The following is a 109,849-nucleotide window of genomic DNA, read 5'->3' as shown; positions in this document are numbered from 1 at the left end:
TGCCGAAGCCGATAATTGTGTAGCTCATGATGTTTCTCCGATCTTGTGTGATGCCGAGGTCAGACCTGGGCCATGCCTCCATCAACGGCGAAATCTACGCCGGTGATGTAAGAGCTTTCGTCAGAAGCAAGGAAAGTGACGGCAGCCGCGATTTCCTCTGGCTTGCCCCTGCGACCCATTGGGATCTGTGAAGCAAACTGGGCGGCCGCTTGCTCGGCTTGCTCGGGGGTAAGGCCCGTCGTTGTCGCCAATGCCGGGGTCTCGATTGGCCCGGGACTCATTGAATTCACGCGAATTTTGCGATCTTTCAGCTCTAGTGTCCAAGCGCGCGCGAAGTTTCGCACCGCCGCTTTACTCGCTGCGTAGGCGCTGAACCCTGGCAGCCCCAATACGTTGGAGACCGAAGAGGTCAGGATGATCGAACCGCCGTCACTGAATAGTGGAAGCGCCTTCTGTACCGTGAAAAACAACCCCTTCACATTCACATCGAAGGTTTGGTCAAAATGGGCCTCAGTCGCTGCCGCGAGCGGTGCGATTGTCCCTGCGCCTGCGTTCGCGAAGAGAATGTCGATGTGGCCGTGTTTCTCTTTCACGACGGCATAGACCCGGTCCAGATCCTCCAAGCGCGACACGTCGCCTGCGACCGTCGTAACGTTTCTCTCGATGAAGGCCGCGGCCTCCTTCAGCTCTTTCTCTCGTCGCCCGGTGATCACGACGTGCGCGCCTTCTTCAACGAAGCGCTTGGCTGTCGCCAAGCCGATCCCGCTGCTTCCGCCGGTGATGACGGCGACCTTATTTTCTAACTTTTTCATGATCTTCTATCCTTCATTGTGTGAGCCAGACGCGGGAACGCGCCGGCGTCAGAGTTGCGCCAGGCCGCCATCGACGGCGACCTCGCTGGCAGTCATGAAGCTGCTGTCCGACGACGCGAGAAAGGCAGCCACCGCCCCAATTTCCGCCGGATCGGCCATGCGCTGGAGCGGAGTCATCGAGGCGAAGACCTTCTGTCCTTCCTCGCCCAGCGCTTCCTTCGCGAGTTCGGTCGCCGTCGCCCCGGGCGACAGCACGTTTACGCGGATGCCGGTCCCCTTCAGGTCCTCCGCCCAGGTCCGCGCGAGGTTGCGCACTGCCGCCTTGCTCGCGCTGTAGGCAGTGAACCCCGGGGCGCCCGTGGTGCCGGCGCTCGATCCGGTCACGATGATCGAACCGCCCGGGCCCATCAGCGGCAGCGCCTTTTGGACCGTGAAGATCGTACCCTTCACATTGGTGTCGAAGGCTTCGTCAATGTGCTCGGCGGTGATCTGGCCGAGCGGAAGCGGGCCTCCAGCCCCGGCATTGGCGAAGACGATGTCGAGGCTTCCGCGCTCGGCCCTCACCGCAGCGTAGAGCCGGTCGAGGTCGGCCTCATCCGAGACCGAGCCTTTCACCGCGCGGGCATTGGGCCCGAGGTCCGCCACAGCGGCGTCGAGCGCTTGCTGCCGGCGGCCGAAGATGAAGACGAAGGCGCCTTCCTCGATGAAGCGCTTTGCAGCGGCGCGGCCGATGCCGGTAGCGCCGCCGGTGATCACGGCGGTCTTTCCATTCAGTCTGTTCATGTCGTGCGTCCTTCGTTTCGCCATCTCGGGTCTTTGGCTGTACGGTGGGTCAACCCGAGAGCCTGAACATGGGATCGCCGAAGTCGGGCGGTGAGTGCGGAATCGTGCACATCGGTGGTGCGAAAACGATCCAGTCAGACGATTGAACGCCGCAACAGTCGCGCACATTGCGGCTCGGCGTGCTAGAATGGGCTTCGGAAGGCGCAGCTGGCGGCGCGGGAATGCACCATGATTGACTGGGATGACGTTCGCTACTTTCTTGCCGCCGCGCGCGGCGGCTCAGTACGGGCTGCCGCCGAGCGCCTCGGGGTGTATCACTCGACCGTGCTGCGACGCATCGCTCAACTCGAGGAACGCCTCGGGACGCGGATGTTCGAAAAGCTGCCTTCGGGCTACCGCCTGACGGCTGCGGGCGAGGAGGTCCTCGAGCTCGCGAACCAGATGGAAGCGTCGTCGCACCAGCTGGAGACGCGCGTCTTCGGTCGCGACCAGAGCGCGCGCGGGCTTTTGCGGGTGACAGTTCCACCGTTCCTCGCCACACACCTGCTCATGCCGGATCTCGCCGACTTCGCGCGTATGCATCCGGATATCGAGATGGAAATCTTGACCACTGGCGAGGTGGCGAATCTGACAAACCGAGAGGCCGACGTCGCGATCCGCATTGTCGCCGACCGCAAGACCCTGCCGCTCAATCTTCACGGCCTGAAGGGACCGGAGGTGTTCAGCGGCGTCTACATGTCTCGCGATCGACTAGCCGCGTTGCGTGCGGGCACGCCTAATCCCCTCCGATGGATCGTAATAGACAATTATGGAATTCCGGACTGGGCGCGCGAGGGAGAAGTTCACATCACGGGATCTCCGTTCAGGACTCCGGATGCCGAGACGCAGATCATCGCGGCGCAGCAAGGGATCGGGATGACGAAACTGCCGTGCTTTGTCGGAGATACCGACCCCCTGCTGGTGAGGGTGCCGGGCACCAACCTGCCCACGCATGGGACACTCTGGATTCTCACGCAGGGGGAGACACGCAAGACGAAGCGCGTTCGGCTTTTCACGGAGTTCGTGTCCCGCAGGCTCGCCGCGTACGCTCCGCTTACCGCGGGACTGTCCGTAACGCGTGACTAACGCCCGTCCGGGACCTGGCGGTTCGCCTGCCCTCCATGAGACATTTCGGGGTCTCGATCGTCCATCAAAATTTTGGGTTGGTTGCCCGCCAGGCCTCGTACTCTTCGGTCGCACTTGGGTGCAGCGGATAATAGCGTTGCAACGACCCGCCCTCCATGAGCTTCATGCGTGAGAACTCCTCCCAATCGTGATGCTTCTGGGATTCTTCGATCACCTTCGCGGCCATCGCAACGGGTAGCACCACCACCCCGTCATCGTCGGCGACGATGATGTCGCCGGGGATCACGGTGACACCGCCGCAGGCAATCGGAACGTTGACGGCATTGGGATAAATGCTGGTTTGCACATGGTAGTTGGGCGTCCAGCCGCGCAGCCATAGGGCCAGATCGAGCTTTTCGACATTGGGCCGGTCGCGCATGCAGCCGTCGATGACGATGCCCGCGCCGCCTCTGCCCTTGAAATACGTCGACATCATATCGCCGAAGACGCCCGAACTCATGTCGCCGCGCGCATCGACCACGACCACATCCCCTTCCTGTGCGTGGTACAGCACATGCCGGTGCAGCTGTGTTTCCGGATCGGCATATTCTCCCTCGTTGAAAAGATCGGGCCGCTGCGGCAGGAACTGCAGCGTCAGCGCCGGTCCGACGATCGATCTCCCGTGGTTCTGCGCCACCGGGCCGACCATATGCGGATTGCGGAAGCCCATATGGCCAAGCGTGCCGGCAACCGTCGCGGCGCCGATCTCCTTTAGCGCGTCGATCAGATCCTTCGGCGGCCGCGTGATGTCGGAACTATGCGTCATTGTGGACTCCGATTGAAAGGGAACTACCAGTTCGTGACAGAACCATCGCGGCGCTTGAGGTGGGGCGCTTCCCAGAAACGGAAGCTCTGCGCCTGGACGGCCTCTTCGTTGACCTCGACGCCGAGCCCCGGCAGATTGCCGACGGGGTAGTCGGGGCCGTCGAGCCGTGGTTGCACCGGGAAAAATTCGGAATTGTCGAAGCCAAGCCTTGCTTCGGGGGCCCTGGTTTCGAGCCACGCGAAGTTGGGGACCGCGGCGGCCAGATGCACGGTCGCGGCCGTGCACACTGGACCAAGCGGATTGTGCGGCATCAGGTCCACATAGTGCGCCTCGCTCCAGCCAGCGATTTTCATTGCCTCGGTGAACCCGCCGGCATTGCAGATATCGAGCCGGTTGAACTGGTGGATGCCGCGCTCGATATAGGGCAGGAACTGCCACTTGCTGGTAAATTCCTCGCCAATGGCGAAGGGGATGTCGGTCATCGTGCGGAGGGATTCGTACGCTTCTGGCGTCTCGTCGCGTATCGGCTCCTCGAGGAAATCGAGCACGCCGCGGTCGAGCTTGTTGCAGAAGCTCGCCGCCTCCGCCACCGACAGCCGATGATGATAGTCGATGCCGAGGACGACATCGTTACCCAGGGCCCGGCGCGCCTTGTTCAGCATGGTCGCGGTAGCGCCGATCGACTCGCGTGGCTCGAAAACATCCCTGCTGTTTTGCCCGACGGGAAAGAAGCGGATCGCCTGCCAGCCTTGTGCGCGCAGTTCGCGGGCCCGCTCGATGGCAACATCGCCCTCGGCTTCGTCTCCGGTCGAGGCGAAGGTGGGGATCCGGTCGCGCTGCTTGCCGCCCAGCAATTCGTAGACCGGCACCCCCAGCGCCTTGCCCTTGATATCGTGGAGGGCGATATCGATGGCCGAAATAGCTGCCTGCAGAACCCGACCGCCTTCGAAATACTGGCTGCGATAAACCTCCTGCCAGACCCGCCCGATCTGCATGGGATCGCGGCCGATGAGAAACTCGCGATAGTGCTCGATCGCGCCGGCCACGGCCTTCTCGCGGCCGCTCAGGCCGCTCTCGCCCCAGCCGAAGATGCCCTGGTCGGTCTCGACCTTGACCAGCATCTGATTGCGCGTTCCCACCCATGCCGGATAGGGTTTGATCGCCGTGATCTTAAGTTTCGTAGTCATCCACGCCCGCGTCCCACACGCATCCGCCCTGTCTCAGTCGACCTCGAGAGCCATCTCGGTCTCACCGTCGAACAGATGCATCCGCTCCTGGTCGAACTCGAGCCAGATCCGCTCGTCGGGCGCGACGGCAATGTTGGGCGGCACGCTGACGTTGACGATGGCACCGGACAGGAACGCCTGCACGAAGGTGACGTCTCCGGTTGGTTCCACCGTGTAGACCTTGGCCGGGATGCTGCCTTGCACGGCGCTCTTGTGGAGCTTGATCGTCGAGTGGCGTGCGCCGAGCACGATTTTCCTGGTCGTTGCCCCCGTGACCTTCTGGACGTTGCGCGGCGAGAGCCCGAGGCTCCAGCCCTCCGCGCTGGTCAGCACGGTGTTGCCGTTCGCCGTCGATGTCTCCAGCGGAATGAGGCTCATTGCCGGGCTGCCGATGAAGCTGGCGACGAACATGTTCACCGGATGGGCAAAGACCTGCGCCGGTGAATCGTATTGCTGCAAGAAGCCGCCGTTCATCACCGCCATCTTGTCGGCCATGGTGACGGCTTCGAGCTGGTCGTGCGTCACATAGATGATCGTCGCCTTGAGGTCCTGGTGGAAGCGCTTGATCTCCGACCGCATCTGTACGCGCAGTTTCGCGTCGAGGTTGGAGAGCGGCTCGTCCATGAGAAACACCGCGGGATCGCGCACGAGAGCACGGCCCAGCGCCACACGCTGCTGCTGCCCGCCCGAAAGTTCGCGCGGCTTGCGCTCGAGCAGGTGCGTCATGTCGAGCACGCGCGCCGCTTCCTTAACCTTCTTGTCGATCTCGTCCCTGGGCAGTTTGCGCATCTGTAGCGGGAACGCGAGGTTCATGTAGACCGACTTTTGCGGATAGAGCGCGTAGTTCTGGAACACCATTGCGATGTCCCGGTCCTTGGGGTCGAGATCGTTGACCACCTGGTCGCCAATGAGGATGTCGCCCGATGTGATCGGGGTCAGCCCGGCAACGAGATTGAGCGTGGTCGTCTTTCCGCAGCCTGAAGGGCCGACAAGCGCAACGAACTCGCCGTCGTTGACCGTCAGTGAAACGTCGTTGACGGCCTTGAAGCCGCCATAGGTCTTGACGAGATCTTTGAGGACCACGTGGGCCATCGGCAACTCCCTAATGCTTGACCGCGCCTTCTGTCAGGGCGCGTACGAAGTATCGCTGCAGGACGAGGAACAGCACCACGACAGGCACGCTCATCATGAAGCTCGCCGCCATCAGTCCCGGAAAGTCCGTCGTGTTTTCCGAGAAGAAGCGCTGGATGCCGACCGGCAGGGTCAACTGTTCATTTTTGGAGAGGAACGTGTAGGCGTAGATGTACTCGTTCCACGCGCCGATGAAGGAATAGATCGCGGTGGCAATGATCCCCGGCGTCGAGAGCGGCATCACGATCATGATGAAGGCCTGGAACCGTGTTGCCCCATCGATACGCGCCGCCTGCTCGAGCTGCACCGGGATGTTGTCGTAAAAACCCTTGAGCAGCCAGATCGCCAGGGGCAGGCCGAAGGTGAGATAGGTCAGGATCAGCGAGCCATGCGTGTTCACCAGCCCGATCGCACGCATCAGGATGAAGAGCGGCACGAGAAAGATCACCGCTGGGAACATGTTGCGCAGCAGCACGGCGAAGAACAGGAAGTTCCGGCCGGGGAAGGTGAAGCGCGAAAACGCATAGGCCGCGGGGACGGCAACGATCACCGAAAGGATTGTCGTGACGGTCGACACGAACAGGCTGTTCCAGAAGAAGCGCAGGAAGTCCTGGCCGACGCTGTTCTGCGGATCGAGCAGCTTCTTGTAGCTGGCAAGCGTAGGCTCGTTTGGCCACCATTGCGGCGGGAATTGCGTCGCCGCGAAGCCGGACTTGATCGAGGTGATCAGCATCCAGATCATCGGCACCGCGGTGTAAATCAGCATGAACAAGAGGAAGATGCGCCCGGCCCAGCGCCATCCGTCGACGCGCATGCGGCGATGGGGCCGGCCTCGGGAGGCTGTCTCTGCAAGCGTGCTCATGTGCTCCCGTCTTTCCGCTCGTTGCCGCTTAGCGCCCGGACGTAGAAATAGCCCAGCGTCATCAGGATGAGGAACAGGAGCACCGAATAAGCCGATGCCACGCCCCAGCGCTGGCGGCCGAAGGCGAGCTCATAGATGTGGGTTATCCAGATATGCGATGCGTTCGACGGCCCGCCTGCGGTCATGATCCAGGGGATGATGAAGGAATTGAAGTTGGCCACCGCGAGCAGCAGAATCGTCACCACCGAGACGTTGCGCAAGTGCGGGAAAGTAACGTGCCAGAAGCGCTGCCATGCATTGGCCCCGTCGACCTTGGCGGCCCGCAACAATTGCTCGGGGACTGTCTGCAGGCCGGCCATCATCATGATCATGGCAAACGGAAACTCGCGCCAGATATTGACGACGATCAGGGAGGGCAGCACCGTGCTGACGTTGTCGATGAAATTGGGTGGCCGGTCAGTCAATCCGAGGCCGACCAGCACCGCGCCGATGATGCCGAAATCCGAATGGTAGATCCACTTCCAGATATAGGAGGCGGCAACGGCGCTGATCACCCAGGGAATGATCAGGATGGCGCGCAGGACGCCGCGGCCGACAAAGTCTCGGTGCAGCGCCAGCGCCGTGGCAAACCCCAGGACAAAGGAGATGAAAGTGGATCCGAATGTCCAGATCAGGGTGTTCCAGGTTACTTTCCAGAACACATCGCTGGTGAGGATGGTGGTGTAATTGTCGAAGCCGATGAAGGTCTTGTCGCGGAGCTGCAGACCGGGGGGCGTCTTATAGAACGACAGCTCGATCGTGTAGTAGATCGGATAGGCGATGACGACGAGCATCACGGCGATCGCCGGGAGCACGTATGCGTAGTCGGCGCAATGGGCCCAGATGTTCCGCAATGCGCCTGACCCGCCGGGTTGCGATTTTCGGCGAGCCTCGGCCTTGCCGGTCACGATCGTCACTGTGGCGTGCCCTTGTTTTTCGAAAAGAACCGGCTGCGCTCTTGGCGCAGCCGGTTCGCAGGTCAGGTTGGGACTAGAGCCCGCCCATTAGGTCTTTCACCTTCTTGGCCGCATCGTCCGCTGCCTGGTCGACGGTCATCGCGCCGGTCAGCGCATTCTGCAGCATGTCCGGGACGATGATATTCATGATCTCGGGGGATTCCGGCAGCGCCGGGAAGGGGATGCCATAGGGCAGCATCGAAGTCGTGACATCGAGGAACTTGATATGGTCCAGACGTTCCTTCATCCATTTGGTCTTGAAGCCGTTAAGATTGCCCGGGTTCGAGCCGGCATAGGCCATCTTCAGCGACCATTCGGGGCTCGCCCACATGCAGATCATCGCCTTCGCGGCCGGCTCGTCCACCTTGCCACCCTCTACATACTCGGGCTTCAGGATGTGAATGTTCGAGCCGCCGAACACGACGGCGCGCTTGCCGTCAGGACCGGTCGGGATCAGGCCGTAGCGCATATTGTCGATGACGGTCTGCGCCTTGTCCTTGTCGGTCCCGGTCGCCTTGGCCTGCAGGTCGAGCATGACGTTGTAGTCGGACGGGTGGGAAACCATCATGCCCAACTGGCCGGCGACGAACAGAGGCTGGTTGTCGGCCTGCTGGTTGGTGAGCGCCGAGACCGGAACCGACTTGTCGCGGACATACATGTCGTATGAGGCTTGCAGCGCCGCCTTGCTCTGCGGGCTATCGAGTTCCACCTCCTTGTAAGTCGGGTTCGCGGTGGCTTCGTCGAAGACGCCGCCGCCATAGGCCCACAGCTGTGGCATGAAGCGATAGGGCGTATTGCCGGCATTCTTGCGAGCCACGAGGCCGTAACCGGCAATGCCGAGCTTGTCGTGGATCTGCTTGGAATATTTGACGACGTCGTCCCAGGTTGCGGGAGCCTTGTCCGGATCGAGACCCGCACGCTTGAAGATGTCGGCATTCCAGATGAACGCCATCGTCTCGTTGTTCGTTGGAACGCCGTATGTGACCCCATCCCAGGTCACGGCCTTCATGGCGCCGGGCCAGAAATCCTCGGTCGAATAGCCCACATCCTCCGGCTTGAGCGGCTGCAGATAGCCTTTCGAGGCGAATTCGGTACCGCCCAGGATTTGCAGGCGCACCGCCATCGGCGCGGCATTGCCCAGGAGCGCGGTGCGGAACTTGTCGAGAAGGTCGTTATAGGTGAGGGCCTGTTCCTCGAGCTTGATGTTCGGATAGGTCTTGCGGAAAGTCTCGAAGAAATCCTTGTAGTACTGGCGCAGCAGGTCGGGATCGCCCTCGAACACGCCCTGATACCAGAAAGTCAGTCGCCCCTTGTAATCCAGCGGCGTGACCTTGGCGCAATCGCCGGCCGTGTCGAAATCCTGTGTTCCCGCGATGGAGCGCACATATTCGGGCGACCATTTGCTGAGGTCGACCGGTGGCGCACCCAACGCCGATGTGGACATAAGTGATGCCGTCAAAATACCGACGACAGTGCCGCGCAGGACCGCACTGCCGAGCATGATCCTCGTCATAGGTATCCTCCCTGGTTCTCCGCCCTGCGATCGCGAGGATGGTTATTGCAGTACGGTGTATCCTCTCGACCACTTGGTACGTTTTCAGAACATGGATTGCCTGTCAACGCACGAGATCGTACATTGTTTATGGGAACCGTGCGTGATATCGGACAGACTGTGTATTAATTTGGGGAGCCGGCCCTTGGCCGAAACAGACGATTTCAAAGCAAAGCCACCCCCGGGGATCGACGCCACCGGAGCCTCCAGCGAGGGTGCCTCGCTTTACGAACTGATCAGGGAAGACATCATCGAGGGACGGCTCGCCGCCAACGAACGGCTTGTTGTGACCGATCTCGCCCGCCGCCACGGCACGTCGACCAATCCCGTGCGCGAGGCCCTGCAACTGTTGCGGGGCGAGGGGTTCGTCATCTTTTCTCCCAACCGCGGGGCGCGTGTAAGGCCCATCGATCAGGATTTCGTCCGCGATATCTACGAGATCGGAGTTCTGATCGAGCCAGCCCTGACGCGATGGTTTGTAGGTATGGCCACCGGCGAGGACATCGCCGAACTCGAACGCATACAAGGCCTGATCGAAGAGAACAATTTCGCCGACACGTTCAGGCACAGTGAACTGGATACCGCATTTCACACGGTGATGTACCAGCGGCACTATAACCGCCATGCCGCCGAGCTCTGGTGGAAGCATCGCGAAGTGCTGCGAGCGGTGAGCCGGCGTTTCAATTTCACGCTCGCGCGGCGTGCCGCGATCATTCGTGAGCATCGCGAACTCATTGCGCTCATCAAGACCGGGGAGGCCGACAAGGCAGCCGAACTCATCTCCCGCCACGTCGAGGGTTCCGGCCGGCATGTTCTCGAACAGATGCGTGCACGCAACGCCGCTCGGGCCGGATAGGACGAGGGGTCAGGTCTGGAACAGCGTGGTTGACCACTAGTGAAAAGGCAGTTGAAATGAAAATCACGAGCGTTCGGCCGTGGCTGATCAAGTCTGGTGCTTCCTATTGGGGGGAATTCCTGTTCGTCGAGGTAACGACAGACGAGGGAGTGAGCGGCTGGGGAGAGATCACCACCACCACGAAGCTCGCCAACCGCGCCCTCTGCACGATCCTTCGACAGATCGGAGCCGCCGTGACAGGCGAAGATCCGGCGCGTATCGAATGCCTCTGGCACAAGATCTTCCGCGGCTTCACCTATATGGGTAGCCGTGGCGCCGCGGTCGAATGCGTGAGCGCGATCGACATAGCCCTCTGGGACATCAGGGGCAAAGTCCTCGGCAAGCCGATCTACGAGCTGTTGGGCGGGCCGGTCCGCGATGAGATCGCGCTCTACACCCATCCCAACCAGGCCAAATTCACCAGCAAGGACGCTGTGGTGCGCGAAATCCTGGACATCGTCGAGTCCGGACATACTGCTCTCAAGTTCGACCCCTTCCCCCACCAGGGTCGCGATGCCGACGGTGTGTCGCGCGAACAGCGGGACGGCTATCTCGACGGCGGCATGACCCGCAAGGACGAGCGCGAGGCTGCCGAACTCACGGCTCTGATCCGCGAAACGGCAGGCCCCGACATCGACATCCTCATCGATGCGCACGGCCGCTTCGATGTTCCGACCGCCATTCGCCTCTGTCGCAGCCTCGAGGAGGCCGGCCAGATCGACTGGTTCGAGGAGCCATGCCCGCCCGAGAGCCTTAACGCCCTCAAGCAGGTTCGCGAGAAGGTCAGTGCCGCTATCTCTTGGGGCGAGCGTGGCCACACAAAGTGGGATTTCGTGCCGGTTCTCGAGAACAAGCTCGCCGACTACATCATGCCTGACGTCACCTGGACCGGCGGAATTACCGAACTCAAGAAGATTTCCGCTCTGTGCGAAGCCTACTACATCCCAGTCTCGCCCCACGACGCCGCGGGACCGATCAACGTGGTTGCGGGAGCGCAGGTGATGATGACCGTTCCGAACTTCTACAAGCTCGAAACGTCGGAGTGGAATTTGGGCAAGTACGATCATCTTATCGACAAGCCGCTCGATGTTTCGAACGGTAGCCTCAAGCTCTCGTTGAGGCCGGGTCTCGGCATTGAGATGAACCGCGATTACCTGCAAGCCCATGAGATCGAACTGGGCTAGCAACGCAATCGGCAGCATGCGGGCGACGACCCGCAAATCAGAACGGGGATAAGTCATGCCAAAGACGGATGGAGCCGACGAGGCCCTCAACCGGGTCAACACCAACTCGAAGCCGTCCGAGCTTCGCATCACCGACATGCGGGTGGCCGAGATCGTCGGTGCGCCGTTCACCTCGGCGCTGCTCAAGATCTATACCAATCAAGGCATCGTCGGGCTTGGCGAGGTGCGCGACGGCGCCAGCGCCACCTACGCGCTGATGCTGAAGAGCCGGCTGCTTGGCGAGAACCCCTGCGACATCGATCGCCTGTTTCGCCGCATCAAGCAATTCGGCGGGCACGGTCGGCAGGGCGGCGGCGTCTCGGCGGTCGAGATCGCGCTCTGGGATCTCGCCGGCAAGGCCTATGGCGTTCCCATCTACCAGATGCTCGGCGGCAAGTTCCGCGATCAGGTGCGCGTCTATTGCGATACCGATGCCGAGAAACCGAGCGGCACCGAAACCGGAAAGCGCCTCAAGCAGCGCATGGACCGTGGTTTCACCTTCCTCAAGATGGACCTGGGCTTGATGCAGATCGCCCATGTCCCGGGCGCCGTATCCGCGCCCGCCGGCGCGCTCGAAGGGTTTCATGCCAACCCGCGCGGCCGTGGCGGCACGCTTGAGGAGCGCAAGGCCCGCAATCTCGCCTACGACGCGCAGAACGTGCAGCACCCGTTCACCGGCCTGCATTTCACCGAGAAGGGGATCGACCTGCTCGAGCAGTACATCCACGAGGTTCGCGAGGTGATTGGATACGAGATCCCGCTCGCCATCGACCATGTCGGCCATATCTCGCTGCAGGACGGCATACGCCTGTCGCGTCGCATCGAGAAATACGTACCGGCCTGGCTGGAGGATGTGATCCCCTGGCAACACACCGAGCAATACCGACAATTGCAGGGGGCCACCACGGTGCCGATGTGCACCGGCGAAGACATCTACCTCAAGGAAGGCTTCGAGCCGCTGCTCAAGAGCGGCGGCCTCTCCGTCATCCACCCGGACCTGCTCACCAGTGGGGGTATTCTCGAGACCAAGAAGATCGGCGACATGGCGCAGGATCACGGTGTCGCCATGGCCATCCATATGGCCGAAAGCCCAATCGCCGCGATGGCCGCCGCGCATGTCGCGACCGCTACCGAAAACTTCATGGCCCTCGAATACCACTCCGCCGATGTCGAGTGGTGGGACGATATCGTCACCGGCCTGCCCAAGCCGCTCGTCAAGGACGGCTCCATCACCGTGCCCGACAAGCCGGGGCTGGGCATAGACGATGTGGTCGACGAGGTGATCAGCCAGCACCTGCAGCCCGGTGTCACCGGGATATGGCAATCCACCGAGCATTGGGACAATGAATATAGCTGGGACCGGACCTGGAGTTAGCCCAGACTCCTGCCCTCACTCTCCTTGGCTCACAGGGCCGACGACTGACCATTCTTGTCGACCTCTCCCAAGGGAGAGGCGAAGAAAGAAACGGACGAAACCATGATCTATGAACTGCGCATCTATGACTGCCTGCCGGGCAGGCTGCCGGCTTTGCTCAAGCGCTTTTCCGACCAAACGCTGGCCATCTGGGAGAGGCATGGCATCCGCCAAGCCGGGTTTTTCACCACGGTGATCGGCGAAAACAGCAATCGCCTCACCTATTTCCTAGCCTGGGAATCACTGGCCGAGCGTGAGGCGAAATGGACGGCTTTCGTCACCGATCCGGCATGGCACAGGGCCCGGGACGAGTCCGAGCGCGACGGGCAGATCGCTGCCAATATCAGCAGCCAGCTGCTCACGCCGACAGCTTTCTCGTCCGTGAGATAGGACTGCGGCATGAAAATCACCGATCTCCGCTGTGCCGTCATCGGGCGGCATCCCATCGTTCGCGTCGTCACTGACGAGGGCCTCTATGGACTGGGAGAAGTCGAGTTCACCAAGACCTACCTCAAGCCCTTTGTGCTGCATTTCCGCGAGGCGCTGATCGGCGAGGATCCGACCGATGTCGAGCGGGTCATGTTGAAGATCCGCCAACGCGGTTCTTTCAAGCCCTACGGCGCGGCGGTCAGCGCTATCGAACATGCGCTTTGGGACATTGCCGGCAAGGCCGCGGGCGTGCCGGCCTATAAGCTGCTCGGCGGCAAGGTGCGCGACAAGGTACGCGTCTATAACGGCTCGATCCGCCAGAAGCGCACAGGCGACCGGCCGGAGGACTATGCCGCAGACGTCAAATGGATGATGGAGCAGCCGCAGAACTTCTTCATGGTTAAGCAAGGAATCTCGTTCCATTCCAACATGAAGGACACCATCGAGGACTTCCATTACGGCGTGACGCAGAAGAAGGCCGGCTATCACGGCGCCATGGATCAGGGCGTGATCAGCGAACGCGGTTTCAACCACATGCTCGACTGCGTGATCGCGATGAAGGAAGTGCTGGGCGACAAGGTCAGCCTGGCACTCGACTGCGGCCCGGGCTGGATGCTGCCCGATGCGATCAAGTTTGCCCGCGCGGTCGAGAGGTACAATTTGATGTGGCTGGAGGACATGCTGACCGGCGACTATGTGCCGTGGGTCAATCCGCAGGCCTACCGGGAACTGACCACCTCCACCTCGACGCCGATCCATACCGGCGAGCAGATTTACCTCAGGCACAATTTCAAGGAGCTGATCGAGACACAGGCGGTGCGCGTCATCGGCCCCGATCCTGCCGACATCGGCGGCATTGCCGAGCTCAAATGGGTCGCCGAGCACGCCTATATGCACTCGATTCTGATGGCGCCGCATGGCACGGCGAATGGCCTGCTGGGCCTCGGCGCGCTGATCAACGTCTGCGCCACCTTGCCCGCCAATTACGTGGCGTTCGAATACCCCAGTGCCTCGGACCCCTGGTGGAACGACATCGTCATCGGCCTGCCCAAGCAGATCGTGAGGGACAGCATGGTGGATCTGCTGGAAGCACCGGGGCTAGGCCTCGATATCGACGCCGAAAGCGCCAGGAAGTATTTGCTGGCGGAGGATGCCGGATTCTTCGATTGACCGGCGACGGTGGCCCTCGATCTCACCGACCGAGGGCCCGCTTCAAAGACACGTGGATGCACATCCCATCACAACAGAAGCCGGCGCATTGTTGACGCGCGCCGACCTTGTTTAATTATGGCGAATCTCGGTCCCGAGCACCTTCAGGCATTCGCGGATGAAGGCAGCGAGGGCTGTCCATCCCTTGGCCGACACCATGGTTCCGTCGACATACGCCTCCGTCGGCGACAGGTCGATGTAGGTGCCGCCGGCCAGCGTCACTTCCGGTTCGCAAGCGGCGAGCGCGCCGACCTTCTTGCCGCGCACGACACCGTCCACGGCAATCAGAATCTGGACCCCATGGCAGATCGTGAAGATCGGCTTCTGGGTATCGTGGAAGTGGCGCACCATGGCTTGCACCCGTTTGTCGGTGCGGATGTATTCCGGGCCGCGGCCGCCGGCGCAATATACGGCGTGGTATTGATCGAGCTGCTTTTCCGCCTCGGCAAACGTCTTGTTGATCACCTGAAAATGGCCGAGCTTTTCGGTGTAGGTCTGGTCGCCCTCGAAGTCGTGCAGGGAGGTCTTGATGAGGTCTCCTGCCTTCTTGTCCGGGCAGACCACGTGGACCGTGTGACCGACGGCTTCCATTGCTTGCTGGTAGACGAAGATTTCGTACTCCTCGGTGAACTCGCCGGTGAGCATCAATATTTTCTTGCCTGACATGATCATGTCCTCTGTCGTGTGAAAGGGGCGGGGCGAGTCATGCTGCGCCCCGCATTGATTGCGTTCTTCAGAACGGAGAGTCGGGGAAGAAGTATTCCTTGGCGTTGTCCTTGGTGATCAGCGGCGCGTCCAGCTTGACGGCGCCGCGAACCGGGGCCTGGCCAACCAAATTGGCCATGGTCATGTATATGGCCGTCTTGATCATGGACGGCGGGTAGGGAGTCTCGACGGGGGTCATGGTGTCGCCGTCGATGACCTTCTTGACGATGTCCTTCATGCCGTTGCCGCCAAGCGCCAGCTTGATATCGGTGCGGCCCGACTGCTTGACCGCCTCGAGCACCCCCAGCAGCATGTCGTCGTCGTTCGCCCACACCGCGTCGATATGCGGATATTTGGCGAGGTAGTCCTGCATCAGCTTGAAGGCTTCGTCGCTGTTCCAATGAGCGTACTGAATGTCGAGAACCTTGAGGCCGGTCCCGGCGATGGCGTCCTGAAAGCCCTTGATGCGCTCATCGTCGATCACCGTTGGGATGCCGCGCAGGACAACCAGGTCGCCCCTGCCGCCAAGCTTGTCGATCATGTATTTCGCGGTGTTGCGCCCGACGGCGATGTTGTCGCCGGCGACGTAGAGGCCCTGGATGGTCGGGTCGGTCAGGCCACGGTCGACGACCGTGATGAAGGTGCCCTTCTCCTTGATGGCCTTGACCGGCTCAGTCAATTCTTCCGAGGAGTAAGGCAGGATCACCAGCGCATCGATCTTGCGTGAGGCGGAGAGATCCTCGATCGCCGACACCTGATCGGCCGCCGACGGCGACGTCTTTACGATGACCTCGACGCCGGGGAAAGCCGCGTTGATTTCCTTGGCGGCCGTCTGCGCGTGATAGACGACGCCGGCGGTCCAGCCGTGGTCGGCGGCCGGTATCGAAACGGCGATGACTTTCTTGTCCTCGGCCATGGCATGGCCAGTCAGCAGCAGCGTGCCGAGCGCGGCCGCAGCCATCCATTTTTTACAGAACATTTTCTTCTCCCAGATTGGACCTGCAAAGACCGCACCCGTGTGGTCCGGACACGGGGCTATTTCGAATTCGAGAGCCTCTGAATGAGCATCGCGATGATGATGATGACGCCCTGAACCGCGGCAACCAGGTACTCGGAGACGAAGTCCGACAGCACCATGAGATTGGCGATCAGCTCCAGAATGACGGCGCCGGCGACGGTTCCCCAGACATGACCCTTGCCGCCACGCAGCGCCGTGCCGCCGATCACCACGGCGGTGATCACCTGCAGTTCCCAGAGCTGCCCGGTGGTCGGCGTTGCCGCACCCAGTCGCGGTACGTAGCAGATTGCGGCGATGGCCACGCAGACGCCTTGGACGATGTAAGCGATGGTGCGCGTCTTGATGACGGAGATGCCGGAATAGCGCGCGACGTCCTCGTTTGCGCCCACCGCCGCACATTTGCGCCCATACTTCATCTTGTAGAGGACGAACGACGCGACCGCGGCGACGGCGACGGATATCAGGATCGGGATCGGGACACCGCCGACGGTGCCGAAATAGACCGGCCGATAGGCTTCGCGCAGCGACCGGTCGATCGGTATCGTGCCGCCGTCGGTCAGATAGGTGATCAACGCACGGAAAATGCCCATTGTGCCGAGCGTCGCAATGAACGGTTCGATCCGGCCTATGGTGACGATTAGGCCGTTGGCGAGGCCACACATAAGACCGACCAGGGTCGCCACGAGCATTCCAGCCGGTATCGCCCACAGGCCGGCGTGCGGCACCACCGCGTTCATGAACATGATGGTGATGCCGGTGACGAAGGCGGCCATCGAGCCGACGGAAAGATCGAGCCCTCCCGACGAGATAACGAACGTCGCGCCGACAGCGATGATGGCGATGAAGGCGCTGCGGGTGATGACGTTGGCAAGGTTGGTCGCGGAGAGGAAGTCTGGATTGATGAGGAAGCCGACCACCAGCAGGGCGGCCAATGCCAGGAAGGGACCCACGTCGGTCCAGGTGATGTTCAAATCACCGACGCGATGTGTGGATGGGGATCCGGTCATGACAGCCATTCTGTTCCTCCCTCGGCCTTCGGTCTCGGTTTCGGGCCGCTTGTCGCCAGCAGCGCCACATTGCTTTCGGTCATCTCGGCGCCTTGGACCTCGCCCGTCAGGCGGCCTTCCCGCATGACGAGGATGCGGTCGCAGATGCCGATCAGCTCCTGCATTTCCGACGAGATGACGATGCAGGCTTTGCCGCTGCCGACGATGGCGTGGATGAAGGCGTAGATCTGAGCCTTGTTAGCGATGTCGATGCCACGGGTCGGTTCATCGATGACGACCACAGAGGGGTTGGTGAGCAGCACCTTGGCGAGCAGCAGCTTCTGCTGATTGCCGCCGGAAAGCTGTCCCGCCTTCACGCCAGGGCTCTTGAGCCGGATATCGTAGCTCCGGACGGCCTCTGTCAGCGCGGCCGACTCGCGGCGTCTGCTCAGAGCCAATGCGGGATGGAACCGTTCAAGTGCGGAAAGCGTGAGGTTGGGCGCCAGCCGTTCCTCGAGGAGCAGGCCCTTGCTCTTTCGGTCCTCTGTCAGGTAGCCGATGCCTGCGTCGATCGCTTCGCGTTGCGAGCGGATCCGGACGGGCCGTCCCTCGAGTTCGATCACGGCGTGGGCCGGACGCAGGCCCACCAGCCCTTCGAACAATTCCGTGCGGCCCGCGCCGATCATGCCGGCAAAGCCAAGAATTTCGCCCCTGTGAACGGTGAAAGAGACGTCTTCGGCGTAGCCCGGGACGGTGGCGCTTTTCACGCTCAGCATCGGCTCATCGGACGGTGCACTCTTCTGCGGGTAGAGCGTTGCAAGCTCGCGGCCGACCATCAGGCGTGCCATGTCCATCTGCGTCAGGGCCGTGCCCGGATAGGTGCCGATCATCCTGCCGTCGCGCAGCACGGTCACCTTGTCGGCAAGCTGCTGCACCTCATCCAGCCGATGGCTGATATAGAGGACGGCCGTGCCGTGGGCCTTTAGCTGCCGGACGATTTCGAGGAGCCGATCCACTTCCTCGCCGGTCAGCACGGCGGTCGGCTCGTCGAAGATCACGACCTTGTAGTCGTCGAGCAGCGCGCGGGCGATCTGGACCAACTGGCGGTCGGCCAGCGAGATGTCGCGCACCAGCGCGGTCGGCGAGACCGCGCAGCCGATCCGTGCCAGCTTTTCGGCTGCCAGGCGCCGCATGGCGCGGTCGTCCATCACATGGCGGCGCGAAAGCTCGCGGCCGAGAAATAGATTGTCCGTCACCGTAAGCGCTTCGGCGAGCAGGATCTCCTGGTGGACGAGGGCGATACCGGCTTTCTGGGCCTGGTCGGGCTTGGCGAACGTCACCGGCCGACCGGCCATGGACAAGGTGCCGCGGGTTGGCTCGGCATAGCCGGACAGCAGCCGCATCAAAGTGGATTTTCCGGCACCGTTCTCGCCGATGATGGCGTGGATTTCGCCCGGCAGTATGTCGAGCGTGACGTCGGAGAGCACGGTCACCGGCCCATATTGCTTCGAGAGACCCTGAGAGCGCAGCACCGGCTCCACGGCCCCAGGCGCATTGCCGCCGGGCAGCGCACTTCCTCCCTCTCCGGCAATATTGGCGGTAACGGACATTCGTTCAGGCCTCAATCGAAGGCCGGCAGCAGGCGATCGCGCGAGTGCTCGATGTGGGCGCGCATTGCTTTCGCGGCGGCATCCGGATCGGCAGAGCCGAACGCGGCGAGGATCGCCTCATGCTCGTCCAGCGCCTCCTCGGTCACGCGGGAATGGTACATCAGGCGGAAAATGTGGAAGTGGGTGTGTTGAAAACCCAGCGTCTCGCGGATGAGCTCGTTTTCGGCGTATTCCATGATCTTGTCGTGGAAGATCGCGTCCTGCCTGGCGAAGTTCGAATAGCGCAGGCGCTCGTCCTTGCCCTCGCGGCGCGACATCACGCCTGCGGCCTCCAGCAGCGTGCCGAGTTTGGCCTCGTCCATCGTGGCAGCGGCTTTCGCCGCGCCGTGCGGTTCGAGCAGGAGACGCATTTCGTACAATTCGTCGAAACGACGCCGCGTGATCTGCGGCGCGGCGCGATATCCGATCAGGTGCGTCTTCAGAACCAGTCCTTCGCCTTCGAGACGCCCCAGCGCCTCGCGGATCGGCGTATGGGAAACGTCGAATTCCTTGACCAGATTGTCGACGGTGATGCGCGAACCGGGCGCGATCTTCAGCGACATCAGCTGGGCGAAGATGGCCTCGTAGACGTCCTCGGCCAGGCTGCCGGCCCGCTGAATGCGGCCCGCTCCCGTGGGCGCTTCACCATTATTGCTCAAACTGACAGATTGCATTTTTCGCCTCTCGACTGGGGAGACTGCTAACACGAGGGTTTGACCGATGCAATACTATATCCTATACGATTTTATCGGCGCCGCTCAATTGAGGATTTTCGGTGCGGATTTTTGCAATGCGTTTCTCCGAAACTCCCCAAGGATGCAGCCTGTCATGAGCCTTCTCACAGCCCTCCGGCTCCCACGCGAAATTCTATTCGGAAAGGGACAACGTCATGCGCTGCCAGCCGTGGCCGGCCGCCATGGCCGCCGCGCCCTGGTCTGCACCGACGAGCGTTTCGCCGGCACCGGCGTGTTCGCCGAAATGATGGAATCCCTGCGGTCGGCATCGATCGACGTGCTGGTTCACGACGGTGTCCTCCCGGACGTGCCGCGCGATTCGGTGGCGGTCTGCGTCGAGGAAGCGAGGGGCTTCCGGCCAGATATGGTGATCGGCATCGGCGGCGGCAGCTGTCTCGATTTCGCCAAATGTGCCGCCTTGCTGATCAGCCATGGCGGCGAGCTGCGGGACTACTACGGCGAGTTCAAGGTCCCGGGGCCGATGCTGCCGCTGATCGCCGTGCCGACCACGGCTGGCACAGGATCGGAGGTGACGCCCGTTGCAGTGATATCGGATCCGGACCGGACGCTCAAAGTCGGCATATCGAGCCCCTATCTCATTGCTGCCGTTGCCGTCTGCGACCCCGAACTGACAATGACTTGTCCGCCGGGCCTGACCGCGGTTGCCGGTGCCGACGCGCTCACGCATGCGATCGAGGCCTTCACGGCCATGCGCCGGGACGGGGACTTCAGCCTGCCGCAGCGCCACGTGTTCATCGGCAAGACGCCGCTGACCGACCATTTCGCGCTGCTGGCCGTCAAACTTCTCGGCCGCAGCCTGGAGAAGGCGTGCATTGACGGCGGCGACGCCGAGGCGCGCTCCGACGTGATGATGGGAGCGCTGGCTGCGGGTTGCGCGTTCGGCACCGCCGGCACGGCGGCAGCGCACGCGGTGCAATACCCGGCCGGCGCGCTCACACATACGCCGCATGGGCTGGGAGTGGCGACAATGATGCCTTACGTCATGAGCTACAACAGCCGCGTGGCCGCGGGTGAGATCGCCGAGATAGGGATTGCTCTTGGCCTCGAGCCGAACGGTCGTGGCGTCGACGAAATGGCGGACGCGACCATCGAGGAGATCAGGCGCTTGTTTGCGGCGATCGGCATCACCCCGACGCTGGCCGGTCTGGGGCTCCCGGCCGACAAGCTCGACTGGACCGCCGAGCAGGCGCTCGGCATCGATCGCCTGATCAAGAACAACCCGCGCCCATTCGACCTCGCCGCCATGCGCCGCCTTGTCCAGGCGGCCTATGACGGCGATCTCACCGCCTGCGCCATGTGAACGTCAGGAACAAGACGATGAACCTTCCCTACAATGCCTTCCCTCTCGATCAGGACCCGTACGACGTTCGGGGCTTTCCGCACCGGCTCTACATTGGCGGACAATGGCTGCCGTCGTCCGACGGCGGGCTCATCGAGGTCACCGATCCATCCTCCGGCGCGGTGATCGCGGCAGTCCCCGATGCGACCCTGGAGGATGGCGCCGCCGCGGTCGAGGCAGCGGCCAAGGCCGCCAAGGGGTGGCGCGAGACAGCGCCGCGCAAGCGCTCGGAGATTCTCAGGCGCTGTTTCGAGCTGATGGTCGAGCGGTCGGAGACGCTTGCCATGCTGATCTCGCTGGAGAACGGCAAGGCCCTGCGCGACGCGCGCGGCGAGGTCGCCTATGCAGCCGAATTCTTCCGCTGGAACGCCGAGGAAGCGGTTCGTATCACCGGCGAGTTCGGCACCGCTCCATCCGGGACCAACCGCATCGTCGTCGACTACCAGCCGATCGGCATCTGCGTCCTCATCACGCCGTGGAATTTCCCCGCCGCGATGGCGACGCGCAAGATTGCACCGGCACTGGCGGCAGGCTGTACGGTCATTCTGAAACCGGCCAGCGAGACGCCGCTGACCGCCTATGCGCTGGCCGCGCTCTACAGCGAAGCCGGCGTACCGGACGGTGTCGTGAACGTGCTGACGACGTCGACACCCGGCCCCCTGACGTCGGCCATGCTGGCCGATCCGCGCGTCAGGAAGCTCTCCTTCACCGGTTCGACCGGGATCGGCCGGGCCTTGCTCGCCGAGGCCGCCAAACATGTGATTTCCTGTTCCATGGAGCTTGGCGGCAATGCGCCCTTCATCGTTTTCGACGATGCCGATCTCGATGCAGCCCTCGACGGCGCCATGATCGCCAAAATGCGCAATGCCGGCGAAGCCTGTACGGCGGCCAACCGCATTTACGTCCAGTCGGGTATCCACGATGCGTTCGCCGACGGCCTTGCGCAGCGCATGGCTGCGCTCAAGATCGGCGCCGGCACCAAGGCGGACACCGAATGTGGACCCATGATCACCAAGAAGGCGGTCGACAAGATCGACCGGCTGGTCAAGGACGCGGTCAGCCGGGGGGCCAAGATACTGTGCGGCGGCTCGGTGCCTGAAGGGGATGGCTTTTTCTATCCGCCGACCGTCCTGGCCGAAGTCTCGCCGGACGCCGACATGGCGCATGAGGAGATCTTCGGCCCGGTGGCGCCCATCACCCGCTTCGAGAGCGAGGCGCAGGCCATCCTCCACGCCAACAACACCGAATACGGCCTCGCCGCCTATCTCTACACCCGCGATGTGGCACGCGGCATGCGGGTGGCCGCCGAGATCGAGGCCGGCATGATCGGCCTCAACCGCGGCCTGATGTCGGATCCCGCCGCGCCCTTCGGCGGAGTCAAGCAGAGCGGCCTCGGGCGGGAAGGGGGCCAGCATCACGGCATCGCCGAGTTCATGGAGGCCAAATACATCGCTGTAACCTTCTGAGCGGACACCATGTCGAAGGACCCTTTTCGCACCCGTGACCACGTTGCCGATTTCGATGACATCGTGGCCGACATCGTCGCCCGCAGCACCGCGACGCGGGCTTCGCTGCCGATGCTGGCGGACATCGCCTATGGCCCGCACGAGGCCGAACGCCTCGACCTGTTCTTTCCGGAGGGACCGCGCAGGAACCTCCCGGTGCACATCTTCATCCATGGCGGCTATTGGCGCATGTTCGCCAAGAGCGACTATTCCTACATCGCCGAAACTGTGACGAGCGCCGGGGCAATCGCGGTCGTGATCGACTATGCACTGATGCCCGCCGTCAGGATGGCGGCAATCGTCGACCAGGTCCGGCGCGCGAGGCAATGGGTGCTGGATAATATCGCCAGCCATGGCGGCGATGCCGGTCGCCTAAGTGTCAGTGGTCATTCCGCCGGGGCGCATCTGGCGACCTTTTTGTTCGACGAGGGGTCGGCACGTCCGCCCTCGGCGGCACTTCTGCTCGGCGGGCTCTACGATTTGAAGCCCCTCCAGCAATCCTTCCTTGAGCCCTTGATAGGCCTGACCGACACGGAAGTCGGGGCGTATTCGCCGATGAGCAAATCCCACTCGTCGCGGACAAAGGTCACGCTGCTGGTCGGCGAGCGGGAAAACGAACCGTTTCACCTGCAGGCCAGATTGTTTGCCGATCGCCTGACGGAGCAGCGCCTGACGGCTTCGATCGGCATCGTCGAGGGGCGCAATCACATGGACAGCGTCCGGGATTTGGGTGTCAGGCATACAAAAGCGGGCACTTGGCTGTACGACATGATCCGAGCCGCTTGATCGGTCCTGTCTCAGCCGAAACCTTCCCCCGTTAAGCCTTGCGCAACTCATGGCGCGTAATCTGCGTGCCAGATTGCGAGGCACCATGAAGCGCCAACCACTATTGCTTTTCGCCTTTCCTGCCTGTGTCCTGCTGATCCTCGCGGCGGAGCGAATGGCCACGCTCCTGCTCGGAACCTACCCGGCAAGCCCCGATATGTGGAAGATCTGGCTTGCCTTGCATCCCTCGTCGGGCATGGTCTGGCAGCAGGTCGATGCCTATCTGGGAGGGTCGATGGTCCTGGATTTCGCTTTGCTGGGCGCGGCGCTGGGGATCTGCTGGATGGCAAGCCGGGCCAGAAAGTCGGCCGCATTCTTTCTTGCCAATCACGGCATCTTGATCCTCGCGGCGTCGATGATTTTCATCGGTGGCCGTTCGCAGACCGCCAGCACCATTGCCGCGTTCACGGCGCCGAGTGGCTTTCGGTTCTCGCTGATGATGGACTTCACCTGGCTGAACTGCCTGCTGGCGGTCATCGGGGTCACCGCCTGCGCCTATTGCCACCTTGCCTATATCCGTGAACTCGGCATGCGCGTTGAATCGCGGCGCGTCCGGATCATGGCACTGCAGCGGGATTTCTAGACCAGCGCAGCGCTACGGGCCGCGCGCAGGTCCCGACCTAGTTTATCTTGTGATAGGTGACCTTGCCTTCCGGCGATACGCTCCGCTGGTAGTTGGAGCTCGGCGCGGGAGGCGCTGCCGGAGCCGACCGCCTTCGCGTTACCCGCGGCATGTCCCCGATGGCAGGCTCCGCGTCGGCGGCGCTGGCGACCGCCGCCATGTCTTCGGCGGGCGAGGGGAGTTCGACCACGCGCGGCTCGTCGCCACCGTGATTTCCCGACATCTCCGGGGGCTGCCGGGCGATGTTGGCGTTGACTTCGCCGAAGCTCGCCCGCAGCCGGTCGTCCAGCGCCTCGAACCGGCTTTGAAATCCATTGTTGACGGTGTCGAGCCGCGCGCTCATGCGCTGCTCGAACTGGCCGAGGTCCTCCAGCCGCGCCTCGATCGCGCGCAGATCGTTGATGCCGCGGTAGAGATAGACGGCCGCGGTGGCGTTCAGCAGGGCAAACAGCGCCAGGCCGACAGAGACGGCAATAGCGAGCCTGGACCGGCTCTTCTCCCTGTCGAGCAACAGCGGTTCGACCGCTATCACAAGGTCGTCGGGATCGCTGATCGTCGTCATTGGACCACCACCTTGGTGCCGACAGGCACGCGCCTGAAAAGATCGATGACATCGGTATTGGTCAGGCGAAAACAGCCCGACGTGCCGTCGAAACCCACGCCCGAAGGGTCATTGGTGCCATGGATGCGATAGAGCGTGTCGCGGCCGTCCCGAAGCAGATAGAGCGCCCTTGCGCCGAGCGGATTGTACGGCCCCGAGGGCACCATGTCAGGCAATTCCGGCTGGCGGGCGCGCATTTCCCTGGGCGGCCGCCACGCCGGCCACTCGGTCTTGGCTCCCACCTGGACCGTACCCGTCCAGCCAAATCCATCGCGTCCGACACTGATCCGGTAGCGCAGGGCCTCGCCCTTGCCGGTCACCAGATAGAGTGCTTTTTCCTGCTTGCGGATGATGATGGTCCCGGTCTTCTCCTGGGTGGAAAACGCCACCGTCTTGCGCAGGCTGGGACCCATGGCCGGCAGAGGCGGACGGCTGTCCGCCAACGCGATCTGCCCGGCCGCGGGCGCCAGCGCCAGGCCAAGCAGGCAGGCGGCTGTCAGCCGCAAGCGATGGCTGCTAGCGGGCCGCATCGTCGAGCCGCTCGCGGAACATCTTCTTCAGGTCCTTGTTGAAGCGCGCCCGCCCATCCACTTCGGACGGCAGCATGGCGCGGTTCAGCGCGTCGGCCAGCAGGGCGTTGTCGAGGCCGACCGACTTGATGTGCGGCGCCTTGAAGATCTTCTCCAGCTCGCTGCGCGAGAAGTGGTTGCCGAACCATTTGCGCTTGTGCTTGTTGGCGACCAGCGTGATCGAGACGGCATTGCCGCGCAGCTCGCGGATCTTCTTGTAGAGCCGTTTGCCTTGCCGCAGCGAGGCGACATTGAGTTCGAAGACGATGAAGATCTCGTCGCTCGTCGACAGCACGGAATTGTGCCAGGGCGTTTCGATGTTCGGCAGGTCGATGACGATGTCGTCGAAACGGTAGGCGACGAGATCGAGCAGCCGGAAGACGAAATCGGCGCCCTGCGGCTCGAACGGCAGCTGCGGCCGCTCGAAGGCGTAGAGCGTCAGGCCGGAAGGCCGCGACAGCTTGATGACATCCATCAATTCGACGTCGAGCCGTTCCGGCTGGCCGATGATGCCGGCAAGGTCGAACTGGTTGAACAGGTTGAGATAGGCGCCGCAATTGGCGCTCTGGAAGTCGAGGTCGACCAGGCAGGTCGAGGCGGCGCGCTCGGTCGATTTGGAGGCCAGGAATTCGGCCGCCGACAGCGCCAGCGTCGTGGCGCCGGCGCCGCCGCTGGCGCTGATGAAGGTGATGATGCGGCTCTTGGCGCCCTGGTTGCCGCTGTCGTGGAAGGTGACGGCGTTGAGCAGTTCCTTGCCGTCGAGCGGCTTGTGCAGCCAGTCCGAGGCATTCATGCGCACCAGAACGCGTGTCTGCTCCGACGTCAGCTCGTCCGAAACCGCGATCAGCGGCACACCAGCCCACAGCGCGCGCCCCTCGACAATGCCTGGATTGCCAAGCAATTCGCCATTGCCGAGATCGAGGATGACGATGCCCGGGCGCGTGTCGGCCGGCGGCCCCTTGAGAAAATCGCCCGTCTCGGCAACCCGCACATCATAGATCGCCAGCGCATCGAGCCGCGTCGCCACATCGCGCTTGAAATTCGGATCGGAGGAAAACAGCGCGACCTGCTTGCGCTTGGTCGGCAAAACCTTGGTGTTGATGGCGTTCATGACGCGGTACTCTTCAAATCTTCGCCCGTGACCGTGCTCAGCATGGAGGGCATTGTCATGGTTCCGAATCCGTACAGTCCGCCCAGAAAGAAGAACCGGTAGGTCATGTTCTGCAGGTTGACGGTGATCGTCGGCACCGGACCGCCCAGCCGGGTCTGGTAGCCGAGTCCAGTGGCGGAATAGGTGATGACAACATTATTGCGTCGCAGGCCGGGGAAATAGTGGCACATGCCTCGCCGTATAGTGGGCGCCTGGGCCGCGGTGATAGTCGGACAGACATCGTTGTTGCTAACAGCCGTGTCTCCCCGGAATATGCGGCTGAAATTGGCAGCGTTGAACGTGCCGCCATTGCTGCAAGCGCCTGTGGTTCCGGTGTAAGTGCAGACGAAAGGTCCATATGCGCCAGCGACGACCGGCGCGCCGGGCAATGCGGTCGGCGCGGCAGCCGTCAGATTGGTCGGGATCGGATCGGAGATGGATGCCAGCCGCGCCCCAACCTGCACTGCCTTGGTCGCGGCATTCCATTGGTAGAGCGCGTAGCCGAAATCGACGAACCCAAGCGTCAGCGCAAACAGCAGCGTCGAAACAATGGCCATTTCCACCATCGCTGTCCCATCTTCCAATTTCGCGAAACGCTTCATCATCATCAGAACCGGATGTACCGCTCCTCATGAAAACCGTTCAAAGTGATCGGACCGATGCGCAGCAAGGACAGCATGCCGATGCCGCTATAGGCAAAAGTGCCCGCCGCTCTTACGATGCAGACCTGTGTCGTGGTAGAACGGTATTGTGTGGCGCCGGCAACAACGGCGTCATGGCAGGAGGCGGGGGCGGCTATGGTCACCGTCACATTCGCTTTTACCCAGCCTTTGACGCGTGCACTGCCCGTACCTGCCACGTTACCGAACACCGCCATATTGGTTGCGATGCTGGCGCAGTCGATCGCCGCAAGACCATTGTCGGTGTACATCTGGCTATTGCAACGGGCTGCAAAACGGGCGCCATCCGAAAGCCCGGCCTCCATCAGCAGCTTGTCGTGGATCAGATTGCCGAATTCAAAAACGCCCGCCGACAGGGGCACCATCAGCGGTAATATCAGGGCAGTCTCAACGAGCGTGGTGCCCCGATGGTCGCGTCGAAATCTCTGGAGGTGGCGGAACAGGGTGCTCATCATCGCCATCACCGGTAAAGCTGGGCTTCGTCGCGAAGGAAGTTGTCGAGCGTGCCCCGGCCGCCCTTGCCTGTGATGTCGACGAGTTCGACGTAAATCTCCTTGCCGCTCTTGATCGGCTCGGTAATGAAGAAACTGCCGAATGCACGCACCGGGACATCGTTCTGGTTGCCATTGAGCGCCAACTCATCGCAGTCGAGGATAGCGCCGTAGAGGATGCGCCGATCCGGTATCGAGATAGGGGCCTCGCCGCAAAGCGGGGTTCCAGTATCTCCAGATGTCGATTTGTCAGCGATCATGCCATGATCGATCTCGTAGCGATAGATTTCATATCGCGTCGCCGCGTTGACGCCGGAAGCGGTCCAAGGAATATCGGGGCCTGAGGGGAACGGTCGGGCGACAGGAGGGCTGCTGCCGGGTAAGATATGATTGGCTGCCCAATAGGCGCCAGGGTTCCAATTCCCGTCGCCGAGCGATCCCGCGTCGGTAGGATGAGTTGGGTCGAGCGGCGTGCAATTGTTTGGGTAACAGCTATCGCGCGTAAGCCCTGTTGTCCCTTCAGCAGCCGTATTGAAGCCAAGGGACTTCACGGCGCCGCTTTTACAAACCACGTCCTTGGCGCCCATGCGGACATTCTGTGACGGCGGGTCAGACGGGATATAGGTGGAGGTCAGCCCGAAGCGGGCGTTCAGACCGTCAAGCACAGGTCCGGCGTTCTGGCCCGGCTTCGTGTTGACGCCGTTTTGCCCAAAGCATGCAGCGGGCTTTACCCTAGCCATGGCTTGCTCAAGCGCCTTTGCACCAGTGCCAAGCGGCGAATCCAGGAAGGAGAAGTTGCCGGGGCCGTAGAACTTGTCACCCCGCAGGATGAGTTGCCGCCGCCGCTGGTCGCGGTTAGTGGCCGCCTGTTCGAGGGTGAGGCCTCCAGCCTCTTCGGTTTTCTCATAAGGGTTGCAGATAAAGACAGGGGTATAGTCGCAGACCGACGTGGAGAACCCGGCGACAGCTATAGCGCCGATGGTCCATGCGTTGTTGGCGCCGCCGGGCAATAGCGAGACAGGAAAGATAGTCGAAAACCCGACAGGCGTGACCCTGATCTCGACAAAGCGAGCAAGTTTGGCGTCCGCGACTTCGTTGGTGATGACATCGGCGGCGGAGATTGCTCGCGCATCGCCAGGAACGCCATTCACTGTCGTCGGAATGGATCGAAGATAGCGTCTTGTCACGCCGGCAGCCGCCAAGCCCTGCGGACCCGGTGTCGTCGTGAAGTTATACTGATTGCTCACCAATGTCGCCAGCGCCCGGTCGCCCCGTGTGATGCTATCGGAACGGCCGTCTAGCTCTGCTGCCGTCGCTAGCGCAAAGGAATCGGCGCCTTTCTGCAAATCGCTTTGCAGATTGTTAGCCCGGCTCATGTCGATCACCAGCAGGGAAAAGCCGATGATCGCCGGCAACATGATAGCCACTAGAACGAGGGCGATACCCCTTTGATCGTGCCAGAACGCGCGAATGGTTCGCAACATGGCGTTACTCTTAGCTCCCCTGACGCCAGGTTCCCTCGTATGGGCTGGCGCACTGAAACCGCATCCTTCTGTTCAACTCACTGCGTCGTTACACCCGACCCGCCGACGTTTACCGTGATCGCTGGCGGCGGCGGTGGTGGCGGTGGAAATTTGTAGTTATGCGCAACAAGTGCGGCACGCGTGCCGTCGCCTTCGATATGCGTATTCCTCGAGGCCGGATTGAGCGGATCGACCGTCTGCAGCATCGAGTTGAATTTCTGCGTGTCGCCGGCGGCCAGGGTCACTGAATCGTAGTGGTTCAGATAGTCCGCGGCGCAGCCCGAAAGCGACCCGGCGCACAGGATGAGGATCAAGGCGCTATTTCTTAACATAAAGCATCTTGTCCTTCGATTTGAAGTTCAGCATGTGGCCATAGGGGCCGGTGACGCCGTCGCCCGTTTCGTATTTGCGGATCATGTCCTTGTTCACCTCGAGCTGGCCGAGCAGGAAGAATTCCGGGTCGTTGGCGGGCCGCGTCTTGTCGAACGGCGTCGCCAGCTGTTCGCCGGGCTTCACCGGCCGCACCAGATGCGGCGTGACGACGACGACCAGCTCGGTCTCCTCCTTCTGGCTGCTCGAATTGCGGAACAGCGTCCCGATGACCGGCACCTGGCCGAGCCACGGCACCTGGTTCTGCAGCTTGGTGGTCTTGCTGGACAGAAGCCCGCCGACCGCGAAGCTCTGGCCGTCGCGCAATTCGACGACGGTTTCCAGTTTGCGGTTGGTGAAGATCGGGTCGCCGGCGGTGGTGAAGCCGGTCAGGTCGCTGACTTCCGGCGCCAGCTGGATGTGGATCTTGTCGTCGGCAAGCACGACCGGCGTGAACAGAAGATTGACGCCGAATTGCTTGTACTCGATCTGGACCTCGCCGTTCTTGTCGACGCTGCGGATCGGCACCTGCCCGCCCGCGTTGAAGCTGGCGGGTTCGCCGGAAAGCGTGGTGAGGTTTGGCTCGGCAAGCGTGCGCACCACGCCCTTCGCTTCCAGTGCTTCGATGATCAGGTCGACCTTGATGTTGCTGTCGATGACGCGGGTGATCAGCGCTGCGAACGGATTGGTGTTCGACAGCAAGCCACTGACGAGGTCGCCCGCCCCGAGCTCCGCCCCGTCCTTGTCCACGGTGGCAATACCAGTTCCGACCCGAGTCGTGCCTCTGCTGTTCGTGCTCTTGATCGACACGCCGAGGTCGCGGCCCGCGTTGCGCTTGGCTTCCAGCACGCGCACTTCGAGATTGACCTGCTGGCTGTCGTCGACGGTGACGGAATTGATGATGGCGTCGGGTCCATATTGCTGCGCCACTTCCATGATGGCCGCCAGCGTCGCGCCGTCCTTGACATGGCCCCCAAGCCGCACCCTGCCATTCACCGAGCCGATCTCGATACGCGCCCTTGGCGCCACCTGCCGGATCGCCGCCGCCATGTCGCTGACATCGACGCCGACCTCGATCTGGAGGGCGCCGAGCGAGCGCTTGTCGGGTGAGAACAGGTTGACCGTGGTAGTGCCCGCGCCCTTGCCGATGACGTAGAGCGTGCGATCGGTCATCGGCTGGGCATCGGCGATCTTCTCGTCACCGACGACGATATCACCCAGATTGGCGCTCACCTGGATCGTGACCGATTGCGACATTGGCAGGAAAATCTTGTGAACGCCGGGGTTCGACACGTCGATGAAGCGGTCGGCAGCGTCAGCTACGAAGCTCAACGACAGCAACGCACAAAGAAATGCCAGAACAGCCGTCAGTGATCCCCGAAATACGCGCATCTACGCTACCCCCTCGCTGGCTGATTCGGACGCCAGATATCTTGATATCCCGGTGTTATTCTTGTCGCGGCACATCATACGTTTCGAGCTTTATACCTCGAAAGACACCGACTGTCGCCCGCGACGGTGCTTCCGGCTGCACATATTTGACCACTTCCTTGACAACTTCCTTCACTTGCGGCGCAGATGCCACAACTGGGGCCGGCTTGGCCTTGCTCAACTGGTCAATCTGGCTTCCCACCCGGTCGACTGCCTTGGCCAACCCTGCGATCTTGTCGTCGGCGCGCTTGCGCTCGTCCTCCGCGCGCTGACGTTCGGCAGCGGCAGCAGCATCGGCTGCAGCCTGCTTTTCCAGTTCGGCTTGCCTTTTGGCGACGTCAGCTGGCGTTTCTCCGGTCAGGTCGGAAAGCGTTACGCGCTCGGTCGTCTCGCCCTTGCTGGCAGCGGCCTGGCGAAGCGCCAGGGATAACTGGCCTGCGCCGGCGGCCAAGGTCAGCTTCTGCGCATCCTTGGTGCTGGCCTCGAGCGTTACCGATTTGACGACCGTAGGGCTGTCCTTGCTTTCATCCGCAACCTGGTCGACGGCAAGCACCTTCATGCTCTGTAGCAGCACGTCGACAAAACTCTGGTCCGCACCATCGTTGCTTCGCACAGTACGCGTCAGCAGCACATCGACCCGGTCACCCGGGAAAACGAAGCCGGCGACGCCCAGCACGTCGTTGACTCTTATGGACACTGCCTTCATGCCCTCGCCAAGCACCGCCGACAGCGTGGCGCGCTGGCCGGGGCCGGTGATCTTTGTGGCGAGAACCGGCTCGTTGGCGCCGATCGACTGCAGCGCCTGTTTTGCGTCGCCTGTCAGGAGTTCCTTGGTCGTCTTGAACGCGCCGGCCGGAACCGCGCCAGATGGCCATGCGACTTCACGCAATTTGTCGGCCGACAGGGTGTCGCCGAACTTCAGCCCTATTGCGGCGACGACGACCGTATCGGCCTGGACACCGTTCGCTTCGGCCATGGCGCTGCGTTGGCTGGCCAGCCAGATATTGATGAGAACCACTGCAAGTACGCCGAACACGCCGGCGAGTACGATCATGATGAGTGTATTGGCGCGCATAGCCCAAGCCCCAAGGGCGGGAATTCGCCCGCCGCGATTGAATTCGGGCCCGGATAAATCCGGGCCCGAAGCATTAGATTAGCTGCCGACGCCGCTGCCGCAGGTGCCGATATTGCTGGCAGCCATGTCGGCGCACAGGCCTACAAAGCGGCCGTTCACCCACAGACCGATGCCGACGATGATGAGAATCGCGGCGCCAGCGATGATGCCGACCAGGATGGAATATTCGACCATGGCAGCGCCGTTTTCGTCGTTGCGGAACTGCCGGGCCATCGTCATGAGCTTCTTCATGCCAATTTCTCCCTTTGGAGGTTAGAACCCGACGAGACAGAGCCAAGGATGAACTCCATACCCAAGCATCCCCCGTCATCTCGATCCTAGGTCCCGAGAAATTGCGGAGTCAAACGGGATTAACGGTTCCTTAACTTTCCAATACACCAAATTCGGAGTCGAGCGCGGCTTTAAAATTTAGCAAGAGCTTGATTCGTCTAATTTTTCAAGCCTTCTTAACCATTCGTTCACAATTATGCATTCAGCCTAATTCAGTATCAGTTAATTTAGCTGCATGGCATATCCCTTTATATCTAAGGGGTTATAGCCAGATATGGAGTGTATGCCGATGCCGGAGCACGCAAGGGCACAGGACGCTACAAAGCTTAGTGGATCGCTCATGTTTGGCAGCGCAGGGGGACAATAAATAAAAACGATATTTTTGCGGCGCGCTCCTTAACTATGTTGAAAGTATTGGTGGCGCGTGAAGCGCCCCGCCGCTTGTGCGTCGCTTGGTTAACGTTTAGTTTCCGCTAATATGCCGGAGGGAGTATAGGGGATCATGCTAGGGCGGTTCATAAAGGGCGAGGCGCGGCTCGAACCAAGAGTGGAGTCGACAACGGTTGTCTCTGCCGTGCCGGCCATATCGCCTGTTGCTGACGTCGACTCGCAACGCGACGCTTTCCTGACCCTCAAGGTCGATTTGCATCGTCATATTATCGACAGGTTCAACCTGACCGCGCTCGAAAGCGCGTCCAAGGATGAGATCCTCAACGAGATCCGCCCCATCGTGCGCGAGTTCGTTCGCAGCCTAAATGTGCCGCTGAATGCCCGCGAACTCGATCAGCTGACCAGCGATACGGCCGACGAGATGCTTGGGCTGGGGCCGATCGAACCGCTGCTCAAGGATGACTCGATTGCCGACATATTGATCAACACCCACAATCGCGTCTTCGTCGAGCGGCGCGGCGTGCTTGAGGAGACGGCGATTCGTTTTCGCGACGAGGCGCACCTTCTGCGCGTCATCAACAAGATCGTCTCGGCGATCGGCCGGCGCGTCGATGAATCGGCGCCGATGGTCGACGCGCGCCTGCCAGACGGCTCGCGTGTCAACATCGCGGTGCGGCCGATCTCCGTCGATGGTCCACTGGTGTCGATCCGCAAATTCTCCAAGAACCCCTATTCGCTCGAGCGTTTGATGGCGTTCAATTCGATCCGGCCGCCGATGATCGAGCTGCTGCGGATCGCCGTCCAGGCGCGCAAATCGATCCTGGTTTCGGGCGGCACCGGCAGCGGCAAGACGACCTTGCTCAATGCGCTGTCGAGCTACATACCGTCCACGGAGCGCCTAATCACCATCGAGGACGCGGCCGAACTTCAATTGCAGCAACCACACGTCGGCCGGCTCGAAACGCGCCCGCCCAATGTCGAGGGGAGGGGGGAGGTACGGCAGCGCGAATTGCTGAAGAACGCGTTGCGCATGCGGCCGGACCGCATCATCGTCGGCGAAGTGCGTGGCGAGGAGGCTTTCGACATGCTGCAGGCCATGAACACCGGCCACGAAGGCTCGATGACCACCATCCATGCCAACACACCGCGCGACGCGATCTCGCGCCTCGAACAGATGGTCGGCATGGCAGGGATGCCGATGAGCCATGACTCCATCCGCGCGCAGATTGCGTCCGCGATCGATATCATCGTCCAGACGCAGCGCCTTTCCGATGGAGGAAGGCGGGTTGTCTCCATCTCGGAACTGACCGGCATGGAAGGCAACGTCATCCAGATCCAGGAAATCTATCATTTCGTCCGCCGCGACGTGACAGTCGAGGGCCACATCGTCGGCGACTTTCGCGCCACCGGTGTGCGTCCGCGCTTTGCCCAGGAAGCGGCAACGCTCGGCCACCACTTCGCCAAGGATGCCTTCAATCCGCAGGTGCCGCTCTGATGCCCACTGGTCAGACGCTGCTCTATTTCATCTATGTGCTTGCAGCCGCATCGATGATCCTTGCCGCCGAATCCCTGTATGTATCCTACGCCGCGCGGCGCGTACGAGCCGGTACTATCAACCGACGTCTGACGCGCCTCGCGGAGGAGGCACCTGCCGAACAGACTCTGCAAGGCTTGCTGCGTGAACGCGGGTTGACGAATTCAGGCGACTACATCTTTGGCGTGGTCGGCTTAAACCGGCTCTACACACAATCCGGCATCACCGGGAATCCGCTGGCTTTCGCAGCGATGTTCCTCTTGGCCGGGCTGGTGCTAGCGTTGGTGCTGCCTCTGCTTCTTGGCTTTTCCACTGTCGTGGCGCTGATCGCTTTTCTATTTGTGGGGTTTGCGCTGCCGCTTCTCCTTCTTCGGCGCGCACGCAAGAAGCGCATCCTGAAATTCGCTGCCCAACTTCCCGATGCGCTCGACATGATTGTGCGCTCATTGCGTGCAGGTCACCCGACAACAGTGGCTATGGCGCTTGTCGCGCGTGAAATGCCTGACCCGCTGGGCACCGAATTCGGCATTGTCTCCGACGAAATCACCTTCGGCCTCAGTCTTGAAAACGCCGTACGGAAACTTTCACAACGCGTGGGGTTTGAGGGTCTCCATCTGCTTTCGGTGTCACTCTCCATCCAGGCCAAGACCGGCGGAAATCTCACCGTGATATTGTCGAATCTCTCATCAGTACTGCGTGAGAGGGAGAAATTGCGGATGAAAATCAAGGCACTCTCGGCCGAGGGCCGGATGTCGGCATGGATCATTTCCCTGTTTCCGCTCGTCATGTTAGGCCTGCTCATGGTCATCGCACCGAGCTATTATGGCGACATATGGAACAACCCACTCGTCATGCCGGTATTCGTCATCTTCGGACTATGGGCTCTACTTGGCGACTATATCATGTATCGCATGGTCAACTTCGATTTCTGACAGGAGCATGGTAGACACTTGTTCTCCATCAACCCGGACGTAAGCCTGCTAGTTTCGATGGCTGTTTTCCTGGCGGCGACGGCCCTTTTTCTGTTCGGCGCCCTCGTCTTCATGCCGGCGCTGCAGACACGGAAGCTGGTGACGGAAAGCCTAAAATCCGAAGGCATAGCCAATCGCCGATCCCTCGCTGGGCAAGAACAGCTTGCCAAGATTGCGGCACAGCGCCCCGTCGACGCCTATTTCCGATCGGTCGAAAAGGAGCGAGGCGAGCCCAATGCTCTTGAGGCGAAGCTGTTTCGCGCCGGATTCTATCAATCCGGCGCCCCTCTCTTTTACACCTTGTCGCGTTTTGGCGCTGTCACCGTCGGCTTTCTCGGGTGCTATACAGGGTTGGTCGCAGTGGTGCCGCCGCAAATACCAGGGTTCCTGACCTTCGGGATTGCCGCTTTGTTCGGCCTCGCTTGCCTCGTCGTTCCTAGTGTCGCCCTCGATCGCTTCGAAAATGCCCAGAAGGAAACTTACCGTCGCGGGTTCCCGGATTTCATGGACATGATGATCACCTGCGCAGATGCGGGCATGAGCCTGGAGGCGGCGGTCGAACGGGTTAGCCAGGAGCTGGCCGGTACCCACAAATGGCTTGGCATCCAGCTTGCGATCATGAATCTACAGTTGCGCGCCGGCAAACCCCTGCGAGACGGTCTTCGAGACCTCTCCGACCGTCTTGGCCTAGAGGAGGCGCGGGCGCTGTCGGTATTGTTCCGGCAATCGGAAGAACTTGGCACCAGTCTGACGGACGCCCTGCGCGTTTACAGCGACGAAATGCGCGGTAAGAGAATTCTTCGCGCCGAAGAGCGCGGCAACGCTTTGCCGGTCAAAATGATGATCCCGCTGGGAGTCTGCGTTTTCCCTGTTGTCTTGATGATTGTGCTGCTGCCGATTATCGTCCGGATGAGGGGCGTTTTCTTCTAAATGGGTATATGCTTTGATTCTAAAATAGAGTCGCAGGACTCTTGGGGGACAAAATGACAGGGCCAACGCGCCTCGCAACCGTCGTCGCAGCCAGTCTGCTGTTGTTGGCGCTTGCCGGCTGCCAGACAAACGGTGTGGACACCACCGGCGGTGTCGTGCGCACCAACGAACCCTCGAAAGGCGATGTGACGTCCTTTGGCGACGCCTTCGACGGATTGAAGACCGTCGGCGACGTCGAATATTATGCCTCGGACCAGGCCGTGGCGGAGGCCAAGAACCAGTTCCGCGCCGAGAACTACGGCAATTCCGGCGCCTTGTTCTTCAAGGCGACGCAGTTGGCGCCGAATGACGGCGGCGCCTGGATGGGTTTGGCGGCTTCCTGCGACCGCATCCACCGCTTCGACCTTGCCGACCGCGCCTATGGCCGCGCTTTCAAGCTGATGGGGCCGTCGCCCGAATATTACAACAATGTCGGCTACTCCTATCTGCTGCGCGGCAAGCTGCAGGACGCGCGCGGCAATTTCCTCAAGGCCTATGAACTGGCGCCCAACGATCCGACCGTGGCCAACAATCTGAAGCTGCTCTCGTCCAGCGTGCAGAACATCGAGCGCTGAACGTGCTGCTGACCGAAGCGATAGTGCTCAAGATCCTGGCCGCGGGCCTGCTCGCACGGATCGCCTGGCTCGACTTCACCACCCAGAAAATATCCAACCGCGACGTGCTGTTGCTGCTGTGCCTGGGACTTGGATCGCTCCTGCTTTTGTCGCTCCACTCCCGGTCCTGGTGGGATATGGGCTTGAGCGCGATGGCCGGCTTGTTGCTGTTTCTGGCGCTCTTCCCATTCTGGTTGCTGCGCAAGATCGGTGCCGGCGACGTCAAGCTGCTGGCGGTCGTGCCGCTTTTGATCGGCGGTAGTGGCCTGACGGTATTTTCGCTGCTGCTGCTGGTCTTCGCGCTCGCCACGGCCCTGGTCGTGAAAAACCCGCTCCTGCTGCCTCAAAGTGCATTCCGCGTCTACGTCCAGCATCTCGATCAGAGGGGTGTGGTGCCTTTCGGCGTGCCGATTTCCTTGGCCGCGATCTGCACGATAGCGCTCCAGATCTACTGGAGTTTTGTCCTGGCCAACAGCTCTGGTATCCTCGGCCAGCTCAACTAATCCATCGTCGCCATGTGCATGGGAAGATCGTTTGGGGCTGGTGATCCCGTCCGAACGGACCCTGCCGTTCCCGTCAGCTGACAGATCCACCGCCGCCCCCTGCAAGCAAACCCAGGCGTGCCGAAAGCGTTCGCATCGGCACAAGAACCCATCCATGAGAATTTGGCTGAAGAGCGTTTCACTCGGAACATATCCGGGAAAGACAGGTTTGGTGGAAGCAGTACACAACCAAAGGAGATGCTCCAATGATCACCAAACTTCTCTCCGCCACCGTGCTTACGGTCGCTCTGGCCACGTCGGCCATGGCACAGTCGAACGGAACCGGTTCAGGCTCGACGTCCGGCGCCACCAGTGGTGGCAATGGGACCACGACCGGCACTGGCGTCGGCACAGGTTCCGGTGCGACGACCACACCCGCCGACCCGAGCACGACAAATTCGACAACCAAGTCGAACGGCATGACCGACCGCTGCAAGGATGCCGCGGGCAACGACATCGACAACAACACCGCCAGCGGCAACACAACGTCGAACATGCAGAACTGCAACAAATGAGCCAGAGGCTCGGAGCGCCGCCCGAAGTCGTTCTTCTCCCTGGGGCGACTGATCGGGCGGTGTTCTTGCTGCGGGGGCGCCGATGAGCCGCGATGGCGTCAGGCAACGCCGTCCGCTCGATCGGGTTGGCAGGCGCGTGCCGGACCTGCATCCTTCATCACAAGAAATCGTGACATGTTGGAAAGCGGCCGCCGGCGCCTTGCGGGAGAACCGGCTCATCAAGACCAGTCACGCAAGATTATGGACGGTTCCGGAGGCCGGCAAGCTGGTTCCGGTAGGTCGCTGGACATGAAGTATGTTCAGGCGTGGTGGAACATCGGCGATCAACTGTCGTTGACACGCTCGTGAGAGAAAGGACACCGTCCATGTCAAAATTCCAGGCTGCCACTCCGGATCGTCTGCGGCAACTCAAGCTTGAAGCGTCGGCTTACTTCACCCCGATGATGCTGCACGAGGCATTGCTGCGCCTTTCCCATGCCTGCGGCGGTGAAAGCCTTGGGCGGTTCGAGAAGGCCATGGTCGATCAGATAGAGGCGACGAAGGACGATCGGCCCGATTTCGAAACGATCAAGGAATTCGCGATCGAGCAGCTTTATGCCTTGATCCGCGAAGCCAATGAGTCACCAAAGAAGAAACAGTCGCTGGAGAAGATGGATACACGCAGGACGCCTGGCCGCTCCGAAGAACCGCGGACGCTCGAGGATCAACTGCAGGCCGGGTTGGAGGATTCTTTTCCGGCAAGCGACCCACCCGCGGTGGTGTCCACGGCAATTCCAGGCGGAGCAAAGAAGCTGGTCGGGACCGACGAGGTCCTGAAACAGCAGCGAGAACAGGCCGCCAGAGAGGCCCGCCAACCATAGGGCCTAGGCATGCTGCATACCGGCCTTGCAGCCATGCGCCGGTGTGACAGCGCATGGCTCTCCGCATCAAAGCTTGACGGCGGTCTCCCGTGCCCACAGCCGCAGTTTGCGGCACGCCTCTATAAACGTCTTCACGGAACCTGCGGTATCAAGCCCGATCAGTCCCTCATCGGCATCGGGCGCCACGCCCGCCTTGGCCAGGAGAGGTTGGGCTGCCGCTGTGAAGCCGATGAATTTGCAATGGGCGAAGGCATCTGACACGAAGTCCCTCGCGGCCGCCTCGTCGAGCAGCATCTCGGCACCCTCCTCGGAAAGGAGCAGCACCACGGCGTCGAACAACACAGACGGGCCGCCGTCGATCATGTGCCTGGCCTCGATGTGGCTGCCGTCAGCCGCGTCGACGCCGCCCACCTTGGGCGCGATCACCTCCATCACCGCGCCCTCCGTTTCGATGGCGGAACGGAGCTCTTCGAACAGCGCGGGGTCGGTTCCATTGCTGAGCAAGACGCCGACCTTGCGGCCCTTGAAACTGTCAGGCCCGTTCTCGATGATGCTGAGCGCCGGCGAAGGCGGCAGGTCGTCGCGCGTCGGAACGGCTGCCTCCGCAGGGTCGGGCATATTCCGAATGCCGAGCTTGTCGGCGACGGTGGTCGCCAGGGTTTCGTCGATGTTCAGCAGATGCGAAACCATGCGTTCGCGGATCGCCGGTGCCTGGACCTTGCTCAATTCGAAGGTCAGCGCCATGGCGATGTGGCGCTGCTCCGGCGGTGTCTGGCTGTTGAAGAATTGCCGAGCCTGGCTGTAGTGATCGGCGAAGCTTTCTGCGCGCAGACGCACCTTGTGCCCGTCCTCGGCATCGGCGAAGGAACGAAAGCCGCGTTGCGGATCCTCGCGCGGTCCCAGCCCCCATGAATTCGGTTCATAGTTGGCGCGACCGACCGGATTGCGCATAGCCATGTGTCCGTCCTGTTGGAAATGGGCGAACGGGCACTTCGGCGCATTGATCGGAAGATGGGTAAAGTTCGGGCTGCCCAGCCGTTTCAACTGGGTATCGAGATAGGAGAAGTTGCGGCCCTGCAGAAGCGGATCGTTGGAGAAGTCAATTCCGGGCGGCACATTCTGTGTCATGAAGGCAACCTGCTCGGTCTCCGCGAAGAAATTATCCGGCATCCGGTCAAGCACCAGCCGCCCGACCGGGATCGGTTCGAGCACCTCTTCAGGAATGATCTTGGTTGCGTCCAGAATGTCGAAGTCGAAGCTGTCGGCAAACGCCTGATCGAACAATTGCACCGTCAACTCCCATTCCGGGAAATTGCCGGACTGGATGGCGTCCCATAGATCGCGACGGTGAAAGTCTGGATCGGCGCCATTGATCTTGACCGCCTCATTCCAGACCACCGATTGCATGCCGAGCTTTGGCTTCCAGATGAATTTGACGAAGGTGGATTCGTCTTTGGCGTTGACCAGGCGGAACGTGTGGACGCCAAAGCCCTGCATGAAGCGGAAGGAGCGCGGGATCGCGCGATCCGACATGATCCACATCACCATGTGCATCGATTCCGGCATCAGGCTGATGAAGTCCCAGAAATTATCGTGAGCGGTCTGGGCTTGAGGAAAGGCCCGGTCCGGCTCCTGTTTGGCGGCATGGATCAGGTCGGGAAACTTGATCGCATCCTGGATGAAGAAAACCGGGATATTGTTGCCGACCAGATCCCAATTGCCTTCCCTGGTGTAGAGCTTGACCGCGAAGCCGCGGACGTCGCGGGCGAGATCGAACGAGCCCTTGTTGCCGGCAACCGTCGAGAAGCGCACGAAAGCCGGTGTCTTTTCGCCGGCCCTCTGGAAAATATCGGCACGTGTGTATTTGGCCAGAGACTCGTAGGTCTCGAAGTAACCATGCGCGCCATAGCCCCGGGCATGGACGACCCTTTCGGGAATGCGTTCGTGGTCGAAGTGGAAAATCTTCTCCCGAAAATGAGAGTCCTCGATCAGAGCTGGTCCGCGTTCGCCGATCCGCAATGTGTTTTGATCGTCGGAGACGGGTGTTCCGAGCGCCGTGGTCAGAGTGGGCGTCTCACCCCCGGCGATCTGGTGCAATTCCCCGCCGTTTCCGCGCGCGCTATCCGGTTCCTGTCCACTTGCCGATTGGCGAGCGGAGCGACGGGCGGATTTGGCCATGACATACCTCGTTTTGATGCCGGAGGGGGGTGGAAGTACTCAGGAGGTCAAACTGCCGGTGCGCGGCTTTGTTCCCGTGAAAGAACCGCTGCGCGCGCGTGCATCGCCCAAGGCGCCATCCCTATCGCGGCGACGGCATGGGCCGATTGGGTAAGATGCCCCCGCTGCGCGGAATTTCTGAAGAGTTGTCTTCAGCGCGAGGAACGAACCAAACTTCCATGCATTTAGCAGGGGCTGCGTTCATACACTCTTCTTCTGGGAGCTGGACCATTGTCATCCGGAGGCTACATTTTGGCCGACCAAGAAACCAATGAAGTTTCCATCGTTGAGCTCATACCCGCCATGCGGGCTTTCGCGCGCACCTTCTGCCGCGTCCCCGACGATGCCGACGATCTGGTACAGGAGACACTGACCAAGGGTCTCGCCAACATCGACAAGTTCGAACCCGGCACACGCATGAAGTCGTGGCTCTTCACCATCATGCGCAACACGTACTACACCCGGGTCAAGATCGCTGCCCGGGAAGCGCCAGGCCTGCTCGACTGCGCGTCGTCCCGACCGATTTCGGAAGCCACCCAGGAATGGAGCGTTCAAAGCAAGGAAGTCCACGCCGCCATACAAAAGCTACCGGAACACCAACGCGAGGTTCTGATGCTGATTGGCGTTCTGGGGGTGAGTTATGAAGAAACGGCCGAGATATGCGGCTGCGCGGTGGGGACGGTAAAAAGTCGGCTGAACCGTGCCCGCGCCAATATTCTCGAGTTGCTTGGGGAGAGTTCGTTGCAGACACTAATCGAAAGACGAAATCATCTATCGGATGGTCAACTCGATATGGAGGGTGACAGCCGCAGATAATCAGTTCTGCACGTCACGTCGACGTTTCTCAACCAGCGCGTTTTGCAACTCCATGGCCAGCCTGGTTAGCCGGTCTGGAATTTTTTCCTGCTCTATGGCGTCCAGGAGAGAAGTGATCTCCTGATCCATGGCCAGACCGAATTGCGGGTCCGCGGTATCGTCGCTCGAATGAGACATCCATATTCTCTTGATAACCAGCAGTCCCTGACTTTAGTGTGGTGACAAACGCCGGACATTACAAGGCGATGTCCGCCGCCGGCAGGGTTGCCGGCAACCCTTACACAGCTTTATTTCCTTGGCCCTACGTGCTGCAGGCAAAGGACGTGCGGTGACGGCGTTCAGTCCTTCGGCGCCTGGTCGGCGGCATGATCCTGATATTGATCGGACTTGACGAGATTGCGGTCCAGCCCGCGCTCATCGCCGTGCTGCTTCCCGCGGCCGATCTTTCTTGCCGCGGGTGCCATACTTTCCTCCTTCGGGTCGGTGCCGATCTTCGGCGCCTCTGGTTCGACGTCCGAACTGGCGGCGCGCAGTAATGTTCCGCCGCCACGAGCCAGTAGGAAAGCCTCGCCATCCCATGACCGAAACGGCTTCTCGCCATTGATGACGACCCGCATTTGGTGAGCTTCCGCCAGGCGGCCGACATCGGCGCGGTCCCACGAAAGAGATCCGCGATAGGAATAGTTCAGCAAGGCGAGCCAGCCAGGCCGTTTCAGAACGCGTGCGATCTCATCGAAATGCCCCTCGGCCATGCCGGCCAGAACCAGATAAGGAAAGCTATCAACCGCCAGCACGCAATCGAAACTGCCGTCGTCGAATTCGCTCAAATCGAGACCGGAGGTTTGCCGCAACTCGACATTGCCCAGCGCGGCGCACCGCTCGGAGGCGATGGAGATCATCCGCGATGATATGTCGATGCCGACCATGCGGTTGAAGGAGTTGGAAAGCGCATGCTCGAAACGGCCGATGCCACAACCAATGTCCAGAATATCCCGGCGGGTTCCGGAGAAGTCCTGCTGCTTGAGCCAGGCGACGACTTCGTCGGTCGTGGCTGAGAGCCTTTCCTCATCCCCTAGGGATGCGAGCTGGACACTTGCTGTCTCCGAAATCGCTGCCGCCGCATCGAAGCTCGAGGCCAGCCGCGTGACGACGGCGGCACCGGTCTCCCCTTCGTCGCGTGTGTGCCGAACGGCCGCTCCCGTCGCTCGCAATGTGGCAAAGATATCTGGCTTGCGGCGAAGCAACCCGGCTACCTCTTGCAGCCTTTCCGCGTCTCGCGCATTCATCGGAACGATATCCAGCACGATCTTTGCCAGTTCCGCCGCCCTGATCCCCGTCTGCAGGTGAAGCGCCAGCCTGGCGACGACTGCTTCGGCGCAGACACCATCCGCCATGCAGTCTTCAACAGCCGATCTGATCGTAGTGCGGCGCGGAGCGGATTTTGGCTTGGTTGCAGGCATGGTATCAATTCCGCGTCCAGACCCTGCGCATCGTCCACCTGTCGATGGCGCCCCAGCCATATTTGTAGGCTTCCTGGCCGCGCAGGAAATCGAACTCGCGCGCACCTTCGCGGATCGATTCCGCGATCGCGTGGCCGATCAGGATCGCCCCTGGGCTCTCTTCGGCATAGGCGGGGTCGAAGCCCCCGAGATAGGCATAGGCACGACCGCGATGGTGGAAGCCGTAATAGGCCCCGACCGTCCTGCCATCGATTGCCAAAAGCCAGCATCGGACCAGGCCGCGAGCGTCGAGCAAGGGAAGTGAGCGCCTGTGGAATTCCTCTGCAGCCGCGTCGGCCAACACGCCACCTCCGTGTCCGGCCCAGCGCGCGTCGTGGAGGCGGATCAACTGATCGAGGAAGGTTTGGGGATCGCCTCGTGCCGACGACAACGCGGTCCGGCCGCGTCTGGATGCGGCCTGTCGCGCCCGTCGCAACTGGCGCCGGCGCCGGGAGGGTACACAGCCTGCAAGGGTATCGTCTCCGGCGACGGCGAGCACGGGGCACGCATCATGAGCGGCGGGCCGCCCCGCCGTCAGATCGGGATGGGCAATCGCAAGACCGGCGCCGCCTTCCGGCAAATCCGACAGGATCCACTGCGACCAGCCGACCGAGAGGATCTTTTCGGCAACAATGGCCGCGACCTGGTTTTCGACGCCGGGAACACACAGGATATCCAGATAGTCGCTGAGCGAAATGCCGACCGGAAGAAGTTTCGAGCCGGCGGTCCCGTGCTCCAGATAAAGCGGCGCCAGCCCTATCAGTTCGCTTCCGCGCCAGACCGCGACCGTCGCCAGGTCGCCGGGCCCGAATGTGCGCCACCATGGCACCAGCCACGCAGGAGATTGAAACGGCGTCGCCGAGGAACTCTGCTCCCACAGTCCCCACCAATCCGCCGCAAGCGTATCGAATTGCGCCGGATCATCGATGATCTCGCCGCGCAACACAGACTTGCTCACGGTGTGACGGCAAGGCGCCCGGCATCGGTGCCAAGTCGTGCCAATGCTTGATAGGCATCCATGTAGGACGAGATCATTCGCTCCAGCGAGAACCGCCGTCGCGCCTCGGCCCGGCATGTTTCGGCGTCCAGGCTTGACGCCGCAACGATGGCTTGTGCCATCTCGTCGACCGTATTGACGAGAAAACCGGTCTTGCCGTGCTCGATCACGTCGGGAAGCGCACCATTCGGAAAGGCGATCACCGGTGTGCCGCAGGCCAGCGCCTCCATGGCGACAAGGGAGCTGGTCTCGGCGGCAAGGCTCGGGATGACCAGACAGCGCGCTGCGTTGAGAAAGCGTCGCTTGACGGTAAAACCGAGCGGACCAAGAAAGCGGCGGCGGCCGTCGAGGCGAGGTTGGACCTCGTCGCGAAAGTAACGCGTGTGCGTTTCATAGGGATAGACCTTACCGCCGACGACCAGCGGCACCCCTGCCTGCTTGGCCGCGTCCAGCGCCAGGTGGATGCCCTTTTCCGGGCAGATGCGGCTCAGGACCAGTGCGAAGTCGCGCTTTGGCTGCGGCAGGCTGAGCGCCTCTATGTCTACTCCATTCGGAATTGGCGGGGCCAGTTTGGCGCCGGGTGGCGCGGTTTTCTGCTGGGCGGCCGAGACTGCATGAAGCCACAGGTCGTCGCGCGTCGGCTGCAAGGCCCCGGCCGGATACCAGTCCAGCGGCAGGTGAAGGGTCACCAAGGTCGGGCCATCGTCGGGCAGATAGGCATCGAAATCGATGCCATGCAGATGAACCACATCGATCGGCCACCTGGCGCGGGCAGCGGCGATCGCGGTTCGATGAGCCTGCTGCGCGCGGCTCTTCGCCACCTCGTCGAGTACGCCGCCTTCCGCCGGAATTTCCACAAGCGTGCCGCTCGCGCTGGAGCCCCGGCAGCCGACGACGATAGACCGATGACCCGCGCCGACCAGTGCCCGATCGAGCATCGACAGGACCTGTTCGGCACCCCCGACCGCATCCGGTCCGACAGGCGCGAGGGGATAGGCGACATTGAGGACGGTGAGCGTCATGGCCGGCCGAGCCATGGTGCGGGATGGGCGCAGGCGGTTGCGCACGACCTGGCGCCGATCTCGAAGGGGCCGAGAGCCTTGACTTCGGTCAGTGCCTCCGATGATCGCGGACCGGGTCGCATGAGAGCCTCACGCAGCCGAGGCCCGCTGCGTCGGGAGCGAGGCGGACGTCATGCCGGGCGCGTAGCGGCGGATCATCGTTGCACAGAACTCGGCGAATTCCTCGGGTACCAGCGGGGGGCTGGTGTGGTGAGGCATCATTCCGCGATGCTCGGGCGTGAAGCAGAAGGTGACCGTGACGTCGAAAGCGGCGAGTGCTTCCATCTGTCGGTCGAACCAGTCCAACGCATTCGGCCTGAAGCTATCGGCCCAGGAAAGCCCCGTGCGCATATTGGTCACGCCGAGCCGCTTCATCCAGGCGACGGCATCGTCCAGCCGCGGGTCCTCGAAATGAAACCACTGCACCAGGCCCATTGCGGGTGTGTAGCGTAGGAATTCTTCCAGCGCCGGTTTTGGCGTACCGTCCTGGCGCAGCAGCCCCATGTGGAAATGGCGGTAATAGGAAGATCCCTCCGCCTCGCGATGCCGCGTCGTTGCTTCCCATTCGCGCGGAAGGTCATAGAGGCTGTACCACTGGATTCGCGGTGCGTTGCCGAGCAGCAATTCGGCGGTGCGCTTGAGCCCCCAGACCTGTATTTCCTCGGCCCCGAAGGTCGATACGCCGACCTCGCTGACCCAGATGGGGAGGTCGGTGACGGTCGCGATCTCACCGATCTTCTGCGGCCATTCCTGAATTTGCCACAGGTTCCAGTCGAGGGGAAAGCCGTGAACAGCGACGGCGTCGACATGGTCCAGCACGCCGAATTCCTTCATGCGCGTGATAAAGCCGGGGTCTATCGGCGAGATGCCGCCAAGCACTTTTATCAGAGCCGGGTTCTCGGATGCGATCGCGTCCGCCGACAGGACTGCCATCCTGGCAAAGCGGCTCCAATCGGGGTCGAGCTCGGGGTCCCAATGCGATTTGTTGTTGGGCTCGTTCCAGATCATCGCGGCTTCAATCATGGAGCTTTCCTTTCGACGGATATATCGCGCCACCGCCGGCCGGATCGCCGGCAGCGCGGCAGAAATAGACCTCCTGCTCGGGATGCAGAACGATCTCGAAACCGGCGCTGCGCAGCATCGCTTCGGTGCAGGCCCGGTTCGGTATCCACCAGTTGGTCGGATCGTCGGCATAGCGGTGTTCGATGAAATGCAGCTTGGGAAATTCCGGCTGGTCGAACAAATCATGCGTCCAGAAATGATAGTTCTCTTCCAACGCGGGCAGGTCCTTGCTGCCGCGCTGCATGGACTGAAAGATCATCAGGTCGACGGCGACGTGCTCACGGATCAGGTCGAGCGCGAGCAAGGGGTGGCGCAAATGGTAAAGCACTCCCATGAAGAGCACGACATCGAATGTCTCGCGCAGGGCACCGACGTCGTAGACCGACAGCTTCTGGAATTCGATATCACAGTCCGCGATCTCGGCGGCAAAGCGGGCCTGGGCCAGATAGGCCTCGTCGAAATCGATCCCGAGGACGCGGGCGGCGCCTCGCCGTTTCATCTCGATCGAGTAGAAGCCGGCATTGCAGCCAATATCCAGCACGGTCTTGCCGGTCAGATCAGCGGGTATGGCATCGGCGAATTTGCGCCATTTGATCAGCGGGTAGTTGCCGAGAAAGTGGTCGGGCGCGGTTTCGACGCCGGCCAGGTCCATATTGTGGAACCACGGGCCGAGCGCGTCGATGCGCCGGCGGATTTCGGCATGGGAATGCAACATGTTCAGGCTCCTTCACCCGGAACGACAGGCACATGCGAATGCGCGCCGGGCATGATCGTTGCGGGCTGGTGATGAGCTGACGGGACGCCGTTTTCAAGCAACCGCAGAGCTGTGCGATACCCATTGAATGTACCGACATCGACATAAGCGGACCCTGCCTTGACACCATAGGCCACACCCCCGCCCGCAAGGTAGGCGTTGATCAACGTGCCGATATATTCGTCACGACCATCCCGCTCGCGCCAGAGTGCCGCAAGCCGATGCAGGATATGGCCGGGCATCTTGAACGCACCCCAAACCCAGTTCGTGGCGGCGTCCTGCCGCTTGACCTGGATTTCGATCACCCGCTCCTCATCATCGGTAACGACGGCGTCGAAGAATTCCGGGCTATCCACCGGGAAGAGCAGAAAAGAAAGCTGATCGTCAGGCAAGCGACAGAAGCCGTCCTCGGGAAACCAGATCGTATCTGGAAGCCCGACGAGGACGACCTCGTCGGGCGCGACGAGGGGCGCTGCCCGGAAAATCGCATCGCAGAGACCGACGGGTTGAGGCTGCACCACGAAGAGCGCTGCCGCCTCACCGTAGCCGGCGGCATAATATTCGAGGATGTCGGATTTGCCCGATCCGATGATGAAGCAAATCTTGTCGACGCCGGCCTGGACCATGCGCCGTACCAGATACTCGCTCACGGCGCAGGGACGTTCGGTCTGTCCGTCGATCCTGCTGCCGACCGGCAGCAACTCCTTCGAGAAGCCGAGCGGTTGAATGCGGCTGCCGCGTCCGGCAGCGGGCACGATGCCCAACATCAGACTGCTTCCTTCATCGGTTCGCCGACTGGGTTTCGCAAGGCATCGGCCAGGATTTTGTCCAGTTCCGCTGCGCGTTTGGCGGAAGTGTGCTCGCCCAAGACCCGCTCGCGGGCTCGCCTTCGAATGCCGTCGAGTTCGAACTCCGGCAATTGCAGTGCCGCGACCACATCTTCCGTATCGCGCGCCAACAGCACTTCGCGGCCGGGTTCGAAAAATTCCGCGAGGCCTGGCCATGCGTCGGTGACGATGGCAGCTCCACACGCGGCCGCTTCGAAGAGCCGTCCCGAGGGGCACCAGCCCTTTTGCGCCATCGCTTCGCGGGTGACGTTCAGTGTCAGCCGCGACGAGGAGAAGAACGCCGGATGGTCGGCGGGTGGCAGATGCCTGACGAAGAAGATGTTGTCGCTCCATGGGAATTCCTGCGGATATTGTGCGCCGCCGATGATAAAGCGCTGGTCGGGCAGGCGCGCGGCCGGGCGAACCAGAAGCTTTTCGACGCCGGCCTGGCGATCCGCCGCGTAGGTTCCGAGATAGGACAGATCACCGGCGAATTCGGCCCGCTTCTCTGCCGGCCGGTGCTGATCCGGATCGACATGCCCATAGAGCGGCATCACCTGGCGCGCGCCCAGCACCGCCTTCAGCGCCTCGATCGCCGGGCCGCCGGTGTAGCTCAGGACGAGATCGTAGTCGGCAAGGCCTTCAGGTCCGAAATAGGGCGGACGCTCACCTTGTTCGACGCGGGCAAGCGTGACTGGAGTATCGAGATCGTAAAAGACACGCAGTCCGCGGCATGCCTGCTGCGCGAGGCGCGAAGCCTCGACGGCGTCCGGACAATAAGAGGTGACGACCACGACATCCGCTTGCTTCATCGCCCGTTCCGCGACGCGGCGGATGTCCTCCCAGTCCGGATAGATGACGACGTTGCCTCCATCGAGCTGATCCAGATCGCGGGTCCCGGCATAATAGGGGGTGTCGCGTTCGAAAAAGGTGATCGACCAGCCCAGCCGGGCGAGGGCGCGGATCAGCCCACGCCACAGCGTGGCATGGCCGTTTCCCCATGAAGACGTGACGGTAAGACCGAAAATGACCATCCGCATGGGGAATTTCCTCGTCAGGCAGCTTCGTTCAATCGCAGGAGCTTCGAGCCCCAGTCGCCCGATACGATCGTCGTGATCGAGGCGGGATCGATGTCGAAGCGAAAGCAGTCGCCTACCGGCAAGCCAAGCACCTTGCAGACGGCGGCCTTGATCACATCGGCGTGGCTGATCAGGGCGACACATTGGTTCTGATGCTGCTCGCGGACGCCGTTCATCAGCGAGACGATGCGCTGCTGGACATCCAGCATGGTTTCGCCGCTCGGTGTCCTGGCCTCCTGCCGCTGATCGTTCCACGCGCGCCAACTGGCATCGCCGTTCAATTCGTCGAAAGTCTTCCCCGACCAGTCGCCGAAGTCGATCTCGTCGAGTTCGGCGCGGATCGCGATTTCGCCGACACCGCAAGCGAGAGCGATCGGAACCGCCGTCTCCTGCGTGCGCTCGCGCGGGCTGCATAGAATGGCTGCAATCGTCTCACGGGCCATGCGGCCGCCAAGCTGCTCGGCTTGAGCCTTGCCGGCCTCGCCGAGACATACGCCGGCCATGCGGCCCGCAAGGTACGAGCCGACATTGTCGTGCGCCGCATGGCGGATCAAAAAGAACGTCGTCGTCATTCCGCGGCATCCAGCAATGGCTCGTCCTTACCGGCGATGAAAGCGAGCGTGCGCTGGCGCGCTTCGGCGTCGGTGAACTGTTCGGGTGGCGATTTCATGAAATAGCTGCAAGGACCCGTCAGCGCCCCGGCAATGCCGCGGTCGAGCGCGAGCTTGGCGCAGCGCACCGCATCGATCACCACGCCGGCTGAATTGGGCGAATCCCACACTTCCAGCTTGAGCTCGGCATTCAGCGGCACGCCGCCGAAGGTCGTGCCTTCGACGCGGATGTAGGCCCATTTGCGGTCGGTGAGCCAAGGCACGTGGTCGCTGGGGCCGACATGGATGTTGCCCGGCTCCAGGGGAACATCGAGCTGGCTGGTTACCGATTGCGTCTTGGAGATCTTCTTCGATTCCAGCCGCTCGCGTTCGAGCATGTTGAGAAAATCGGTGTTGCCGCCGAAATTCAGCTGATAGGTGCGATCGATGCGCACGCCGCGCTCGCGAAAGAGATTGGCCAGCAACCGGTGCACGATGGTGGCGCCGACCTGGCTCTTGATGTCGTCGCCGACCAGCGGCAGCCCGCGTTGCTCGAAGCGCCGGCGCCATTCCGGACGCGAGGCGATGAAGACCGGTATGCAATTGACGAAGGCACAGCCGGCCTCGAGCGCGCATTCAGCGTAGAAGTGCGTCGCCTCTTCCGAACCCACCGGCAGGTAGGAGACCAACACATCGGCTCCGCTGTCGCGCAGGATCTCGCTGACATTGGCAACCGGTCCGGGCGCTTCTTCGATTTCGTCGCGCAGATATTTGCCGATCCCGTCAAGCGTCGGCCCGCGTTCGACGAGAACGCCGGTCGTCGGCGCGTCGGCAAAGCGGAACGTGTTGTTGGGGGGAGCGTAGATCGCATCCGCGACGTCACGGCCGACCTTGCTTCTGGCGACATCGAACGCACAGACAATTTCGATGTCGTCGACGTGATAGCCACCGAGATCGGCATGCATGAGCCCCGGGATCGGTTCGTTGCTTTTGGCATGACGATAATAGGCGAGGCCCTGCACCAGGGAGGACGCGCAATTGCCCACTCCAACGATACCAACACGAACTTTTTTCGATCCCACGAAACTGCCGCCCTATGCTGTTCAAAGGTAAGTTCCTTGCGCCGAACCGCCACCGTGCCGGAATGTTCCTTGGCTTGGTCAAAAATTGCGCGAAGCAGCATGGATCGAAGCCGCGCGCGCCGCGTTGCCCGCACGGCAAGCACCGGAAATCGACCAATGATCGTCTACGGCGACCACAAGCGGACCGAGAATGCACGACAGCTTCAGGAGGCGGCGATCGAAATGGCCCAAGGCCTCGATCGCATGCCTTGCGGCATCCGGCGCCATGCCGCATTGGTCGGGCTGTTCGTCAGCGTGTCGGAACTGGTCCAAGGGCTCGCGGATGTCGACTTCAAGGCCCGGGGCGTCGACACCAATTCGCCTTCGCAACGGCAAGGCGCCAGGCTACTGGTCGGGCTTGCGGCAGAGGTGGCGAGGTCGTGGCGAAGCGGGTTCGCTGTGGACGGTGGCATCGACCCGCGACTTCTCCAAATGCTGACCGCACTCGATTGCAAGGCAGAGGTTTTGACCGGCTCGTCCGAGGGCTACGCGCATTATGCGCTTTATCCAGAGAGTTATCTCGGCGCGGCGCAGGTATCAGGTCTCGATGCGAACACATGCGTGATCGGCATCCGCAGCATCGGCCTGGGGCTCGCGGCCATGGTGGCGGCCGCGATCGGTGCGCCGGCGCCCATTAGCGTGCGCCCGATCGGGCATCCTTTCGATCGGCGCCTCAATGCCGATCCGCGTTTGGTCGCGGCCTGGAGGAACGAGCCGTCGGCTCGTTTCGCGGTCGTCGACGAAGGTCCCGGCCTGTCGGGAAGTTCGGTCCACGCCGTCGTCGCGTGGCTGAGAAAACAGGGCATCGATACGGACCGCATTCACCTGTTCCCCAGCCATTCGGGCGATCCGGGCGCCGAAGCGTCGCCGGATATTCGGGAGACATGGGTGCGCTGCCGCAAACATGTGGCGATAACGTTCGAACGCACCTTTCCCGAAAGCTCGCAAAGTCCAACGCTGCGCGATTGGGTAGCCGAGGCGGTCGGCAGTCCGAAATTGCGCTTGACCGAAATATCCGGGGGCGCGTGGCGCTCTCTTCACTACGCCGACGAAAAGCGCTGGCCACCGAGCACACGCGGCACCGAACGGCGAAAGTTCCTGGCCTCCGCGGGTCAAGACCGCTGGCTTGTCAAATTTGTCGGCCTCGGCGAAACCGGGCTGCGCAAGATGCAAGCCGCCAGGATGTTGCATCAAGCCGGATTCGGACCGCAAGTCATCGGGGTCTGCCACGGTTTTCTGGTCGAACGGTGGACCGACGGAACCACGATGGATCAGCTGCCGCTGTCCAGGCAGAGACTTGTCGCGGCGTTCACACGCTATCTGGCCTGGCGTGCGACCAATCTGCGGACCTGCGAAGCCGGCGCATCATTGCTCGCCCTCGCGGAGATGGCGGTTCACAATGCTTCCGAAGCTTTGGGCGAAAGCCAGGCGGCTAGACTGCGGACCTGGTTCTCGAAGCAGACGCCCGCAAAGGTGTTGGAACGGGTCGAGATCGACGGCAGGCTTCACCCCTGGGAGTTTCTGGTCGGTTCCGATGGTACGCTGATTAAGACGGATGCAGTCGACCATTGCCGAGGACACGATCTGATCGGCTGCCAGCCGATAGAATGGGATATTGCCGGCGCCTGCGTAGAACATGACTTGTCCGAAGCCGAGGCGACGACGTTGATCGGCGGCATGGATAGCCGCATCGACGCCAGGCTCATCGATTATTTCAAACCTTGCTATTTGGCGTTTCAGCTCGGGCTGTGGAGCATGGCCGCCCAATCCGAGAATGGCTGGGAAAGAGCAAGGCTGGAGGAGACGGCAAACCGATATGAGGCAGGGCTGACACGGTTCCTGGGCCAGGCCAGGGCCGATTAGTCTGCGTCAATCCAGCCTGCGCAGCATGTCTGCTTCCTGCTCGAGAATACTGGCCACCTCCTCCCGCTGCAGATGCGTCATCATCAGGCTGACACAGCACTCCAGATAGGTGATTGAGGCTCGCCGCAAATACGCAGCCGTCTCTCGTTCCGCCATCTTGTCGATATCGGTCCGAGATCGCTTGGGGTGCATGAGGAGGTCCTCCATATGTGGTCCTCCTGTCAAACCAAAAGCTTGCCTGGATGTTCCCGCGGGAATCGATGCGAAGATGTGACCGCGGTCCGGCATCAGGCAGGGAGGTTCTGCAGCCCGCCTGACGTGGGTCTCGCCCTTGTGGACCGTCCTGCCATTTGAGCGCCGATCGAGCCGCCTTCAAGCATGGCGAAATAGCTGATCGTCCGCGCGAGCCCCTCGTTGAGAGGCACTCTTGGCGTCCAGCCGAGCAGCGCTTTTGCGCGCGAGATGTCGGGCTGCCGGCGTCGAGGATCGTCCTGCGGCAGCGGCAGGAACGTCATGTCCGATTTGGTGCCGGTCATGGCCTTCACCAATGCCGCCAGTCGCACGATGGTGAATTCGCCGGGGTTGCCCAGATTGACGGGCTTGCCCGGATTGGGATTGATATCCATAAGGCCCATCAACCCATCGATCAGATCGGAGACGTAGCAGAAGGATCGCGTCTGCATGCCGTCGCCGAAAATCGTCAGCGGGCGCTTCTCGAGCGCCTGCATGATCAGGTTCGAGACGATGCGGCCGTCCGCCGGATCCATTCTCGGCCCGTAGGTGTTGAAGATACGCGCGACACGAACGTCGGCCTTGCCGGCTCGCAGATAGTCGAAGCAAAGTGTTTCGGCGGTGCGTTTGCCTTCGTCGTAGCAGGCGCGTGGGCCGGTGCAGTTCACATGGCCGACATAATCTTCCCTCTGCGGATGTTGCTCCGGATCGCCATACACTTCACTCGTGGAGGCCTGCAGCAATCGCGCGTCGTTGCGGGCGGCGAGTTCGAGCAGGTTCAACGTTCCGATGACGCAGGTTCGCGTGGTGTGGATCGGATCGGCCTGGTAACGCGGCGGCGAGGCGGCGCAGGCCATGTTGAAAATGCGATCCACCGGCTCGCCAAGCTCCAATGGACGGCAGATATCCTGCTCGATCAACCGGAAACCCGGCTGGTCCATGATCGCGTTGATGTTCTCCATGCGACCGGTAAGAAAATTGTCGGCGCAGATCACACGCCAGCCATCGCGTAACAATGCTTCGCAAAGATGCGAACCGAGGAAGCCCGCGCCACCGGCGACGAGCACCGTCTTTGCCCTTTGCGCTTTTTTTGTTTGTCGCATCGCGATTTTCTCCTGTCTGCCAGTCATGCTGCACTTCCGATATCGAGATCGAGGACCACCGCCCCCTTTTGCGTAAGCGCCGTGATGAATTCGCGAGCCCTGGCCGCACCGGTGTGGGAGGCAAGGACGAGTTCGCGTGCCCGGTCGGCCATCGCGAGACGTGTACGAGCCGATTCCCGGGACAGGATCGCGACGACCTCGTCCGCCATCCTGGCCGTGTGGATCGTCGATGCGGGAAAGAAGCTGTCGAGGCCTGGCCAGCGGTCGCTGATGATCGGCGTGCCGCAAGCCGCGGCTTCGAAAAGGCGCACGCTGGGCGACCATCCCGCGGCAATCATGGAACTGCGTGTGACGTTCAGGGTGTAGCGCTGACGGCTATAGAATGCGGCATGATCGGCCGGCGGCAAGTGTTCGATGCGCTCGACATTGTCGGGCCAGTCGATGTCGGACGGATATTGCGAGCCGGCCACGACGAAACGCCGATCCGGCATGCGCCGTGCAGGCTCGAGCAGAAGCGCGTTGAGCGTGGCTTGCCGGTCGGCGCTGTAGGTGCCGAGATAACCGAGATCCCAGCCGATCGGATCGGCGGTGCGGTGATGCCGTTCCGGATCGACCGAACAGTAGAGCGGCTCGGCGCGGCGTGCGCCGAAGGTCTGCGTCAGATCGGCAAGCATCGGGCCGCCGGCAAAAGAGAAATAGATGTCGAAGTAGGGGATCTGGCGCCAGCTCAGATAATCGCAATCGTCCGCCGACAGCTTCGCCAGGGTCACCGGCGTGTCGATGTCGTAAAAGCAGAGTTGTCCTTTGCAAAGTGAAGCGACGGTGTCGATCACCGCGCGCCCTTCCGGTACGAAGGAGCCGATCACCACGACATCGGCCTGTTGCAGACACCGCGCGTAGTCGCGTTGCAGTTCCTGCACGGTTTCGTAGTAGCGCAAGGCGCAGAAATCCGGATCGCGCAAATCGCGGTGATTGGCGTACCATGGCACATCGCGCTCCAGAAAAGTTACGCGATGGCCGAGTTGGTGGAGGCCTTTCAACAGACCTCGAAAAGTGGTGGCATGGCCGTTTCCCCAGGACGAGGAAAGCGACAGGCCGAGAAAGACGATGTCCAACTGCCTGGTCATTCGGCTGCCTCCACGGTCCCGTGCGTCAAATGCCGTTTGAAGACCGCATCAGCCACGGCCGCCCGCAATGCGTAAGTATGATCGGCGAGAACGCGTCGAAGTGCGGCCTGGCCGATCGCCTTTGCCCGGACGGGAGTCAGCGCCTGCATGATTTCGGCGACATCGCCGCCGTCGCGCGCCACAAGGATCTCCTCGTCGGGTTTCAGGAACAGCTCGACGCCGAGCCAGGCATCGGTGATCAGGCAGGCGCCGGCGCCGGCCGCCTCGAAGACACGCGTGGCGGGTGAAAAACCGTTCGCGGCCATACTGTCGCGGCTGATGTTCAGCACCGCCTTTGGCGTGACATTGAAGGCGTTGTGATCGCGGGTGCCGACATGGCCGAGCCAGCCGACATTGGCGGGGAGCGGCTTGTCGCCCCACCCAGATCCGCCGAGCAGAAAACGTTGTTGCGGCAGCTGGGCCGCGGGATCGAGGAAGAACGATCCGACACGCGCTTCACGATCCGGCAGCCTGTTTCCGAGGAACGCCAGGTCGCAGGCAAAACGCGCATTGCTGGCGACCGGGTGGTGCGTTTCGGGATCGAGCGCATTGTAGATTGGCACGCACTCGTTCGCGCCCATGGCACGATAGGCCCAGACTACGGGATCGCCGCCGCCATAGGTCAGCACAAGGTCGATTTCTTGCAGCGCACGATGCAGCGGGTGGTCCGGCTCGTCGCGCAGTTGGGCGAGTGTGGCCGGCGCGTCGACGTCCCAGAATACGATGAGCGCATCGCTGCGGGCGTGGTCGAGCACGGCGCGAAGCAGCGCCTCGTCCTCGAAGCCGACGCCACTCGCCTTGACGACGATATCGGCCTCGGCGGCACGCGCCGCCACCTGCATCAGGGCATGGTGGGTTGCCTCGTAGACGACGACAGAGCACCAGTCCGGCGCCTCGATGTCACGGTTCTTCTGCCGGTCATAAACGTCAGGTTCGTAGAAGGTGATTTCGTAGCCCAGTTGCGAAAGCGCCTTCAGCAATCCTCGGTAATAGGTCGCGGCGCCGTTCCAGTAGGACGACAAAAGGCTCGATCCATAGAATGCGATCTTCATGCTGCGGCTTCCTTTGCGGCGGTCAGCTCGGCGGTGTGCAGGGTCGTGCATTGCCAGAGCACGTCGAACAACTCGTCGACGCGGTGACGGCAGGTGTGCCGCGAGCGGATGGTCTCAAGACCCGAGGTCACCAGGGAGGCCGCAAAATCGGGATCGGCCAACACCGCTTGGAGGTGTTGCCGCATTTGCGATCCATCCTCGGCAAACAGGAAGTCGATGCCGGGCCTGAAAAGCTGCTCGACATCGGACCAAGGCGCTGAAATCAGCGGGATGCCGCAGGCAAGTGCCTCGAACATGCGGATCGTCGGAATTCCCGGCAAGCCTTGACGATAAGGACGCCGCGGGATGTGCACGGTGACACGATGCGCGGCGAACGCCTTCGGCACGTCGGCATTGGCGATCCACCCTTCGTAGCGCAGACCCGCGGCGGCCAGTTCGGCAAGTGCCGGCTCGGGATAGCGGACACCGTGAACAGTGGCCTGAAGACTGAGATCGCGCACGGGTTCGATCAGGAACTCCTGGATTTCGGCCGTCCGCTCGTCGTCGCCCCAGTTTCCGATCCAGACCAGGTCGGACGTCGCGTGGATTTCCGGGTGCGGTTTGAACAGCCGATCGTCCGCCGCTTCATGCCAGGTGAAGACACGCTTGCCCCACCCGGCGCGCAGATAGCTCTCGCGCAGCGCTTCGCCAAAGGCGAGAACGCCATCATAATGTTCCAGGCGGAGCGCCGAGATTGCCTCGGTGGCCGACACGGCGCGGTGATGGGTGTCGTGAAACAGCAAGGTGAATTTGCCGCCATCGGCCCGGGCACGGCCGATGCGAGCGACAAGCTCCGGGTCGGTCCATTCGTGGACGATCACCACGTCGGCCTCGGCGATCCAGGCTTCATGGTCGAACCCGGCATCGTAGGTCACCGGCATCAATTCGGGGAAATCCTTGCGAAAACGTTCGATCGCGAAGGATCCCCTCTCGGCCAGTAGGTTCGATCGGCTCCAGCCGTCCGCCGGCTCCAGAGCGATGGCCTGATGCCGGCGCGCCACCAGTTCGCGCATAACGCCGCGAAGGAAATGGGCATTGCCGTGGTTCCAGTCGGAGACGAGCGAGTGAGTGTAGAACAAGAAGCGCATGATCAGCGCTCCGCCACGGCCAGCGCCGCCTTTTCGTAGACATCGCGCATGGCCGCTGCCTGTCTCGCCAGAGTGAACCTGCGGCTTCGGCGGAGGGCGGCGTGGCCGAGCTCTCGCCTATGCCCCGCATCGCTGGAAAGACGATTGATGCAGGCTGCAAGATCATGCGGGTCGCGACCGTCAAAGAACATCGCGGCCCCGTCCCATAACTCGCGATAGGTCGGGATGTCCGAGAGCACCAGGGGCGTTGCCGACATGGCCGCTTCCAGAGCCGCCAGACCGAACGGTTCGTAGAGCGACGGGGACACGAAAATACCGGCGCGGGCCATCAGGGAGCGCACCTCGCCATGCGGCAGTGCTCCGAGGGGAACGGCATGGTTGACGGTGGCGCGCTCGCCGTTCGGGCCGTGAAGCGAACCGGCTGTAAAGAGAGGCCATTGCGTCAACGAGGCGGCCTGGTCGACCACCGCCACATTCTTTCCCTCGTCCCACCAGCGGGCGGCGGCGAAGACGAGCGGCTGGCGGGTTTCTGCTGTCGGGACGGGGCGTGCGGCATTTCCGACGACGTGAAGGCGTGCGATCGGGCCATAGCAGGTCTCGAGCATCTCGGCATGGCTGCGGCTTGGAGCGATGACTGCGTCGGCCCTGTCGAAGCCGCGCCTGTTGCGCTCTTTCTGCCAGCTCCATGCGCTGTCCAACGCCTGTCCCTTCACGGAATGGAACCATGTCGTCACGCATGAATGCGAGACGGCTATGACTGGGCAAGGCGCGTCCAACCCCACCGCCTGCGTCGGTCCGTTGAGATGGACAAGGTCGATGGCGTAGTCGCGTATCGGCGCACGCAATTCCAGCGGCAGACGGTCGAGCTCGCCGGCGCTGCGGGTCATCCAGTCCAGTGGCGTATTCAACCAGATGAGCGTCGCGAAGGACCGTGCCTCTTCGGCCTGTTGCCTGGATGGGTGCGGCCCCAGCCCGGCGAACACAACGCTGTCGCCGCCATTGACCAGTTCCCGGCCGAGATCAAGCGCATAGCGCCATACTCCGCCCATGGCGTCGACGGTCATCAGGATGCGGCGCTTGCGTGGCGTCAGTGTCCGCAACATGCCGCCTCCAGTTCCGCCAGCGGGCGCGGGCGCTTTTCCTGGATGTCGCTGAACTTCTGGAACGATGCGAGGTAATGATCATGGGCGCGCTCCCAGGCGAGGTCGTCGGGTTCGCCCCAAAGCTCGCGATAGCTGGGCGAACTCGGATATGGATACAGCGGCACGGGTTCATTGGCCCACACGCCATTGTCGATCAGGTGGGCTCGCCAGTGATCGACAAGGGCAGGATCGTCCTCGACGACGCCGATCAGATTGGCCTGGACGAAGGGAACGTGGCGTCTGGCCTTGACCAGCAGCGCGGCAAGCTCCTCGGTGCCCAGCCGGCAGCGCTTCGCCAGCATGGCCCGCCCTTCCACCGTCAGGCTTTCGAGGCCGGCTTCGATGGACACGCAGCCTGCCGCGCCCAGCAGTTCCAGCAGCTCGGGTTTCCACAGATCGATGCGGGTCTGGACGCCGAATTTCACATCGCGGCCGACCAACGCCTCCAGCAACGCTTTTTGGGGCAGGAAGATTTCGTCGATGAAGTAGATGTAGCCGACACCCTGGGCGATCAGCCTATCGATTTCAGTCACCACCGCTTCGTGGTTGCGGCGGCGATAGGCATCGCGGAAATCGATCTTGGCGCAGAAGCTGCAATTGTAGGGACAGCCGCGCGACGCCTCGACCTCGGCGCCGAATCCAAGCTGTTGGTCATCGAACCGGTGATGGTGATGCGAATGGGCGGCAATCCAGTCGGATGGCCATTCCAGCGGCGGGTGATCGACAAACGAACTGGAATGGACGCCGCCGTTCGACACCAGCTTGGAGTCCCGCAGATAGGCGGTTGAGGGTACCGCGCTCCAATCGTCGCGTCGTGCAAGTTCCGCGACGACTTCCTCGCATTCGCCGCGCACGACAATGTCGACGCCCAGCTTGCGCAAGGTCGGCGCCGGCGTCGCCGAACCATGTGGCCCGACCGCGACCGTGCGTCCGCCACGCCCGGCCAGGCGATTGAGGAAATCGGCCGGCACCCGCAATTCCGGCGGTGCGCAGCGCCAGAACAGATAGGTCGGCGCGGTGCTGACAACCGTCATTGCCGGCGCGAAATCAACCACGCGTTTGCAGAGCCCGGAATTATCGAGCTTCTGCAATTGTCCGTCCAGCATCAGCACCTCATGGCCGGCCGCCTCGAGCAGGGCTTTCGAATAGCCGAGTTCCAGGGGCAGATGCGGTTGGCGGCAGCCGAAATAGATGCTGTCGTCATATGTCCAGGACGGGTTGACCAGGGCTATTCTCATGCGACGTACCTCACGGCTTCGGGGCGGGGCTCAAGCCGGTGGCGCTGCAGCCAGTCGGCGAGATCGCGAATGCCCTCGCGCCACGCAACCTGCGCCTTCCAGCCAAGCGCGGTTTCGATCTTGCGGGTATCGGCGACGAAGAAGGGCTGGTCGCCGGTCCGTTCCCCATCATGGCGGACCGAGAGCTCGCGACCGGTCAAGCTGCGGATCTCGCTCAACAGCATACGCAGGCTGAGCGCGTTTTCAGGTCCGCCGCCAAGATTGAATGCCTGGCCCTTGGTGAGCTCGATATGGTCCAGCACGGCCCTGTAGGCGGCGACCGCATCGGAGACGTGCAGGATGTCGCGCACCTGCCTGCCGTCGCCATAGATGGTGATTTCCCGTCCCGTCAGGGCGCTGAGCAGGAAGTGCGCTACCCAACCCTGGTCCTCGGTTCCAAACTGGCGCGGTCCGTAGATGCAGCTCATCCGCAGCACCGCCGTCGGCATGCCGTAGGACTTGGCATAATCGAGCACATATTGGTCCGCCGCGCCCTTGGAGCAGCCATAGGGTGTGCAGAAATCGAGGCCGCGAGCCTCATCGATCCCGCCGGCCTGGATCGCGCTATCGCAAGGTATGTAGCGGTCGTCGTCCGCGCGAACCGCGACGTCGGGGAGGCTGCCGTAAACCTTGTTGGTGCTGGCGAAAATCACTGGGATGCGCTCGCCGCTCAGCCGCGCCGCTTCCAGCACGTTGAACGTGCCGCGAAGATTGATGTCGAAATCCTCGTCCGGCCGGACCAGGCTCGTGGTGACGGCCGTCTGCGCGGCGAGATGGAAAATCGCCTTGCATCTCATCAGGGCCGGCGCCAAGGCATTGGCGTCCCGCACATCGATGGTCTCGACCGTTAGGCGGCCACCGTGTTTCTGTGCGAGCCATTGCAGGTTCTGTTCGACGCCGGGACGGCTGAGATTGTCGACCACCAGCACTGGCTCGCCATCCGACAACAGGCTGTCGGCCAGGTTTGATCCTATGAAGCCGCTGCCGCCGACGATGGCGACCGGCGCTTCGCGTCGGTTGCGTGCGCCCGGGCTCATGACACCAACCCGCGCTCTTCGAGTTCGCGCTTCATTTCGGCGCCGCGATCAACGGCGGCCGTGTTGCGCACCCAGGAAACGAAATCCCCGAGAGAGTTCTCCAATTGCAGGCCGGGTTCGAAACCGAGCAGCTCACGAGCCTTGGAGATATCGGCGAAGCAGTTGCGAATGTCGCCGGAGCGCGCCTTGCCGAGCAGCTCGGGCGAACGGTTCGGGGTTCCCATGGCTTCGGCCAGCAATCGCGCGACTTCGCTGATCGCATAGGCGCGGCCGCTGCCGATGTTGATGACGTGGCCCTTTGCCTGACGTTGCTGCAGCGCAAGGCGAAAGGCGCGGGCGACGTCATGCACATGAACGAAATCGCGCTTCTGTTCGCCATCCTCGAAGATCATCGGCCGTTGGCCATTGGCGAGACGTGAAGCGAAATTGGCCAGCACGCCGGTATAGGGATTTGATAGCGCCTGGCCGGCACCGAAGACATTGAACAGGCGCAACGCGACCGCATCGATGTTGTACGCTTCGCCAAAGATCAGCACGGCGCGTTCCTGGGCATATTTCGTCAGCGCGTAGATCGAGGCGAGGTCGACCGGCTTTTCTTCATCCGTCGGCAGCGGCGAAAGGGGGTCGCCTTCCGGCGACAGCGGATTCCACTGTCCGCTTTTGATGTCGCTTGACTTGCGCCTTGCATTGTCGATGCGCCGGCCGTCGGGCGTGGCATAGAGGCCCTCGCCATAGACGCTCATCGAGGAGGCGACGACGATCCGTTCGACCGGATGCTTGATCAGCGCTTCAAGCAATGTCGCCGTGCCGAGATCGTTGGTGCCGACATAGCGCGCGATCTCGTACATTGATTGTCCGACGCCGACTTCCGATGCCAGATGAATGACGGCGTCGACGCCTTCCAGCGCCTCGGCAACGGCTTCGCGGTCGCGAATGTCGCCCTTGATCAGTTCGGCACCTGCGGGAAGCGCGACCGCTTCACCCGCATGCACCTGCTCCAGCAGGGCGTCGAGAATGCGAACTGAATAATCCTGAGCGATGAGTTCTTGTGTGACGTGGCGGCCGATGAAGCCGCAGCCTCCTGTAACCAATATGCGTTTCACGACGACTCCTCGGACAAGTGACCTCGGCGCCCCGAACTTTTCGGCAAAAGGTTTGTTCCCTGTGCTTCAACAAAGTTCCCTTCGCGGGCTTCGCCTGAAAGCAAGCGCAACACCATCGGCCCGCGATGCGGGAACATTGCCGCCGGTATGCTGTTAGGGCGCTCGACAGCCGCCGTGACGCCGAAAAGCGAGCCGATGATCAAGGGAGATTTCAATGTCGCAGTCCCAGACAACCACCAATCACGATGAAATTCGCAAATGGGCCGAGGAGCGGCAGGGCCGGCCGGCGGTGGTCCGCACCAAGGGCGAGGGCGGCATCCTGCGGATCGACTTTGGCGAGCCCGAGGAAGCATTCGACCCCATCGATTGGGACGAGTTCTTCCGGATATTCGACGAGAACGATCTCGCCTTCCTTTATCAGGCCAAGACCAGCGACGGAAAATCCAGCCGTTTTAATAAATTCGTCGAGCGCGATCGCAAGGGTTGAGAGGGCTGGCTGGCGGCCGATGCAGCGGGCCCCAGAAAATCCCGAAAGTCGCTGGAACAATCGACTGCCCTATTGCTTCGGGCGCTGATCCAGAAAGGTGATCCAGCAACCCCCAAGGGAAGCGCCTTGGCCTCGGCCCAGGAGAATTCAATGCATCAGCTTTGCGCCGCGGGCTTTGGCCACCTCTCGCATGACGTCGTTGAGCCAGTTTTCGGTGGACTGGCCAAGCTGCCGGTGGTCGACGTCCCGGATCGCTTGCTCGAGTGTCCTCTCGACCAGCCGGTCCGATGCGTTGACGTCTCCCAGCAGAAGACGCGCCGCGAGGCGCAGTTTGGGCAAAAGGGTGAAAACGTCGTCTGGCGGGGAGGGCACGGAGATGTCCGCTTGTTCGGATGCCTGCGGCGGAAAAAGGGCATTGAACACAGCCTTGCTGCCCGAGGATTTCCGCAAATTGCTGGCGTAACGGAGATGCTCGGGGATGGCGATGTCGTTGTCGCCGCTGAAGAATACGAAGGGGATACCGCGGCGCATCAACTTGTCGGCGATCGGAAACACACGTCGGCCGTTGAGATTGACGTCCAGGATTGCAGCTTCGGCTTGATCGGTATGTTCAGACGCCTGCTCGACGGTAGCGGCGGGCCCGAGAATGATAGCACCCATGTTGCTGAAAAACCTCGCAAGATCTCCAGCCATCGACCATTCGTCTTCGACAATCAGAAGATGCAACCCCCGCAGATCGCGCACGTCGTCATCCTTTCTTCGAACGGAGTTTAGGATGCAAAGAAGGCACTTCCACTTTCCTGTCATCCAGCGCCGCTTGCAACCGTTTCGCAAGCACCAGCATGCGATCCGGGATGGGCCCATCGAGACCTTCGATTAATTCAGGCGCCCCCGGCACCATTGGCGCCAGGAGTTTCAGGCCAGCAGAGCGTTTTGTCATTGAACCACCATGGATATCGGGTTCAACGTCATCCTTGCTGACTTGTTCCATCCTCCCTGCGCGCTATATGGTTGTGTCCTGTCCGATCCGACGTTGAGAGGCTTCATGTCGGTCGGGCGAAAGGGGGACAAGCCGTGACAGCCCGATCAATCAAGTTCCCCATCGTCGGCATCGGTGCGTCCGCTGGTGGCATTCCCGCAATGGAAGGGCTTTTCAAGGGCATCACCGACCGGCCCGGCATGGCGTTCGTGATCATCACGCACCTCAGTCCCAAGCGCAACAGCCTGCTGCACGAGGTCATCGACCGCTACACCGCCATGCCTGTCGTGGTGGTCGAGGACGGCGTGGCCGTCGAACCCGACCACGTCTATGTGATGCCGGAAAACGTCACTCTGGTCATCGAGAATGGCGTGCTGCACCTGCGGCGCCCCAATGGGCTTACCCAGGAGCGCAAACCTGTCGATATCTTCTTCAGCGCACTGGCCGACGACCAGGGCGAATACTCGGTCGGCGTGATTCTGTCGGGCGGTGATTCCGATGGCACCCTGGGCGTGAAGGCGATCAAGGAGCGGGGCGGGCTCACCGTCGCGCAAGCGCCGGACGGCTACGGTCCGCGCAACCCCGACATGCCGCAGAGCGCCATTGCCAGCGGGCTCATCGATGTTGCCGTGCCCGCCGAGGAGATTGGGGCGAAGCTCGAGGCTTACGCCAGGGGCTTCGACACGCTGGACGGGCTGAAGAACGAAGAGGACGACCATGCGGCCGACATAGATAAGGTCCGCGAACAGATATACGGCATTTTGCGCAGCCACTCCGGCCACGACTTTTCAGGCTATAAAACCAAGACATTCCTGCGCCGCATCAAGCGGCGCATGCAGATCGCCCAGATACAGTCCATCAATGGCTATATCGACTGGCTGAAGAAGGACCCTCGCGAGGTGATGAACCTGTTTCGCGATCTGCTGATCAATGTCACCAACTTCTTCCGCGATCCCGATGCCTTCGAATTGCTGGAGCAAAAGATCATCCCGCGGCTGTTCGAGGGCAAGACCGCGACCGATACGGTCAGGGTCTGGGTTCCCGGCTGCGCCACCGGCGAGGAGGTGTTCTCCATCGGCATCCTGCTGCGTGAACACATGGAAACGCTTTCAGCCGTTCCGCGCGTCCAGATATTCGCCACCGACATAGACGAGCCGGCCCTGGCCGTGGCGCGCGCCGCACGCTATCCCGAGGCCTTGATGCAGGGTCTTTCCCCGGAGCGCAAACAGCGGTTTTTCAACGGCGATGGCGAAAGCTACGTCATCAGCAACGAGATCCGGGAACTGTGCATCTTCTCGCCGCACAGCGTCATCCGCGATCCGCCCTTCTCGCGCATGGATCTGGTTTCGTGCCGCAATCTGCTGATCTATTTCGGCCCAGCCATTCAAAGCCGCGTTCTTCCTGTCTTCCACTATTCGCTGAAGCCGGGTGGCTATCTTTTCCTCGGCACGTCCGAAAGCGTCGGGCAGCACGAAAATCTGTTCGCCACCGTCGACAAGAAACATCGCCTCTTCCAAGCACGGGAGCATGCCTCGCCACATATCAGGCTGCCGGCGCTGATCGGGGATGTCCATTCCGGCGTCTTTCCCGCCGAAACCGCCGGCTTAAAGAAGGGCACGGTCGGCTATCCGCTGCGCCAGGCTGTCGAGGCGCAGGTGCTGGAGCGGTTCGCGCCGCCGCATGTCCTCGTCAACGCCGAAGGCGACGTCGTCTACTATTCGGCGAGGACCGGAAGATACCTCGAAGCGCCGCAAGGCATCCCCAGCCGGCAGTTGCTGACGATGGCGCGCCGCGGGCTTCGCCTGGACCTGCGCGCCGCATTGAGGGAGGCGACGACGACACGCCGCACTGTTGTGCGGGACAATCTCGCCGTCGAGGAAGACGACGAACGCGTCCAACCGATCAGGCTGACCATCGAACCCCTGGCCGAGAGGGGCAATGGTGAGCCGCTTTACCTTGTCCTCTTCGAGCCGTCGGGCCCGACCCAGGCCCGATCCGATGAGGACGGGGGCGGCCGTGACAGCGACAGCACCGCCGATCTTGAGCGGGAACTGCGCGACACAAGAGAGCGCCTTCAATCCACCATAGAGGAATACGAGACGGCCCTCGAAGAGGTGAAATCGTCGAACGAGGAACTCGTCTCCGTCAACGAAGAGGCGCAATCCACCAACGAGGAACTTGAAGCGTCCAAGGAAGAGATGCAGTCGCTCAACGAAGAGCTCAACACGATCAACGCGGAGTTGACCAGCAAGATAGAAGAGCTCGATCACGCCAACAGCGATCTGCGCAATCTGTTCGAAAGCACCGACATCGCGACCATTTTTCTCGACCGCAGTCTTGTGGTGCGGACCTTCACGCCGGCGGCCTCATCCTTCTTCAGTCTGCGCCCCTCCGACGTCGGCCGACCGCTGACGGATCTGTCGAGCCAACTCGATTATCCCGAGTTGAAGCAGCACATCGACAAGGTGTTCGAGACAGGCGAGACCCTGAACCACCATCTTGCGCGCGATTCCAGGGGCCTGTTTCACATGGTCCGCATCAATCCCTATCGGGACAAGGGCAACAGGATACAGGGCGTCGTGGTGACACTGGTCGACGTCACCACCCTGGCGCGGGCGGAAGAGCATCAGCAGGTGCTCATCTCGGAGCTCAACCATCGCGTCAAGAACATGCTGGCGGTGATCGCCAGCATCGCCAACCGGACGCGGGACAGTTCGGATACGAAAGAAGAGTTCGCGGAGGCCTTGATCGGCCGGTTGCATGCCATGTCCCGGGCCTACGGACTGCTGACCCGCGAGAGGTGGAAAGAAGCTTCGGTCAAGGAACTGCTCCACCAGGAACTCGAGCCGTTCGGCATCGAACGGATCGAACTCGATGGCGACGACGTTAGACTCGGCCCGCAACAGGGGCTTTCCCTCAGTATGGCCATCCATGAACTGGCAACCAACGCGGCCAAGTATGGCGCCCTGTCCAAGCCTCGAGGCAGGATTGGTGTCAGATGGGCGATGGACGGCGATAATTTCACGCTTGGCTGGCGCGAAAAGGACGGCCCTCCGGTCAAGGAGCCGTTGAACAACGGCTTTGGCCTGAACCTGTTGAAGGGGGAAATCGGCTACAGGCTCGGGGGCCAGGTCGACACCTCCTTCCACAAGGAAGGTCTTGAGGTCCAGATCGCTTTTTCGGCAAACCACAAGGACGCGCCGTGAGCGACAGACCGCGCGTTCTGGTGGTTGAGGACGAGTGGCTGATCGCGGAGGACGTCGCGTCTGATCTGCGTGCGGCGGGCTATCCCGTGGTCGGGCCTGTTTCGTCCGTTGCCGCAGCACTTCGGCTGGTCGAGGCCGATAAGGTCGACATGGCGTTGCTGGACGTTCAACTGAACGCCGAAACGAGCCTGCCGATCGCGGAGATATTGCTGACTCGCGGCACTCCTTTCGCGTTCGTAACGGGATATGGGCGGGGCGATCTTCCCGCCCGGTTCCGAAACTGCAAATTCGTGGCAAAACCCGCAAGCGAAGCGGCCATCCTCACTGCCGTGGCCGACCTGGCATCGCTTCGCGCCAAGAAACCGTGATCCAAAGAGCTAGCCTGTCGCGATCAATCCAGCGGCTTGTCGGTGGGCCGGGGCGTGGTGCTCGCCTGGCGTGGCCGACCGGCATTTCGGTTGGCGACCGGATTGTCCAATGGAACGCTTGACGGGCGCGACGCGCCCGCGGTCTTTGGCGTCAGCGGTTTTGCACCGGCATCCGTGTCGCTGGCATCCCTCCTTGGGTGCGGCAGGCCCTCGGCGTTGGGTGACCGGACGGCGGGTTTCGAGGCAGAATCTTCCTTGGCCATGATGGTTCCTTTCCTTGCACGAAACGATTTCAATCATCGGCACGATTGAAAGTTCCGCGACCGCGACGGCGCCATGAAGGGGAAGGCACGAGCGAAGACGAAACGGTTCTCGTGCCGATGAACGGCTCACCCATGCGGCCGCATGACCACCTTGATGCAGCCGTCCTGCTTGTCGCGAAACGTCTTGTAGAGATCGGGCCCGGCTTCAAGGCCGGCCCTGTGCGTGATCACGAAGGACGGGTCGATCTCGCCGGTCTGGACCTTGGCCAAAAGCGGTTCGAGATACCGCTGCGTGTGGGTCTGGCCCATACGGAACGTCAGGCCCTTGTTCATCGCGGCGCCAAAGGGGATATGATCGACGAGGCCGATATACACGCCGGGGATCGAAATGGTGCCGCCCTTGCGGCAACAGTAGATTGCTTCGCGCAGCACATGTGGCCTGTCGGTGCCGAGGAAGGCAGCCGCCTTGACCTTGTCGAGCATGGAGTCTGCACTGGCGCCGGCATCGGCTTCGGTACCCACGCAATCGATGCAGCGATCCGGCCCTCGGCCATCGGTCATCGCCATCAGGGCGTCGTAGATATTTGAATTGCTGAAATCGAGTGTCTCGGCCTTGCCATGTTCGCGAGCCATGGCCAGTCGTTCCGGAACCTTGTCGATCGCGATGACGCGACCGGCGCCGAGCATCCATGCGCTCTGGATGGCGAACTGGCCGACCGGACCGCAGCCCCAGATCGCGACCGTGTCGCCGGGCTCGATGCCGGCGTTTTCCGCTGCCATGTAGCCGGTCGGAAAGATGTCGGAAAGAAACAGCACCTGCTCGTCATCCATGCCTTCCGGCACCTTGATCGGGCCGACATCGGCGAATGGTACGCGCAGATATTCGGCCTGGCCGCCCCAATAGCCGCCAACCAGATGCGAATAGCCGAACAGGCCGGCCGGCGATTGTCCCATCACCTCGGCCGCTTGCTTGGCATTGGGATTGGACCGGTCGCAAAGCGAGAACAGCCCCTTCTGGCAAAACCAGCATTCGCCGCACGAAATGTTGAACGGCACCACGATGCGGTCGCCCTTCTTGAACTTGGAATGACCGCGGCCGACCTCCACGACCTCTCCCATGGTCTCGTGTCCAAGCACGTCGCCCGATTCCATGGTCGGCATGTAGCCGTCCATCAGATGCAGGTCCGAGCCGCAAATGGCGCAGCAGGTGACCTTGATGATGACGTCACGGTCATCCTCGATGGCCGGATCCTGCACCTGATCGCAGCGTATATCGCCTTTGCCGTGCCATGTGAGGGCTTTCATCCTGTTGCTCCTGCGTTGACTATTTTGAGGTATCGGCAAATGCAGCTTTCATTCAGCCGAAGTGGGCGCCACCGACGATTACCTTGCGATACTCGCAAAGGGTCTGCGTCCGCAGACAGGAAGAGATCAGTCCCTGGACGCTGAACCCGGCTCGGCCATTTTGCGGTGCTGTTCGGCCAGCGTACCTGCCGGAGTGATATGCGCGGCGGCGACCTGCAGCTTGTTCTTCCAGCCGCTGATCACTTGTTCCTCTCCCGCCATCATCGCCTCATAACCGGTTCTGGCGACATCTGCCGGATCGTCCTTCTCGTCGGTGCCGACCTTGGTATCCATCATTTCGGCGCGTTCGAAGAACCGCGTCTGCGTCGCCCCTGGCATCAGCACCGTGACTGTGACGCCGGTGTCCCGCATCTCATGGCGCAGCGCGATCGAGAAGGAATCGATGAACGCCTTGGTGCCGTTGTAGACGGCCTGGAAAGTGCCGGGCATGAAGCCGGCAATCGATCCGGTGAACAGAATTCGGCCACGGCCGCGGCGTGCCATCCTGGCGCCGAGCTCATGCGCAAGGTAGACCGTGCCGGTGATGTTGGTGTCGATGACCCGGCGAACCTTCTGCCAGTCCTGGTCGAGAAAGCCGTCGCCGAGGCCGCGTCCGGCGTTCAGGAACAGAAGGTCGATGTCGCGATCGCCGACCCGCGCAATGAGTTGATCGACGCCTTCGACGGATGCCAGATCTGCCTCGACGGCTTCAACGGTCACATCATGCGAAGCCAGAGCCTCGGCCGCCTGTTGGACCGCGGGCTCGTCGGCGGCTATGACCAGGTTATAGCCGTCCTTGGCGCATAGTTTGGCAAGTTCCCTCCCGATGCCGCTCGATGCGCCCGTCACCACGGCCAGCTTTGCGTTGGTCATCATGTCCTCCGAAGTTCGTTCCGGCCGAACCAGCGGGGTCCCTGATTGTTCCGCGTGGACCGGATCGAATGCCGGGCTGCCGAAGGGCCATGCCAGTCGACCCCCTTGGCGCGTTCAGGCACGAACAACGCGAAGATGACGAAGTGGAACAACTGAGGCCGATCCAGGTTCGGTGTCGTGCGGCGTCGTCGCTCCCCTTGTTTGGCGCCGCGCGATCGGGTTCCCCTCAGCCTGATCAGCCCGCGCGCTCCCCGGCCGGGAGGCGCGGGCTTTCTCATGAGCTTGGCGGTCGTGTTTCGAGTTCAGCTGGGAACAACCCACACACTCGGCAGTTCGGCGCGCAGGAGAAACGAAAATGCAATATGCCGATGAAATCGCGCTCAGGCGCGTGAAGATGCTGGTCGAACAATATGTATCCGCCAGAAGCAGGAGATATGACTTCGTCTCGACCGAGTTGGCGTGCAAGGCCATTCGTCAGCTGGTTCGCAGCCCCATCGACGATAGCGAGCTGGATCATTTGCTGGCTAAAAGTGCCGTCAAACAAGGGCTTTCCATCCGGTTCGATCGAATAGGTCCCTTGCAGGTTGCTTCACCCGAACTCATCCAGGAAAAGTCAGTATGAAAGCGATGTGGTTGATTTGGTCGGCATCGGCGTTGCTCGCCCTGGCGGCGTGCAACAACAATGCCGACCCCGTCAAATCCAAGACGGATACGATGAACAGCCAGCCGGTGAACAAGAATCCAACGACGGATACCAATCCGACACCGCAGTCCAGCACCGGCGGGGACCAGCAAGGCACGCAGCCGACACAGCCGGCATCACCGAAGCCATCTGGTGGTTAGGGTTTTGCCGTTGCTTGCCCGGGTAGTGACGCCGGCGAGAATCGTGAGACGCGCATGAGTTGCAAAGTGACGCCGCGTCTGGTTTCGATATGATCGCAACAGCAAGGGCGCACGGCGCTGGCGCGACCCGGTCGCGCTCGATCCGTTGCGGTTGCCACGCTGCTGTGGGACGCCCGGCGCCCGGCACCGGTGCCACCTGGCTGTGGAACTATTTTCGTCATTGGCTGTTCGGCAGGCGAAGGGAGCCGCAGGATGGAACGACGCAACGCACTACTCTCGCTGGTGATAGCCGTTGTCATCATCGTCGGTTTCCTGATCGGCTTTCTCTACGTCGATGTGGGGTGGCGCACCTCGCCCCTGAAACGAGCGCCTGAGCAGAACCAGGGCGGCAACGCTCCGGCGGACACCTCACCGGCTGCAGGGGTCAAGAAAGACCCCAAGGAAAATACCGAGATGCCGGGGCAGCAGTGATTCTCGGCTCGCCAACAGCCGCAACTTGGTCACCAGTGGCGCCGTCTTTAATTTCAGCCGAGGGCGTTGTCTGTCCTCCACCGTGTTGTGCCTGACGTTCCTTCTGCTCCCGGCCTGGTTGGTCGCTGGTTTCCCGACTGGCTCTGCCATCGCGCTTCGAATATCGAAACGGCGCCGGGCGCTTGCGTGCTTCTCGGAACATCTCCGCTGGACTGACCATTATCAGGATGGAGAGCAAAGCTATGGAGCTTGGTGATGGGTATCCTTTCCGATCTGGACAAGAAGCTGACGGACAACCTGTATGAACACGGCAGTGAGCTCACCGACGCGGTAGCGGACCTGCCGCGGCCGGTCGTTGAAACCGTCGACCGGCTGATGCTTTTCATTCAGCCCGAAGCGCGCGAGACAGTGAGAAATCAGGTTCTTGGCCTGGTTCACGAATACCGGATCGAGAACCCTGCAGACCCAACAGAGCAGGATTGAACACCTAGCCGTTCTGGTCGATCGCGTGGGGCGCGGGCTGGCTGCCGCTATCGTTGCTCGTTCTATGGCTGCCGAGCCACAACCAAGCCGCGATGATGACGACCGCCACGATGGCTATCCAGACTATGAGACGAGGCATTGCCGAATCCTCTGTGCAGCAGTCCATCACGTCGATGATCAGGACGGGTCGCCACCTTCCCGTGTCCCAATCCCACAATCGATGCTTTGTTCCGCTTGAATTGGGTCTCGTGGCCGGCGGGCCTCTGTCGTTGGTTCTTATGTCTCGTGGTCGGCGCCTGTCCGAGCGGTGGCGTTTGATTGACGGGCACACCGGGCGCTCTAGATCAATTCACGCCGACCGCGACTTCCATCGGCTCGGGGAGATCATTCTCGTGGCGCACCAAACGCCGGCTTTGACCTTTAGTGGCCCTTATCCCAGGCTGAGTTGTATGTGCGTGCTGTTGCTCACGAGCGTCTTGGCGGGATGCTCGTCCTCCGACCAGATCGAGCAGCAATCACAAACGGCGGCCTCCGCGGCACAGACCGTATCGGTAATGCTCGATGCCTGGATGGATGGGGCAGCGCCGTTCGCATACACAGCCGGCACGCTGCGGTCGACCGGCAAGACTCTGGCCGACGCCGAGGCACAAATCCGATCGGCCGGAACGGCTGAACCCGCCGAGCAATCTGCTTTGGCGGCAGCGGTCAAGGATCTGTCAGCCGCGGTGGCTCGCGCCGAAGCGGGATTGCAGGCGGACAATCGAGCGGAGGTCCAAAACGCAAAGCAGGATCTTCGACGGGGCTCGCGCACGCTGGCGACCGCCTATGCCAGATATTTCGCGCCGAAGCCATGAAGAAGCTCGTGGAAATATCGCTCGGCGTGGTTACCAGCGTTGGCGGCTTCCTCGAAGTCGGATCGATGGCGACGGCGGCCCAAGCGGGCGCAACCTTCGGCTTCCAGTTGATCTGGGCCGTGGTCCTCGGCACCATCTGCATCATCTTTCTGGTGGAAATGGCCGGCCGGTTCGCCGCGGTGAGCCATCACACGATCTGCGACGGCATCCGCGAGAGATTTGGTTTCAACGTCTTTGTGTGGCCGTTGCTTGCCACCTTGCTGCTCAGTCTCATGGTGCTCTCCGCCGAGATCGGCGGCGTTGCCATCGCACTCGAACTTGCCACCGGCATAGGCTTCCAGTGGTGGGCTCTGCCGGTGGCTTTTCTGGCATGGCTGCTGCTCTGGAAAGGCACGTTCGGTTTCATCGAGAAAGGCGTGTCGATGCTCGGCTTGGTGACGTTGTGTTTCGTCGTCGCGGCCGTGATGCTGAAACCCGATTGGACGGCGGTCGCGGCTGGCGCAGTGCCTTCGCTGCCAGCCCACGATACCGCCAATTACTGGTTCATGGCGGTCAGCATTCTCGGCGCCTCGATATCGCCCTACCTGTTCATGTTCTATTCCTCGGGGGCTATCGAGGACCAGTGGGACAAGAGCTACCTCGGCGCCAACCGGGCCATAGCGGGACTGGGGATGACCTTCGGCGGCACTATTTCGATCGGCGTGTTGATCGTGGCCGCTCTCGTGCTGGCCACGCACGGCATCAACCAGGTCGACGACTATCACCAAATGCCATTGATGCTGATCCCGGTATTCGGCTTCTGGGGTTTCATCCTGTTCGTAGCCTCTCTCGCCATTGCCTGCTTCGGCGCTGCACTCGAAGTCGCGCTGCAACAGGCTTACCTCGTGGCGCAAGGTTTCGGCTGGACTTGGGGCGAGGACCGCAAGCCGCGCGACAATCCAGGCTTCAGCGCCGTGTATACGGTATCGTTGTTGCTTGCGGCCATCCCGATCATGCTTGGTGTCGATCCGTTGAGGCTCACCATATTTTCCATGGCGCTGACGGCGGCCAGCCTGCCGTTGACGGTGGTTCCATTCCTGTTTCTGCTGAACGACGAACGCTACGTCGGCGAGCATCGCAACGGCATTCTCTCGAATGCCGCGGTCATCTTCATCATCGCGCTCGGCTTTGTGCTGGCCGTGGTGACGATCCCGCTGCAGATATTCGGAGGCACATGATGGAGTTGCTGCGTGATCTCCTGGACAAGCAGGTGGTCGACCGCCGCCAGGTCAAAATCGGCAAGGTCGACGGGCTGGTGGCCGAATTGCGGCAGGGCAAGCCCCCAAGGATCGTCGCGATCGAACTCGGCTCCATCACCTTGGCGCGTCGCCTTGGCACGTGGCCGGGGCGATGGATGGCGCAACTCGCGGCAAAGCTGGGTGGCAAGCGCCATGGCGAGCCGCATCGGATCGCCTGGCACAAGGTGAAAGATATCGGCGTCGACGTCGAGTTCGATATCGATGTGCGTCGCACGACGATCTTCGCCTGGCAGGACTGGTTGCGCGATCATGTCATCGGACGCATTCCGGGAGCTTGATGATGACCATCGTCAATCTTGAACATCTGGCTGGGCGACGCGTGCTTTCGCAGCGGGGCAAGAGCATCGGCTACATCGAGGAAATCCGCGCCGAACCGGATGGCGACGATTTTGTCGTTACCGAATTCCATGTCGGCGTCTACGCCGCTTTCGAACGTCTTTCGGCCTCGGCCATAGGCGTGGCCGTGCTCGATCTCTTTCGGCTGCGCCGCCGCGATGGCCTATACCGCATCCCTTGGGACAAGCTCGACATTTCTAACCCGGCGCGGCCGCGGCTGCTGTGTCCGATGACCGAACTTTCCGGCATGAAGAGCGCACCCGATCTTCGCGAATAAGCCGTCGCCGCGCTTCCTCGCAGACGTCTTCACCGAAGCATGCTCGCCGCCAGAAAAACCGCGGCCGCTACCAAAACGACGGCTGCAACGACCAACAGCGGCCAGTTGCTGCGAGGCCGCGGTTTCGGCTCGCCTTCGACTGGCCGCATCGCGTTGGCGAAGCTGGCGTCATTTTCGAATTTCGGCCGGCGGGAACGTGGCGGCTCCGTAGGGATCGGATTTTGTGTGTCCGCCGCCTCGGCATCGGTCTCCATCGGAGCAACGGCAGGATCGAAGCCCGGCGTTTTGTCCTGCGTCTCTCCCCCCTGGATCTCGCCTCTGGCTGAGGCCGGTGTAGGAATTGACATCTTGGCACTGACCTCTCTCGTTCGAACCAGGCTCTGCCAAATCCGCAGCGGTGGTGCGCATGGCGCCAACGACTAGATTTGATCGCCGAGCAGAATCCTGGCGTCCTTGGCCGCAACAATGAACGCCTGTCGTGCAACCCTTGGAGGCTTTTCGCCACGCATCACCGCAAGGCAGGCCCTGATCGCGGCAAGACGCCTTTCCGACGTCGGCTTTGGCCAGTCCCGCAGCAGCACTTCGGCGGCATCGGACACAGAGACCACAACCCTGTCGCGGTCTATGCGGCCAGGTTGAATAACGATCGGTTTTCTGAAATGGCCTGTACGCACCCGCCCCTCCAAGACCTTCGCCTGTTGCTCCACGGAGCCTTCCGCGGACGGCCTCTAACGCCGCGACAGTCGATTTGTTCCAGTGCACCTGGCGTTTGGAATTTGGAATAACGACGCCTGAGCCGCTCGTCTCCACCCATGGTTTTCTGGCGCTGCCGGGTCTAGCGGCATGGGGCCTGGAGAGCGGAACAAAGCGCATCTTGGCTTGTTAGGACGCAGCGCAAATTCGCTCACCGACAAGGACAAAGCCGATGAAAACACGACACCTTCTCGCATCCCTCGCGGTTGCTTCCACGGTTCTCGCAATGCCTGCCTTCGCGGCCGACAGCGCCCAGGATTTTGTCGACAAGGCTGCCGTCGGCGGCAAGTTCGAAGTGGACTCGAGTCAGATTGCCTTGGGCAAGGCCCAGGACCAGCGCATCAAGGATTTTGCCCAGATGATGATCCGGGACCACGGCGCCGCCAACACCAAGCTGCAAGCGGTCGCCGGCGAACAAAAACTGAAGGTGCCCTCAGCGCTCGACGCTCAGCATCAGGGCGATCTGGATAAGCTCAAGAACGCGCAGGGGCCGATTGATCCGGCCTATGTCGACGCGCAGCGCAAGGCGCATGACGAAGCCGTCAAGCTGTTCGAGGATTATGCCAGCGGGGGTGACAACGCCGCGCTCAAGACTTTTGCCCAGCAAACGGTCGGCACACTGAAGATGCACCAGCAGGCGATCGAAAAGATCGCCGCCGGGCAAGATTCCGTTACGGGAGCGACAACGCCGGCGGTGAAGACCGACAATACTCCCAACGCCGCCGCCCTCGTTCCTGGTGCAAACAGCTTCACCGAAGCCCAGGCCAAGAGCCGTATCGAGAACGCCGGATATTCGAACGTGTCGAAGCTGACCAAGGACGATCAGGGCATCTGGCGCGGCCAGGCGGCCAAGGGAGGCGAAAACCTCAACGTTGGCGTCGACTACCAGGGCAACGTGGTTGCCGCAAGCAAGTGAGCGTGGATCAGGAGAAATCACATGAAAACCGTAACTGGACTGTTCGATAATTATGACGACGCGGCCGATGCGGTCGGCGAGCTTGAGGCGACGGGAGTCCCGCATTCCAACATCAGCATCGTCGCCAACAACTCGGATGACTGGTACGATGCAAATCGTTCCGAGGCCGCTGAAGACGCTGGCAGTGGTGCCGGAATCGGAGCCGTGATCGGCGGCGCCGGGGGGTTGCTCACGGGACTTGGCGTCATGGCCATCCCGGGTGTTGGCCCGGTGGTCGCGGCCGGATGGCTCGCCGCCACCGCCGCCGGTGCGGTTGCCGGTGCCGTGGCCGGTGGAGCGGCCGGCGGCATCATTGGCGCTCTGACGGAATCGGGCGTGCCCGAGCGCGATGCGCACGTCTATGCGGAAGGTGTACGCCGCGGCGGTACCTTGGTGACGGCCAAGGTGGAGGACGAACTCGTGCCGAATGCCGAGCAGATTTTGGGGCAATCCCGATCGGTGGACCTGGCCGAACGCCGCAGATCGTACGAGGCCGACGGCTGGACCGGCTTCGATGCCAATGCAGGCGAATACGTGCCGGGCGAGATCGATCGCGACGGCGGACGTGCAATCAATCGACCCTGAAAGCGGCTCACGTTCCTCTGACTGGCACGCAGCGACGAGGTCGCGGAAATCGATCTTGCCGCGCTATGCTGGGGCGCTTTGCGGCGTTTAAGCACCATCGAATCCATCTCGAGGGCATCGGGCTGGGTTCGATTGCGTTTGAAGCCATGTTCCCAGCGGAATCTCCGCCGCTCAGAACAGATCGCTCCATGACGAAACTGACCCCGCCCGCAAGGCGGAACCATGGAGGGGTCGACGTTGTTGTCCCAGCGGCCGACTTGTCGGTTGGCGGCTAGGAGCCATCATTGATGACCACCGATCGATCACGCGAAGACGTCTTGGTTTCGCTCCCGTTGATCAATGCAAAGGCGGCGCCGACGCTTAAGCACGCCGGCGCGGAGGTGTTCTACATGGAAGCCGTCCGCGAGCTCACCGCCACGGACATTCCCTTTCTGGTCGCTGGAACCTATGCGGTAAGCGCCTATACCGGCGTCACTCGCCAGACCAAGGATCTCGATATCTTCTGCAAGGCCGGTGACTACGCGCGGATCCTCGCCCATTTCAAGGAGCTTGGATATGCCGTCGAAATCGTAGACGACCGGTGGCTTGGCAAGGTGTTCAAGGGCAGGCATTTCTTCGACGTCATCTTCGGATCGGCCAACGGCATGATGCCTGTTGGCGATCGATGGCTGGAGCACGCCAGACAGACCGAGTTGCTGGGCAGCCGTGTGCGGATCATCGGGCCGACCGAACTCATCTGGTCCAAATGCTTCATTCAAGACAGGGGCCGGCACGACGGCGCCGATATCGCCCACACGATCCTCAAGGCACACGACCAGATAGATTGGCACCGGCTGCTTTCCTATCTGGAGGTTCATTGGGAGGTCCTGCTGATGCAGCTCATCAACTTCAGATGGATTTACCCAAGCGAGCGCGATCACATCCCGGCATGGCTCCTCGATGAACTGCTCGACCGCCTCGCCAAGCAACGGCAATTGCCGTCCCCCAGGATGAAGATCTGCCGCGGGCGGCTGCTGTCGCAAACCGACTACGAGATCGATGTCAAGGAATGGGGCTTCGCCGGCGTCGGCGGCGTGGGAGATTTTCGTGATGCCTGACCGCCTGGAGAACGTCGCGCCGAAGGATAACGCAGGGACGCTCAGAGTTGCTGCCATGGGGGATTTGCATGTCAGGGAAGATCCCCGAACCTCGTATCGCGATCTCTTCGGCGAGATATCGAGGGAAGCCGAGATTCTCGTCCTGACGGGAGATCTCACCAATCTCGGCAAGCCTCGTGAGGCGGAGATGCTCGCCGAGGACCTGCGCAACTGCTCGATCCCCGTGGTGGCGGTGCTCGGCAACCACGACTACGAATCCGGCGCGGTGGACGACGTCGCAAACATCCTGCGCCAGGCGCATGTTCACCTTCTCGACGGCCATGCGGTCGAAATCGAGGAGGTCGGCTTCGTCGGCGTGAAAGGGTTCGTCGGCGGCTTCGGATCGCGCATGCTCGGCTCCTTCGGCGAACCCGCGATCAAGGCGATGGTCTCGGAAAGTGTCAACGAGGCAATGCGCCTCGAAAACGCGATGCGCCAGGTACGGGCGAAGCGGACGCTCGTGGTCCTCCACTACGCGCCGATCGCTGAGACCGTCGAGGGAGAACCGCTGGAGATATTTCCGTTTCTTGGCTCTTCACGCCTTGCCGAGACGATCGATCGGTTCAAGGTCAGCGCCGTTGTGCACGGTCACGCGCATCGCGGCTCCTATGAAGGTCAAACGCCCGGCGGCGCCAAGGTCTACAATGTCGCCATGCACGTGGCCAAACCGAACGGCCGCCCCTATGCCCTGCTGGAACTCTGACGCCACGGCATCGTGCGAGCATTCAGTTGGAAGGCTCTGCCAGGAAGTGGCGGCGCGATAGTGCGAGCTGATCACGGTTGTTTGCCCGCGACATTATTTTGGAGTTCGTCGCCAGCGGCGAATTCGTCAAACCTCCGTCTTGTCGAAGCCCTGCCGGGCGATAATTTCTTCAGAAGGCGTGGGTGCTTCTCCCTCTCAGACAGGAGCCGACCATGAAACATCAGACACTCGACCAGCTCCAAACCGTCGCCAGGATTGAGCCGCTGGCGCCGTTTTCGGTAATGACACGTAATGAACGCATCGCGCGTTGGGCTGAACTTCTCGAGCAAAATCCCGAACGATGCCTCGGTGCGCTAACCGGCACGGAACATTTGCGTCCTGAAGCACGGGCCATCGCACGTGGGGAAGGATCGGCACTCGCGGTTGCCTTCGAAGACCCGATCTTGCGTGCATCGGGGCTGGGGGACGACACATACGGCGAGGCAAAGCGCTTCTTCGAATTGAGCGACTGGCAACTCCACGACATTGTCTGTGATTGCCACGTCGGTGCCACCATGAAAGCCCGATGGGCCGCAGCTCGGGTCCGTGCAACGATCAGCGGGAACAGGCTCTTTGCGTTCCTGAGGCGGTGCTTGATGCGGTGAGACCAAGGGGAGGTCGTTGCATGTCCGCGACGACCTCCTACACCGCCAATGCGCAAGCTATCGCCGATCGTCCTCGCGATAGAGCTGGTCGGTAGCGCGGTCGCTTTCCCTGCGTTCAACCGGACCACGGTTACGGCGGGTTACCAGGACATAGGCAATCAGTATGACCAGCAACGCTGGCCCGCCGGCGACGACGATTAGCCACATGATACCGTCTGACATGGGAAATCTCCTTTCCTTCACAACCGGCAAGAAGACGATCCGTTCCGCTTGGAGCGGTTCGCGGTGCGGACCGGCCGGCGATCGGTTCCTGTCATCCAGGAGGTCCAGACGCCTCCCCGCTATTGCCGGTCGGGTTTCCTTGCGAAGACCGCAGCAGAAGGGCGAGAGGAACCAGCAGCGCCGTTGCCACCGCGCAGTAACGAAAGACGTCGATATAGGCGAGCAGTGAAGCCTGGCGGGCGATCAACTGCCCGATCCAGCCAATGGCCTGCTGCTTGGCCTGGAGCATCGAGGAACCCTCGGCGACGAAGTGCTCGGTCGCCTGCCGTACCACCTGCTGGTAGGCGGGCGACGATTGCGCGGTGTGGCCGACAAGGTTCGCCTGATGGAGTTGTGCGTTCTGGGCGATCACAGTGTTGGAGAGCGACACGCCGATGCTGCCGCCGATATTGCGGGCAACATTGATCAAGGCCGAGGCCTGGTTGGTCTTTTGCGGCGCCAGACCGACATATGCCGCGGTCGAAATCGGGATAAACAGGAACGGCAATCCGATCATCAGGAAGATGCGGGCAAAGGCAAAGAAGCTGAAGCTGGCGTCGGGCGTAAGCGAAGTCATATGCCACAGGCCGATCGCCACCACCGCCATGCCCGCCATGATCAGGTATTTTGGCTGGACGATGCCGGCGGCAAATCCCGAAATCGGCATGAGCATCAGCATGGCGATGCCGCCCGGCATCATCGACAGGCCCGATAGCGTCGCCGTGTAGTCGAAGGCGGTCTGCTGCAGCTGGGGCATCAGCTGCGTGGTGCTGAACAGCACCGCACCGACCGCCATCATCACTAGGAAGGATGTACCGAACTGGCGGGTGAACAGCAGGCGCATGTCGACGATCGGATCGCGGTGGCGGAATTCCCATGGGATCAGCAGGGCGAAGGAGATCGCCGAGATAATGGCGAAAGTCGTGATGAAGCTCGACGCGAACCAGTCGTTGCGCTGGCCCTCGTCGAGAAAGATTTCGAGGCAGCCGAGCGCGGTCGCCACCAGGATGAATCCGACCCAGTCGATCCTGAGACCTCTTTTCAGCCGCTGCTGGCGTTCGCGTTCGAGTACCTCCGGTTCGACCAGCAGCCACTGCACCAACGCCAGCGACATGATGCCGAACGGCACGTTGATGAAGAAGATCCAGTGCCACGAAAAATTGTCGGTCAGCCAGCCGCCGATGGTCGGCCCGACCGTCGGCGCGACGATGACGGCGATGCCGTAGAGGGCAAATGCCTGCGAGCGCTTTTCAGGCGGAAAGGTGTCGGCCAGGATGGATTGCTCGCTTGGCGCCATGCCGCCGCCGCCGAGGCCCTGCAGGATCCTGAAGACGATGAGCATCTCGAGATTGGGCGCCAGCCCGCACAGCAGCGATGCCAGCGTAAACGTCGCGACGCAAAGCATGTAGTAGCGCTTGCGGCCGATCACGCTGGCCAGCCACCCGCTGACTGGAATGATCACGGAGTTGGCGACCAGATAGGTGGTGATGACCCAGGTACTTTCATCCATGCCGGCAGCCAGGCTGCCGGCGATGTTGCGCAGCGCCACATTGGCGATCGAGGTGTCGAGCACCAGCATGAAGGTGGCAATGGAGACAATGATGGCGATGAGCCAGGGATTGCGCTCACCGGCCGCGGACCGGCTTTCGCCTTGGTCGCTGGCCATGTCGCGGCTCATCGCACCTTGACCGTCGGCACCACCGACAGGCCCGGGCCGAGCAGCACATCGGGCGGGTTGTCGAAGACGATCTTGACCGGCACACGCTGCACCACCTTGACGAAATTGCCGGTGGCATTTTCGGCGGGCAGCAGGCTGAAGGCGGTGCCGCTGCCGGCCTGCAGGCTGTCGACATGGCCATGAAAGGTCTTGTCCGGATAGGCGTCGATATCGATGTCGACCGGCTGTCCGGTTCGCATCCTGTCGAGTTGGGTTTCCTTGAAGTTCGCCTTTACCCAGACTTCGTTGGGAACGAACATCATGAGCACCTGGCCCGGCTGGGTGTAGGTGCCGATGGCGGCCGAAATGCTTGTCGCGCGGCCGGCGACAGGGGCTGTAATAGTGGTACGGGTCAGTGCCGTGCGGGCTTGATCCCGGCTGGCCTGTGCCTGGTGAAGCTTGGCTTCGCCGCTTTTGGTCTGTGCCTGCAGCACTGTCACCTGGCTCTTCGCCGCGGCCACGTCCGCCTCGGCGCTGTCCAGGGTTGCCTGGTCCTGTCGAAGGGTCGATGCAGCCTGCTGCGCCTGCTGCTGCGTCACCGTGCCCTTCGTCAGCAATTCGCGATTGCGCTGGTCTTCGGCCTTGGCGAAGTCGAGCGCTGCCTGGGCCAGCGCCACCTGCTTCTGGGCGGCGTCGATCTTGGCATTTTGCGCCTCGATCTGGGCCGCCACATTGGTGATGTCGGCCTGAGCGGCGGCTACGCCGGCATCCGCTTGGCTGAGCGATGCCCGGTAGTCGCTGTCGTCGATGCGCAAGAGAACGTCACCCTTGCGCACCGGCTGGTTGTCGGTGACGGCCACATCGGTGATACGCCCGGCAATCTCGGCGCTCACCGTTACCGTGCGGGCATCGATGAAGGCATCATCGGTGGATTCATACTGACGCGTATTCAGCCACCAGACCGCCACACTCATCGCAACAAGCAGAAGCAGGAGGACAATTGCCGCTGTCCAATAGGGATGGCGCCTGGGAAAGCCCAGCAGGTTCGATTTCTGCGGCCTGTCGTCCATTTGCCGATCGTCCGATTTGTCGTGCCGCGAACTTGGCTGGCTGGCGAGACGCTTGCTTTGTCCAGCCCTGTCGTCGGACGGGTCCGGCTCGCTTTTCTGAGGCTTCGTATCCACGGAACTGGCTTTCAGCAGACTGAAGGGTGATGTCCGCGGTGGCGAACGCGGTTTCAACGGCAAAGCCTTGGCAAAGGTTCCTGTTTTGACTTCCCGCCAGCGCCATGGGCAGCGACGCCCTTCAGCCAGTCGGTGTGTGGCTGCTCATCCTCTTTGGCCTGCCCGATTGGGCAATAGGACCGCCCTCCCATCAACCTGGGGCGCTGAGTACCAGCATTCCCGTTTTATAGACGATAGCCGCACTTGGTGAGAGTGGCTCGAATCTTGTCGCTCGTGCAGGTGACGATGGGACATCTACCTGAAAGTTTCATCAGTCCGCAGTCTTGCCCAATGTGTCGGCGACGACCGCGCCGCGCTCACCCATGGGAACCGCCGGGCCTGTGGTCGAGTCACAGGCTGTCTGATGTTCCATTTCCGCGTTGATGGCGGCGCCGGCGATCAGGATGATGACTGAAATCCATGTCCACATCATCAGGCCGACCACGGCACCGAGCGAGCCGTATGTCGCGTTATAGTTGGCAAAATGCTGGAGGTAGAACGAGAACAGCCACGACGCGATGATCCATGCCGCGGTTGCCGCAAGCGCTCCCCAGCTCAACCATCGCCATTTAGCATGTTCCCGGCTCGGCCCGAAGCGGTAGAGCAAGGAAATGCCGGTTAGGATCGACACCACCAGGATGGGCCATCGGGATACCGCAACCACGGTTTCTGTCCAGGCATCAAGGTAGAAAAAGCGCAACAGCGCCGGAACAACACCCACCGTAAGCAGCAGCACGATGCCGATGAGCAGGGCTCCGACCGTGAACAGGATCGACATCAGATTGAGGGTAATGAACGAACGTTTCTCACGCTCTTCGTAGGCGATGTTCATCGCGTCGAAGAGCGCCTTCATGCCGCTGTTGGCGCTCCAGAGGGCGATTGTCAGGCCTATGAAAAAGCCTGTGCCGAGAGCGCCTGCTTTCTGGCGGGCCAAGGCCTGCAACTGATCGCGGATAAGATCGAGCCCGCCCTGCGGTAGCAATCCCTGGAGGTAAGCGACATGGTCGGCGACCGTGACCGGGTCCGCGACGAAGCCATAGATCGAGATGAAGGCTGCCAGGGCGGGAAACAAGGCGAGCAGGAGATAGAAGGTCGCGCCGGCAGCCACCAGCAGAACCCGGTCCTTGTTGAACTCTTCCCAAAGTCGCCAGAAGATGTCCTTCCACCCCAGCCCAGTGATTTGAGATGGCCACGTGGCGTCGCGCCCACGGCTTCCTGGCTCCCGCCCTGCCGCGGCGTTGCTGTCCTTCGTTGTCGAGGCCGCGCGGCCGGCTGCTTCCTCATCGATCAGCGAGGGCTGCTTGTCGTTCGGCGGAGAGCCTCGTTGTGGTTTCAAAGCCATTACCGGGTTCGCTGATGTCCAAAGCGTGGCTGACAACGCGGGATGAAGACACCCGTTCCCGATGCGCGGCCGATCACGATTTTCCTCCTTCCCTGCATCTTTTGCGGCCGATCGGCGTTTGAAATTGGTCAAGTGAACGGGTGTGTCCGATGAGAACGACAACCAGGGATAAGCTCAGGGGCGAAGCGGAGTTGTCCGAGGACGCCGACCTGATCGTCAATCGAACAGCCCACTTCATTTCGGATTGGATCGAAGAACACGTCGTTGACGAGCCTATCCCTATGCCCGGCATCGATGCCGCGGAGGAACTCGCAAATCAGTGCGTGGCGGATGCGCAAGATGAGGGGATCGCGGCGCAGGACATCCAGGATGAGGTGGGCGATCTTACTGAATACATCGCGGAAACGATCGATGAAGGGAACGGCTCCCCCTTGGAAGGGGTGGCCACGGCGGCAACCAAAATCGCGGAACCTCGTTTGTCGAGTGTCAACTCGAGGAGATGGCGATGACGAGGTTCCTATCCTTTCTGATCCTGGCAACGGGTCTTGCGCTCACCGCATGTGACAACAACACCGAGCCGACGAAGGCCAACACCGACACCGTCACCAAGAACCCACCAGTCGACCAGGACGCCAGACCGAAGTCGACGACCGGTGGCGATCAGCCAACTGCCCCGGCGACCAAATGAACGTGATTTCCTATTGCTATACGCCGCTGCCGCTTGCGTGGCTGGCCTGACGGATGAGGCTCCGGTCATTCCCCTGGCGCGGCTAGGCTGATGACTGCGGACGCCAGGATTTCCGGAGGGACCGGAACCTCAATCCACTGCCGCGCATTTCGACTTCACGCGTGGAAGACAAATGTCATCCAACCATCAAGACGCTGGCCAAGGAGAATTCAGATGCAAGGTTCAGAAGCGATTTCCAGGCGCCCTATCGGCGGCATGAGCATAGAACCATTCCTCGGCACGGTGACGGTCCGGTTCTCCGACGCGATAGTCGCCGCAAGCGACCGTGCGAAAATTCTTCGGGAGGAGGGCCATGAGCCGGTCTTCTATATCCCCTTCGAGGATATCTATTTCGACCTCCTCGAGAAGACCAACACCACCAGCGAGTGCCCGTTGAAGGGAACAGCGAGCTATTGGCGTGTTCATGCTGTCGGCGGCTCGGCCGATGACTTCATGTGGGCGTATGAGACGCCGGATACCGCGGCCCTGGCCATCGCGCGTCATGGCGCCTTCGATCCGAAAAAGGCACGTATTGACGTCGATCCGAAGGAGGATAAGCGGCACACTCCACATGTCATGGAGTAGGATGCCGCCTCGACCGTCGTTCTTCTTGCTTGCCGGCATGCCGGCAAGTGGCCGCCGCCAGGGTCAGCGGCACCGGTGCGAGTCCGAGCCTTCCCCTCATCGATCCACCCTCCACCAAGAAGCCTCGTTGCGGCCGCTTCGATCGGGTTTAGCCGCGCCTCACCGCCATGCCGGAGCAAAATCACTCTTTCGCGATCAGGCAGGGTTTTGTCGCACTGCATTCGGAACAATGCCCGGAGTGAAAGGTTAGCGGCGAAAGCCAGCCCAGGAGCGAGCCATGTCCGAAACCCTCGTCCCAAAGCCAATTAGCCTCAGCCGGAGACGTTTCATGACGGGCACGGTTTCGGCCGCTGCGGTCGCACCGCTCCTGTCTCCTGAGGCCAAGGCGGAGGAAGTGGCCGCGTCCCGTTCCAAGCTCCGGGAGCCGGTCGTCACCTCGCTTCGTATCAACAGGCAAGCTTACGAGCTTTCGCTCGACACCAGGACCAGCCTGCTCGACGCCTTGCGTGACCACGTTGGGCTGACCGGGACGAAAAAGGGCTGCGACCATGGGCAATGCGGTGCATGCACCGTGCTCGTCGACGGAAAACGGGTCCTCTCCTGCCTGAGCTTCGCGGTGATGATGCAGGGCAAGGATGTGACGACCGTGGAGGGGCTCGCCTCGCGCGACGGCGCCCTGCATCCGATGCAGCAGGCCTTTATCGACCATGACGCCTTCCAGTGCGGCTATTGCACGCCGGGCCAGATTCTGTCGGCCATCGGCTGCGTCAACGAAGGCCACGCCGGTTCCGAGGCCGATATCCGGGAATATATGAGCGGCAACATCTGCCGGTGCGCCGCATACCCCAACATCGTGGCCGCGATCGTGCAGGCTCGCGACGAAACCGGGAGAGCCTGACATGCGTCCTTTCGTTCTCGAGCAACCGGCCAACATCCCGGCGGCTATCGCCCTCGCTTCGAACTTTGCCGCGCCGGATCGGCCGCCGACTCAGTCAGACATGCAATTCATCGCTGGCGGCACCAATCTGGCCGACTACATGAAGCTCGACGTTGCCCGGCCGAACCGCCTGCTCGATCTCAATCGTCTCTCCGAGCCGGCGCTTCGGCAAATCCGCGTCACCACCGAAGGGGTTCGTTTCGGCGCGCTGGTGCGGATGGGCGAGGCGGCTGACGATAAAGACGTCAAGCTCCACTATCCGGTCATTGCCGACAGCCTCAGGCTGGCAGCCAGCGGCCAACTCCGCAACATGGCCAGCCTTGCCGGCAACGTGCTGCAACGGACGCGGTGCGAGTATTTCAGGGAGATCTCATGGGCCTGCAACAAGGGCCAGCCGGGTTCGGGCTGCGCGGCAATGGACGGTTTCAATAGGCAACACGCGGTGCTGGGCGTCAGTGACACCTGCATCGCCACCTATCATGGTGATTTCGCCCAGGCACTGATTGCCCTTGACGCCAACCTCCATGTCGAGGGTTCTGGCGGCGCGCGCGAAATCCGGTTCGCCAACCTGCATCGCCTGCCCGGCGATACCCCTCATGTCGAGACCGGCCTCGCCGCTGACGAGATCATCACCGCCATCGATGTGCCCGCGGGTCCTTGGACCCGGCGTTCCCGCTACCTTAAGGTTCGTGACCGCGAATCCTATGCCTTCGCCCTGGCTTCCGCGGCGGTCGCTCTCGACCTCGACGGCAACAGCGTCCGCGAGGCACGCATAGCCCTTGGCGGCGTCGCCACGGTCCCGTGGCGGGCGAGGGAAGCGGAAGCGGTCCTGCACGGCAAGATGCTGGACGAGGCAATGGCGCGGGCGGCCGCGGAGACGGCTTTCGCCGATGCCAGGCCGCGCGGCCACAATGCGTTCAAGATCGAGCTTGGCAAACGGACGCTGGTGCGGGCGCTCCTCGAAACCCGTGACATGAAGGTGTGATCATGAACGCAGCCGCTCCGCAGCCCAAGGAGAACATGGGTGCCCCGCTGCCGCGCATCGACGGGCGGCTGAAGGTGACCGGCCAGGCGAGTTATCCGGCGGACCTCGCGGCGGCCAATGTCGCCTATGGCGTGCTGGCCACCAGCAGTATCGCCAGGGGCACGGTGACGGCACTTCACCTGGACAATGCCCGAGCGGTGCCGGGCGTGCTCGACATCGTGACCTATGGCGACATGGACGCGGTGGACAAGCCGAAATTCGGCAATACCGCCGCCGCCTCGATCGCGCCGCTGCATGACCGGAAGGTCTTTCACGATGGGCAGATCATTGCCTTGGTGGTCGCCGAGACCTTCGAGGCGGCGGAGGAGGCTGCGCTGCTGATCCGTGCCGACTACGCCGAGGAGAAACCGAGTGCGGGCTTCGACAGCCCTGGAGCAACGACCATTGCCGCCGCGGGCAAAAGCCCGATGTTCAAGGAAGACGTCAAGGTCGGCGATTTCGATGTTGCCTATGCCGCTGCTCCGGTCAGGATCGATGCACGCTATTCGACACCAACGCAGCACCACAATCCGATCGAACTGTTTTCGACGACGGCAATGTGGCAGGGCGATCAACTCACCATTCATGAGCCGTCCCAGAACGTCACCGGCTGGAAGGCCGAACTTGCCAGGCAGTTGAAGATCGATCCGGCGAAGGTTCGCATTGTCAGCCCATACATCGGCGGCGCATTCGGCTCGAAGGGACCGATGACGGCCCGCACGGCGATCGTCGCGGTTGCGGCAAGGCGTCTCGGCCGGCCGGTGCGTTGCGTGGTCAGCCGCATGCAGGCGTTTGGTACACAGACCTATCGCGCCGAGACCAGGCACCGGATCCGCATGGGCGCCGACAAGGACGGCCGCATAACCGCTTTCGCGCATGAGGGCTGGGAGGTGACATCGCGCCCCGATCCCTACGTGGTCGGGGGAACGTCGGCGACCGGCCGCATGTATGATTACGGCGCGGTGCTTACGCACGTGTCGCTGGTCCAGGCGGACCGCAACACGCCCGGCTACATGCGTTCGCCTCCCGAGACGCCTTACGTCTATGCGCTGGAGAACGCCATGGACGAGATGGCGGTGGCCCTGGCCATGGACCCGGTGGAGTTCCGGAGGGTGAACGAGCCAAAAGCCGAGCCGATTGGGAGAAAGCCGTTCTCGAGCCGCTCGCTGATGCAATGCTACGATCAGGCGGCGGACGCGTTCGGCTGGACGAAACGGGACGCCAAGGTCGGATCGATGCACGACGGCGACTGGTTGATCGGCATGGGTTGCGCGACGGCAGTCTATCCGACCTCGTCGGCTCCCTGCGCTGCGCGCGTATGGCTGACCGTCGACGGCGATGTGCGCGTCCAGAGCGGCTCGCATGAAATCGGCACCGGCGTGCGCACGGTCGCCGGCCAGATGGCAGCAGAGCGCCTCGGTGTCGCCATGGACAGGGTGAGCGTCGAGATGGGCGACAGCACCTTGCCCCCGGCGCCCGTGTCGGGAGGGTCTATCTCCACGGCAAGCGTCTGTTCGGCGGTGCTCAAGGCCTGCGACGCGATCAGGACGAAGCTGTTTGCCGCGGCGATCGGCGAAGGTGGTCCGCTTGCCGGCGCCCACAATGAGGAACTGGATATCCTCGATGGCAAAATCATTGCCAAGGGCGGCGCTTCGGCAAAAGTCGGGGACGTCTTGAAAGCCATGCGGGTGGGGGCGATCGAGGAGTATGCCGAGTATGCGCCCAAGGGGGCGAGCCCCGAAGCGCTCAAGAAGCTCTATGCCGGCCAGCCGGAGTTTCACGGCGGCGAGCAGGACGAGGATTCGGTGAAATATGCATTCGGCGCGGAATTCGTCGAAGTTCGCATCAATCGCCTTACCAGGGAAATCCGCGTGCCGCGCATTGTCGGGGCCTTTGCCGCCGGCCGCATCATGAACACGCGCACGGCGCGCAGCCAGCTGATGGGCGGAATGATCTGGGGCATCGGCCAGGCGCTGCATGAGGCGACCGAGGTCGACAGCCGCTATGCCCGCTACGTCAATAGAGATCTGCAGGACTACCTCGTGCCGGTCAATGCCGACATCAAGGATCTCCAGGTGATTCTGGTTCCGGAGATTGACCACGAGGTCAATCCGGCAGGCGTCAAAGGCCTCGGAGAACTGGGCAATGTCGGCACGGCGGCCGCCGTTGCCAGCGCGGTCTACCATGCGACTGGCAAACGCATCCGCGATCTTCCGATCAGGATCGAGCAGCTTATCGTCTGATCTGGCCTACCCCATGGGCGGTCCGATTCACGAAATATTACGTGAGGGAACGTCCGGGCCGCCAGCGTCTTTGACCCTTGAGGCGGTTGATCGCCTCGCATAACTCAAAGGAGAAGAAGATGCCCAATCAAGGTGGTAGCCATGAGCAACATGTGAAAGCAGGCCAGCAGAGCCACAAGAACATGGACGATAAGAACCGCCGTCAGCAGCAGGCGGCCGGTGACAACCATCGCCAACAAGGCGGCGACAGCGCCGGCACGACGCGTGGCGGAACCCATGAACAGCATGTGAGAGCTGGCGAGCAAAGCCACAAGAATCGCTAGCAAACCTGTGTGGCTCCGTGCCCGTCCCGAGCGCTCGGGACGGGCTCTGCATGCGACCGTGCTGGGCAGAGCCGACCCGCACAGTTCGCCGAAAGAAAGAGAGACAGATTTGATGCCCGATCCGAGAGAACCCGACCCCAACCGCGACGTACCCATGCCGGCTCCCAATTGGAAGCCCAAGCCGATCGGCGAACCGGAGCCGGAAGGATTGCCCGATGAGGCGCCGTTACCCAATCCTGACGAGAACGAAGAGCCCCCAATGCACGCGGTCGGCTGAGCGGAATCCGCCCGTAGTTTGGTCACTCCTCGTCGAAGCGGCCGCCTTCCCTTGAAGGATCGCGTGACAGGACCGCTTCCTCGACATCGTCGGGCAATGCCTCGTCGCTTTCCTGGTAGGCGTTGTCGTCATCTTCCTCGGGCAATTCGCCGTCGGCCTCGTCTTCCACCTCGACGTCATCCGGAAGGATTTTCGCGCCTGCTAGCGCGTCCCAGTCCTGCTGCTCTACTGTGGGACCTTCAGTCTCCGTCGGGTCTTCCGTCTGAACTGCGGGTTGCTCTCTTTTGCGGGGGTCCATTGTCGTCCTCCGAAATCCGGGGAGTTTGCCCCGGATCGCCTGAAGCGCCCGGGGCAACAGCTCGCCAGCTAGGCGGCCTGTTCCAGGGCACGCTCGTTGACGCCACCCTCGCCAAGGCTGGAAAGTGCCTCGTCGGTCGCCGTCTCCTCCTCGAGAGTCTCGTTCAGGAGTTTGACCACGTCGCTCTTGCCTAGCTGTTCAGCCCAGGCGATCAGCGTCCCGTAGCGCGCGATCTCGTAGTGTTCGACGGCCTGCGCCGCCCCGACCAGCCCAGCATCCAGCGCGGGGTCGCCCTTGTATTCCTGAAGGATTTCCGAACCCTCCTCGATGATGCCGTCGATGGCCGGACAGGTCTTGCCCCGGGCCGGCTTGTCGAGGAGTTCGAAGATCTGTTCGAGGCGGTCGACCTGGCCCTCGGTTTCCTGCAGGTGTTTCTCGAATGCTGCCGAAACATCTTCGGATTCGGCGCCTTTTGCCATTTTCGGCAGCGCCTTCAGGATCTTCTTCTCGGCGTAGTAGATGTCCTTCAGCCCGTCGAGAAACAGGGCTTCAAGCCCTTTCGTTGCCGCTTTCTTCGCAGTCGCCATGATTGTCATCTCCAATTGTCGTGAAGCCCACCAGCGGTGTAGCTGGAGCACAACTTGCCGTGAGGACGGTTGTTCCAGCCATCTCGCAAAGAGGCGACCGCTGCGTCGGCTCTCATCGCGACCGGGCTTCGCAAGCGCGTCCGCGGCACGAACTCCGTCACTGGATCTGTTGCATGGTGCATTGACGCGGCGCCTTGTCCGGCCGCCAGCGCACCAGTTTGGTGCCATGCCGGAACCTGTCGCCGGTGACATGGTCGAAGCGGACCTCGACCACCAGTTCCGGCCGCAGGGGCTCCCATTCGCCGCTGCGCTGCGTGCTCCAGCGGCTAGGCCCGCCCGGCGCCTTGCCGGTGAAGCCGGGTCCGCCACGCAGCTTTTCCAGCTTTCGGGTGACGCCAGCCCGGTCATCCCTGCCGATGGTCGAGGTAAAGCCGACATGGTCGAGCTTGCCCCTATCGTCGTAAAGGCCGAGCAGGAGCGAGCCGACCTCCTTGCTGCCGGTCAGATAGCGGAATCCTCCAACCACGCAGTCGGCCGTACGCAATCGTTTGACCTTGACCATCGCGCGTTCCCCGGGGCGGTAGGGGTCGGCCAGCAATTTGGCGACCACGCCGTCGGTGGAACCATGGCCGGCTTCCTCAAGCCAGCGTCTGGCGGCCGCCGGATCGGTCGTGCTGGGCGAGAGCCGCAAGCCGGGCTCGGCGCAGTCCTGAACGAAGCCCTCGACCGCCCGGCGTCGTTGCGACAACGGCTCACCGAGCAGGATCGTGCCGCCCGGCGCGACCGGCATGTCGAACAGGATCAGCCGGGCAGGCGTCTGCGCGCTCAGCTTGCGGATGCGGCTTTCGGCTGGGTGAAGCCGCATCTGCACCGCGTCGAAAGAAAGCTGGCCTTCGAGCTCGATGACGATCTCGCCATCGACGACGAAATTGCGGGCCTCGACCTGCCGCAGCATGGCGACGAGCTCCGGGAAGTAACGGCCGAGAGGCTTGCCGGATTTGGCGCGCAAGTCGACATCCGTGTCGCCTTTGAAGGCGAGGCAGCGAAACCCGTCCCATTTGGGCTCGTATTGCCAAAAGCCCTCCCCATCCGGCAGAGCGTCGGCTGCCTTGGCCTCCATGGGGGGCGTGTTCAGGGGTAGGGCAAAGCTGTCCGTCATTGCCTTGTCGCTTTCTGGGGCACGCGCCGGCGGCGAAGCCCGCCAACCGACACCCGCGGCAGCTTCAGGCCCCGAGATCGATCAAAGCCACGCCGAATTCGGCTCTCTTGCGGCGGCGCAGGTGACCCGGCGCTTCCACCACGGTGATTTCCAATGTCGGCCGAACGGTGCCTTCGAGCAGATGGCCGCCTTTGGTCGTGCCGTCGCTCAAGCCAAGCACCGCGTGGACATGAAGGCTTGGCTTGCCATCATCGCCCGTCGCGACATCACCGATCGCGCTCAGGACCTCGCATTGTTCGTCGATCGGGATTTTTCGATAGCTCTTCGCCTCCAGGTCGAACCAACCGACGGTGGCCCGTTGGAACGCGCCGATCGCCGTCAGGGAGGCGCTGCCGATCTTCTGCTCGACCGCGAAGCTGGTCAGTGCCGCGAACGCTTCCTCGCCCGGGTCGAGCACCACGACAAATGTCCGTTGGCCATTGGCCTCGTTGATGAGTCGCGATTTCATGCCGGCGTCCAATCCTCGCGGTCGGTCAGTGGGCGTGGTGTTCGGCGTTCCTCTTGCGGGTCGCCGCCGCCTTCTTTGCCGATTCGGACCGGCTGGCGGCCGATCGGGAAGCGGACGCCTTTCCGCCGCTTTTGCCGCCCTTGTGCGCCGCTGGGTGACCTGTGTGCTTGCCACGCCCGGAGCCGCCTTCCTTCTTGCCGCCACCATCGTCCTTGTTGACCGTCGCCCATGCGCGCCGCTCGGCTTCCTTGTCGGAGACGCCACGCTTCTCGTAGCCTTCGGCAATATGGTCGGCCTTGCGTTCCTGCTTGTCGGTGTATTTGGATTTATCGCCTCGGGGCATGATCGTTTCTCCTTCTCGATGGAGGTTGAACGCCAAGTCGGCGCCCGGGTTCCAATCGCGGTCAGCCTTGCCCGACACACCCTGTCGCGGCGGCTGTTGCAACCAGGCAGGTTTAACCGATCGCGAACCTGACCACCGCCGCCAGGATCAGGATGCCGACCAGTCCTGCCACGAAGATGATCCGGCGCGTGCGGGTTCGCAGGATGATCTCGCCTTGCGAAGCCTGGCGCGCGGAGAAGACAGGTCCATTTTCGCCGCGTCCGTCTTTGTCGTCTTTGCCATGCCGGTCGTCGCTCATGACCGCCTCCTGTCGGGCTGTTACGCCTCTGGCGCCGTCGCGGGTGCCGTGTAGCGCCGCCGAACGGCATCGAGCACCCGTTTGCGGCTCTCGTCCGCCGAAAGCTTGCTGTCCTTTTCCGCCTCGGCGGTTTCGCGGGCGAGGTCCTTGTCCCTGATCTGGTGGCGGAACCATTTCGAATAGTCGCCCGCGCGCAAATGGAACTCCCAGGTCTTGTCGTCTATGCCTTCGGCCATCTGAGCAAAGATCATCAGATTATGGGCCCTGAGGTTCATCGCGTCGTCGGGACCGCGGAAATAGAAGCTGCCGGTCTCATCGAGTTGACCCTCGGCATATTTGCGGCTGTGGCGCTTGAGCGACTGGCGAGGTTCTATGACCTTGACCGTTGTGAGTTTTTTGCGCGCCCCCGGCCGCCAGAACAGAACCCGATCGCCCTTGGGCGTGGGAATGTCCTTCGGCGGCTCGATGCCGGTCTCATGGCAGAAGGTCTTCACCACGTCCTTCGCCTTCGGGCCAAGGGCGATGACGGCCGTCATCAGGCGCAGGGCGTCGGTCGAAATCGCCTCGGGATGGACGGTGATCAGGATCGTGCCCGGCAGTTCCAGGGAGAGCACGGCGCGGGTGTCGTCGCGCCGCTTCGGAAGAAGATGGTGCGCTTCGTCGATGACCAGCCAATGCGGCCTTGCGGTGCGGCGACGGAAACTGCCAAGGCCAGGCAGCAGGTCGGCAAAGAAGTCTGGCCGTTCGTTGACACGCAGCGCCAGCCCGTTGACGACGACATTGCTGTCGGCCTTGGCGATCAGGTCGAGCACCTGCGCCTTTGTCGGCGCGCTCGATGCATCCCCCAGCCGAACGGCGCCCTCGAGGCCGTCATAGTCACCCTCTGGATCGAAGACGCAAAATTGAAATTGGCTGTCGACGAAGCGTTCCGTCAGTGCGGTGGCCAAAGTGGATTTGCCGATGCCCGAACTGCCGGCGATGAGCACGCTTTCGGTCGGCGACAGATAGATGTCATCGCCACCGGACGATCCCAGAACAATCCCGCCATGACGCTTCGGCACGATCCCGTGGTCGCTTTTTATCAGCTTGGCGATCAGTTCCTCGACGCCTTTGCCGCGTGCGCCGCGCGTGACCAGGTCCGCGGTGCTTTTGACCGCGGGAATGGCATTGTCGACCGCAACGCTGCAGCCGCAGGCCTTCAGGAAGGCGTGATCGTTCTCGGCGTCGCCGATACCCACAACATTGTGCGGCGACAGGTGAAGGTCCTCGAGCGCGGCCGCCAGACCGGTGGCCTTGTTGACGCCGCTCGGCAGGATCATCACCGCGCCCTTGTTGAAGATGATTTCGAGTTCGAGCCCCATCTTCTTGATGACCTCGAGCACGGTCGCCTGATGCGGTTCCCAGGTGGCGACGATCGACCGTCCCACGGAAAGTGGCTTCACCCCCTGCTTTTTCAGCCTGGCGACGAATTCGGGCTCCGGCGATGGTGAGATCGCCCGCTCTTCCTCGCTGGCCGGTGTGTAGATCAGGGCGCCGTTTTCGGCGACGACCTTGTCGAACAGGCCGACATCGGGAAACACGCGCTTGAGGTCGGGCAACTCGCGGCCGGTGACCAGAAGCAGTTTACGTCCACTTTTCTTGAACCGCTCCAGTGCCGCGAGCGTCTTGTTGGAGACCGTCCCGTCATGTGCGAGGGTCCCGTCATAGTCGGTCGCCAGGGCAATGAAATACATTGCGCTGACCTCAGTAGCCGCCGACGATCGGCAGGATCTCGCCGGTGATGTAACTCGAACAGTGCGGGGAGGCGAGGAAAACATAGGCGGGAGCCAGTTCCTCCGGTTGGGCCGGCCGTTTCATCGGCGTGTCGGCGCCAAATTTCGAGACGTCGTCGGCTTCCTTGTCGGACGGATTGAGCGGTGTCCAAACCGGGCCGGGCGCGACCGCGTTCACCCTGATGCCCTTGGCGATGAGGTTGCCCGAAAGCGCGCGCGTGAAAGCATGGATGCCGCCCTTGGTCATCGAATAGTCGACCAGCTGCTTCGAGCCTTCTATGCCGGTAACCGAACCCGTGTTGACGATCGCCGAGCCCGGCTTCATGTGGGGCACGGCTTCCTGCGCCATATGGAAATAGCCATAGAGATTGGTCTTCAGCGTCGTGTCGAAATGTTCTTCGGTCAGGTCGCCGAAGTCGCTGGAATGGATCTGGAAGGCGGCGTTGTTGACCAGCACGTCGATGCGGCCGAATGTTTCGACCGTGGTCGCCACGGCATCGTGGCAGTCCTGGCGTTCACTGACGTCGGCCTTCAACAGGATGCAGCGTCGGCCTTCTTTTTCGACAGCGGATTTTGTCTCCTCGGCATCCCTGTCCTCGGCCAGGTAGACGACTGCGATGTCGGCGCCTTCGCGAGCGAACAAAACCGCGACCGCGCGGCCGATACCCGAATCGCCACCAGTGATGAGAGCCACCTTCCCTTCGAGTTTATTTGATCCGACATAGTAGGGTGCATCGTAGAGCGGAGCAGGCTCGATCGTCGCTTCATGCCCGGGTTTCGCCTGATGTTGCTTGGGGAAGGGCGGCTCGGGATAGGGGCGCGCGCCTGCCTGCATGGCGTGCTCCGCCTTTCCGTTGCGCTTCGATTTGTCCTTGGCATCGATCCCGCGCTGGATATGGCGCTGCTTGGCGACTTCACCGGCCGTTTGTGACTTCGTCTGCATGGTCGTCTCCTCGGCTGAAGAAAGTTCAACGCGCGGCAGACCGGCGGTCTGCGCGGCGCATGGCTTGTCAGAAGGTATCGCCCCCGTCCGCGTCAGTCCTTGACATAGGCGCCGGGTTGGCGGCCCGACCTTGGAGCCTTCGCGTCCTTCGAGTGCTCGGAGATCGCCGGGCCCGCGCCGGATGTCTTCTCCGTTGCGGGGCTGGGCGTCGCCTTGCGAGGCGGGTTCTGTCCTTCTGACTGGTGTGTCTCTTCATTTGTCTGATCCGCCGGTCGCGTAAGCCCCATTCCGCCTGCCGGCGGCTTGTTGCCCGCTGCGTCAACCGAGAAATCATCGTTCGGATCCGGGCCGGTCCTGGCGGGATACTTCCGTGCGCCCGTTTCATATTCGGTTCTGTCGCGTGCCATGGCTTCCTCCGTATTTGGCTGAACGGAAAACAGCCGCCGGGCGATCAGGTTCCGAACAAACGGTGATGGTCCCCCTTTTCGCCACCGGTCGCATCGCCCTTCGCGTGCGACGGCTGCCAAGTGCATCTGGATCGGGTGACGTCATCATCCGGCATGCAGGCGGGCGATCTGGCTCCCCGGGAGAAAAATCTTTTCCGATTTCCTCCCACGGCGACCGTGAATTCCTTTTGTTCGGCAGCAATGTCTATAAAAACTATGGACATTGGCAAACTGGTTCGAAAAGATCACAGGGCATCCATCATGACCAATCCGGCCATTGTCGGCTTCTCCGGCAATTTCACGCGGCCCTCCAAGACCCGTGGCTTCGTGGACCATATCGTGACGGAGATCGCCGGACGATACGGCCTCGCCGCCAGCACCCATGACATCGTCGATCTCGGTCCCAGCCTTGGCAATGCCAAAGCCACTCGGGACCTGGACGAGCAGGCCCGCGCCGTCCTCGAGCGGATCCTGACCGCCGATGTCCTGGTGGTCGGCTCGCCCACCTACAAAGGCAGCTATACCGGGCTGTTCAAGCATTTCTTCGATCTCGTCGATCCGGCGGCCCTCAGGGGCAAGCCGGTGCTGCTGGCGGCGACCGGCGGCGGCGATCGCCATGCATTGATCGTCGAGCATCAGCTGCGGCCGCTGTTCGGCTTTTTCGAAGCCTTTGCGCTGCCGACGGCCATATACGCCTCGGAGAAAGATTTCGCTGATGGCGTGCTGGCATCCGAAGCGATCCAGGCCCGCATTGGCCTCGCCGTGGACGATGTCGGTCTGGCGCTCTTCGGCCGGCAGCACGCCAGGATAGCCGCCGAGTAGCGTGCTCGGAACATATCCCGCTCCGACCGCTGGCGCGCTGAGGCGCTTGGCTGAAGCCGGCCGTTGAACGCGCCTGCGCGCCGCAGGGCGACTTGCAGTGCACGGTCGCAAATCAGCGGGCGCTGATGCTCCGCATGCATGGACGACCACGCCCGAAGATTGTCCGCTGCCAAGACCGGAGCATAGCGGCGTGCTTTTCCGTTACCGGCCGAACCAGTCCTTCACCCGGCCCGAAAGGATCGCCGCTCTGACGCCAAGCGGCCAGAAGCGGTGGAGCCGGATCGGCTTCAGCCCCGATATCGGCATCGGGAAGGGAATGGTCTCGTCGCCGCGAAGGCGGTTTGCCAGCGCATTGCCCATCGCCGAGGCCATGGCAACACCGCGGCCATTGTAGCCAAGGCAGATCAGCACGCCGTCTTCCGGCTCGTGAACGTGTAGAAGATGGTCCTTGGTGACCGCGACCCGGCCGTTCCAGCCATGTGTCCACCCCGTTCCAGCAAGCGCCGGCCAGAGCCGTAGCGCATAGTCGGTGAGATAGCGGATGGCCAAAGCATCGCCGATGGGCCTCATCGGTCCCCGTCCGCCCATGAGGAGCCGGTTCTGGACGTCGATGCGGTAATAGACGGTGATGTTGCCGGCTTCGTAGACGACCGGCCTTTCGGGAAGAATTGCGGCCGCGACCGTGGGCGACAGCGGTTCGGTCGCCGCGATGGCGCTGAACACCGGAACCAGCGACTGCTCCAGGCCAGGCCACAAGTTTCCCGTGTAGCCGTTTGTCGCCACAAGGACCTTCTCGGCGCTGACGGATCCGTTTGCGGTCTCGAGGAGCCAGCGCCCGGCCTGCCTGCTGAGCGAGAGAACCTCGCTGCCGCCAAATATCCGCGCGCCGGCCTTCCGCGCGGCGGCCGCCAGGCCACGCGCGTATTTCAAGGGATGGAGGTCGCCGCCGCGAGCATCGAACATGCCGAACATGTATCTGTCCGTGCCGGTTCGCGCCGCCATCGCTTTTGCGTCAAGCAAGCCGACCGGCATCCCCCGCCGCTCGCATTGGTTGGCCGTGGCCCGCACCGCGGCTGCCGGCTGCGGCCGGATGGCCGCGCGTATGGTGCCGTTCTGCCGGACCTCGCAATCGATCGACAGGCGCTTGATCAGGCTGAAGGTGAAATCCGGAGCACCGTAGGAGAAGTCGATCATCCGCGACCCCAGCTCGGGGCCGAACATGGCTTCGATCGTGTCGGGATCGTATTTGAGGCCGGGATTGACCTGGCCGCCATTCCTGCCCGAGGCTCCCCATCCCGGCTGATAGGCCTCGAGCACGCAGACGTCGTCGCCGGCTTCCGCCAGATGCAAGGCAGTCGACAGGCCGGTCAAGCCAGCGCCGACAATGGCGACCCTTGCCCGCTGCGCGCCGGCAAGGGAGGGGTAGTTGCCGGGGCCGCCAGCCGTATCGCGATAGAGGCTCCGGGGCGGGCTGCTTTCGTTCATGGACGAGGCTCTCACGACAAGGCGGCCGGCTCGAGGGGCACGATAGCTTTCAATGGCCGATATCCCGCACGCGGGCAGACCCAGACTTTCGTGTCGGGTACGCCAGGCAATTCTGCTTGCTTTCGGGAGGTTACGACATTTGCGACAGGGCTGCCGCCCGTGGCATCTCGTATGAAGAGCCAACTACGTGATCCTGGTGCGGCGGCTGACGTCACGTTATCGCAATCAGCTTTGTTTGTATATGCTTGTATATGTAAGTCGATCTGGTAGTCTCTGGGCTATGGAGCGGCCAAGGAGGATCACATGCGCGACGCTTCTCTTTTCGACCTCTCCGGCAGGAAGGCGCTTGTCACCGGCGCCAGCCGTGGCATTGGCCGCAGCATCGCCGGGGCGCTGAGCGCGGCCGGCGCCGACGTCGCGGTCACGGCGCGTAGCCTGGACTCGCTTGACGAGACGACGGCGGCCATCCGCGCGGCCGGCGGGGTTGCGCACGCCATTGCGCTTGACGTGACCGATGTCGACCAGTGCCGCACGGTCATCGCCGAGGCAGCCCGCCTGCTTGGCGGCTTCGACATTCTCGTCAACAATGCCGGAGTGGAAGAGGTCCGGCCCTCGCTCGACGTTGACGAGCCGCTGTGGGACCGGATCGTCGATACCAATCTCAAAGGGGCGTTCTTCTGCGCCCAGGCGGCGGCACGGCAGATGCGGGACGCCGGGCGGCCCGGCGCCATCATCAACCTCTGCTCGTTGACTTCAGAAGTCGGCATTCCGACGGCGGTGCCATACGGCTCGTCCAAGTCGGGCCTGCTCGGCATGACCCGGGCGCTGGCAGCGGAATGGGCGCAGCTTGGCATCAGGGTCAACGCCATCGCCCCGGGCTATTTCAGGACGGCGATGACGGAGGTGTTCTACGCCGACGAAGCGTGGCGGCAATCCATGCTCGCCAAAATCCCGCAGCATCGTTTCGGCGATCTGCGCGACTTGCACGGCGTCGCCGTGTTCCTTGCTTCGGATGCCTCAGCCTACATTACCGGCCAGTCCATTCCGGTGGATGGCGGTTTCCTCGTATCGATCTGAGGCGGCTCGCCCAGGTTAGAGAACAAAGTCTTCCGCAATGTGACCGGTCGGCGCATTGCTCTGAACAGAAGGAGCACCCATGTCAGACATCAGCTTCCACGATCTGTCATCCCTCGATACCACGCAACGGGCCGGTCTGCTGAAACGCGCCGAAGGCGATCTGTCGGCCTTCGTCGAAAAGGTCCGCCCGATCATCCAGGCCGTCAGGGAAGAGGGTGACGCCGCCCTGATCCGTTTCGCCAGGGAGTTCGACAAGGCCAATGTGAGGGAAGGCGGACTGAAAGTGTCGGAAGCGGAGTTCGATGCGGCCTTCGACAAGGTCGAGAAGGAAGTCGTGGAGAGCATCAGGTTCGGCATCGAGAATATCAGGCATTTTCATGAGGAGCAGAAGCCGGAGACCATGTGGCTCAAGGAGATCCGGCCGGGCGCCTATGCCGGCGACCGGTATACGCCCATCGCATCGGTCGCGCTCTACGTGCCGCGCGGCAAGGGCGCCTTTCCATCGGTGACGATGATGACGTCGGTTCCGGCTGTGATTGCCGGCGTGCCGCGGATCGCGATCGTGACGCCGCCAACCTCGGATGGTTCGGTGGACGCGGCCACGCTGGTCGCCGCTCGCCTTGCTGGCGTCGGGACCGTCTACAAATGCGGCGGTGCTCAAGCCGTTGCCGCCATCGCCTACGGCACCGAGACGGTGAAGCCGGCGCTCAAGATCGTCGGCCCGGGCAGTCCCTGGGTGGTGGCGGCCAAGAGCGTGCTGTCCTCGATCATCAATACGGGCCTCCCGGCCGGACCGTCAGAAGCCATCATCTTTGCCGACGACAGCGTCGACGGAGGCCTTGCCGCGCTCGATCTGCTGATCGAAGCCGAGCACGGGCCGGATTCTTCAGCCTATCTGGTGACGCACAGCCGCAAGGTCGCCGAAGCAGCCCTTGCTGCACTTCCCGACCACTGGTCGCGGATGACCGAACAGCGTGTGGAATTCTCGCGCGCGGTGCTGACCGGAAAGCGCGGCGGCATCGTGCTGACGGCGTCGCTGGAGGAAAGCTATCGCTTCATCAACGACTACGCGCCCGAACATCTGGAAATCCTGTCGAAGGAGCCGTTCGCGCATCTCGGCCACATCACCGAGGCGGCCGAAATCCTCATGGGTCCGCATACGCCGGTAACCATTGCCAACTTCGTCCTCGGACCGAATGCGGTGCTGCCGACCAGCCGCTGGGCGCGAACCTATGGACCGCTTTCGGTGACGGATTTCGTCAAGCGCTCCTCGGTCGGCTATGTCACCTCGGCCGCCTATCCGGAACTGGCGCAGCATGCCCGCCGGCTCGCCCGCTACGAGGGCTTCAGCTCGCACGAAAACGCGGTCTCGGAGATCCGCGACCGCTATCTCGCCGGCTGAGCGGAGACGATCGCGATGAAGGCGGCACGACTTTATGGACCGGGCGACCTGCGCGTCGAGGACATCGCCGCGCCGGGTATTCCGGATGCCGGCTGGGTAAAGCTCAGGGTCGATGCCGCCGGCATCTGCGGTTCGGACCTGCACAATTTCCGCACCGGCCAATGGATAAGCCGGGCGCCCTCGACGGCGGGCCACGAGTTGACCGGCACGGTGATCGCGCTGGGCGAGGGCGTCGATACCATTGCCGTCGGCGACAGGGTCGTCGCCGATTCCCGTTTCTGGTGCGGAGACTGCGCGCAATGCCGTGCCGGCAAGCGGCATCTCTGCGCTGCGCTGGGCTTCGTCGGCGAAATCTGCGATGGCGGCTTTGCCGAACAGGCGGTGTTGCCCGCACGTCTGCTGCATGTCATCGATGCGAGCCTTGACGAGAGCGTCGCGGCGATGGCCGAGCCGCTTGCCGTCGCGCTGCACGCGGTGCGGCGTCTGCCGAAGACGGCAGGTTCGGTTCTGGTCATCGGCTGCGGGCCGATCGGCGGTCTTGCCGCGCTGTTGCTTTCGCGAACCTTCGCCGGCACGGTGCTTGTCGCCGACCGCAACCAGGCGCGCTGCGCCCGCGTGGCGCGGGTGACGGGCGCCACGATCGTCGATCTCGACCGCGAGGCCATTGCAGCCGCGACCGCCAATGTCCCGTTGCTGGCGGCCATCGAGGCGACCGGCAGCATCGCGGCGTTCAGCCAGTTGCTCGGCGTTCTCGATCCTGGTTGTGCGATAGCGATGGTCGGCATCTTCCATGGCCGCCTCGACATCGACCCCAATGTTCTTGTCGAACGCGAGATCGCGTTGCTCGGATGCCATGCTTTCGCGGACGAATTGCCAGACGCTGTCCGGATGCTGGGTGAGCTGAGTGAACCGCTGCTGGCCCTGGTCGATTGCGAGATCGGTCTGGACGACATCCCAGCCGCCTATGAGCGGCTGTTGGCGGGAAGCAGCGATGGCTTGAAAACAATCATCCGCATGCGGCAACCTGCCGGAAAGGATTTTTGAAATGATCGATTTGCCCGACACGGCAAGCCCCCTCTACGAGAAGGTGAAGGACTATATCCTAACCAATATCGGGACGGGCCGGTGGGGCAAGGACCGCAAGCTGCCGTCCGAGAATGAGCTAGTGGCGTCACTGGGCGTGTCGCGGATGACGGTCCACCGGGCTCTGCGGGAGCTGACCTCGGCGGGATTCCTGATCCGGCTGCAGGGTGTGGGAACATTCATCGCGCCGCCCCGGCCGCAGTCGACGCTGATCGAGATCAACAATATCGCTGCGGAGATCGTCGAGCGCGGCAACAGCCACCGCTCCGAAGTCCTCGTTCTCGAAACGATGATGCCGAGCAAGGAATTGGCACTGTCGTTCGAGTTTGCGAAGCGGGTTTCGATCTATCACTCCGTCGTCGTCAATTTCGAGAACGACTTGCCGGTGCAACTGGAGGAGCGTTTCGTCAATCCGGGCCTGATCCCCGACTACGACAAGCAGGACTTCACCAAGACAGCGACCTATGACTACCTGATGCAGAAGACGCCGGTGACCGAGGTCGAGCATATCATCTCCGCCATCCCGGCCGACAAGGAGGCCGCACAGCATCTCGGCATCGATGTCGGCAGTTGCTGCCTTCTCCTGCATCGCCGGACATGGACGGGGGCCATCGTGGCCACGATCAGCAAGCTGACCTATGCCGGCAGCCGCTACTCGCTCGGCAGCCGCTACTCGCCTTCCAAAGCGAGCTGAAGGCGACGGGAGCGAGCTGAAGGCGACGGGCCAATGCAAGCCGCCGAGCTGGATCAACCTGAAATTTGAGTCTCTCCAACTTGTATATGCATGTATGTATTTCAGCCTTGACATCCGCTGCCGCTGCCGCTGAAATATGTCAGCGCTTCAACCATGAAGTGGCGGGCAAGACGCCGAGGCACAGTGCCGCAAGAGCAGAACCCCGCAGTCTCACCAGACCGGATGCCTGGGTAAAAAGCGGTCTGATCATCAAGGGGAACGAAAGATGACGCTTAACCTAGCAGGACAATTTCGCGCGCTCGTGATGGCCGCCGCGATCGGGCTCGCCACCGCCCCGGTGGCCCACGCAGCCGATGCTGCCATCCCGACGGCACCTGAAGCTGGATCGTTCAAGATAGGCATCGAGCCCTGGCTTGGATATGGTCAATGGCACGTCGCCGAGGCCAAGGGACTGTTCAAGACAAACGGTCTGTCGGACGTCCAGATCGTCAACTTTGCCGAGGACAAGGACATCAACGCGGCGCTCGCAAGCGGCCAGCTCGACGCCGCCAACATCGCCACCCACACGGCGATGGGCATGGTTGCGGCCGGTCTGCCGGTGAAGATCGTGCTGCTGCTCGATGTCTCCATGACCGCCGACGCCATCGTCGCCGGCAAGGATGTCACCTCCATCGCCGATCTCAAGGGCAAGCAGGTCGCTTTCGAGGAAGGCACGACGAGCGACATCCTGCTCAAATACGCGCTCGCCAGGAACGGCATGTCGGTCGCCGATATCCAGCCGGTTCCGATGCCTGCCGCCGACGCCGGCGGCGCCCTGATCGCGGGCCAGGTGCCGGTCGCGGTCACCTACGAGCCGTACCTCACTGTCGCCATGGCGCAGAACAAGGACGTCAAGCTGCTGTTCACCGCCGGCGAGGATCCCGGCCTGATCAGCGACGTGCTGGTGGTGCGTGACGAGGTGATCAAATCGCGACCCGGCCAGGTGCTGGCCATGATCAAGAGCTGGGACGCCGCGCTCAAGGATTATAACGCCGACACCCCCGGCGGCCGCGCCATCATCGCCAAGGCGGTCGGTTCCGACGTCAAGGACCTCAACACCGCTTTCGACGGGGTGCGCTACTATTCGCTCGCCGAAAACAAGACGGCGCTCACCGGCGAGTTTACCACCAAGACATTCGCCGATGTCGAAGCGGCCGCCAAGAACGCCAAGCTTCTGCAGGCTGATGTGACGCCGGAGCAGATGATCGATCCGTCCTTCGTCAAGGCGGCGCAGTGACGAGATCCGGATCGGGGTGGTAACGCGGATGTCCGGGGAGCCTCCCGCGAAAACCGGCTTGGCCCGCCCGGCACGAGCGCCCGCCGCAACACAGGCAAGGCGACGCCGATCCTCCGGGATCGGCGTGCCCATCGCCCGGTCGCGTTTCCTTGCGATAGCGGTGGCCGTCTTTGTTGGCCTTGGCCTTGCCTGGTGGGCAGCGACCGGGCTGGGATGGGTGAAACCCATCTTCCTGCCGTCGCCGGGCAGCGTTGCGACCCAGATCGCCAAGCTCGCCGCCGACGGCACCTTGTGGCTCGACCTCAGGGCTTCGATGTACCGCATTTCCATCGGCTTCCTCCTCGCCTCGGCACTGTCCATACCGATCGGCGTGCTGATCGGCAGTTTCCGTTCCTGGGAGGCGGCCATCGAGCCGCTGGTCGATTTCATCCGCTACATGCCGGTTGTCGCCTTCGTGCCGCTCTCCATCCTGTGGGCCGGCACCGGAGATACCCAGAAATTCCTGATCATCTTCATCGGCACTTTCTTCCAGCAGGTGCTGATGATCATGGACAATGTGAAACGGGTTCCCGCCGACTTCATCGGCCTTGGGCGCACGCTCGGCCTGCCGGACCGCAAGATCCTGACGCGCATCGTCGTTCCCAGCGCCTTGCCGGGCATCTGGGACACGCTGCGCATCAGCCTCGGCTGGGCATGGACCTGGCTGGTGCTGGCCGAGCTCGTCGCGGCGACATCCGGCCTCGGCTATCGCATCACCGTGTCGCAGCGCTATTTCCAGACAAACACCATCATCGGCTACATCCTGCTGCTTGGCGTGCTTGGCCTCATCACCGATCAGGTCATGAAGGCCCTGGAGAAGGTGCTGTTTCGGCAGGAAGGCCACCAGCAATGAGGAACCGCCGGTGACTGTTCCCAAATTGCGCATCGCCGGTCTCGACAAGAGCTTCGGCACCGGCGAGCGGCGCACGCAAGTGCTGCGGGACATCAATCTCGACCTCGCCGACAACGAGTTCGTCTCCCTCGTCGGCACGTCGGGCTGCGGCAAGAGCACGCTGCTGTCGATCGTCGCTGGACTGCAGGATTTCGACGCCGGCGATCTCAGCATCGATGGCGCGCCGATCCTGCAGCCGGGCCTCGACCGTGGTGTTGTCTTCCAGTCCTATACGCTGCTCCCCTGGCTGACGGCGCGGCAGAACATCGAGTTTGCTCTCAAGGCCGCCGGCTATGATCGCGCCGCCTGCCGCGAGATCGCGCTCGAGCATCTCGACCTCGTCAAGCTCTCGCAAAGCGCCGATCGCTTCCCGTCCGAACTGTCGGGCGGCATGAAGCAGCGCGTCGCCATCGCGCGCGCTCTCTCCTATCGCCCCAAAATGCTGCTGATGGACGAACCCTTCGGCGCGCTCGATGCCTTGACCCGACACCAGATGCAGGAACTGCTGACCCAGATCTGGGAGGAGCACCGGCTCACGGTGCTGTTCGTCACGCATGACGTGGAGGAGGCCGTTTATCTATCGGACCGCATCGTCGTCATGGGGATCGGCCCGGGACGCATCATGCAGACCTTCAACGTCGACATCGAGCGCCCGCGCCGGGAAGAGGTCATGGAGACCCCGGCCTTCATGGACTTGCAGCGCGGCGTGCATAAGGCCATCCGCGAGGCGTCGAGACGTCCCGAAATGGCGTGATGCCAGCAACCTTCGTCGGCTCCGGCGAGGCGTTAGGGGCCGTGGGGACCGCACAGGCCGAGCGTCCACTGGATGGTTCCACAGAAGTCGTCGGCACGGCCCCGGTAACTGCCGTAGCCATTGTAGTAGCTGTCCATCCAGTCGTTATTGTCGGCCGAATTCTCGCCGGTCCAGCCCCTGCCGACCCAACCGTCACGGTGGCCGCGTCTGCGGTTCGCGGCGTGCGCGTGGTCATTATGGGCGGCGTTGACGCGGACATAATGGTGCCTGGTGACGGCGGCATCGGCCACAGCGGAAAACGGGACGGCGCTCGCGGCCAACAACACCACGAGGGAGCCGAGGAATACGCTTCGCTTTCTCATCAGCATGTCTCCTTGCCATTCGAGACATATGGGAAAGAACGCCCGCCTCGCTGCACACGTTCCTTCACGAAATCGGGACGGCGCCCGCTGAAATGGGCAGTGTTTGTCCGCGGCACTCGCGGTGCCGGTCAAGATTTGTTGACTTCCAGCGAAGCGGAAATGACTACCGCTCGCCGATTTGCCGGATCACAAGAGGGCCTGCGATCAGGCCCGGCTGGCCGGCAAGGCAATCTTGCCTTTGAACCGGGACAAGCCACTTTGGCCGATAGAAGCCATCTGCATGACGGAATTGACCAGAGCATTGGAACAGCCTCAATTTGCCACCGAGCGCGACCCGAGGCTGCGGCTGATCATTCCGATCATCGTCGCCATCGCGTTTTTGATGGAGCAGCTCGATTCCACCATCATCACCACCGCGATCCCGGCAATAGCGCAAAGTCTCGACACGACGCCGGTCCGTCTGAACCTTGCGATCACCACCTACATCTTGACGCTCGCCGTGTTCATCCCGGTCAGCGGTTGGTTTGCCGACAGGTTCGGCGCGCGCAGGGTGTTCGCGCTGGCGCTTTTCACCTTCACCCTTGGCTCGGCGCTGTGCGGCATGGCCGACAGTTTCGGCATGCTGCTGGCGATGCGTGCCCTGCAGGGGCTGGGCGGCGCCATGATGACGCCGGTCGGCCGGCTGATCCTGCTGCGCAGCTTTCCGCGCAGCGGCCTGATCACCGCCATGACCTATATGACCCTGCCGGCCATCATGGGGCCGGTCATCGGGCCGCTGCTCGGCGGCCTGCTGACCACCTACGCGTCGTGGCGCTGGATATTCTATGTCAACGTGCCGTTCGGCTGCCTTGGTATCGTTGCCGCGCTGCGCTTCGTCGACGACTTCCATGGCGAGGCGGTGCAGCGTTTCGATGTCCCGGGCTTCCTGATGGTGGGGTTTGGCGTGGCACTACTGCAGTTCGGGCTGGAGAATATCGGCCGGCCGGTCATTCCCGGGTCCGCGACGGTGCTGGTGTTGGCCGCGGCCGCGTTGCTGCTGCTTGCCTTCGGGCGCTATGCACGCCGCGTCGTGGCGCCGGCTGTCGACCTGACGCTGTTTCGGTTCCGCTCGTTCTGGGTCGGCACGCTGGCGGGCGGCCTGTGCCGCGTCGGTCTCAACGGCGTGCCTTTCCTGGTGCCGCTGATGCTGCAGGTCGGCTTCGGCATGAGCCCAGTCACATCAGGCTCGCTGACATTCGTCGGCAGCTTTGGGGCGCTGCTCATGCGGCCGCTGCTGTCGCCGCTGCTGCAGCGCTTTGGCTTCGGTGTGGTGCTGGTCGGCAGCGCGCTCGTCGGCTCCGCCACCGTGGCGGGCTTCGCCCTGATGGGTCCCGATACGCCGCATTGGCTGATCGGTTTCTATGTCTTTCTGTTCGGCATCGTCCGCTCGGCGCAGTTCATGACATCCAACACCCTGTCCTACGCCGATCTTCCGGCCGACAAACTCAGCCGCGCCACTAGCCTTGGCGGTGTGCTGCAGCAGCTCAGCGTGTCGCTTGGCGTCTCGATCGCCGCCATGCTGCTGGGCCTGATTGCGGGCGAAAGCCATGTCCTGACGCCGGAACGCTTTCATCAGGTGTTCCTGCTGACCGCGATCATCCCGCTGCTCTCGATTCCGGGCTTCCTGTACCTGCGCGCCGAAGACGGCGTTCAAGTTAGCGGCCACATCAAGGGATCTCGCAAATAGGTCGTGTCGGAGGCATCAGGCAATCCGTCGGCTCGCACCCTGCCGGCACCGGCTCACGTCGCTTTGCCGACCGAAGCGTCCATTCCCATGTCTTCCTCGAAAATGTCGTCGAAGGAAGCGTAGTTCATGTTGTAGAGGCGGGCGTAAAGACCTTTTCTCTTCATCAACTGTTCATGGTTGCCGTTTTCGACGATCTCGCCATTCTGCAGTACGATGATGCGGTCGGCGCCCCTTATGGTCGCCAGCCGGTGCGCGATGACCAACCCGGTGCGCCCTTCGAGCAGCTTGACCAATGCCTTTTGGATCAGCATCTCGGTGTAGGAATCGATGCTGGCGGTGGCTTCGTCGAGCACCAGGATCTTGGCGTCGGCCACCAGCGCCCGCGCGAAGCTGATCAGCTGGCGCTGACCGAGCGAGAGATTGCCGCCGCGCTGCTCGAGTTCGGTGTCGTAGCCGTCAGGCAGTTGCTCGATGAAGTCGTGCGCGCCGACGGCTTGTGCGGCGCGGACCACCTCTTCGCGGCTGGCGCCGGTCTTGTGATAGCGGATGTTCTCCAGCACCGTGCCGGAGAACAGGAACGGCTCCTGCAGCACCATGGCTACCTGATCGCCGAGCGAATCCTGCGTCAGGTCGCGCACGTCATGGCCGCCGACCAGGACCTCACCCGACCAGACATCGTAGAAGCGGTGCACCAGCGCCATCGAACTCGACTTGCCTGATCCGGTCGGCCCGACAAGCGCGACCGTCTCGCCCGGATTGACGCGGAACGAGATGTTCTTCAGCACCGGCTGGTTCGGCCGGTAGCCGAAGGTGACATTCCGGAACTCGACCGAACCGTCCATGTCGCGCGACAGCGCCACCGCATTTTCCTTGTCGCTGACATCCACGGGCACGTCGAGCACTTCGGAAATGCGCTGGCCTGACGCCATGGCGCGCTGCATGACGCTGTATTGCATGGTGAGCGAGCGGATCGGGTCGAAGAAGCGCTGGATGTAGAACAGGAACGCCACCATCACGCCGATATCGAGACTGTGCGACAGCACCATCGACCCGCCGACGACGATCACGGTCGCCATGGCGATGCCCGTCAGTGTGTCGACGATCGGCACCATCACCTGCGCATATCTCGCCGACCGCAGATGGGCGTTGAGATTGGCCAGCACCTTCTCGTCATAGAGATCGAAATTGACGTGCTGGCGCTCCAGGCTCTGCACCGTACGCACGCCGTGGATGCCTTCGGCCAGCGCCCCGTTGGCGATGGAGTTGGTCTCGTGCGCGGCCATGAAGGCGACCTTGGCGCGCGGCAGCCAGAACAGGCGCACGATGAACAGCGCCGGCATGGTCGACAGCGTCAGCAGCCCGAGCCGGAAGTCCAACCACAGCAGGACGGTGACGATGCCGAACAGAAGCACGATGTCGCCAACCGACATCACGGACGTCTCGAGGAATTCCTGCATCGAATTGACGTCGCCCTGCAGGCGCGACATCAGCCGGCCGACCTCGGTCTTGTCCATGAAGCCCAGAGAGACACGCTGCAGGTGGCTGAACATGGCGCGGCGCAGGTCGGACAGCACGTTCTCCGCCACCTTGCCGACGACGCTCTCCTGGACATGGCTGGCGGCGTAGTTGATGAGGATGATCACGGCAAAAGCGGCGATCGCGGTGATCATCACCGAACGGTCGAGCCTGCCTGGCGCCATGCCGTGATCGATGGCGTAGCGGATGACCAGCGGGATCGCCAACTGTGTCAGCGTGAACACCAGCACCGCCGCGACCGAGATGAAGATCCGGCCCCGATATGGTCTGACGAAGCTCCAGATGCGCCTGACGATTCGTGGATCGTAGACCTTGCCGAAGACCTCTTCCTCATCGCGGTGCGAGCCGACGACGGCCTTGGTCGGGCGTCGGCTTGTATCTTCCTTCTCGTCGTCCTGCGTCGACATCAGGCGGCTCCCTCGAGCCGATCGTCGTCCGGCCGCAACTGCAGGTCGTAAAGCGCGCGGTAGCGTCCGCCGAGCGCCAGCAATTCCTCATGCGTGCCGCGCTCCACGATCCGGCCGCCCTCGACGAACAGGATCTGGTCGGCATGCATCAGCGAACTCAGCCGATGCGAAATGATGAGCGTCACGCGATCCCTGGCGAAGCGCTTCATCGCCGCCCGGATCCGCTGCTCGGTGCCGGCGTCGACCGCGGCCGTGGAATCGTCGAAGACCAGCACCGATGGTCTTAACATCAGGCTGCGCGCGATGGTCAGGCGCTGCCGCTGGCCGCCGGAAAGCGAGGCGCCGCGTTCCCCCACGACCGTGGTGTAGCCGGCCGGAAGCCCGATAATGTAATTGTGCAGCTGGGCATACTCAGCGGCCTGGCCGATGCGGGTCTCGCGCGCCCAGGGATTGCCGTAGGCGATGTTGTTCTCGATCGAGGTGGTAAACAGGAACGCATCCTGCTGCACGACGCCGACCGCCTTGCGCAGCGATTGCAGCGTGACATTGCGGATGTCCTGTCCGTCGATGGTGATCGCGCCCGAGGTCACGTCGTAGAAGCGCGGGATCAGGTGCGCGATGGTCGACTTGCCGCTGCCTGGCGGCCCGACGATGCCGACGGTCTCGCCGGGCCTGGCTTCGAAGGAAACGCCGGAAAGCGTCGGACGCTCGCCCGCGCCCTGATAGCGGAAACCGACATCGTCGAAGCGCAGCACGCCCTCGGTGATGACGAGCTCCCTGGCGTCGGGCGCGTCCTTGATGTCGAGCTCAGCGTCGAGCAGTTCGAACAGCCGCGTGCCGCAGGTCGAGGCGCGCGCGAAGGAGTTGACCATCAGGCCGA

119 protein-coding genes (2 of these 119 running past the window's edge) are annotated in these 109,849 nt (G+C 62.2%); 51 read left to right on the top strand and 68 right to left on the bottom strand.

The features are described 5' to 3' along the window. The 3 genes in view from FJW04_RS17020 to FJW04_RS17010 are tightly spaced (at most 48 nt apart) and all read right to left on the bottom strand, a layout consistent with a single transcriptional unit that may run on beyond the window. Positions 1 to 28, bottom strand: partial view of an NADPH-dependent F420 reductase gene (locus FJW04_RS17020; RefSeq protein ID WP_140715463.1) — the 5' portion only. 575 nt of this gene lie to the left of the window's left edge; 28 of the gene's 603 nt are visible here — the first part of the coding sequence; it begins with the start codon at positions 26 to 28; its stop codon lies beyond the left edge, outside the window. A gap of 31 nt (positions 29 to 59) precedes the next feature. Then, positions 60 to 812 (bottom strand): glucose 1-dehydrogenase, encoded by a 753-nt coding sequence (locus FJW04_RS17015; RefSeq protein ID WP_140715461.1) that lies wholly within the window; start codon positions 810 to 812, stop codon positions 60 to 62. A 48-nt stretch (positions 813 to 860) separates the two neighbouring features. Next, positions 861 to 1,595 carry an SDR family oxidoreductase gene (locus tag FJW04_RS17010; RefSeq protein ID WP_140715459.1) on the bottom strand — a complete coding sequence of 245 codons (735 nt, stop codon included), beginning with the start codon at positions 1,593 to 1,595 and terminating at the stop codon, positions 861 to 863. Between the two features lie 228 nt (positions 1,596 to 1,823). Here FJW04_RS17010 and FJW04_RS17005 point away from each other — a divergent pair, with 228 nt between their 5' ends. Further along, positions 1,824 to 2,720: a LysR family transcriptional regulator gene (locus FJW04_RS17005; RefSeq protein WP_140715457.1), complete on the top strand. Its 897-nt coding sequence runs from the start codon at positions 1,824 to 1,826 to the stop codon at positions 2,718 to 2,720. 64 nt (positions 2,721 to 2,784) lie between these two features. Here FJW04_RS17005 and FJW04_RS17000 read toward each other — a convergent pair whose 3' ends face one another. From FJW04_RS17000 to FJW04_RS16975, 6 genes are all read right to left on the bottom strand, one after another. Beyond that, the gene (locus FJW04_RS17000; RefSeq protein ID WP_140715455.1) at positions 2,785 to 3,525 is read right to left on the bottom strand and encodes a ribonuclease activity regulator RraA; all 741 of its coding nucleotides are present in this window, start codon (positions 3,523 to 3,525) and stop codon (positions 2,785 to 2,787) included. Positions 3,526 to 3,548: 23 nt separating this feature from the next. Beyond that, positions 3,549 to 4,712, bottom strand: coding sequence for a mandelate racemase/muconate lactonizing enzyme family protein (locus FJW04_RS16995; protein ID WP_140715453.1), 1,164 nt, complete (start codon positions 4,710 to 4,712; stop codon positions 3,549 to 3,551). A gap of 33 nt (positions 4,713 to 4,745) precedes the next feature. Further along, positions 4,746 to 5,843 carry an ABC transporter ATP-binding protein gene (locus tag FJW04_RS16990; protein ID WP_140715451.1) on the bottom strand — a complete coding sequence of 366 codons (1,098 nt, stop codon included), beginning with the start codon at positions 5,841 to 5,843 and terminating at the stop codon, positions 4,746 to 4,748. Between the two features lie 10 nt (positions 5,844 to 5,853). Beyond that, positions 5,854 to 6,744, bottom strand: a complete 891-nt coding sequence (locus FJW04_RS16985) for a carbohydrate ABC transporter permease (RefSeq protein ID WP_015319199.1) — start codon at positions 6,742 to 6,744, stop codon at positions 5,854 to 5,856. Continuing rightward, a complete protein-coding gene (locus tag FJW04_RS16980; protein ID WP_140715449.1) occupies positions 6,741 to 7,700 on the bottom strand; it encodes a sugar ABC transporter permease in 960 nt (319 codons plus the stop codon). The genes FJW04_RS16985 and FJW04_RS16980 overlap by 4 nt, the downstream gene beginning before the upstream one ends. A 73-nt stretch (positions 7,701 to 7,773) precedes the next feature. After that, positions 7,774 to 9,252 carry a sugar ABC transporter substrate-binding protein gene (locus FJW04_RS16975; RefSeq protein ID WP_015319197.1) on the bottom strand — a complete coding sequence of 493 codons (1,479 nt, stop codon included), beginning with the start codon at positions 9,250 to 9,252 and terminating at the stop codon, positions 7,774 to 7,776. Between the two features lie 184 nt (positions 9,253 to 9,436). On the opposite strand from FJW04_RS16975, the gene FJW04_RS16970 reads away from it, so the two are divergent. The 5 genes from FJW04_RS16970 (at position 9,437) to FJW04_RS16950 (ending at position 14,422) form a co-directional block, all read left to right on the top strand. After that, positions 9,437 to 10,147: a GntR family transcriptional regulator gene (locus tag FJW04_RS16970; protein WP_015319196.1), complete on the top strand. Its 711-nt coding sequence runs from the start codon at positions 9,437 to 9,439 to the stop codon at positions 10,145 to 10,147. A gap of 56 nt (positions 10,148 to 10,203) precedes the next feature. Next, complete coding sequence (locus FJW04_RS16965; protein WP_015319195.1) at positions 10,204 to 11,370, top strand: mandelate racemase/muconate lactonizing enzyme family protein; 1,167 nt, start codon at positions 10,204 to 10,206, stop codon at positions 11,368 to 11,370. A 55-nt stretch (positions 11,371 to 11,425) separates the two neighbouring features. Further along, the gene (locus FJW04_RS16960) at positions 11,426 to 12,784 is read left to right on the top strand and encodes a mandelate racemase/muconate lactonizing enzyme family protein (RefSeq protein ID WP_140715447.1); all 1,359 of its coding nucleotides are present in this window, start codon (positions 11,426 to 11,428) and stop codon (positions 12,782 to 12,784) included. 102 nt (positions 12,785 to 12,886) lie between these two features. After that, positions 12,887 to 13,213, top strand: coding sequence for an NIPSNAP family protein (locus FJW04_RS16955; protein WP_140715445.1), 327 nt, complete (start codon positions 12,887 to 12,889; stop codon positions 13,211 to 13,213). 9 nt (positions 13,214 to 13,222) lie between these two features. Then, a complete protein-coding gene (locus FJW04_RS16950) occupies positions 13,223 to 14,422 on the top strand; it encodes a mandelate racemase/muconate lactonizing enzyme family protein (RefSeq protein WP_140715443.1) in 1,200 nt (399 codons plus the stop codon). 111 nt (positions 14,423 to 14,533) lie between these two features. On the opposite strand, the gene FJW04_RS16945 is transcribed toward FJW04_RS16950, so the two are convergent. The 5 genes from FJW04_RS16945 to FJW04_RS16925 all read right to left on the bottom strand — a co-directional run bounded on the left by FJW04_RS16945 (position 14,534) and on the right by FJW04_RS16925 (position 19,493). After that, complete coding sequence (locus tag FJW04_RS16945; protein WP_015319191.1) at positions 14,534 to 15,127, bottom strand: DJ-1/PfpI family protein; 594 nt, start codon at positions 15,125 to 15,127, stop codon at positions 14,534 to 14,536. A gap of 67 nt (positions 15,128 to 15,194) precedes the next feature. Continuing rightward, positions 15,195 to 16,145, bottom strand: a complete 951-nt coding sequence (locus FJW04_RS16940) for a substrate-binding domain-containing protein (RefSeq protein WP_015319190.1) — start codon at positions 16,143 to 16,145, stop codon at positions 15,195 to 15,197. Between the two features lie 56 nt (positions 16,146 to 16,201). After that, entirely contained in the window at positions 16,202 to 17,191 is a 990-nt protein-coding gene (locus tag FJW04_RS16935) for an ABC transporter permease (RefSeq protein WP_181172966.1), read from the bottom strand. Continuing rightward, positions 17,188 to 18,780 carry a sugar ABC transporter ATP-binding protein gene (locus tag FJW04_RS16930; protein WP_140715439.1) on the bottom strand — a complete coding sequence of 531 codons (1,593 nt, stop codon included), beginning with the start codon at positions 18,778 to 18,780 and terminating at the stop codon, positions 17,188 to 17,190. Before FJW04_RS16930 ends, FJW04_RS16935 begins: the two co-directional genes overlap by 4 nt. 11 nt (positions 18,781 to 18,791) lie before the next feature. Next, a complete protein-coding gene (locus FJW04_RS16925) occupies positions 18,792 to 19,493 on the bottom strand; it encodes a GntR family transcriptional regulator (RefSeq protein WP_015319187.1) in 702 nt (233 codons plus the stop codon). Positions 19,494 to 19,647: 154 nt separating this feature from the next. On the opposite strand from FJW04_RS16925, the gene FJW04_RS16920 reads away from it, so the two are divergent. The 4 genes from FJW04_RS16920 to FJW04_RS16905 are packed head-to-tail and all read left to right on the top strand — an operon-like array spanning position 19,648 to position 23,826. Beyond that, positions 19,648 to 20,874, top strand: a complete 1,227-nt coding sequence (locus tag FJW04_RS16920) for an iron-containing alcohol dehydrogenase (RefSeq protein ID WP_140715437.1) — start codon at positions 19,648 to 19,650, stop codon at positions 20,872 to 20,874. Positions 20,875 to 20,891: 17 nt separating this feature from the next. Continuing rightward, positions 20,892 to 22,379 carry an NAD-dependent succinate-semialdehyde dehydrogenase gene (locus tag FJW04_RS16915; protein ID WP_140715435.1) on the top strand — a complete coding sequence of 496 codons (1,488 nt, stop codon included), beginning with the start codon at positions 20,892 to 20,894 and terminating at the stop codon, positions 22,377 to 22,379. 9 nt (positions 22,380 to 22,388) lie between these two features. Beyond that, positions 22,389 to 23,204: an alpha/beta hydrolase gene (locus FJW04_RS16910; protein WP_140715433.1), complete on the top strand. Its 816-nt coding sequence runs from the start codon at positions 22,389 to 22,391 to the stop codon at positions 23,202 to 23,204. A 49-nt stretch (positions 23,205 to 23,253) separates the two neighbouring features. Further along, positions 23,254 to 23,826 (top strand): hypothetical protein, encoded by a 573-nt coding sequence (locus FJW04_RS16905; RefSeq protein WP_246673844.1) that lies wholly within the window; start codon positions 23,254 to 23,256, stop codon positions 23,824 to 23,826. 37 nt (positions 23,827 to 23,863) lie between these two features. Here the strand turns inward: FJW04_RS16905 and FJW04_RS16900 are convergent, their stop codons facing one another. The 10 genes from FJW04_RS16900 to FJW04_RS16855 form a co-directional block, all read right to left on the bottom strand. Next, entirely contained in the window at positions 23,864 to 24,427 is a 564-nt protein-coding gene (locus FJW04_RS16900) for a hypothetical protein (RefSeq protein ID WP_140715431.1), read from the bottom strand. Further along, positions 24,424 to 24,996 (bottom strand): L,D-transpeptidase, encoded by a 573-nt coding sequence (locus FJW04_RS16895; protein ID WP_140715429.1) that lies wholly within the window; start codon positions 24,994 to 24,996, stop codon positions 24,424 to 24,426. Before FJW04_RS16895 ends, FJW04_RS16900 begins: the two co-directional genes overlap by 4 nt. Continuing rightward, entirely contained in the window at positions 24,983 to 26,146 is a 1,164-nt protein-coding gene (locus FJW04_RS16890) for an AAA family ATPase (protein WP_140715427.1), read from the bottom strand. The genes FJW04_RS16895 and FJW04_RS16890 overlap by 14 nt, the downstream gene beginning before the upstream one ends. Continuing rightward, a complete protein-coding gene (locus tag FJW04_RS16885; RefSeq protein ID WP_140715425.1) occupies positions 26,143 to 26,790 on the bottom strand; it encodes a TadE/TadG family type IV pilus assembly protein in 648 nt (215 codons plus the stop codon). Before FJW04_RS16885 ends, FJW04_RS16890 begins: the two co-directional genes overlap by 4 nt. A gap of 2 nt (positions 26,791 to 26,792) precedes the next feature. Then, positions 26,793 to 27,317, bottom strand: coding sequence for a TadE/TadG family type IV pilus assembly protein (locus tag FJW04_RS16880; protein WP_224595298.1), 525 nt, complete (start codon positions 27,315 to 27,317; stop codon positions 26,793 to 26,795). 8 nt (positions 27,318 to 27,325) lie between these two features. Beyond that, positions 27,326 to 28,840, bottom strand: a complete 1,515-nt coding sequence (locus FJW04_RS16875; protein ID WP_140715421.1) for a TadE/TadG family type IV pilus assembly protein — start codon at positions 28,838 to 28,840, stop codon at positions 27,326 to 27,328. 77 nt (positions 28,841 to 28,917) lie between these two features. Continuing rightward, positions 28,918 to 29,193, bottom strand: a complete 276-nt coding sequence (locus FJW04_RS16870) for a hypothetical protein (protein ID WP_224595309.1) — start codon at positions 29,191 to 29,193, stop codon at positions 28,918 to 28,920. Between the two features lie 4 nt (positions 29,194 to 29,197). After that, positions 29,198 to 30,640: a type II and III secretion system protein family protein gene (locus FJW04_RS16865; protein WP_140715417.1), complete on the bottom strand. Its 1,443-nt coding sequence runs from the start codon at positions 30,638 to 30,640 to the stop codon at positions 29,198 to 29,200. 55 nt (positions 30,641 to 30,695) lie between these two features. Beyond that, positions 30,696 to 31,754, bottom strand: a complete 1,059-nt coding sequence (cpaB, locus tag FJW04_RS16860; protein WP_140715415.1) for a Flp pilus assembly protein CpaB — start codon at positions 31,752 to 31,754, stop codon at positions 30,696 to 30,698. Between the two features lie 78 nt (positions 31,755 to 31,832). Then, positions 31,833 to 32,045 carry a Flp family type IVb pilin gene (locus tag FJW04_RS16855; protein WP_140715413.1) on the bottom strand — a complete coding sequence of 71 codons (213 nt, stop codon included), beginning with the start codon at positions 32,043 to 32,045 and terminating at the stop codon, positions 31,833 to 31,835. Between the two features lie 541 nt (positions 32,046 to 32,586). Between FJW04_RS16855 and FJW04_RS16850 the strand changes: the two genes are divergently transcribed. The 7 genes from FJW04_RS16850 to FJW04_RS16820 all read left to right on the top strand — a co-directional run bounded on the left by FJW04_RS16850 (position 32,587) and on the right by FJW04_RS16820 (position 38,479). After that, positions 32,587 to 33,969 carry a CpaF family protein gene (locus FJW04_RS16850; RefSeq protein ID WP_140715411.1) on the top strand — a complete coding sequence of 461 codons (1,383 nt, stop codon included), beginning with the start codon at positions 32,587 to 32,589 and terminating at the stop codon, positions 33,967 to 33,969. Next, complete coding sequence (locus tag FJW04_RS16845) at positions 33,969 to 34,940, top strand: type II secretion system F family protein (RefSeq protein ID WP_140715409.1); 972 nt, start codon at positions 33,969 to 33,971, stop codon at positions 34,938 to 34,940. The genes FJW04_RS16850 and FJW04_RS16845 overlap by 1 nt, the downstream gene beginning before the upstream one ends. 18 nt (positions 34,941 to 34,958) lie before the next feature. Next, the gene (locus FJW04_RS16840) at positions 34,959 to 35,909 is read left to right on the top strand and encodes a type II secretion system F family protein (protein ID WP_140715407.1); all 951 of its coding nucleotides are present in this window, start codon (positions 34,959 to 34,961) and stop codon (positions 35,907 to 35,909) included. 53 nt (positions 35,910 to 35,962) lie between these two features. Further along, positions 35,963 to 36,523 carry a tetratricopeptide repeat protein gene (locus FJW04_RS16835; RefSeq protein WP_140715405.1) on the top strand — a complete coding sequence of 187 codons (561 nt, stop codon included), beginning with the start codon at positions 35,963 to 35,965 and terminating at the stop codon, positions 36,521 to 36,523. Between the two features lie 2 nt (positions 36,524 to 36,525). Then, a complete protein-coding gene (locus tag FJW04_RS16830) occupies positions 36,526 to 37,065 on the top strand; it encodes a prepilin peptidase (protein WP_140715403.1) in 540 nt (179 codons plus the stop codon). Between the two features lie 245 nt (positions 37,066 to 37,310). Further along, a complete protein-coding gene (locus FJW04_RS16825) occupies positions 37,311 to 37,619 on the top strand; it encodes a hypothetical protein (protein ID WP_140617552.1) in 309 nt (102 codons plus the stop codon). Between the two features lie 365 nt (positions 37,620 to 37,984). Next, entirely contained in the window at positions 37,985 to 38,479 is a 495-nt protein-coding gene (locus FJW04_RS16820) for a hypothetical protein (protein ID WP_140715401.1), read from the top strand. Positions 38,480 to 38,545: 66 nt separating this feature from the next. On the opposite strand, the gene FJW04_RS16815 is transcribed toward FJW04_RS16820, so the two are convergent. Further along, entirely contained in the window at positions 38,546 to 40,657 is a 2,112-nt protein-coding gene (locus FJW04_RS16815) for a catalase (RefSeq protein WP_140715399.1), read from the bottom strand. Between the two features lie 291 nt (positions 40,658 to 40,948). On the opposite strand from FJW04_RS16815, the gene FJW04_RS16810 reads away from it, so the two are divergent. Continuing rightward, positions 40,949 to 41,512 carry a sigma-70 family RNA polymerase sigma factor gene (locus FJW04_RS16810; protein ID WP_015319164.1) on the top strand — a complete coding sequence of 188 codons (564 nt, stop codon included), beginning with the start codon at positions 40,949 to 40,951 and terminating at the stop codon, positions 41,510 to 41,512. Here FJW04_RS16810 and FJW04_RS16805 read toward each other — a convergent pair whose 3' ends face one another. From FJW04_RS16805 to FJW04_RS16760, 10 genes are all read right to left on the bottom strand, one after another. Then, the gene (locus tag FJW04_RS16805; RefSeq protein ID WP_015319163.1) at positions 41,513 to 41,689 is read right to left on the bottom strand and encodes a hypothetical protein; all 177 of its coding nucleotides are present in this window, start codon (positions 41,687 to 41,689) and stop codon (positions 41,513 to 41,515) included. A 161-nt stretch (positions 41,690 to 41,850) separates the two neighbouring features. Beyond that, positions 41,851 to 42,906, bottom strand: coding sequence for a class I SAM-dependent methyltransferase (locus FJW04_RS16800; RefSeq protein ID WP_246673842.1), 1,056 nt, complete (start codon positions 42,904 to 42,906; stop codon positions 41,851 to 41,853). 70 nt (positions 42,907 to 42,976) lie between these two features. Beyond that, the gene (locus FJW04_RS16795) at positions 42,977 to 43,969 is read right to left on the bottom strand and encodes a GNAT family N-acetyltransferase (RefSeq protein WP_140715395.1); all 993 of its coding nucleotides are present in this window, start codon (positions 43,967 to 43,969) and stop codon (positions 42,977 to 42,979) included. Continuing rightward, positions 43,966 to 45,030 (bottom strand): glycosyltransferase family 4 protein, encoded by a 1,065-nt coding sequence (locus tag FJW04_RS16790; RefSeq protein WP_140715393.1) that lies wholly within the window; start codon positions 45,028 to 45,030, stop codon positions 43,966 to 43,968. Before FJW04_RS16790 ends, FJW04_RS16795 begins: the two co-directional genes overlap by 4 nt. Before the next feature lie 129 nt (positions 45,031 to 45,159). After that, positions 45,160 to 46,092 (bottom strand): beta-xylosidase, encoded by a 933-nt coding sequence (locus FJW04_RS16785; protein WP_140617546.1) that lies wholly within the window; start codon positions 46,090 to 46,092, stop codon positions 45,160 to 45,162. Continuing rightward, a complete protein-coding gene (locus tag FJW04_RS16780; RefSeq protein ID WP_140715391.1) occupies positions 46,085 to 46,846 on the bottom strand; it encodes a TIGR04290 family methyltransferase in 762 nt (253 codons plus the stop codon). The genes FJW04_RS16785 and FJW04_RS16780 overlap by 8 nt, the downstream gene beginning before the upstream one ends. Before the next feature lie 2 nt (positions 46,847 to 46,848). Beyond that, positions 46,849 to 47,652, bottom strand: coding sequence for a sugar phosphate nucleotidyltransferase (locus tag FJW04_RS16775; protein WP_140715389.1), 804 nt, complete (start codon positions 47,650 to 47,652; stop codon positions 46,849 to 46,851). After that, positions 47,652 to 48,752 (bottom strand): glycosyltransferase, encoded by a 1,101-nt coding sequence (locus tag FJW04_RS16770; protein WP_015319156.1) that lies wholly within the window; start codon positions 48,750 to 48,752, stop codon positions 47,652 to 47,654. Before FJW04_RS16770 ends, FJW04_RS16775 begins: the two co-directional genes overlap by 1 nt. A 14-nt stretch (positions 48,753 to 48,766) precedes the next feature. Then, positions 48,767 to 49,363, bottom strand: coding sequence for a histidine phosphatase family protein (locus tag FJW04_RS16765; protein WP_140715387.1), 597 nt, complete (start codon positions 49,361 to 49,363; stop codon positions 48,767 to 48,769). After that, positions 49,360 to 50,463, bottom strand: coding sequence for an inositol-3-phosphate synthase (locus FJW04_RS16760; protein WP_140715386.1), 1,104 nt, complete (start codon positions 50,461 to 50,463; stop codon positions 49,360 to 49,362). The genes FJW04_RS16765 and FJW04_RS16760 overlap by 4 nt, the downstream gene beginning before the upstream one ends. Before the next feature lie 156 nt (positions 50,464 to 50,619). Here FJW04_RS16760 and FJW04_RS16755 point away from each other — a divergent pair, with 156 nt between their 5' ends. Next, the gene (locus tag FJW04_RS16755) at positions 50,620 to 52,365 is read left to right on the top strand and encodes a hypothetical protein (protein ID WP_140715384.1); all 1,746 of its coding nucleotides are present in this window, start codon (positions 50,620 to 50,622) and stop codon (positions 52,363 to 52,365) included. A gap of 6 nt (positions 52,366 to 52,371) precedes the next feature. On the opposite strand, the gene FJW04_RS16750 is transcribed toward FJW04_RS16755, so the two are convergent. The 9 genes from FJW04_RS16750 to FJW04_RS16710 form a co-directional block, all read right to left on the bottom strand. Then, the gene (locus FJW04_RS16750) at positions 52,372 to 52,572 is read right to left on the bottom strand and encodes a hypothetical protein (RefSeq protein ID WP_015319152.1); all 201 of its coding nucleotides are present in this window, start codon (positions 52,570 to 52,572) and stop codon (positions 52,372 to 52,374) included. An 80-nt stretch (positions 52,573 to 52,652) separates the two neighbouring features. Beyond that, positions 52,653 to 53,699, bottom strand: coding sequence for a UDP-glucuronic acid decarboxylase family protein (locus tag FJW04_RS16745; RefSeq protein WP_140715382.1), 1,047 nt, complete (start codon positions 53,697 to 53,699; stop codon positions 52,653 to 52,655). Positions 53,700 to 53,722: 23 nt separating this feature from the next. Then, positions 53,723 to 54,826, bottom strand: coding sequence for a glycosyltransferase (locus FJW04_RS16740; protein ID WP_140715380.1), 1,104 nt, complete (start codon positions 54,824 to 54,826; stop codon positions 53,723 to 53,725). Further along, positions 54,823 to 55,917 carry a glycosyltransferase gene (locus FJW04_RS16735; RefSeq protein ID WP_140715377.1) on the bottom strand — a complete coding sequence of 365 codons (1,095 nt, stop codon included), beginning with the start codon at positions 55,915 to 55,917 and terminating at the stop codon, positions 54,823 to 54,825. Before FJW04_RS16735 ends, FJW04_RS16740 begins: the two co-directional genes overlap by 4 nt. After that, positions 55,914 to 57,044 carry a glycosyltransferase gene (locus tag FJW04_RS16730; protein WP_140715374.1) on the bottom strand — a complete coding sequence of 377 codons (1,131 nt, stop codon included), beginning with the start codon at positions 57,042 to 57,044 and terminating at the stop codon, positions 55,914 to 55,916. The genes FJW04_RS16735 and FJW04_RS16730 overlap by 4 nt, the downstream gene beginning before the upstream one ends. A 2-nt stretch (positions 57,045 to 57,046) precedes the next feature. Continuing rightward, entirely contained in the window at positions 57,047 to 58,147 is a 1,101-nt protein-coding gene (locus tag FJW04_RS16725) for a glycosyltransferase family 4 protein (RefSeq protein WP_140715372.1), read from the bottom strand. Continuing rightward, positions 58,132 to 59,424, bottom strand: coding sequence for a TIGR04295 family B12-binding domain-containing radical SAM protein (locus FJW04_RS16720; protein WP_140715370.1), 1,293 nt, complete (start codon positions 59,422 to 59,424; stop codon positions 58,132 to 58,134). Before FJW04_RS16720 ends, FJW04_RS16725 begins: the two co-directional genes overlap by 16 nt. Next, a complete protein-coding gene (locus FJW04_RS16715; RefSeq protein ID WP_140715368.1) occupies positions 59,421 to 60,500 on the bottom strand; it encodes an NAD-dependent epimerase/dehydratase family protein in 1,080 nt (359 codons plus the stop codon). The genes FJW04_RS16720 and FJW04_RS16715 overlap by 4 nt, the downstream gene beginning before the upstream one ends. Beyond that, positions 60,497 to 61,603 (bottom strand): NAD-dependent epimerase/dehydratase family protein, encoded by a 1,107-nt coding sequence (locus tag FJW04_RS16710; RefSeq protein WP_140715366.1) that lies wholly within the window; start codon positions 61,601 to 61,603, stop codon positions 60,497 to 60,499. Before FJW04_RS16710 ends, FJW04_RS16715 begins: the two co-directional genes overlap by 4 nt. 214 nt (positions 61,604 to 61,817) lie before the next feature. Between FJW04_RS16710 and FJW04_RS16705 the strand changes: the two genes are divergently transcribed. Further along, a complete protein-coding gene (locus tag FJW04_RS16705; protein ID WP_015319143.1) occupies positions 61,818 to 62,090 on the top strand; it encodes a hypothetical protein in 273 nt (90 codons plus the stop codon). A 147-nt stretch (positions 62,091 to 62,237) separates the two neighbouring features. Here the strand turns inward: FJW04_RS16705 and FJW04_RS16700 are convergent, their stop codons facing one another. Both FJW04_RS16700 and FJW04_RS16695 read right to left on the bottom strand, forming a co-directional pair. Next, positions 62,238 to 62,834: a response regulator gene (locus FJW04_RS16700; RefSeq protein WP_015319142.1), complete on the bottom strand. Its 597-nt coding sequence runs from the start codon at positions 62,832 to 62,834 to the stop codon at positions 62,238 to 62,240. A 4-nt stretch (positions 62,835 to 62,838) separates the two neighbouring features. Beyond that, positions 62,839 to 63,081 (bottom strand): hypothetical protein, encoded by a 243-nt coding sequence (locus tag FJW04_RS16695; protein WP_140617534.1) that lies wholly within the window; start codon positions 63,079 to 63,081, stop codon positions 62,839 to 62,841. An 83-nt stretch (positions 63,082 to 63,164) separates the two neighbouring features. On the opposite strand from FJW04_RS16695, the gene FJW04_RS16690 reads away from it, so the two are divergent. Together FJW04_RS16690 and FJW04_RS16685 are read left to right on the top strand one after the other, a co-directional pair. Further along, positions 63,165 to 66,275 carry a CheR family methyltransferase gene (locus tag FJW04_RS16690; RefSeq protein WP_140617533.1) on the top strand — a complete coding sequence of 1,037 codons (3,111 nt, stop codon included), beginning with the start codon at positions 63,165 to 63,167 and terminating at the stop codon, positions 66,273 to 66,275. Next, complete coding sequence (locus FJW04_RS16685; RefSeq protein ID WP_015319140.1) at positions 66,272 to 66,643, top strand: response regulator; 372 nt, start codon at positions 66,272 to 66,274, stop codon at positions 66,641 to 66,643. The genes FJW04_RS16690 and FJW04_RS16685 overlap by 4 nt, the downstream gene beginning before the upstream one ends. 23 nt (positions 66,644 to 66,666) lie before the next feature. Here the strand turns inward: FJW04_RS16685 and FJW04_RS16680 are convergent, their stop codons facing one another. The 3 genes from FJW04_RS16680 to FJW04_RS16670 form a co-directional block, all read right to left on the bottom strand. Further along, positions 66,667 to 66,906 carry a hypothetical protein gene (locus FJW04_RS16680; protein ID WP_015319139.1) on the bottom strand — a complete coding sequence of 80 codons (240 nt, stop codon included), beginning with the start codon at positions 66,904 to 66,906 and terminating at the stop codon, positions 66,667 to 66,669. Positions 66,907 to 67,032: 126 nt separating this feature from the next. Continuing rightward, entirely contained in the window at positions 67,033 to 68,211 is a 1,179-nt protein-coding gene (locus FJW04_RS16675) for a zinc-dependent alcohol dehydrogenase (protein WP_140617532.1), read from the bottom strand. 126 nt (positions 68,212 to 68,337) lie between these two features. After that, on the bottom strand, positions 68,338 to 69,123 hold the full coding sequence (locus FJW04_RS16670) for an SDR family NAD(P)-dependent oxidoreductase (RefSeq protein ID WP_140715363.1): 786 nt from the start codon (positions 69,121 to 69,123) through the stop codon (positions 68,338 to 68,340). A gap of 355 nt (positions 69,124 to 69,478) precedes the next feature. Here FJW04_RS16670 and FJW04_RS16665 point away from each other — a divergent pair, with 355 nt between their 5' ends. The 4 genes from FJW04_RS16665 (at position 69,479) to FJW04_RS16650 (ending at position 70,920) form a co-directional block, all read left to right on the top strand. Then, positions 69,479 to 69,745, top strand: coding sequence for a hypothetical protein (locus FJW04_RS16665; RefSeq protein ID WP_015319136.1), 267 nt, complete (start codon positions 69,479 to 69,481; stop codon positions 69,743 to 69,745). Beyond that, positions 69,742 to 69,966 (top strand): hypothetical protein, encoded by a 225-nt coding sequence (locus FJW04_RS16660; protein WP_015319135.1) that lies wholly within the window; start codon positions 69,742 to 69,744, stop codon positions 69,964 to 69,966. Before FJW04_RS16665 ends, FJW04_RS16660 begins: the two co-directional genes overlap by 4 nt. Positions 69,967 to 70,218: 252 nt before the next feature. Beyond that, entirely contained in the window at positions 70,219 to 70,437 is a 219-nt protein-coding gene (locus FJW04_RS16655) for a hypothetical protein (RefSeq protein WP_140715361.1), read from the top strand. A gap of 255 nt (positions 70,438 to 70,692) precedes the next feature. After that, positions 70,693 to 70,920, top strand: a complete 228-nt coding sequence (locus FJW04_RS16650) for a hypothetical protein (protein ID WP_181172959.1) — start codon at positions 70,693 to 70,695, stop codon at positions 70,918 to 70,920. A 4-nt stretch (positions 70,921 to 70,924) separates the two neighbouring features. Here the strand turns inward: FJW04_RS16650 and FJW04_RS30570 are convergent, their stop codons facing one another. Further along, positions 70,925 to 71,059, bottom strand: coding sequence for a hypothetical protein (locus FJW04_RS30570; RefSeq protein ID WP_263484678.1), 135 nt, complete (start codon positions 71,057 to 71,059; stop codon positions 70,925 to 70,927). 310 nt (positions 71,060 to 71,369) lie between these two features. Here FJW04_RS30570 and FJW04_RS16645 point away from each other — a divergent pair, with 310 nt between their 5' ends. The 4 genes from FJW04_RS16645 to FJW04_RS16630 are packed head-to-tail and all read left to right on the top strand — an operon-like array spanning position 71,370 to position 73,685. Then, entirely contained in the window at positions 71,370 to 71,774 is a 405-nt protein-coding gene (locus FJW04_RS16645) for a hypothetical protein (RefSeq protein ID WP_140715510.1), read from the top strand. Then, positions 71,771 to 72,991, top strand: coding sequence for a divalent metal cation transporter (locus FJW04_RS16640; RefSeq protein ID WP_015319131.1), 1,221 nt, complete (start codon positions 71,771 to 71,773; stop codon positions 72,989 to 72,991). The genes FJW04_RS16645 and FJW04_RS16640 overlap by 4 nt, the downstream gene beginning before the upstream one ends. Beyond that, complete coding sequence (locus FJW04_RS16635) at positions 72,991 to 73,350, top strand: hypothetical protein (protein ID WP_140715357.1); 360 nt, start codon at positions 72,991 to 72,993, stop codon at positions 73,348 to 73,350. The genes FJW04_RS16640 and FJW04_RS16635 overlap by 1 nt, the downstream gene beginning before the upstream one ends. A 2-nt stretch (positions 73,351 to 73,352) precedes the next feature. Further along, positions 73,353 to 73,685: a hypothetical protein gene (locus FJW04_RS16630; RefSeq protein WP_140715355.1), complete on the top strand. Its 333-nt coding sequence runs from the start codon at positions 73,353 to 73,355 to the stop codon at positions 73,683 to 73,685. 29 nt (positions 73,686 to 73,714) lie between these two features. Here FJW04_RS16630 and FJW04_RS30305 read toward each other — a convergent pair whose 3' ends face one another. Both FJW04_RS30305 and FJW04_RS16620 read right to left on the bottom strand, forming a co-directional pair. Next, positions 73,715 to 74,032, bottom strand: a complete 318-nt coding sequence (locus FJW04_RS30305; RefSeq protein ID WP_140715508.1) for a hypothetical protein — start codon at positions 74,030 to 74,032, stop codon at positions 73,715 to 73,717. Between the two features lie 72 nt (positions 74,033 to 74,104). Next, entirely contained in the window at positions 74,105 to 74,392 is a 288-nt protein-coding gene (locus FJW04_RS16620) for a DUF982 domain-containing protein (protein WP_224595357.1), read from the bottom strand. Between the two features lie 218 nt (positions 74,393 to 74,610). Between FJW04_RS16620 and FJW04_RS16615 the strand changes: the two genes are divergently transcribed. From FJW04_RS16615 to FJW04_RS16595, 5 genes are all read left to right on the top strand, one after another. Further along, positions 74,611 to 75,354, top strand: coding sequence for a DUF4142 domain-containing protein (locus FJW04_RS16615; protein WP_015319126.1), 744 nt, complete (start codon positions 74,611 to 74,613; stop codon positions 75,352 to 75,354). A 21-nt stretch (positions 75,355 to 75,375) separates the two neighbouring features. Then, a complete protein-coding gene (locus FJW04_RS16610; protein ID WP_015319125.1) occupies positions 75,376 to 75,978 on the top strand; it encodes a general stress protein in 603 nt (200 codons plus the stop codon). Between the two features lie 287 nt (positions 75,979 to 76,265). Continuing rightward, positions 76,266 to 77,075: a hypothetical protein gene (locus FJW04_RS16605; protein ID WP_015319124.1), complete on the top strand. Its 810-nt coding sequence runs from the start codon at positions 76,266 to 76,268 to the stop codon at positions 77,073 to 77,075. Next, complete coding sequence (locus FJW04_RS16600) at positions 77,068 to 77,817, top strand: metallophosphoesterase (protein ID WP_140617525.1); 750 nt, start codon at positions 77,068 to 77,070, stop codon at positions 77,815 to 77,817. The genes FJW04_RS16605 and FJW04_RS16600 overlap by 8 nt, the downstream gene beginning before the upstream one ends. 212 nt (positions 77,818 to 78,029) lie before the next feature. Beyond that, complete coding sequence (locus FJW04_RS16595; RefSeq protein ID WP_023771244.1) at positions 78,030 to 78,461, top strand: hypothetical protein; 432 nt, start codon at positions 78,030 to 78,032, stop codon at positions 78,459 to 78,461. 57 nt (positions 78,462 to 78,518) lie between these two features. Here FJW04_RS16595 and FJW04_RS29950 read toward each other — a convergent pair whose 3' ends face one another. The 4 genes from FJW04_RS29950 to FJW04_RS16580 form a co-directional block, all read right to left on the bottom strand. Continuing rightward, a complete protein-coding gene (locus FJW04_RS29950; protein ID WP_015319121.1) occupies positions 78,519 to 78,683 on the bottom strand; it encodes a hypothetical protein in 165 nt (54 codons plus the stop codon). Positions 78,684 to 78,774: 91 nt separating this feature from the next. Next, positions 78,775 to 80,388, bottom strand: a complete 1,614-nt coding sequence (locus tag FJW04_RS16590; protein WP_140715353.1) for a DHA2 family efflux MFS transporter permease subunit — start codon at positions 80,386 to 80,388, stop codon at positions 78,775 to 78,777. A gap of 8 nt (positions 80,389 to 80,396) precedes the next feature. After that, positions 80,397 to 81,449 (bottom strand): HlyD family secretion protein, encoded by a 1,053-nt coding sequence (locus FJW04_RS16585; RefSeq protein WP_140715351.1) that lies wholly within the window; start codon positions 81,447 to 81,449, stop codon positions 80,397 to 80,399. Between the two features lie 424 nt (positions 81,450 to 81,873). Then, positions 81,874 to 82,944, bottom strand: coding sequence for a YihY/virulence factor BrkB family protein (locus FJW04_RS16580; protein ID WP_140617522.1), 1,071 nt, complete (start codon positions 82,942 to 82,944; stop codon positions 81,874 to 81,876). Positions 82,945 to 83,093: 149 nt separating this feature from the next. On the opposite strand from FJW04_RS16580, the gene FJW04_RS16575 reads away from it, so the two are divergent. The 7 genes from FJW04_RS16575 (at position 83,094) to FJW04_RS16545 (ending at position 88,783) form a co-directional block, all read left to right on the top strand. Continuing rightward, the gene (locus tag FJW04_RS16575) at positions 83,094 to 83,453 is read left to right on the top strand and encodes a DUF768 domain-containing protein (RefSeq protein WP_140715349.1); all 360 of its coding nucleotides are present in this window, start codon (positions 83,094 to 83,096) and stop codon (positions 83,451 to 83,453) included. Further along, a complete protein-coding gene (locus tag FJW04_RS16570; RefSeq protein WP_015319116.1) occupies positions 83,450 to 83,632 on the top strand; it encodes a hypothetical protein in 183 nt (60 codons plus the stop codon). Before FJW04_RS16575 ends, FJW04_RS16570 begins: the two co-directional genes overlap by 4 nt. A gap of 213 nt (positions 83,633 to 83,845) precedes the next feature. Next, a complete protein-coding gene (locus FJW04_RS16565) occupies positions 83,846 to 84,256 on the top strand; it encodes a DUF427 domain-containing protein (protein ID WP_015319115.1) in 411 nt (136 codons plus the stop codon). A gap of 277 nt (positions 84,257 to 84,533) precedes the next feature. After that, positions 84,534 to 85,154: a (2Fe-2S)-binding protein gene (locus tag FJW04_RS16560; RefSeq protein ID WP_015319114.1), complete on the top strand. Its 621-nt coding sequence runs from the start codon at positions 84,534 to 84,536 to the stop codon at positions 85,152 to 85,154. A gap of 1 nt (position 85,155) precedes the next feature. Beyond that, entirely contained in the window at positions 85,156 to 86,178 is a 1,023-nt protein-coding gene (locus tag FJW04_RS16555) for a xanthine dehydrogenase family protein subunit M (RefSeq protein ID WP_140715347.1), read from the top strand. Between the two features lie 2 nt (positions 86,179 to 86,180). Beyond that, positions 86,181 to 88,460 carry a xanthine dehydrogenase family protein molybdopterin-binding subunit gene (locus FJW04_RS16550; protein ID WP_140715345.1) on the top strand — a complete coding sequence of 760 codons (2,280 nt, stop codon included), beginning with the start codon at positions 86,181 to 86,183 and terminating at the stop codon, positions 88,458 to 88,460. Between the two features lie 119 nt (positions 88,461 to 88,579). After that, entirely contained in the window at positions 88,580 to 88,783 is a 204-nt protein-coding gene (locus FJW04_RS16545) for a hypothetical protein (RefSeq protein WP_140661611.1), read from the top strand. A 299-nt stretch (positions 88,784 to 89,082) separates the two neighbouring features. On the opposite strand, the gene FJW04_RS16535 is transcribed toward FJW04_RS16545, so the two are convergent. The 8 genes from FJW04_RS16535 to FJW04_RS16500 form a co-directional block, all read right to left on the bottom strand. Then, positions 89,083 to 89,358, bottom strand: a complete 276-nt coding sequence (locus FJW04_RS16535; protein ID WP_015319109.1) for a hypothetical protein — start codon at positions 89,356 to 89,358, stop codon at positions 89,083 to 89,085. A 68-nt stretch (positions 89,359 to 89,426) separates the two neighbouring features. Beyond that, positions 89,427 to 89,945, bottom strand: coding sequence for a ferritin-like domain-containing protein (locus tag FJW04_RS16530; protein ID WP_015319108.1), 519 nt, complete (start codon positions 89,943 to 89,945; stop codon positions 89,427 to 89,429). A 157-nt stretch (positions 89,946 to 90,102) separates the two neighbouring features. Then, on the bottom strand, positions 90,103 to 91,104 hold the full coding sequence (locus FJW04_RS16525) for an ATP-dependent DNA ligase (RefSeq protein WP_140715343.1): 1,002 nt from the start codon (positions 91,102 to 91,104) through the stop codon (positions 90,103 to 90,105). Between the two features lie 64 nt (positions 91,105 to 91,168). Then, positions 91,169 to 91,612 carry a PPC domain-containing DNA-binding protein gene (locus FJW04_RS16520; RefSeq protein ID WP_140715506.1) on the bottom strand — a complete coding sequence of 148 codons (444 nt, stop codon included), beginning with the start codon at positions 91,610 to 91,612 and terminating at the stop codon, positions 91,169 to 91,171. A 25-nt stretch (positions 91,613 to 91,637) separates the two neighbouring features. Continuing rightward, positions 91,638 to 91,955: a hypothetical protein gene (locus tag FJW04_RS16515; RefSeq protein WP_015319105.1), complete on the bottom strand. Its 318-nt coding sequence runs from the start codon at positions 91,953 to 91,955 to the stop codon at positions 91,638 to 91,640. A 112-nt stretch (positions 91,956 to 92,067) separates the two neighbouring features. Then, a complete protein-coding gene (locus FJW04_RS16510) occupies positions 92,068 to 92,253 on the bottom strand; it encodes a hypothetical protein (RefSeq protein ID WP_140617515.1) in 186 nt (61 codons plus the stop codon). Between the two features lie 20 nt (positions 92,254 to 92,273). Beyond that, complete coding sequence (locus tag FJW04_RS16505; protein ID WP_140661608.1) at positions 92,274 to 93,986, bottom strand: HAD-IIB family hydrolase; 1,713 nt, start codon at positions 93,984 to 93,986, stop codon at positions 92,274 to 92,276. Between the two features lie 10 nt (positions 93,987 to 93,996). Further along, a complete protein-coding gene (locus FJW04_RS16500; RefSeq protein ID WP_140617513.1) occupies positions 93,997 to 94,968 on the bottom strand; it encodes an SDR family oxidoreductase in 972 nt (323 codons plus the stop codon). Positions 94,969 to 95,675: 707 nt separating this feature from the next. Here FJW04_RS16500 and msuE point away from each other — a divergent pair. Next, positions 95,676 to 96,236, top strand: coding sequence for an FMN reductase (msuE, locus tag FJW04_RS16490; protein WP_140617612.1), 561 nt, complete (start codon positions 95,676 to 95,678; stop codon positions 96,234 to 96,236). A gap of 201 nt (positions 96,237 to 96,437) precedes the next feature. Here msuE and FJW04_RS16485 read toward each other — a convergent pair whose 3' ends face one another. After that, positions 96,438 to 97,721, bottom strand: a complete 1,284-nt coding sequence (locus FJW04_RS16485; RefSeq protein ID WP_140715341.1) for an FAD-binding oxidoreductase — start codon at positions 97,719 to 97,721, stop codon at positions 96,438 to 96,440. A 303-nt stretch (positions 97,722 to 98,024) separates the two neighbouring features. On the opposite strand from FJW04_RS16485, the gene FJW04_RS16480 reads away from it, so the two are divergent. The 7 genes from FJW04_RS16480 to FJW04_RS16450 all read left to right on the top strand — a co-directional run bounded on the left by FJW04_RS16480 (position 98,025) and on the right by FJW04_RS16450 (position 104,938). Then, a complete protein-coding gene (locus tag FJW04_RS16480) occupies positions 98,025 to 98,798 on the top strand; it encodes a glucose 1-dehydrogenase (protein ID WP_140715339.1) in 774 nt (257 codons plus the stop codon). A 79-nt stretch (positions 98,799 to 98,877) separates the two neighbouring features. Then, complete coding sequence (gene hisD, locus FJW04_RS16475) at positions 98,878 to 100,200, top strand: histidinol dehydrogenase (protein WP_140715337.1); 1,323 nt, start codon at positions 98,878 to 98,880, stop codon at positions 100,198 to 100,200. A 15-nt stretch (positions 100,201 to 100,215) separates the two neighbouring features. After that, positions 100,216 to 101,244 carry an alcohol dehydrogenase catalytic domain-containing protein gene (locus FJW04_RS16470; RefSeq protein ID WP_140715335.1) on the top strand — a complete coding sequence of 343 codons (1,029 nt, stop codon included), beginning with the start codon at positions 100,216 to 100,218 and terminating at the stop codon, positions 101,242 to 101,244. A gap of 1 nt (position 101,245) precedes the next feature. Next, positions 101,246 to 101,977: a histidine utilization repressor gene (gene hutC, locus FJW04_RS16465; RefSeq protein ID WP_140617508.1), complete on the top strand. Its 732-nt coding sequence runs from the start codon at positions 101,246 to 101,248 to the stop codon at positions 101,975 to 101,977. Positions 101,978 to 102,242: 265 nt separating this feature from the next. Next, on the top strand, positions 102,243 to 103,253 hold the full coding sequence (locus FJW04_RS16460) for an ABC transporter substrate-binding protein (protein ID WP_140715333.1): 1,011 nt from the start codon (positions 102,243 to 102,245) through the stop codon (positions 103,251 to 103,253). 28 nt (positions 103,254 to 103,281) lie between these two features. Beyond that, complete coding sequence (locus FJW04_RS16455; RefSeq protein ID WP_041163526.1) at positions 103,282 to 104,145, top strand: ABC transporter permease; 864 nt, start codon at positions 103,282 to 103,284, stop codon at positions 104,143 to 104,145. A 10-nt stretch (positions 104,146 to 104,155) separates the two neighbouring features. Continuing rightward, on the top strand, positions 104,156 to 104,938 hold the full coding sequence (locus FJW04_RS16450; RefSeq protein WP_140715331.1) for an ABC transporter ATP-binding protein: 783 nt from the start codon (positions 104,156 to 104,158) through the stop codon (positions 104,936 to 104,938). A gap of 32 nt (positions 104,939 to 104,970) precedes the next feature. Here FJW04_RS16450 and FJW04_RS16445 read toward each other — a convergent pair whose 3' ends face one another. Next, positions 104,971 to 105,300 (bottom strand): hypothetical protein, encoded by a 330-nt coding sequence (locus tag FJW04_RS16445; RefSeq protein ID WP_140715329.1) that lies wholly within the window; start codon positions 105,298 to 105,300, stop codon positions 104,971 to 104,973. A 280-nt stretch (positions 105,301 to 105,580) separates the two neighbouring features. Between FJW04_RS16445 and FJW04_RS16440 the strand changes: the two genes are divergently transcribed. Then, entirely contained in the window at positions 105,581 to 107,026 is a 1,446-nt protein-coding gene (locus FJW04_RS16440; RefSeq protein WP_140715327.1) for a DHA2 family efflux MFS transporter permease subunit, read from the top strand. A gap of 53 nt (positions 107,027 to 107,079) precedes the next feature. Here FJW04_RS16440 and FJW04_RS16435 read toward each other — a convergent pair whose 3' ends face one another. Next, on the bottom strand, positions 107,080 to 108,969 hold the full coding sequence (locus FJW04_RS16435) for an ABC transporter ATP-binding protein (RefSeq protein WP_181172958.1): 1,890 nt from the start codon (positions 108,967 to 108,969) through the stop codon (positions 107,080 to 107,082). Next, on the bottom strand, positions 108,969 to 109,849 hold the 3' end of the coding sequence (locus tag FJW04_RS16430) for an ABC transporter ATP-binding protein (RefSeq protein WP_140715323.1). Its footprint extends 973 nt past the window's final position; only the last 881 of its 1,854 coding nucleotides appear in the window; its start codon lies off the right edge, out of view; the stop codon is at positions 108,969 to 108,971. Before FJW04_RS16430 ends, FJW04_RS16435 begins: the two co-directional genes overlap by 1 nt.

Origin of the sequence: Mesorhizobium sp. B2-7-3 (assembly GCF_006440715.1) — a bacterium.
Lineage (GTDB): Bacteria > Pseudomonadota > Alphaproteobacteria > Rhizobiales > Rhizobiaceae > Mesorhizobium > Mesorhizobium australicum.
The sequence above is the reverse complement of the archived record's forward strand: the minus strand, read 5'-3'. Positions and strand labels throughout refer to the sequence as shown.

Bases quoted from the DNA above. Each gene is read 5' to 3' on its own strand.
- FJW04_RS16560 (WP_015319114.1), top strand. From the start codon at position 84,534: ATGTCCGAAACCCTCGTCCCAAAGCCAATTAGCCTCAGCCGGAGACGT.
- FJW04_RS16765 (WP_140715387.1), bottom strand. From the start codon at position 49,363: ATGACGACGACGTTCTTTTTGATCCGCCATGCGGCGCACGACAATGTC.
- FJW04_RS16600 (WP_140617525.1), top strand. From the start codon at position 77,068: ATGCCTGACCGCCTGGAGAACGTCGCGCCGAAGGATAACGCAGGGACG.
- FJW04_RS16800 (WP_246673842.1), bottom strand. From the start codon at position 42,906: ATGGCGGATGGTGTCTGCGCCGAAGCAGTCGTCGCCAGGCTGGCGCTT.
- FJW04_RS16825 (WP_140617552.1), top strand. From the start codon at position 37,311: ATGATCACCAAACTTCTCTCCGCCACCGTGCTTACGGTCGCTCTGGCC.
- FJW04_RS16955 (WP_140715445.1), top strand. From the start codon at position 12,887: ATGATCTATGAACTGCGCATCTATGACTGCCTGCCGGGCAGGCTGCCG.
- FJW04_RS16715 (WP_140715368.1), bottom strand. From the start codon at position 60,500: ATGAGCCCGGGCGCACGCAACCGACGCGAAGCGCCGGTCGCCATCGTC.
- FJW04_RS16995 (WP_140715453.1), bottom strand. From the start codon at position 4,712: ATGACTACGAAACTTAAGATCACGGCGATCAAACCCTATCCGGCATGG.
- FJW04_RS16770 (WP_015319156.1), bottom strand. From the start codon at position 48,752: ATGCGGATGGTCATTTTCGGTCTTACCGTCACGTCTTCATGGGGAAAC.
- FJW04_RS16880 (WP_224595298.1), bottom strand. From the start codon at position 27,317: ATGAGCACCCTGTTCCGCCACCTCCAGAGATTTCGACGCGACCATCGG.
- FJW04_RS16965 (WP_015319195.1), top strand. From the start codon at position 10,204: ATGAAAATCACGAGCGTTCGGCCGTGGCTGATCAAGTCTGGTGCTTCC.
- FJW04_RS16730 (WP_140715374.1), bottom strand. From the start codon at position 57,044: ATGCGCTTCTTGTTCTACACTCACTCGCTCGTCTCCGACTGGAACCAC.
- FJW04_RS16585 (WP_140715351.1), bottom strand. From the start codon at position 81,449: ATGGACGACAGGCCGCAGAAATCGAACCTGCTGGGCTTTCCCAGGCGC.
- hutC (WP_140617508.1), top strand. From the start codon at position 101,246: ATGATCGATTTGCCCGACACGGCAAGCCCCCTCTACGAGAAGGTGAAG.
- FJW04_RS16850 (WP_140715411.1), top strand. From the start codon at position 32,587: ATGCTAGGGCGGTTCATAAAGGGCGAGGCGCGGCTCGAACCAAGAGTG.
- FJW04_RS16960 (WP_140715447.1), top strand. From the start codon at position 11,426: ATGCCAAAGACGGATGGAGCCGACGAGGCCCTCAACCGGGTCAACACC.
- FJW04_RS16515 (WP_015319105.1), bottom strand. From the start codon at position 91,955: ATGCCCCGAGGCGATAAATCCAAATACACCGACAAGCAGGAACGCAAG.
- FJW04_RS16920 (WP_140715437.1), top strand. From the start codon at position 19,648: ATGAGCCTTCTCACAGCCCTCCGGCTCCCACGCGAAATTCTATTCGGA.
- FJW04_RS16885 (WP_140715425.1), bottom strand. From the start codon at position 26,790: ATGATGAAGCGTTTCGCGAAATTGGAAGATGGGACAGCGATGGTGGAA.
- FJW04_RS16650 (WP_181172959.1), top strand. From the start codon at position 70,693: ATGGGTATCCTTTCCGATCTGGACAAGAAGCTGACGGACAACCTGTAT.
- FJW04_RS16565 (WP_015319115.1), top strand. From the start codon at position 83,846: ATGCAAGGTTCAGAAGCGATTTCCAGGCGCCCTATCGGCGGCATGAGC.
- FJW04_RS16985 (WP_015319199.1), bottom strand. From the start codon at position 6,744: ATGAGCACGCTTGCAGAGACAGCCTCCCGAGGCCGGCCCCATCGCCGC.
- FJW04_RS16615 (WP_015319126.1), top strand. From the start codon at position 74,611: ATGAAAACACGACACCTTCTCGCATCCCTCGCGGTTGCTTCCACGGTT.
- FJW04_RS16790 (WP_140715393.1), bottom strand. From the start codon at position 45,030: ATGACGCTCACCGTCCTCAATGTCGCCTATCCCCTCGCGCCTGTCGGA.
- FJW04_RS16750 (WP_015319152.1), bottom strand. From the start codon at position 52,572: ATGGAGGACCTCCTCATGCACCCCAAGCGATCTCGGACCGATATCGAC.
- FJW04_RS17005 (WP_140715457.1), top strand. From the start codon at position 1,824: ATGATTGACTGGGATGACGTTCGCTACTTTCTTGCCGCCGCGCGCGGC.
- FJW04_RS16720 (WP_140715370.1), bottom strand. From the start codon at position 59,424: ATGAGAATAGCCCTGGTCAACCCGTCCTGGACATATGACGACAGCATC.
- FJW04_RS16660 (WP_015319135.1), top strand. From the start codon at position 69,742: ATGAAAGCGATGTGGTTGATTTGGTCGGCATCGGCGTTGCTCGCCCTG.
- FJW04_RS16590 (WP_140715353.1), bottom strand. From the start codon at position 80,388: ATGGCCAGCGACCAAGGCGAAAGCCGGTCCGCGGCCGGTGAGCGCAAT.
- FJW04_RS16570 (WP_015319116.1), top strand. From the start codon at position 83,450: ATGACGAGGTTCCTATCCTTTCTGATCCTGGCAACGGGTCTTGCGCTC.
- FJW04_RS17010 (WP_140715459.1), bottom strand. From the start codon at position 1,595: ATGAACAGACTGAATGGAAAGACCGCCGTGATCACCGGCGGCGCTACC.
- FJW04_RS30570 (WP_263484678.1), bottom strand. From the start codon at position 71,059: ATGCCTCGTCTCATAGTCTGGATAGCCATCGTGGCGGTCGTCATCATC.
- FJW04_RS16950 (WP_140715443.1), top strand. From the start codon at position 13,223: ATGAAAATCACCGATCTCCGCTGTGCCGTCATCGGGCGGCATCCCATC.
- FJW04_RS16835 (WP_140715405.1), top strand. From the start codon at position 35,963: ATGACAGGGCCAACGCGCCTCGCAACCGTCGTCGCAGCCAGTCTGCTG.
- FJW04_RS16525 (WP_140715343.1), bottom strand. From the start codon at position 91,104: ATGACGGACAGCTTTGCCCTACCCCTGAACACGCCCCCCATGGAGGCC.
- FJW04_RS16900 (WP_140715431.1), bottom strand. From the start codon at position 24,427: ATGACGACGATCAGCGATCCCGACGACCTTGTGATAGCGGTCGAACCG.
- FJW04_RS16520 (WP_140715506.1), bottom strand. From the start codon at position 91,612: ATGAAATCGCGACTCATCAACGAGGCCAATGGCCAACGGACATTTGTC.
- FJW04_RS16610 (WP_015319125.1), top strand. From the start codon at position 75,376: ATGAAAACCGTAACTGGACTGTTCGATAATTATGACGACGCGGCCGAT.
- FJW04_RS16740 (WP_140715380.1), bottom strand. From the start codon at position 54,826: ATGACCAGGCAGTTGGACATCGTCTTTCTCGGCCTGTCGCTTTCCTCG.
- FJW04_RS16935 (WP_181172966.1), bottom strand. From the start codon at position 17,191: ATGACCGGATCCCCATCCACACATCGCGTCGGTGATTTGAACATCACC.
- FJW04_RS16890 (WP_140715427.1), bottom strand. From the start codon at position 26,146: ATGAACGCCATCAACACCAAGGTTTTGCCGACCAAGCGCAAGCAGGTC.
- FJW04_RS16785 (WP_140617546.1), bottom strand. From the start codon at position 46,092: ATGATTGAAGCCGCGATGATCTGGAACGAGCCCAACAACAAATCGCAT.
- FJW04_RS16975 (WP_015319197.1), bottom strand. From the start codon at position 9,252: ATGACGAGGATCATGCTCGGCAGTGCGGTCCTGCGCGGCACTGTCGTC.
- FJW04_RS16595 (WP_023771244.1), top strand. From the start codon at position 78,030: ATGAAACATCAGACACTCGACCAGCTCCAAACCGTCGCCAGGATTGAG.
- FJW04_RS16845 (WP_140715409.1), top strand. From the start codon at position 33,969: ATGCCCACTGGTCAGACGCTGCTCTATTTCATCTATGTGCTTGCAGCC.
- FJW04_RS16875 (WP_140715421.1), bottom strand. From the start codon at position 28,840: ATGTTGCGAACCATTCGCGCGTTCTGGCACGATCAAAGGGGTATCGCC.
- FJW04_RS16575 (WP_140715349.1), top strand. From the start codon at position 83,094: ATGAGAACGACAACCAGGGATAAGCTCAGGGGCGAAGCGGAGTTGTCC.
- FJW04_RS16640 (WP_015319131.1), top strand. From the start codon at position 71,771: ATGAAGAAGCTCGTGGAAATATCGCTCGGCGTGGTTACCAGCGTTGGC.
- FJW04_RS16915 (WP_140715435.1), top strand. From the start codon at position 20,892: ATGAACCTTCCCTACAATGCCTTCCCTCTCGATCAGGACCCGTACGAC.
- FJW04_RS16930 (WP_140715439.1), bottom strand. From the start codon at position 18,780: ATGTCCGTTACCGCCAATATTGCCGGAGAGGGAGGAAGTGCGCTGCCC.
- FJW04_RS16435 (WP_181172958.1), bottom strand. From the start codon at position 108,969: ATGTCGACGCAGGACGACGAGAAGGAAGATACAAGCCGACGCCCGACC.
- FJW04_RS16460 (WP_140715333.1), top strand. From the start codon at position 102,243: ATGACGCTTAACCTAGCAGGACAATTTCGCGCGCTCGTGATGGCCGCC.
- FJW04_RS16485 (WP_140715341.1), bottom strand. From the start codon at position 97,721: ATGAACGAAAGCAGCCCGCCCCGGAGCCTCTATCGCGATACGGCTGGC.
- FJW04_RS16630 (WP_140715355.1), top strand. From the start codon at position 73,353: ATGACCATCGTCAATCTTGAACATCTGGCTGGGCGACGCGTGCTTTCG.
- cpaB (WP_140715415.1), bottom strand. From the start codon at position 31,754: ATGCGCGCCAATACACTCATCATGATCGTACTCGCCGGCGTGTTCGGC.
- FJW04_RS16815 (WP_140715399.1), bottom strand. From the start codon at position 40,657: ATGGCCAAATCCGCCCGTCGCTCCGCTCGCCAATCGGCAAGTGGACAG.
- FJW04_RS16635 (WP_140715357.1), top strand. From the start codon at position 72,991: ATGGAGTTGCTGCGTGATCTCCTGGACAAGCAGGTGGTCGACCGCCGC.
- FJW04_RS16445 (WP_140715329.1), bottom strand. From the start codon at position 105,300: ATGAGAAAGCGAAGCGTATTCCTCGGCTCCCTCGTGGTGTTGTTGGCC.
- FJW04_RS16990 (WP_140715451.1), bottom strand. From the start codon at position 5,843: ATGGCCCACGTGGTCCTCAAAGATCTCGTCAAGACCTATGGCGGCTTC.
- FJW04_RS16745 (WP_140715382.1), bottom strand. From the start codon at position 53,699: ATGCGACAAACAAAAAAAGCGCAAAGGGCAAAGACGGTGCTCGTCGCC.
- FJW04_RS16695 (WP_140617534.1), bottom strand. From the start codon at position 63,081: ATGGAACAAGTCAGCAAGGATGACGTTGAACCCGATATCCATGGTGGT.
- FJW04_RS16535 (WP_015319109.1), bottom strand. From the start codon at position 89,358: ATGGACCCCCGCAAAAGAGAGCAACCCGCAGTTCAGACGGAAGACCCG.
- FJW04_RS16865 (WP_140715417.1), bottom strand. From the start codon at position 30,640: ATGCGCGTATTTCGGGGATCACTGACGGCTGTTCTGGCATTTCTTTGT.
- FJW04_RS16665 (WP_015319136.1), top strand. From the start codon at position 69,479: ATGCAATATGCCGATGAAATCGCGCTCAGGCGCGTGAAGATGCTGGTC.
- FJW04_RS16505 (WP_140661608.1), bottom strand. From the start codon at position 93,986: ATGTATTTCATTGCCCTGGCGACCGACTATGACGGGACCCTCGCACAT.
- FJW04_RS17000 (WP_140715455.1), bottom strand. From the start codon at position 3,525: ATGACGCATAGTTCCGACATCACGCGGCCGCCGAAGGATCTGATCGAC.
- FJW04_RS16555 (WP_140715347.1), top strand. From the start codon at position 85,156: ATGCGTCCTTTCGTTCTCGAGCAACCGGCCAACATCCCGGCGGCTATC.
- FJW04_RS16680 (WP_015319139.1), bottom strand. From the start codon at position 66,906: ATGGCCAAGGAAGATTCTGCCTCGAAACCCGCCGTCCGGTCACCCAAC.
- hisD (WP_140715337.1), top strand. From the start codon at position 98,878: ATGTCAGACATCAGCTTCCACGATCTGTCATCCCTCGATACCACGCAA.
- msuE (WP_140617612.1), top strand. From the start codon at position 95,676: ATGACCAATCCGGCCATTGTCGGCTTCTCCGGCAATTTCACGCGGCCC.
- FJW04_RS16655 (WP_140715361.1), top strand. From the start codon at position 70,219: ATGGAACGACGCAACGCACTACTCTCGCTGGTGATAGCCGTTGTCATC.
- FJW04_RS16545 (WP_140661611.1), top strand. From the start codon at position 88,580: ATGCCCAATCAAGGTGGTAGCCATGAGCAACATGTGAAAGCAGGCCAG.
- FJW04_RS16605 (WP_015319124.1), top strand. From the start codon at position 76,266: ATGACCACCGATCGATCACGCGAAGACGTCTTGGTTTCGCTCCCGTTG.
- FJW04_RS16670 (WP_140715363.1), bottom strand. From the start codon at position 69,123: ATGACCAACGCAAAGCTGGCCGTGGTGACGGGCGCATCGAGCGGCATC.
- FJW04_RS30305 (WP_140715508.1), bottom strand. From the start codon at position 74,032: ATGTCAATTCCTACACCGGCCTCAGCCAGAGGCGAGATCCAGGGGGGA.
- FJW04_RS16895 (WP_140715429.1), bottom strand. From the start codon at position 24,996: ATGCGGCCCGCTAGCAGCCATCGCTTGCGGCTGACAGCCGCCTGCCTG.
- FJW04_RS16925 (WP_015319187.1), bottom strand. From the start codon at position 19,493: ATGCAATCTGTCAGTTTGAGCAATAATGGTGAAGCGCCCACGGGAGCG.
- FJW04_RS16945 (WP_015319191.1), bottom strand. From the start codon at position 15,127: ATGTCAGGCAAGAAAATATTGATGCTCACCGGCGAGTTCACCGAGGAG.
- FJW04_RS16455 (WP_041163526.1), top strand. From the start codon at position 103,282: ATGTCCGGGGAGCCTCCCGCGAAAACCGGCTTGGCCCGCCCGGCACGA.
- FJW04_RS16755 (WP_140715384.1), top strand. From the start codon at position 50,620: ATGATCGTCTACGGCGACCACAAGCGGACCGAGAATGCACGACAGCTT.
- FJW04_RS16725 (WP_140715372.1), bottom strand. From the start codon at position 58,147: ATGTTGCGGACACTGACGCCACGCAAGCGCCGCATCCTGATGACCGTC.
- FJW04_RS16645 (WP_140715510.1), top strand. From the start codon at position 71,370: ATGTGCGTGCTGTTGCTCACGAGCGTCTTGGCGGGATGCTCGTCCTCC.
- FJW04_RS16940 (WP_015319190.1), bottom strand. From the start codon at position 16,145: ATGTTCTGTAAAAAATGGATGGCTGCGGCCGCGCTCGGCACGCTGCTG.
- FJW04_RS16905 (WP_246673844.1), top strand. From the start codon at position 23,254: ATGGCGCGTAATCTGCGTGCCAGATTGCGAGGCACCATGAAGCGCCAA.
- FJW04_RS16440 (WP_140715327.1), top strand. From the start codon at position 105,581: ATGACGGAATTGACCAGAGCATTGGAACAGCCTCAATTTGCCACCGAG.
- FJW04_RS16910 (WP_140715433.1), top strand. From the start codon at position 22,389: ATGTCGAAGGACCCTTTTCGCACCCGTGACCACGTTGCCGATTTCGAT.
- FJW04_RS16500 (WP_140617513.1), bottom strand. From the start codon at position 94,968: ATGCAGACGAAGTCACAAACGGCCGGTGAAGTCGCCAAGCAGCGCCAT.
- FJW04_RS16705 (WP_015319143.1), top strand. From the start codon at position 61,818: ATGTCGCAGTCCCAGACAACCACCAATCACGATGAAATTCGCAAATGG.
- FJW04_RS16580 (WP_140617522.1), bottom strand. From the start codon at position 82,944: ATGGCTTTGAAACCACAACGAGGCTCTCCGCCGAACGACAAGCAGCCC.
- FJW04_RS16855 (WP_140715413.1), bottom strand. From the start codon at position 32,045: ATGAAGAAGCTCATGACGATGGCCCGGCAGTTCCGCAACGACGAAAAC.
- FJW04_RS16675 (WP_140617532.1), bottom strand. From the start codon at position 68,211: ATGAAAGCCCTCACATGGCACGGCAAAGGCGATATACGCTGCGATCAG.
- FJW04_RS16480 (WP_140715339.1), top strand. From the start codon at position 98,025: ATGCGCGACGCTTCTCTTTTCGACCTCTCCGGCAGGAAGGCGCTTGTC.
- FJW04_RS16780 (WP_140715391.1), bottom strand. From the start codon at position 46,846: ATGTTGCATTCCCATGCCGAAATCCGCCGGCGCATCGACGCGCTCGGC.
- FJW04_RS16550 (WP_140715345.1), top strand. From the start codon at position 86,181: ATGAACGCAGCCGCTCCGCAGCCCAAGGAGAACATGGGTGCCCCGCTG.
- FJW04_RS16470 (WP_140715335.1), top strand. From the start codon at position 100,216: ATGAAGGCGGCACGACTTTATGGACCGGGCGACCTGCGCGTCGAGGAC.
- FJW04_RS29950 (WP_015319121.1), bottom strand. From the start codon at position 78,683: ATGTCAGACGGTATCATGTGGCTAATCGTCGTCGCCGGCGGGCCAGCG.
- FJW04_RS16775 (WP_140715389.1), bottom strand. From the start codon at position 47,652: ATGTTGGGCATCGTGCCCGCTGCCGGACGCGGCAGCCGCATTCAACCG.
- FJW04_RS16820 (WP_140715401.1), top strand. From the start codon at position 37,985: ATGTCAAAATTCCAGGCTGCCACTCCGGATCGTCTGCGGCAACTCAAG.
- FJW04_RS16510 (WP_140617515.1), bottom strand. From the start codon at position 92,253: ATGAGCGACGACCGGCATGGCAAAGACGACAAAGACGGACGCGGCGAA.
- FJW04_RS16805 (WP_015319163.1), bottom strand. From the start codon at position 41,689: ATGTCTCATTCGAGCGACGATACCGCGGACCCGCAATTCGGTCTGGCC.
- FJW04_RS17015 (WP_140715461.1), bottom strand. From the start codon at position 812: ATGAAAAAGTTAGAAAATAAGGTCGCCGTCATCACCGGCGGAAGCAGC.
- FJW04_RS16735 (WP_140715377.1), bottom strand. From the start codon at position 55,917: ATGAAGATCGCATTCTATGGATCGAGCCTTTTGTCGTCCTACTGGAAC.
- FJW04_RS16530 (WP_015319108.1), bottom strand. From the start codon at position 89,945: ATGGCGACTGCGAAGAAAGCGGCAACGAAAGGGCTTGAAGCCCTGTTT.